Here is a 112,361-nt window from a genome sequence, read left to right on the forward strand (position 1 = left end):
GATGCACGCACGGTCAAGTCGCGCGGTCCTGATATCCCGAAGCTGATATCAACTCACGTCGAGGCCTTGGGCTTCGCGTGGGGATGGTGGCCAACAAGCCCGGCGCACCAGGGAGAACGCGAAGCAGCCGTTAAAACCAGTCGCGCAGGGAGGGCCGGGTCGTACCGGCTGAACCTGTGGTACCTGCCGCCTGCATTTTTTTTCGCAGGCGGGCCGCAGGCCTCAGCCGAGGCCTGGCCTTCCCTGCGCCCTCTGTTTGAAGAGGGCGGACGAAAGTGAATAGCTCGGGCGCGGAATGCGCGGCGAGGACGCGAACTTGTGACGTCAATCAGAGAGGCGGGGTGTGATGCAATCTGATTCGGCACAAACGGTGTCGTCCCGGCCTCGAGCCGGGACCCATAACCACCAGCGGTCGTGGTGAGGCAAGATCGCCGCTCCAGCCATCGCCAAACGGGATCCCGTGGTTATGGGTCCCGGGTCGGCGCATCCGCCAACGCTCCGCGTTGTCGGACGCTTGCCCGGGACGACAGCGGCGGATGTCATCGACAGGGACGGCAGGCGAAAGACCGCGAGGGAGTGAACCACGCGAGCCGTATGCGGCGAATTGAGCGGACAAGGGTGAGTCGGTCGCACCAAATCCCAGCCAGGCTAGTTCAGCACCCGCTTGCCGCCATCCGGGCTATCCAGCGAAAACGCCGGCACCGCGATGTCGAACTGCTCGCCGCTCGCGCTTTCCATCTGGTAGGAGCCGGACATGAAGCCGGAGGCGGTGGTGAGCGGCACGCCGGAGGTGTATTCGAAGCGTTCGCCGGGCGCGAGGACCGGCTGCTCGCCGACGACGCCCTCGCCGCGCACCTCCTGCTGCCGGCCGGCCCCGTCGGTGATGACCCAGTGCCGGCTGCGCAGCCGCACCGTCTCCTCGCCGGTGTTGGTGATGACGACGGTATAGGACCAAAACCAGCGGCCATCCGCGACCGACGACTTCTCTGGCAGGAAGTTCGGTTCGACGGTCACTTCGATGTGGCGAGTCACGGCGCGGTACATGGATGTATTGTAGCGGAAACTTGTCGAGGAACCAATCGTAACGCCATCGTGGTTTCAACACAGTTCCGCATTATGGCACCAGAATCGCGGACTCTGCCATCCGCAACTGTGCATCGGGACCACCCGTGTCGGGCTCGGTTCGCCGTTGCGGCCCAGCAACGTCTTGCAGCCATCCGGGGCACGGCCCGGCGGATAAGTCCTTCATCGCTTGCGCAAAAGTTGCGCAGCCCTACATTTCCCCTGCCGGGCCCCGAAGGGCTGGCAGCCTTGACGTGGTGCCTGATGACGTCGATTGCCGATCGCCTTGCCGGACCGTCCGTCCCCGGAGCCACTGCTGCGCCCGCGCCGGCTGCGGAGACGGCTGCGTGTGCCGCTGCACCCGCCAGCACGGCATCGCCCAAGATCACCTTCCCGGCCGTCGGCGAGCGCGAGTTGCGGCTCGATTTGTTCCGCGGATTGGCACTCTGGCTGATCTTCATCGATCATCTGCCGCCAAACATCCTGACCTGGTTCACGATCCGCAACTACGGCTTCTCCGACGCCACCGAGATCTTCATCTTCATTTCCGGCTACACGGCGGCCTTCGTCTACGGGCGGGCGATGCAGGACGCCGGCTTCATCGTCGCGACCGCGCGCATTTTGCGCCGCGTCTGGCAGATCTACGTCGCCCACGTCTTCCTGTTCACGATCTTCCTCGCCGAAATCTCCTACGTCGCGACCAGCTTCGAGAACCCGCTCTACACCGAAGAGATGGGGATCATGGACTTCCTGAAGCAGCCGGACGTGACCATCGTGCAGGCGCTGATCCTGCGCTTCCGGCCCGTCAACATGGACGTGCTGCCGCTCTACATCGTCCTGATGCTGTTTCTGCCGCTGATCCTGTGGCTGATGCGCTGGCGCCCGGATGTCACGCTGGGGCTGTCGGTCATTCTCTATGCGGTCACCTGGGAGCTCGATCTCTATCTGTCCGCCTATCCGAACGGCTTCTGGGCCTTCAACCCGTTCGCCTGGCAGCTCCTGTTCGTGTTCGGCGCCTGGTGCGCGCTCGGCGGCGCCCAGCGGATGTCGCGCATCCTCAACTCACCGATCACGCTCGGCATCTGCGTCGCCTATCTGGTTGCTGCCTTCTTCGTCACGCTCACCTGGTACATCCCGCAGCTCGGCCATCTGATGCCGCGTCAAATCGAGCAGTGGATGTATCCGATCGACAAGACCGACCTGGACGTGCTGCGTTTCGCGCATTTTCTCGCACTCGCAGCACTCACCGTGCACTATCTGCCCAAGGATTGGCCGCTGCTGAAATCGCGCTGGCTGCGTCCATTGATTGTTTGTGGGCAACACTCGCTGGAGATCTTCTGTCTCGGCGTGTTTCTGGCCTTCGCGGGCCACTTCGTACTTGCCGAAGTCTCTGGCGGCGCCATGATGCACGCAATGATCAGCCTTTGCGGCATCCTCGCCATGTGGGGCGTTGCGTCGCTGATTTCGTGGTACAAGCGTGAGGCCGATAAGGGTGCAGCGCGAAAGGGTGCGCGCAGCAACGCCGATCTGGCGGGAGGGGGCTGATGAAGTCCGTCTCGTGGTTAAGGTTTGCTTTCGCAGCGCTGGCGGTCTCGCTGGCGGTGTCTGCGCGCGCCGAAGATGCGCCGCAGACCTGCGAGGTGCCGGCCTACCTGCTCACCACCGAGAGCCCACTCCCGAAAGTTGCAGAGGCCGTGAAGAATGGCCGAACGCTCGATATTCTGGTGGTCGGAAGCCGCTCGTCGACCATCGTGAGTGCATCCGACGGCAATGCCTACCCCGCAAGGTTGCAGGCCTCGCTGAAGGACAAGTTGCCCGCGGTCACCGTCAACATCAGCGTCGAACTGCAGCCGAAGAAGACGGCTGAGGAAATCGCTGGCAATCTTGTTAAACTGGTGGAAGGAAAAAGGCCTAATTTGGTCATCTGGCAGACCGGAACGGTCGATGCCATGCGGTCCATCGATCCTGATGAGTTTCGCCAGGCGGTGAATGACGGTGTTGCGACGCTGCAGAACGCGGGAGCTGATGTCATCTTGATGAATCTGCAATACAGCCCGCGGACGGAAACGCTGATCTCCGTGCCGCCTTACGTCGACAACATGCGGGTGGTGGCGCAGCAGCGCGACATCCCGCTGTTCGACCGCTTTGCCATCATGCGGCAATGGAATGAGCAGGGCGATTTCGACCTGTTCAATCCAACGCACGGGATCGAGCTGGCCAAGCAGGTCCACGATTGTCTCGGCCGGGCGCTGTCGAAGTTCATCATCGACGCGGCGCATCTCGGCCCGGCGCAGCAGAACTAGGGTTCGTCGTCTTCATGTCTTTCAGCTGTTGTCACCGCGTATCTGGAACATGGGAGAAGCTCTCGGCCGTCGCGACGATGATGCTGGTGCTCTCGTTGACCCCACAATGGGCTCATGCGCAGAGCGCGCCATCGCCTGACGCCGCCGCGTCTCCGATCAGCGAGCTCCGTCCGACCATCGGCCACACGATCGTGGCTCAGGCGGCCAGCCAGGCACCCGGCCAGATCGCCGCCGTGCACCCGCCGGCTGCGGCCAGTCAGGCGCCAGCGACGCAGCCGACGGCCAACGCGGCGCCGGACGTGAATACGCCGCCGGCCGCTGCACAATCGGCGGCCGCCGCGCAACCGCCGTCCCGCAGCATCACCGAGCGCGCGATCGACAAGGTCAAGCAGGTCGCGAAATCCGCCTCCGACATCTTCAACCGCGTGCCGTGCCTGCCGCCGAAGGGCGTCGCCAAGAAGAACTTCATTTCGCTGCCGCACGTCGCCAACAAGCTCGCCTCCGGCCTGCCGGTCGTCATCGTCGCGTTCGGCTCGTCATCGACGCAGGGCTACGGCGCGAGCGGGCCGGACTACACCTATCCGAACCGGCTCGCAGCGCAGCTGCGCCGGCAATATCCGATGGCCGACATCAGCGTCCTCAATGCCGGCGTCGGCGGCGAGGATGCGCCCGAGATGATGAAGCGGCTGGAGACGTCGGTGATCGACCGTCACCCGGACCTCGTGATCTGGCAGGTCGGCACCAATGCCGTGCTGCGCGACCTCGATCCGACCGAGACCGCCAAGCTGGTCGAGGACGGTGTCGCCAAGATCCAGGCCGCCGCCTCCGACGTCGTGCTGGTCGACCTGCAATATTCGCCGCGCGTCAACGAGCGGTCGGAGAACGCCAGCCGCATGAACAAGCTGCTCGGCCGCATCGCCGAGCTGCATCACGCCGGCATCTTCCCGCGCTTCGAAGTGATGCGCGACTGGCACGAGCGGCAGGCGATCCCGATCAATGAGTTCGTGATCTCGGACGGCCTGCACATGAGCGATTGGGGCTATGCCTGCTTCGCCCAGCTGCTCGGCGACGACATCATCCGCTCGGTCGGCCAGGTCAAGCTCGGCATCAACGCACCGGCCGACGTGCTGACGTACCGGCCGATGTGAGGAGGGCGAATAGCGAGTAGGGAATGGCGAATAAGGAAGAGATCCCCCTACTCGCTACTCCCTATTCGCCATTCGCTATGCGGCCCTCAGGGCCGCATCCAGATCCTCGATCAGATCATCCGCATGCTCCAGCCCCGCGGAGAACCGGATGAAGCCCTCGCTGATGCCGAGTTCGGCGCGTGCCTCCGGCGTCAGCCGCTGATGCGTCGTCGTCGCGGGATGCGTGACCAGCGTCTTGGCGTCGCCGAGATTGTTGGAGATGCGCGCCAGCTTGAGCCCGTTGAGCGTGCGGAACGCCGCCGCCTTGCCGCCCTTGACCTCGAAGCCGACCAGGGTCGAGCCGGCACGCATCTGCTTGCGCACGGTCGCGGCCTGCGGATGGTCCTCGCGGCCCGGATAGATCAGCCGCGAGATCTTCGGATGCGCAGCAAGAAAGTCCGCGACCTTGCCCGCGGTCTCGGTCTGCGCGCGCACGCGCACCGCCAGGGTCTCGAGGCCCTTGAGCAGCACCCAGGCGTTGAACGGCGAGATCGACGGGCCGGTCTGGCGCATGAAATTGTGGATGTGCTCGGCGATAAACGCCTCCGACGACAGGATCACGCCGCCGAGACAGCGGCCCTGGCCGTCGATGTGCTTGGTCGCGGAATAGACCACGACGTCGGCGCCGAGCGCGAGCGGGCTCTGCCAGATCGGGGTGGCGAACACGTTGTCGACGATCAGTCGTGCGCCATGGGCGTGCGCGATTTCGGCGATCGCGGGAATGTCCATCACGTCGAGCGTCGGGTTGGTCGGGCTCTCCAGGAAGAACGTCTTGGTGTTCGGCCTGACCGCCTTCTGCCACTGGTCGAGATCGAGCCCGTCGATCAAGGTCGACTCGATGCCGTAGCGCGGCAGCAGGTCCTCGACCACGTAGCGGCAGGAGCCGAACAGCGCCTTGGCGGCGACGACGTGGTCGCCGGCCCGCAAAGGCGCCAGGATCGCGGTGGTGACGGCGGCCATGCCGGTCGCGGCCGAGCGGCAGGCCTCGGCGCCTTCGAGCTCGATCATGCGGCGCTCGAACATCGCCGTCGTGGGGTTGGAGAAGCGCGAATAGATGAAGCCGGGATCCTCGCCCTTGAAGCGCGCCTCGCATTCCTCCGCGGTGGCGTAGACGAAGCCTTGCGTGAGGTAGAGCGCCTCGGCGGTCTCGCCGAATTCGGAGCGCAGGCCGCCGGCATGCACCAGCCGGGTTTCGGGACGATACTGAGCGAACGACGCCGGCGCCGTCGCGGGGGACTTCGACATGTGACCTCCATCGTGCCCGGTAGAAAAGGGCACAAAAAAACCGGCCTGGGAAAACTCCTCACGGCCGGGATCACAATCGTCCCCGGCCTGTTTAGCGACTTATTTAACGTGGCTGCAAGCCGGCCGGCTCAAATCACCACGGGATAAGTGGTGCTCATAATCGCAACCGGCCTTTCCGTCAAGCCAACCATCGGATAACCGGTAAAAAGACCCTATATAGGCTGATCAGCCGCCGTTCCGGCGCCTGCAAAGGATCAGGTCTTGCCGTTTTCGCTTAGCCCCGACGCCCATGGCATCCTGCCCGATCGCATGATCGTGGCGATGGCCGAGGCCGGCCTGATCATTCCGGCCTACGACTTCGTCGAGAGCCAGATCCAGCCGGCGAGCCTTGATTTGCGCCTGGGCGACGTCGCCTATCGGGTGCGCGCGAGCTTTCTGCCGGGGCCGGGCTCGACCGTCGCCGAGCGCATCGACGAGCTGAAGCTGCACGAATTCTCGCTCGCCGATGGTGCGGTGCTGGAGACCAACTGCGTCTACATCGTGCCGCTGCTGGAGAGTCTCGCGCTGCCGAAGGACATCGTCGCCGCCGCCAATCCGAAGAGCTCGACCGGCCGGCTCGACGTGTTCACGCGCGTCATCGCCGACGGCACCCGCCGGTTCGACATGATCGGCGCCGGCTATCACGGCCCGCTCTACGCCGAGATCAGCCCCAAGACCTTTCCGGTCTTGTTGCGCGAAGGCTCCCGCCTCTCGCAAGTCCGCTTCCGCTACCGCGACGCGGTCTTGTCGGAAGACGAGTTGATCGCGCTGCACGAGGCCGAGCGGCTGGTCGATCGCGACGACGCCGATCTCGCCGGCGGCGTCGCGCTGTCGGTCGATCTGTCCGGCGCCAATGCCAACGGTTTTGTCGGCTACCGCGCCAAGCGCCACACCGGCGTCGTCGATGTCGATCGCCGTGCCGGCTATGCGGCCGAGGAGTTCTGGGAGCCGATCAAGGCGCGTTCCGACGGCAGCCTCATTCTCGATCCCGGCGAGTTCTACATCCTGGCCTCCAAGGAAGCCGTGCAGGTGCCGCCGGATTACGCCGCGGAGATGGTGCCGTTCGATCCGCTGGTGGGCGAATTCCGCGTCCACTATGCCGGTTTTTTTGATCCCGGCTTCGGCTATGCCGGCGCCGGCGGGCAGGGCTCGCGCGCGGTCCTCGAGGTGCGCTCGCGCGAGGTGCCGTTCATCCTCGAGCACGGCCAGATCGTCGGCCGTCTCGTCTACGAGAAGATGCTGGCCCGCCCGAACGCGATGTATGGCAGCCGCATCGGCTCCAACTACCAGGCCCAGGGCCTGAAGCTCTCCAAGCACTTCCGCGTCTAGGCGCGGCTGCGCGCTGACCGCGCACCCCCAATGCGTCAGCCGCACGGGGCTCGGTTCCGCAGTGTGCTAGGAAGAAACGACAACGGCGCGCGATCCAAGCGCGGCCAGGCGGGGAGCGAACATGTCCGAGATCGGCCTGGCCGATAATCCGGTCGGCGAGGGGCGCGCGTTGCAGCCCATCGAAAAGCCGATGCGGAATGCGATTGCCGACGGACCGATCCTGCGGACGCTGCTGTCGCTGGCCTGGCCGAACATCATCGCGAACTCCGCCGGCACCTGCGTCGTCATCGCCGAGACCTCCTATATCGGCCGGCTCGGCATCGAGGCGCTGGCCGCGATGGCGCTGGTTTTCCCGCTGGTGATCCTGACCATGACGATGTCCGGCGGCGCCATGGGCGGCGGCGTCGCCTCTGCGATCGCGCGGGCGCTCGGTGCCGGCGATACCGAGCGCGCGTCAACGCTCGCCTCGCATGCACTGCTGATCGCGCTGTCGTTCGGCGCGACCTTCATGATCGGCATGCTCGTGTTCGGCCCCGGCCTGCTTGAGTTGCTCGGCGGCCAGGGCGCGGTGCTGAACCACGCCGTGTCCTACCTGCAGATCTTTTTTGGCGGCGCCATGCTGCCCTGGCTGATGAACTCGATGGCCGGCATCCTGCGCGGCACCGGCAACATGAAGCTGCCGTCGTTCATGATCCTGAGCTCGGCGATGCTGCAGATCGTGCTCGGCGGAACGCTGAGCCTGGGCTTCGGGCTCGGCATGCGCGGCGTTGCCGCCGGTGCACTACTGGCTTTCAGCGTCAGCATCTCGGTCATGGGCTGGTATTTGTTCTCCGGCCGTGCTCGCGTGCGTCCGAAGCTGCGCGGCCTGACGATCAGCCGCGCGATGTTCGCCGACATCCTCAAGGTTGGTGCCGTCGCCTGCTTCTCGCCGCTGCAATCGGTGCTGTCGATCGCGATCTTCACGCACATGCTCGCAGGATTCGGCACGGCGGTGCTCGCCGGCTATGGCATCGGCGCCCGCCTGGAGTTCATGATGACGACCGTCGCCTTCTCGGTCGGCATGGCCTCGGTGCCGATGGTCGGCATGGCGATCGGCGCGGAACGAATCGCGCGCGCTCGCCGGATCGCGTGGACCGCGGGAATCGTCTCGTTCTTCGCGGTCGGCGCGCTGTCCACCGTGATCGCCTTCGTTCCCCAATTATGGGTGGACATCTTCACGCAGGACCAGAGCGCTCGCGCGGCCGGCGCCCACTATCTGCGGATCGCGGCGCCGATGTATGCCTTCATTGGTCTGTCGATCTCGATGTACTTCTCCTCGCAGGGCGCGGCCAAGGTGGTCGGACCGGTGCTGGCGCAGACCGTGCGGCTCATCTTCATTGCCGCCGGCGGAAGCTATTTGTTGCAGCATGCGGCAACCGAGGGTGAATTCTTCATGCTCGCGGCGTCGTCGATGGTTTTACTCGGAACGTTGACCTTGGCCAGCGTGATGCTGACCCGCTGGGGACCGAAGCCGGCTGCGGTCGAGCTGCGCCCGGCCGTGCTGGCGGCCGAGCTCGGTTCCGTGTCATCGGCGCCGCCACCGGCGCGGCGCGTCGGCTGACTTGGCACTATATCCCGAGCTTGCTCATCGCGTCTTGCACGGCCGCGGCGCCGAGTTCCATCTGCCCGGCGATATAGGGCGCGATCTCGTTCGGCAGCACGTCGGTGATCCAGATCATCCGGCAGCGTGCCTCGCCCTCGGCGATGATCTGGATCGAGGCGCTATGATGGGTCATGCGTTCGCTGTCGATGGCATACACCAGCCGTAGCCGCGCGTCATCGCAGTCGACCAATTGCTCGCGTGCGACATTGCCGTTGGCGAAGGTTACGATCCGCACATCGCCATCGAGCTTCGTGTCGGTGACGAAGCCCGGCGCCAGCCTGGTATGGACGGCGCCGAAGTCGCGCACCGCGTCCCACACCGCAGCCGCGGGGGCAGCAAGTGATATGTCCTTCTGAACAGAGGCCATGGCAACAACCTCACGGGCACACGGCTTCGATGTTGTTGCCGTCGGGATCGATCAGGAATGCCGCGTAGTAGGTCGGGCTGTAGTCCGCGCGCGGCCCGGCGCCGCCATTGTCGCCGCCGCCGGCCTTCAGTCCCGCGCTGTGGAATCTGGTGACCGCGGCGTGATCGGCGGCGCGGAACGCGACATGCGCAGTGCCGCGCGTCGCGCCTCTGTCGAGGTAGAGCCACAGCGCCGGTTCACCTTTGGGGCCGATGCCTGCCGAGGTCTCGTCCTTCGAACAGAGGATGTGGCCGAGCGGTGCAAGTGCGGCCGTGTAGAAGCGAACGCTGGCGTCGAGATTGCCGACCTTGAGGCCGATATGATCGTACATCGATGAACTCCATGATCCGCGTGCGGCTGTCGCAGGCGCTGGGATCATCCAATCAATGGCGGCTCAATCGTTCTTGGAAAATCTTGCGCTCGCCGCGCGACGCCTTGCGAAATTTCAGCGGCGAGACGCCAGCGGCCCGGGTGAACGTGCGGGTGAAGTTGGAGAGGTCGGCAAAGCCGACGTCGTAGGCAATGTCGGTGACCGGCGTATCCTCGTCACCGAGGCGCCGCGCCGCGCGCCGCAATCGCGCGCGGATCAGATATTGATGCGGGGTGACGCCGATCGTGGCTGCGAACAACCGCAGAAAGTGGAACGCGCTGACGCCGGCTTCGCGGGCCGCATCCGCAAGCTCAATGTCGCGCTCGGCATTGTCGTCGATCCACAGCGCGCTCTCGACCGCACGCCGCCGGTCACGAAGGTTCGGCCTGGCCGGCCGCTCGGGCCGGCCGGTGGCTGTCGCGACGAAGCGGCTGGCGACGAGATGGCCGACCTCGTCGAGGCCGAGAGTCTGGTCGCGGGCGGCCACGGCCTGTGCGAGCTCACCCAGCACCATGAGCTCCGGCAGCGGCGGCATGGCTCCCGACTGCCAAGCCCGGCGGTTGCCGCCGATCTCGTCGATGACGGACGCATCGAACGAGAACGAGAGGCACTCGTCGCCGCAGACGTGATCATGGGTGCACATGAACTCGTCGCCGGGATGTCCGACCAGCAGCGCGCCGGTGACGAGCTCGAAGAAGCGGCCGCGGTGATGGCAGCCGAAGCTGCCTTTGCGCACGTAGGACAGCGAGTAACCGCCAAAGTGCTCGGCGTAGGGACGCTCACCCGGAACCGCCGCGCAGCGGAAATCGGATACGGTGACGGAGCGGCTTTCGAACAGGACGGTCGCGGTCATCCTGCCAATCTAAGCCGTCGCCCGCGAAAGACGAGAGGCTTCCCGCGCGATCATGTCACCGCGCCCGCGATGCGGCGCTCGGCCGGTCGGCTGAGAGCAAGGCGTCGAACAGGGTGAAGCCGGCATGCGGGGTTGCGCCCTCGAGGGCCAGCAGCCGGCGCTTGGAGATGATGCCGCTGTTGGGCGACGGCTTGTCGAGTCCGTTGCCGATGTCGCGCACGCGGTGACAGGGCACGATCAGGACCAGCGCATTCCTCGACAGCGCCTGCGTGATCGAGGTCAGCGCCTTCGGGACATGCAGTTCATCCGCGAGCTCGTCGGCGCCGCGTGTCTCGCCGCGCGGTATGGCGCGGATGCAATCGTAGACGCGCTGGTTGAACGGTGTCACGCCGCCAAGGTCGAGCACGACGTCGGAAAAGTCGACAGCCTGTCCACGCAGCATCGCGGAGATGCCCTTGATGGCGAGTTCAACATTCGAACACGGGCGCTCCTCCCGTGCTTCGGGAAACTGCCGGAACAACCGCCGACGGGTCTCGATTTCCCGCGCTTCCGGCAGCTGCACGCCGGTGATCCCGACATCGCTCCACGCAATGCCGCAACGGCCGAGGGCCGTATCAAAGATCGTATACCCACGCCCCATGACGCCACCTCAACCCCACGCCGCAACCATATCACTGTCGAGGTCGCCCGCATCAATTTTGTTAACAACATGTTAACAGCGCGGCACGACCGGGGCGGGTTTGCCCTGATTTGGGTCGTGGTTGTCAAGCACCGTCTTCTGGCCCCTGTCGGCGGCATCGGCGCGGCGATGACCGGCGGCGCGAAAAAGCTGCGGTCATTGCATCCGTTCCGACCGCAGCGGCCTGCTGCGATCTCGTTCGCGCGATCGCGCTGACGCGGAGGCGCGAGTCCGGCCGGGGTCTCTTCCGGCTTCCGTGGCAACAAGCCGCTTGGCGAAACGTCTCGTCTCGGTTAAGCATTGAGCCATGCGGGCGTAGTTCAATGGTAGAACGGCAGCTTCCCAAGCTGCATACGAGGGTTCGATTCCCTTCGCCCGCTCCATCCCAATTAGTTGATCGTACAATGCATCCCCTAAGCGCCCCGATCGCGGACCGTAGCGCAGGGCTGCGCCGAGGGTCTTCGCCCGCTGCTTGAAAGCCGTCGGGCCGGTCGCGGCGTTGACAGTCCGTGTTATCGATAACATAATCGGCCGCAAGGGTGAGAGACGAGCAGCAGGCGGAGGAAGCAGAGTGGCGATCGACTTGTTCGATCTGGCGGGGCGTCGCGCCCTGGTGACCGGATCTTCCCAAGGCATTGGTCTTGCGCTGGCGCGCGGTCTGGCTGACGCCGGCGCCGAGGTGGTGCTCAATGGCCGCGATGAGGCCAAGCTCACCGTTGCTGCTGATACCATCAAGGGATCGCGCGTGCTCGCCTTCGACGTGACCGATCACGCCGCGGCGCGTGCCGCGGTCGATCGCTTCGAGGCCGAAATCGGGCCGATCGACATTCTCGTCAACAATGCCGGCATGCAGTATCGCGCGCCGCTGGAGGATTTTCCCGAAGAGGCGTTCCAACGCCTGCTGCAGACCAACATTGCTTCGGTGTTCAACGTCGGCCAGGCCTGCGCGCGGCACATGATTGCGCGGCATGCCGGCAAGATCATCAACATCGCCTCGGTGCAGACCTCGCTCGCGCGGCCGTCGATCGCGCCGTACACCGCGACCAAGGGCGCGGTCGGCAATCTCACCAAGGGCATGGCGACGGATTGGGCCAAGCACGGCCTGCAGGTCAACGCCATCGCGCCTGGCTATTTCGATACGCCGCTCAATGCCGCGCTGGTCGCCGATCCCGCGTTTTCCGCGTGGCTCGAGAAGCGTACGCCGGCGGGGCGCTGGGGCAAGGTCGAGGAGCTCGTCGGCGCTTGCATCTTTCTCGCATCGCGCGCGTCGTCCTTCGTCAACGGCCACGTGCTCTATGTCGACGGCGGCATCACCGCTTCGCTCTGAGGCGGGCGGTCGAACGATCCAGCGTATCGGTTGTGGAGTGCTGTCATGACGAGTGTCGTCGCTTTGATCGGCGCTGGTGCCATGGGTGGCGCGATCGGCGCCCGGCTGGCGCAGACCGGAACGCGGCTCATCGTGTTCGATCTCGATCCGGCGAAGGTCGCCGCGCTCGTTGCGCTCGGCGCGACAGCGGCTGCGTCGGCGGCGAAGGCTGCTGATGAAGCCGACGCCGTCATCCTCAGCCTCAACTCGCCGAAGATCGTGCGCGCCGCCGTGTTCGGCGCGGACGGCGTGGCCGCCGGTGCGCGCAAGGGCACCCTCATCATCGACATGTCCTCGATCGATCCCGATGCGACGCGCGCGCTCGCGGCCGACGCCGCTGCAGCCGGGCTGCGCTGGGTTGATAGTCCGCTCTCGGGCGGTGCGCCGAAAGCCGCGATCGGCCAGTTGACCTGCATGGCCGGCGGCGAGGCTGATGATGTCGCGGAGGCGCGCACGGTGCTCGCCGAGGTCGCGTCGAACTACACGCATATGGGGCCGAGCGGGGCAGGTCAGGTCACCAAGCTGATCAACCAGGTGCTGTGCGGTCTCAACTTCATGGCGGTGGCCGAGGCGACGGCGCTGGCGCAGGCCGCCGGGGTCGATGCAGCCAAGATCCCGCAAGCGTTGCGCGGCGGACGGGCCGACAGCGCCATCCTGCAGGAATACATGCCGCGCTTCGTTGCCCGCGACTATCGTCCGACGGGGCGTATCGACAACATGGTCAAGGACCTCAATGGCGCGCAGGATCTGGCGCGGCAGACCGGCATCGCGATGCCGATGACCGCGGTCTGCGCCGAGATCCATCGGCTGCTGACCGCAGTCGGGCTCGGCGCAATGGACCAGGCCGCGCTGATGGAATATTGGGCGACGCGAACGTCGCCCGAATGATCGTGCGGTCTCAGGTGATCCCATGGGCGTTGACGAAGATCGAATAAAGCGACGTCTGCGCGGTGACGTAGAGCCGGTTGCGCTTCGGTCCGCCGAAGGTGAGGTTGGAGACGATCTCGGGCACCGGGATGCGTCCGATCAGGGTGCCGTCCGGCGCGTAGATCGCAACCGCATCTCCGGTCGAGGTCCAGATATTGCCGCCGCGGTCGACGCGGAAACCATCGAAGAAACCGGCCGGCGAGGTCGCGAACACGCGGCCATTGCCGACAGTGCTCCCACCTGCCGCAACGTCGTAAACGCGGATGACGGCCGGCAGGTCCGGCACATGCGTCGCGCCGGTGTCGGCGACGTACAGCAGGCGCTCGTCGGGCGAGAAGGCAAGGCCGTTCGGCTTGACCATGTCGGTGACGACGGCGGCGACCGCGCCGCTCGCCGGATCGAAGCGATAGACATTGCTCGCGCCGATCTCGCTCGGCGCGGCGTGGCCCTCATAGGCGCTGTCGATGCCGTAGGTCGGATCGGAGAACCAGATCGTGCCGTCCGACTTGACCACGGCATCGTTGGGCGAGTTGAAGCGCTTGCCCTCGAACCGATCAATCAGTCCGACCCAGCTGCCATCATGCTCCAGCCGCGAGATGCGCCGGCCGCCATGCTCGCAGGCGATCACGCGGCCAAGCGCATCGCGCGTGTGGCCGTTGTGATAGCCGCAAGGCGACTCGAACACTGACACCGAGCCGTCGGTCTCGTCGAAGCGCATCAGCCGGTCGTTGGGAATGTCCGACCACAGCAGCGACTTGGCGGCGGGGACATAGACCGGGCCCTCGGCCCAACGGCAGCCGGTAAAGAGCTTTTCGAGCTTGGCATGCCCGATGATCAGCGCCTTGAAGCGCGGATCGCGGATGTCGTAGGTGCTCATGGCGTGTCTCCGGCGTCTTGAAGATCAGTCGGTCGGCAGCGGAAAATCGTCGGCCTTGAACACGGTGTGGAAGATCGAGCCGTCGAACATCTCCATCAATCCGCCGGTCACCTCGCGACTCTCCGCGCGCTCCTTCGAGGCCAGCGCCTGCTCGATCGCGGCGTGCGAGGGATAGCGGATCGCCAGCACCATCTCGTAGCGCTGCGCATCGCTGTCGCTGTCCTCCTGGCGCAGCACGCGGACCTCCTCGGCGCCGGGAAAGCGCGTCCACAGCGGCACCAGCTTTTCGCGGACATAGGCGGTGAAATCGGCTTCGCGACCGGGCTTCACGCGGCCATTGAAGAAAGCGCAACGGATGTACATCGGCATTTGCTCGTCAGTGTGAGAAAGGGATTGGCGGCCGGCTTGTTGCTGGCCGCTGAGAACGTGTGAATCGTAATCGCCTGCACGACCGTCACCCCTCACCCTGAGGAGCCCGCCCGAGGGCGGGCGTCTCGAAGGGCGAGGCCTCGGTCGGGCCTCATGGTTCGAGACGCGCCGCGCCCAGGGCGCTGTCGCCTTGCATCTAGCGGCCTCGGCGCGGCGCTCCTCACCATGAGGGGCGGGTTCCGAGAGCGGCGCTGCACGTTGTTCATCAGCCGCGGGTTCATGGCGAGGTGTGAGGGCTCGCCGCAACCACCGACCTCGTCCTGAGGAGCCCGCCGGAGGCGGGCGTCTCGAAGGACAATGGAGGCTGCGATGTCGACGGCAAGCTTGCATTGGATGCGATCGCTCGTGAGGAAGTTACTCCAGCCCCCAGATCTTCTTGTAGGCGGTGCGATAGCCGTTGCCGGGGTCGAAGGTGTTGGTCGGGCCGCCGTCGAACTCGACATTGGCCTTGGTCACCACGTGCAGCGGCGAGACGTAGCCGGACCATTTGTCGCCGGCGATCGCGCGGTTCAGTTCGTCGACGAGCTGCCAGCCCTGCAGGTTGAGCGGCTCGGCGACGGTGACGGCCTGGTAGGAGCCGGAGCGGATGCGCTGATAGGCGCTCTCAGAGCCGTCGCCGGCGGCGACGTTGATCGGCGCGCCGGTGCCCTTGATGCCGGCGGCGGCGAGCGACGGGGTCATGAAGTCGTAGTAGAGGTCGTTGATCGCCAGCGAATGCGTCCAGGCGGCGCCGTGCTTCTGCAGCAGCGACGTCGTGAGCTGCGGCATGCGCGTCGAGGTCTCGGCGATCGGCGTATCGACCCATTCGAGCACCTTGCCGCCGAGGCCCTCGATGACCTCCTTCATTTTCTTCGCCTTGGCGATCGCGATCTCATAGGTCGAGTCGGTGAAGATGATCACGCCCGGCTTGCCGTTGGCGTCGACGAAGGCCCAATTGGCGGCGGCGGTGGAGACAGCCATCGGATCCGTGGTCACGTTGGCGAACACGCCGGCGTCGGCCACCGGGCCGATCACGGGCGCAGCATGCCACGACACCAGCGGGATCTTCGCGGCCTTGGCGGCCTCCATGCCCGGCTTCTGCTCGACGGCGTCGAAGCCGCAGATCACGAGGCCGTCGGGCTTCAAGGTCATGGCCTGGCCGAACGCCGCGGTGCGGCCGGAGACCGAGCCGGCGCCGTCGAGCGTGCGCACGGTCCAGCCGGCTGCCTTGGCGGCCTCCTCGATGCCCTTGGTGACGCCGAGCACGCCGCCATTCTTCATGTCCGACGCAAGGACGACGATGGTCTTGCCCTTGGCGATCTTCGGCCCCGTGGTCGGGCCATCCCATTTGTCAACCTTGGAGGCATATTTGTCGACGAAGGCCTTTGCGTCCGACAGCGAGTCGGCGTGGACGGCGGTGAGGCCGAAAGCGAGCCCGGCGGCGATGGCGCCGGTTCGTAGCAACGCGTGCAACATGGACGTTCTCCCTGGTGTGATGCTGGTCCGGTCGAAGGCCGGACTTGTTGTCGTGGCCGGCTCATCGCCGATCACGTCGTTCGTGGTCTCAACTCTTCGGTTCGGGCGCCCCCATCGGCAGCTTGGCGACGGCGCCGCGCTTGCGCTGGGCGTAGCCCGCCATGCCGATCGCCGCGAGCAAAGTGACGCCGTTGAACAGCGGTTCGACCCAGAACGAGCCGCCGAACTGCTGGATGCCGGCGATGCCGACCGCGAGCACGGCGACGCCGATGATGGTGCCCCAGACGTTGACGCGGCCGGGCTTGATCGTGGTCGAGCCGAGGAAGGCGCCGACCAGCGCCGGCAACAGATATTCGAGGCCGACGCTGGCCTGGCCGATGCGCAGCTTCGAGGCGAGCAGCACGCCGGTCACTGCCGTGAGCGCGCCCGAGGTCATGAAGGCGCCGACGGTGAAGCGCTGCACCGGAATGCCGTTCAGCGCGGCGGTCTTGGGATTGGCGCCGATGGCGTAGATGTAGCGGCCGAGCGGCAGATATTCGAACATCAGCCACATCGCGAGCGCCAGCGCGAGCACGTAGAAGCCGGTGATCGGCAAGCCGAAGATCATCATGCCGTTGAGCGCGAGAAAACCCTCCGGCAGCATCGCGACGACCTGGCGGCCGCCGGTGTGCCACAGCGCCAGCGCATAGAGCACGGTGCCGGTGCCGAGCGTGGCGATGAAGCTGTCGATGCGCGCGACCTCGACCAGCAGGCCGTTGAGCAGGCCTGTGAAGGCGCCGAGCGCGATCACGATCAGCACGGCGACCGGCCAGGGCAGGCCGAGCGACGTCTGCAGGCTGATGACCAGGATGTGCCACAGCACGATGCCATAGCCGACCGTGAGATCGATCTTGCCCGCCGCCATCGGGATCATCGCCGCCAGCGACAGCATCGCGATGATCGACTTGTCGGAGACGATCGAGCGCAGATTGAGCATGGTCGGGAAGGTGTTGGGCAGCAGGATCGAGAACAGCACGATCAGCGCGACCGTGATGATCGGCAGGCCGTAGACAGGCAGCAGGCGCGAGATCTTCTGCGGCAGCGAGGCGCCGGCGAGATCGGCGCGCGTCGGCTCCAGCGCATTCGACTCGATCGAGTTCATTCCCATCTCGTCTCTCCCCGGCGGGCTCTCGGCGGCCCTTAACTCATTGTCTCTTACGCGGCCTCGGAGGCCGAGGCGGCGGTGATCAGCGCTGCCGTCGTCAGCGCGTCTCCTGATATTTCGGCAATGATCCGTCCGCGGTTGAAGACCAGCGCGCGGTGGCAGATATGCGCGACCTCCTCGAAATCGGTGGAGACCACGACAACGGCCAGGCCCGCGGTGATGGCGCGCGCGATCAGCCGGTAGATCTCCGCCTTGGCGCCGACATCGACGCCCGCGGTCGGATCCTCGGCGACCAGCAGCTTGCGTCCGGTCGCGAGCCAGCGTCCGACCACGACCTTCTGCTGGTTGCCGCCCGACAGGCCTTCGATGGCGAGATGCGGATCGTTCGGCCGCAGGCCGACCTGCGCGCCGAGCTTCACGGCGTCTTCTGCCTCGCGCCGGGGCGCCAGCACGTCGAACAGGCCGCGCCCGGAGGCGCCCGGATTGAGGAAGGCATTCTCGCGGATCGACAGCGAGGCGGCAATCGATTCCTCGGTGCGATCGCGGGCGACGAGGCCGATGCCGCTGGCCATCGCGGCCACCGGGCTCGACAGATCGGGCACAGTGCCGTCGATGCTGATCTCGCCGCGATGCGCCACCGCGCCGAACAGCGCGCGTCCGACGTCCTCCTGGCCGGCGCCGCGCAGGCCGACGAGGCCGAGCAGCTCGCCCTCGCGCACCTCGAAATCGACCGGACCGGCTTTCGGGGTGATCAGGTTGCGCACGGCGACGCGGGTCTTGCCGGAGTGCGCGGTGGCCTTCTCGAACAAATCGACCAGCGGCCGGCCGACGATCAGCCGCACCAGCTCCTCCGGCGAGGTCTCCGTGATGGCGGTCTCGCCGACCAGCTCGCCGTCGCGCAGCACGACGACGCGGTCGGCGATGCGGAAGATCTCGTCAAGCCGGTGCGAGACATAGATCATGCCGACGCCCTGCTGGCGCAGCCGCCGCAGCGCTGCGAACAGCCGCTCGACCTCGTCGGCGGGCAGGCTCGCGGTGGGCTCGTCGAGCACCAGGAAATCGCAATTGACGACGAGGGCGCGGGCGATCGCGACCAGCGATTTCTCGGTGCGCGACAGGCTGGAGACACGCGTCGTCGGATCGATGTCGCAGCCGACCAGCGACAGTGCCTTGGTCGCGCGCGCCTCCGCAGCGCGCCAGTCGATCAGGCCGAGGAGCGATTTGCGCGGAAAGCCCTGGGCGAGGCCGACATTCTCGGCGACGCTCATCCATTCGATCAGGCCGAGATCCTGGTGGATGAAGGCGACCGGCTGGTGGTCGCCGCTGCGGCCGCCGGGGGCATGCTGATAGGGCTGGCCGGCGATGGTCACCGCGCCGGCATCGGGGCGATGGATGCCGCCGAGCACCTTGATGAGGGTGGATTTGCCGGCGCCGTTCTCGCCGAGCAGCGCGACGATCTCGCCGCGACCGACCTCGAAGCTGACGCCCTTGAGCGCGCGGGTGCCGCCGAACGACTTGACGATTCCATCGAAGCGCAGCGCAGCCGACGCCATCGCTCAACCTCCCAGCGGGCCGGCGCGAACGGCTGGGGCATCCCTGACCGCTGACCAGCTCTCATCGATTTTTGTTATCGATAACATCGTAGCTGCCTTGGGAAGGCTGTCAAGCGGGGCGGATCAGGTGCTTTCGCGCTCGATGACCTCGAAGGGGACGATCAGGGTCGCCGGGTTCGGTGGCCGTTCGTTCTGGATGTCGTCGAGCGCGCCGAGCAGGATGCGGCCGGCCTCCAGCCCGATGTTGCGGCAGTCGACGGCGACGGTGGTGATGCGCGGCCAGGCCCAGCGCGACACCTCGAAATCGCCGAAGCCGGCAATCGCGATCCGGCCGGGCACGGCCCAGCCGCGGCGGTGGCACTCCATGATCGCGCCGAACGCGGAGAGGTCGGAGACGCAGACGGCCGCGTCGACGTCGGGCCATTGCTGGATCAGATGGACGATGGCCTGGCCGCCTTGCTCCATCGAGATCGGCGGATTGCCGAATGAAATCGTGCGGCCGGCGGGCAGCCCGAGCTCCTCGACGGCGCGGGTATAGCCCAGCCTTCGATCGGCGCCGCGGGTGTCGCGCCGGCTGGCGCCGCCGATGAAGCCGATGTTGCGATAGCCCTTCTGGTAAAGCCGGTGGACGAGGGCGCGCGACGCTTCGGCATTGGAGAAGCCGACGACGTGATCGATCGGATCTGCTGGCAAATCCCAGGTTTCCACCACGGGGATGCCGGCCGATTGCAGCATCCGCCGCGCCTTCGGCGTGTGCCGGCCGTCGGTGACGATGATGCCGTCCGGCCTTCGCGTCAGCATGGCCTGGACGAGCTGCTCCTCCTTCTCCATGTCGTAGTCGGTGTAGCCGAGCAGCATCTGCAGGCCCTGGCTCTCGATGATCTCGGTGATGCCGCGGGCGGTGTCGGAGAAGTTGGAGTTGTTGATCGAGGGCACGAGAACGGCGACGAAGCCGGTGCGTTTCGACGACAGCGCCCCGGCGGAGAGGTCGAGCACGTAGCCGAGCTCGTCGACTGCGGCGAGGATCTTGCGTCGCGTCTCCTCCGAGACGGCGCCGTCGCTCTTCAGGGCGCGCGACACGGTCATCGCGGACACGCCCGCCCGCGCCGCCACCTCGGCCATGGTCGCGGGCCGCTTCGTGATCGTCCTGGGGGTCGGCCGTGGCGGCTTCATCTCATGCGGTCTTCTCTTGGCGGCGCCGCCGGATCGGCGCCGGCCACGTCGGCAGGGAGGGGCGCGGCGGTCCGGAGCCGGCGGGAGCGGGAGGATACATCGCTTACGATATCGATAACAATCGGGCGCGTGAGGCCGGCGGACGGGAGGGGGCGACCGCATTGGAAAACCCCCGAGCCATCGCGGCATGGCCTGCCAAGGCGGGTGCCGGCCAAGACGGTGTTGAGGGCCCGATCCCTCGTCACACCCCACTGTCGTCCCTGCGAACGCAGGGACCCATAACCACCGGCTTCGGTGAGACGATGACTGGCAGTTGTGCCTCCCCGAGAGATTCCGCGGTATGGGTCCCTGCGTTCGCAGGGACGACAGCGGAGAATGGGGCAACCGCGCCCGAACATCTTCGAGGAGAAGCGGCAGCGGAGGACCATTTGGAGCAGCGTCCGTCTGGACATGTGTCATCGCCCTCTCGCGACGCCCTGGCGTCCGAGTTGTGCCGGTCGGTCCGCCCTCAAAGGAGAGGGCGCGGGGAATGCCGGGCGCTGGCCGCACCCATGGCCCGCCTGCGTCAAAAAATGCAGGCGGCAGGAACCACAGGTTCAGCCGAGACATCCCGGCATTCCCCGCGCGATGGTTTTCACGCTTATGTCGCGCTCTCCCCGGTGTCCGGCTTGTAGCCACCGTCGCCCGCGGGATCATCATCACCCCCGGACTTGGCGCCAGCCTCGGGGCGCCAGGACCACGCGTCTTCACGTCCGCAAGCCTGCCGTTCGTCGGCGGGCACAAGGCCCGCTGCAGCCGGCTCGCGGCCACCGCATCCCCAAGCCCAACGTCTCGTGACGATCGCGAAGCGCCCCTCTCGCAGGCCCGGGATGGCGGCACTCAACCATGAATTCCGAAAAAGAGCAAGTAGCTTATTTTTTGCCGAAGTAACGGATGGGCCAACTCAGCTTGGAAGCATGGGTGAGATCAGCCGTAGGGCGCATGTCTGCCGCCATGCGAACACGCGCGAGGACGCGGTTGAGCGCGGTCCCTCGTCACCCCCAGCTGTCGTCCCTGCGAACGCAGAGACCCATCACCACCGGCTTCGGTGGGACGATGACTGGGAGTTGCGCCTCTCCGAGAGAGTCCGCGGTATGGGTCCCTGCGTTCGCAGGGACGACAGCGGAGGATGTGGCGAGATCTCGCCCAATGTCGTCATGGCAAGAAGAGGAGCAACGCACCGAAGGCTGGGCGAACCGCGGTCGACAGCGACGTGGGCCCTTCTTTGCTGCGAGCGAAAGCTCATTCGCCCAGCCGTTGCAGGATCAAGGGACCAAGCTGCTGCCGCGCCAGCCAGACCGACGCGAAGGGTCTCAGGTGGACGGTATCCGAGGTGATGAGGCCGTCTCTGGGGTTGTCTCCCAGATAGGTCAGACAACCCTCCAGGCCGCAGAATTGCTTCATCTCATCGACGAATTCAAAGGGCTCGTCGGGGCGCAGCTGCGACTGGAAGGTCTTCGTGAACGCCATCAGCTCGTCGTCGAGATGGCCTTTGACATAGCGAGGGATGGCGGGCCAGTAGTTGTCCAGGACGACCTTGTAGAGGAACGGCTTCCAGTGCGGCCGTTGTCCCAGCACGAGCACGTGCTTGACGCCATAGCCCTTCACCATCGTCGCAAATCGCCGGATATAGGCGATGTCGAAGGAATTGTTCGACGACAACAGCAGAACATGCGGTGGATCGGCCTTGATGCGCTGCAGCGCGAAATGATTGGCCATGTTGCAGTGGTGCACGTCGATGATGCGCTCGATCACTTCGCTGACCTGACATCCGGAGCTCCAGATGAGGAGAAGCGAAATGTTGCTCGGGAGAACTTCACGAAGGCCGTAATAAAGATCGGAGGCGTTGGAATCGCCAATGATCATGACGCTTCGCTCATGGGTTCGCGTGTAGCAGGCGGGGTCGATCGCACGGCGCGGTGCCAGTGTCGGGATCTTGGCGTCCCAGGCGTAGAAGTTGCATCTGTTCTGGGAAATATAATCGATGTACTCCGCCTGAATCCGGGGCGAGGTCGAGCTGAAATAATCGGCGTAGGCGGCCTTCTCGTGCTCGAGGCGGCCCGGGAAACCCTTGTTGTAGGCGACCGCGACTCCGACGACGCCGATGGCGATCATGGCGGTCGCCAGAGCGGTGATGATCGTCTGCGTCCGCTTCTTGCCGAAGCGCACAGGCCGTTCCACGAAGCGATAGGTGACCCAGGCGAGTCCGATCGAGACGGCCACGAGCGCGGCCAGAAGCAGCGGCGGAGGCGCGACGTTGCCGTAGCGGATGCGCGCGAAGGTCAGAAGCGGCCAATGCCAGAGATAAAGCGGGTAGCTGATCAAGCCGAACCAGACCAGGACCCGGCTGGACAGGACCCAGCGATTGAGCCAGGCCGCCGGCCCGGCGAGAATCAGCAGATAGGCGGCGGTGACGGGCAGCATGGCCCACCAACCGGGAAACTCGTGCGGCCGCGTGACCAGGACCGTCGAGGCCAGCAGCAGGGCCATCCCCAAGGTCGAAAGCACGTGGCGATAGGATTCATCGGGGTTGACGCCGCGCTCAAAAAACATCGCCGCGAGAACCTTGGCGATCATGCGCTCGATCCACACGACAGGCCGGAGCGGAAACAGCGTCAGGTTCGCCAGGCTTGCGCCGGCGGCAAGCTCCCACAGCCGCGAGACCGGGGAGTAGAACGCTGCGACCGGATCCGTCGCGGTCGCCTTGACGCAATAGGCGAGTGAGGCTGCCAGAACGGTTCCGATCAGCACAAATCGATTGAGGCGACCATCCCAGGCCAGGATCATGAGAGCTGGCCAGATCAGGTAGAACTGTTCCTCGACTCCGAGCGACCACAGGTGCAGCAGGGCCTTGGAGTCCGACGCGACGTCGAAATAGTTCGACTCCTGCCATAGCGCGAGATTGGCAATGAACCCGGCGCCGGCCGCGGCGTGCTTCCCCAGCCTGGCGAAATCGTCCGCCCAGAGCATGAAGGCCCCTGCGACTAGGCAAAACGACAGCACGACGATGAGGGCCGGGAAAATGCGACGGACGCGGCGCGCATAGAAGGTTGCCAGGCTGAACCGCTTGGCGGCGAGGTCGGTCAGAATGATCGTCGTGATCAGGTAGCCCGAGATCACGAAGAAGACGTCGACCCCCACGAAGCCGCTGCGCAGCGTCTTCGGGAACGCGTGAAAGAGAACCACGGACAGCACTGCGATCGCACGCAGGCCGTCAATATCCGGTCGATATCCGCCTGCATGGATTGTAGCGCGGCCATCGACCGCGGTGTGTCTATCGGTGCCGTGCACTTCGGAAGGCCCCCGCCCGCCACAACTGCCGTAAAATCGCCTTATTTTACCATCGCAACCAGGGGATGTCGATCGTTCCGGAGAGCGCTATCGGTCGAAGAGCGCGCTCGTCATGGGACGCGTTCGAATTTGCGAAAGGGGACGGCAGAGTGTCGCCACCAGGCGTGGCGCGCCCGCCAGCGTCAATGACGGCAACCGCGTTGCGTCCCATGCGACCCGGCGTCACGCCGGCCGTTTGGCATAGATCGCCTCGATCTCTTTCGCGAAGGCGCGCTCGATCGCCGGGCGCTTGTTCTTCAGGGTCGGTGTGATCAGGCCGGCCTGGATGGTCCATGGCTCCAGGGTCCAATGCACGGCCTTCGGCGTCGCATAGGCGGGATAGGCCTTCACGGTGCGGGCGATGTGGCGGAGCAGCGAGGCCGCTTCGGCCTCCGTGCCGCGCTGGCCGTGCGCGGCGAGCCGGGCCTGCTGCTCGGCCCAGCCCGTGGGGTTGAGCACGACGATGGCCGCGACGAACGGGCGGTTCTCGCCGATCACGATCGCCTGCTCGAACAGCGGATCGGTCAGGATCGCGGTTTCGAGATCGGCGGGCGCGATCTTCTCGCCGGTCGAGGTGACCAGGATGTCCTTGATCCGCCCAGTGATGGTGATGCGTCCCTGGTCGATGCGGGCCTGGTCGCCGGTGTGCAGCCAGCCGTCGCTCTCCTTGATGCGCGCGGTCTCCTCCGGCCTGTGCCAGTAGCCGAGCATCACGCCGGGGCCGCGCACCATCAACTCGTCGTTGTCGCCGATGCGCACCTCGATGCCGGGCAAGGCGCGGCCGACGCTGCGCGGGTCGTTGTCATCAGGCGTGTTGACGCTGACCACCGGCGAGGTCTCGGTCATGCCGTAGCCCTGCAGCACCTCGAGCCCGAGCGCGAGGAACAGTCGCACCACCGGCTCGGCGATCGGCGCGCCGCCGCTGACGGCCACGCGCAGCTTCCCGCCGAAGCGCGCCAGCACCTTGTCGGCAACGAGGCGCTGCAGCAGCGGCCAGGCGATCTGGTCGACGACGGAGGATCGCGTCGTGTGCCCATGCCGCGCGTCGAAGCGGCGGCCGCCGATCGCGACCGTAAGATCGAGCAGCGCGCGCTCGATGACATTGGCGACCGCGCGATGATGCATCACCAGCGAGTAGATCCGCTCATAGATGCGGGGAACGGAGACCAGGATGGTCGGGCGGACCGCGATGAGGTCGTCCGACAGCTGCTTCACCGAGCGCGCATAGGCGACGCAGGCGCCGATCGCGATCGGGTAGTAATAGCCCGCGGTGCGCTCGAAGGTGTGCGACAGCGGCAGGAACGACAGGAACACGTCGCCGGTGTCGGCGGCGAGCCGCTGATGGATCGCCTTGACGTTGGAGATGACGTTGTCGTGCGACAGCATCACGCCCTTGGGCCGGCCGGTCGTGCCCGAGGTGTAGACGATCGCGGCGAGGTCGTGCGGCGCGATGGTGATGTCGTTGCTGCGCGGCGCCGCCGCGGCGGCCGCCTCCAGCCAGGTATCGACCGCGACGAGGCGCGGATCGCTCGCCGCCGAATCGCGGCTGCGCAGCGCCGCGCAGACGATGCGCTTCAGGTCGGGGAGCGCCTGGCCGACGGCTGCGATCTCATTCCAGCGCTCGTCGGAATCGACCAGCAGCAGCCGGGCGCCGCAATCGGCGAGGATGTAGGCGATGCTGTCGGCATTGTCGACGGCATGCATCGGCACCGGCACCAGGCCGCGCGACAGCGCCGCCTGGTCCATCGCCAGATGCGCGAGCCCGTTCGGCATCAGGATCGCGATGCGATCGCCGCGGTCGAACGCGTCGGCCGCGAGCGCCCGCCGCCAGCGATCGACGATGGCGTCGGTCTCGCGCCATGAGAAGCTCGTCCAGCTTCCGCTCTGCGGATCGGCTTGGCGGTAGGCCTCATGATCCGGGCTCTGACGGACGCGCCAGCGCCACAGCTCGGGCAGGGTTGCGATCGCGGCCAGGCCGCCGGCCGCCAGGGCGTGATCATCGGTGGGACTTGGTTGCAGCACGCGCGCCTCCGGCGATCCCCGATCGTCGCCCAGGCAGCGTCTTGCAGCGGCGGACCAGGGCTGACGTTGACGTAGCGCAATCACCTTCCGCCCGCTCCGGCGCTTCGACATGGGAGCCCCGGCAAATGCCCGGGGGCTCCCGCGATCAAGGCTCGCTCGGAGCAGGTGATATGCGGCTCACGCGCCCTCCGGCACCTTGTCGAGAAACCCGGTGACGCGCCGGATGCGGCCGTCGGCGAGCTCGACGACATCGGTGCCCTGGACCGGGCCGTCCGCTTCCGCCGGCCCGAGCGTCCAGGAGAAGCGGACGTGGTCGCCATGGCCGTCGGCCGCGCCGCGCAGGCGGAAGCGGAAATCGGGGAAGCGCCGCTGCACGCCGGCGATCAGCGCGTCGATGCCGTCATAGCCGTCGCCACGCATCAGCGGGTCGGCATAGCTGGCGTCAGCGGTCCATTGGCGCGCGAGCCGGGCGCGGCGCTGCGCGGCGTCGCGCTCGTTCCACAGCGCAATGTAGCCGTCGGCGATGGCGGCGAGGTCGGTCATCTCTGCTCTCCATGTTGTGAACGATGAGGCGGCGATGATCGCGCCGCGCGCGCGGCGAATCGATTACGTCGGACGTCATCTCATCTGGCATGACCAAACTGTAAGTTGCCGATTCTGTGCGCGGGGCCTACCCAACGCGCAGAGACGGTGCGGGGGATTTTCGTCGCATGTTGTCCGATACCTGGAAGCTGATCGCCGTTGCGATCTGCCTCGTTCTGTTCACGGCGGATACCGTGTTCAAGCCGCAGAACAAGCCCAATCGCATGGTGTTCTTCGAGCTGCATCGGGGCGACAGCCCGACGATGATCGGCATGATGCGCGACGACCTGCTCAAGCTGCCGGGACGCGGCGCGAGCCGCATCCGCGATGCGCTCACGCACGGCGAGGCGTTAACGGTCTGGCAATATGAGTTAAGAAAGACTGAAGACGGCAGCTATCAGGAGGTGCCGGCGCGGCAGATCGAGCTCGGCGCCGCCGATGCGCCGCTCGTCACCTTCGGTGCCACCGTCCGCCTGCCGGACGATTAGTTCGCCGCCGCAGCCGGCGATGCCATCAGGCCGCCGTGCATCCAGGGCGTGAGACTTCGCGAGCCTCCGCAAAACAGATCACGTTGCGCGTCCGGACGGCGATGCAGGCGCGCCCGGCGGTGCGTGCCGCACTGCGGCGCGTGCAGCGATCGATGTTGCCAGGCCGATACCCATGAAACATCCGACAGCATGAGCCGCGCCATCCGAGTCTGGCGCGGTGCCGGCCGATGCCGCTCCGCTCGCTGCGGGAGTGGCCGGGGGTGGAAGAGACGGGCGGCCGTTCCGACGCGCGTGACTGCGGCCTGAGCTTCGCGCGAGCAAGGCGGGATCTGCGCCGCAACGCAAGGCCGACGGACATCGCCGGAGGCCCCGTGGTTTCCCGGGGTTTTTGCGCCGCCGTGACGCGGAAGCCGCGCCGCGCGACGAATCATGCCGAGCTGTCGCCCACATCGTGGCGCAACTGCCATGCTCGAGCCAGGGTGAGGCGATATTTTCGCGGCAGCAACCGCTTGGTGCAGCGGGCTTGCAACACTTGCTCTGAATTTGGTTCGTGCTGCTGCACCGTCCTGGACAAAAACACGATCTCGCAACACGCTGCACCTGCGATTTGGATTTGGCTTTCGCGTTCCGGTTCTGGGGAGGGCTCGTGATTGCAAGGTCCGCCGCAGTTCCAAGCATCACAAGACGCACATCACAGTCGGTCGGATCGGTTTCGCCGGGTTGAACTGGGGCTCGACATGAAATTCTGGACGGGGTTGCTCGCGGTTGTTCTGTTGCTGTGGGGGGTCGGCGCGAGCCAGGCCGTGGTCCGGATCGCCGACGACCGCGGCGGCCGGATCGGCACCTATGTCGACAAGTACCAGGGCCTGCGATCCTCTGGTGAGTATGTGATCATCGACGGTCTGTGCGCGTCGGCCTGCACCATCGTGCTGGGCGCCGTCCCCCACGACAAGATCTGCGTCACCTCGCATGCCAATCTCGGCTTCCATGCCGCCTGGGATTTCGGCGCCAATGGCCGCGCCGTCACCAATCCCGAGGCGACCCAGATGCTGTACTCGATGTATCCGTCGCCGATCCGCCGCTGGATCTCGCAGCGCGGCGGGCTGACGCCGCGGATGATCTTCCTGAAGGGCAAGGAGCTGCAGGCGCTGTACAAGCCCTGCTACATGGACGCCCAGGCGGCGTCTCCGGGTGCGTCGCAGGTCGCCCCGAATGCCCCGGCGATGTCGCCGGCGGCGGCCAAGGCCTCGGCGTCGCACTGACCGGCGCCTCGCTCCGCCCCCTGTGACCGCAGCAAGCGCCTCGGCGCTTGCCTCGCCGGGCAGCGCGGCCTATCTCAGACCGCAGGGGGCCCAGGCTTGTGCCAAGTCTGGCTAGTGACCCCGCCGGATGAGCACGCCATCATGCAGCCGCTTTCAGCGCCGCAAAACATACCATCTGCCGTCCATGCCGGCCGTCGTCTGGCCTCGGTGCCGGTCGTCACGGCAGCAGGCGTGGCCGTGGTGCTGGTGGTCGGCGCCGGGATGCTGTGGGCGCGCTATGGGACCACGGTGTTCTTCGAGATGATCGCGAGCGGCTTCAGCGCCTGCTTTTGAGACAGAGATAAGGAACCAGGCATGCCGTCCAATGCCACCCGTCCCCTGGTGATCGTCGGAGCCTTTGCTGCCAGCCTGGTGGTCGGGTTGTCGCTGATGTTCCTGATCATGGGCGGCGGCCGCAACATCGCGGCTCCGGCCGCGATCGGCGGGCCGTTCCAGCTGACCGACCAGAGCGGCGCCGTCGTCACCGAGAAGAGCCTGGAAGGTCGGCCGACCCTGATCTTCTTCGGCTTCACCCATTGCCCGGACGTCTGCCCGACCTCGCTGTTCGAGATCTCCGAGGTGCTGCGCGCCATGGGCAAGGACGCCGACGGGGTCAACGCCTATTTCATCTCGGTCGACCCCGAGCGCGACAATCCGGCGACGATGAAGGACTACCTCTCCAGCTTCGATTCCCGCCTGAAGGGGCTGACCGGCGATCCCGAGGTGCTGGCCAAGGTGCTCACCGAGTACCGGGTCTATGCCAAGAAGGTCCCGTTGAAGGACGGCGATTACACCATGGACCACACCGCGCTGGTCTATCTGATGGACCGCAGCGGCCGCTTCGTCGCGCCCTTCAACCTGAAGCGGACGCCTGAGGAAGCGGCGGCGGACCTGAAGAAATACCTCTGAGCACGCGTTAACGTTCGGGCGGAGGGCGGCCGGCCGCGGCCGATTCCAGCCTCGAATTCGCGCCGGGATGGTCTATAAGGCGCGCTGACCATCGGGACCGCTGATGCCGACCGTCTTGTCACCACAAGCGAGATTGATTCGTCCGGCCCGCGCCGCCGTCGCGGCGGCGCTGCTCTGTCTCGGCCTCGCCACGGCCGGACCGGAGGCGCAGGCCCAGGCTCCGGTCCGGCCCGTCGTCGAGGCCGCGCCGCAGGCCGTGCCCGGCTTCTGGGATCCCCGTCGCCGTCCCGAGCGGCCCGATCTGTCGCGCCTCACCGTGATCCGCTTTCTCACCGAGACCGACTACCCGCCGTTCAATTTCACCGGGCCCGATGGCAATCCGGCCGGCTTCAACGTCGACCTGGCGCGGGCGCTCTGCGACGAGATCAAGGTCACCTGCACCGTGCAGATGCGCCGCTTCGAGACCCTGCTGGACGCGGTGTCCTCCAACCGCGGCGATGCGATCATCGCGTCCATCGCCGTGACGCCGCAGATGCGCGCGCGGCTCGATTTCTCCGACCCCTATTACCGGGCGCCGGCCCGCTTCGTGTCGCGCCGCGACGCGGTCATGCCCGAGATCCGGCCGGAGCTGCTCGAGGGCAAGAAGATCGGCGCCGTCGCCGGCACCGCGCATGAGGCCTACCTCAAGGCGATGTTCACCGACGCCGAGATCAAGCCCTATCCGAACGACGACGCGCTGCGGCAGGCGCTGCGCCGCGCCGAGGTCGACCTGATCTTCGGCGACGGCATTGCGCTGGCCTTCTGGGTCAACGGCACCGATTCCGCCGATTGCTGCGCCTTTTCCGGTGGACCTTTCGTCGAAAGCCGCTATTTCGGCGAGGGCGTCGGGATCGGGGTGCGCAAGGGCAATGACCTGCTGCGCCAGGCCCTGAACTGGGCGCTGTTCCGGGTCTGGGAAAAAGGCCGCTACACCGACCTGTGGCTGCGCTATTTCTCGATCAGCCCGTTCTAGAGTTAAACCTGTAGGGTGGGCAAAGCGAAGCGTGCCCACCATTCCCGCGGTGGGCACGGCGCTACGCGCCTTTGCCCACCCTACATGATCAAAATCGGTAGTTGATATGTCCACGATCGATCTCGTCCCGACCAGCCCGAGCGACCTGCGTGCGCTCGCCGAAAACTCCAACGCCTGGCCGTTCGAGCAGGCGAAGGCGATCGTCAACCGGCTGAAGAAGAACCCGAAGGACGAGGTGCTGTTCGAGACCGGCTACGGCCCGTCCGGCCTGCCGCATATCGGCACCTTCGGCGAGGTCGCGCGCACCACGATGGTGCGCCACGCCTTCCGCGTGCTGACCGAGGACAAGATCAAGACCCGCCTGCTGGCGTTCTCCGACGACATGGACGGCCTGCGCAAGGTGCCGGACAACGTGCCGAATAAGGAGATGCTGGCGAGCCATCTCGGCAAGCCGCTGTCGCGCATCCCCGATCCGTTCTCCAACGAATATCCGTCGTTCGCCGCCCACAACAATGCCCGGCTGCGCGCCTTCCTCGACCGGTTCGGCTTCGACTACGAGTTCGCCTCCGCGACCGACTACTACACCTCCGGCAAGTTCGACGCGGCGCTGCTGCGCATGCTGGAGCGGCTGGAGAAGGTGATGGCGATCATGCTGCCATCGTTGCGCGAGGAGCGCGCGGCGAGCTACTCGCCGTTCCTCCCGATCTGCCCGCGCACCGGCCTCGTGCTGTACGTCCCGATCGTCGCGCACGACGCCAAGGCCGGCACGATCTCCTATGACGATCCCGAGACCAAGGAGCGGATGACGGTCCCGGTCACCGGGGGGCATTGCAAGCTGCAATGGAAGCCGGACTGGGCGATGCGCTGGCATGCGCTCGGCGTCGACTATGAAATGGCCGGCAAGGACCTGATCGATTCGGTGAAGCTGTCGGGCAAGATCTGCGCGGCGCTCGGCGGCACGCCGCCGGAGGGCTTCAACTACGAGCTGTTCCTCGACGAGAAGGGCCAGAAGATCTCGAAGTCGAAGGGCAACGGCCTGACCATCGACGAATGGCTGCGCTACGCCTCGCCGGAATCATTGTCGCTGTTCATGTATCGCGAGCCGAAGGCGGCGAAGCGGCTGTATTTCGACGTCATCCCGCGCAATGTCGACGACTATCAGCAATTCCTGGAAGGCTTTCCGAAGCAGGACGGCAAGCAGCAGCTCGGCAATCCGGTCTGGCACATCCATTCCGGCCAGCCGCCGAAGGCCGACATGCCGGTCACTTTCCAGCTGCTGCTGACCTTGGTGTCGTCGTCGAATGCCGAGAATGCCGAAACGCTGTGGGGCTTCATCGGCCGCTACCGGCCGGGCGTGACGCCGGCGACGCATCCGAAGCTCGACGCGATGGTCGGCTACGCCATCAACTATTATCGCGACTTCGTCGCGCCGACCAAGACGTTCCGCGAGCCGACCGAGATCGAGCGCGTGGCGCTGCAGGATCTGCGTGATGCGCTGTCGAACCTGCCGGCGGAAGCCTCGCCCGAGGACATCCAGAACGTGGTCTATGAGATCGGCCGCCGCGAGCCGTTCCTCGACCACGTCAAGAAGGGCAAGGACGGCCGGCCCGGCGTATCGCTCGACTGGTTCAACATGCTCTACCAGGTGCTGCTCGGCCAGGAGAAGGGCCCGCGCTTCGGCTCCTTCGTCGCGGTGTACGGCGTGACCAATGCCGTCAGCATGATCGACGGGGCACTGGCGCGTAGCGCGTGAGGGCCACGCTGGTCGTCACAAAAAAGGTGTCGTCCCGGCCTTGAGCCGGGACCCATAGCCACCGGCCAACGTGAGGTGACGGATATCCGCCACCTCACAAGACAACTGAGATTCCGCGGTATGGGTCCCCGCTTTCCGTGGCAGAGGAAACGCATACGACCAATCTGAGTTTTTCGCGAAACCGTTTCCACATCGTCATGCCCGGGCTCCGTCCCGGGCATCCACGTCGTTCTCAGCATGCCGGACGACGTGGATGGCCGGGACAAGCCCGGCCATGACGATGTGGAGACAGACGAGCGCAAAACTTCGATCGTCAAATGCGATAGCCCTGCTTTCCGTGGGGACGACTTCCGTGGTGTAGTGGCCGCTTCGGTTCGAAGCGATCAGCGACGTTCGAACTACACCCCCTGCAGCACGAAGCGGCGGTCGAGCTTCTGCACCGGGCGGGCGTTCATCGGATAGAGCTTGGCGAACTTCGCCACGTCGGCTTCCGCGACCGAGACCGGCTCGCTCAGCAGCAGCCACTCCACCACCTCCGAGCAGGGCGGCGTCGTCAGCGAGCCGGCATAGCGATAATAGGAGCGGCGGTTCGGCAGCATCATGTTGGGATTGATGCGCGCATCGGCCTTGACGGCAGGGCCCTCCTTGTCCGGCATCGTCGCGACGATCTGCGCGAAGGCGGGGTTGGGACGGCCGGTGGTCATCAGCACGCCAACCACGGCGAGCCCGCCGGAAGCGGCGCGGTGAACGAAATGCGCCTCCATCGGATAGTTCTTGCCGCCGATCTGATGCTCGCTCGGGCGATGGAAATGCACCTGCAGCAGCTTGTAGGTGGTGCCGTCGAGCTTCAGGGTGCTGCTGCCGTCGGCGAAGTTGAGCTGGATGGTATGGCCGTTGTTGACGATGGTGTCGGCAGTCCTGGCCCAGCTCAGCTTGAAGTCGGGCAATTGGGCCCGGGTCGGATGTTCGATGTCGACCGGCGACTGCTGTGTGCCGACGCCGCAGACCTTGTTCGCGGCATCGAGATCGCCCCATTTGGCAGGACCGGTCGCGCCCTCATAACTCCAATGCGGGGCGCCTTCGGCGGCGAAGCCTGGGGTGGCGCAGACGGGGCAGAGGGCGAGCCCTGCAAGGGCCTTCAAGACGTGGCGGCGGTCCATGGCAATCTCCAAAATTGAAGTGTGATGCATGCAATCGGTGCGGCGCGTCAGCGCGTGATTCGGCGCGACGGCGAATCGCTGGAACCAGAACAAAGCCGAATCTGGTTAATCCTTGCTGAGGAACCCGTTTCATCCAAGCGAATAGGTGATGATGAAATACAGCCTGTGCGTGCTGTAGGCGTGCTGGCCGCCGGCAGTTCTGGGCAAACGATACTTGAGTTCGCCGCCCCCTGCCGATACGGTCGGCCGCTCCCGAAAACGTCAGCAAACTCAAGCTCGAGCCAGGACCGCGCGAAGGTGCCTAAAATCTACAAAATCTGCTCAGCTTCGGCCTGGCGCGAGGCGGAGCGGCAGGGCGTCTACCGCGGCAGTGCGGACGATCTGCGTGATGGCTTCATCCATTTTTCGACCGCCGCCCAGGTGCCGGAAACCGCCCGGAAGCACTTTGCCGGGCAAAGCGCGCTGTTTCTGGTCGAGGTCGAGGCGGATGTGCTGGGCGCAGGCTTGCGCTGGGAGCGCTCGCGCAATGACGAGCTGTTTCCGCATCTCTATGGCGAGCTCGACCTCGGCGCGGTGACGGCCGTTCACCAGATGCACAGCCGGCCCGATGGCGGCCATGACATTCCGGAACTCGTGCCGTGATCCGTGCTTTCGACCAGCTCTCGCTGCCGCTGCTCCGCTGGCTCGATGCCGAGGATGCGCATCGCCTCGCCATCCAGGGCCTGAAGCTGCTGCCGGCGATCAAGCCGCGGCCGGACGATGCCAAGCTCGCGGTCCGCGCCTTCGGGCTCAATTTCCCGAATCCGGTCGGCATGGCCGCCGGCTTCGACAAGAACGCCGAGGTGCCCGACGCGCTGCTGCGGCTCGGCTTCGGCTTCGTCGAGATCGGCTCGGTGACCCCGCGGCCGCAGAGCGGCAATCCGCGGCCGCGGCTGTTCCGGCTGGAGCGCGACGAGGCGGTCATCAACCGCATGGGCTTCAACAATGACGGCGCTGACATCGTGCTGCGGCGGCTCGCCGGGCGCGCGCAGCAGGGCGGCATCGTCGGCGTCAATGTCGGGGCCAACAAGGATTCGGCGGACCGCGTCGCCGACTATGTCCGGCTGATCGAGACCTTCGCGCCGGTCGCGAGCTATTTCACCGTCAACATCTCCTCGCCCAACACGCCGGGCCTGCGCAATCTGCAGCAGGCCTCGCAGCTCGACGATCTCCTGGCCAAGGTGCTGGAGGCGCGCGACCGCGTCCGCGGCAAGGCCGGCGACACGCCGGTTCTGCTCAAGGTCGCGCCCGATCTCAGCCTCGCCGAGCTCGACGACGTCGTGCATGTCGCGCGCTCGCGCGGCGTCGACGGCATGATCGTGTCGAACACCACGCTGGCCCGGCCGAGCAGCCTGCGCGAGCAACTGCGTGCCAAGGAGCAGGGTGGGCTGTCCGGCCGGCCGCTGTTCCGGCTGTCGACGCGCATGGTGGCCGAGACCTTCGTCCGCGTCGAGGGCGCGTTCCCGCTGATCGGCGTCGGCGGCATCGACACCGGCGGCGCCGCGCTGACCAAGATCCGCGCCGGCGCCAGCCTGATCCAGCTCTATTCCTCGCTGGTCTACAAGGGCCTCGGCCTCGTCGACAGCATCAAGGCGGATCTGACCTCGACGCTGTTGCGTACGGGGCGTGATTCGCTGTCGGAGATCGTCGGCGCCGATGCGGCGACGATCACCGCTGAGGACTGGCCAGTTTAGCTGTGCGATTCTGCAAAGAAATGTAGGGTGGGCAAAGCGTAGCGTGCCCACCATTCGCGCGGGCAGGCAAGGCGGTGGGCACGCTGCGCCTTGCCCACCCTACGAACTATTTCAAGACCTCCCGAACGACGCCTTGAGCAGCGCCGGATAGCGTGCGGCCTGGAAGCCGCCACGGGCGGCGTAGAAGCTGAGCATCGCGATCCACAGCCCGGTATTGCCGAAGCCGCGCAGCGCCAGCCATGTGCCGAGGAAGACGGCCAGCGCCGCCACCATGAGGTTGCGCATGTCGCGCGCCCAGGTGGCGCCGATATAGACGCCGTCGAACGCGAAGGCGAACACCGACAGCAGCGGCGAGGCCACCACGAAGGGCAGGTAGTCGCGGGCGGCGCGGCGCACGTCCGCGCTCGCCGTCATCACATCGATCAGCGCCGGGCCGAACAGCGCGAAGGTCACCGCAACGACGAGCGCGAAGCCGAAGCCCCAGGCGAGCACCAGCCGGGTGGCACCGGCGAAAGCGTCCCTGTTGCGCGCGCCAAAGGCGTAGCCGCAGAGCTGCTCGGCGGCATTGGCGAGCCCGTCGAGGAAGAAGGCGCCGACCAGCAGGAAATTGTTCAGCACCGCGTTGGCGGCCAGCGTCGTATCGCCGGCGCGCGCGCCCTGCGCCGTGAAGAACAGGAAGGCGATGATCATCGCCGCGGTGCGGATCATGATGTCGCGATTGACCGCCATCATGTGCATCAGCTTGGCGCGGTCGAACAGTAGCGGCAGCGACAGGCCGCTGGTCGTCGTGACCAGCCGGCGCGCCAGCACGAGTCCGATCGCGACGCCGACGGCCTCCGCAACGAGCGCGGCGATCGCAGCCCCCGCAATGCCGGCCTCGAGCACCTGCACCAGCAGAATGGTCGCGGCCGTGTTGATCAGGTTGATCGCGACCTGCACCGCCAGCGCGAGCCGTGCGCGCGCCAGTCCGACCAGCCAGCCGAGCAGCACGTAGTTGGCGAGCGCCAGCGGCGCCGACCAGATCCGGATCATGAAGTAAATGCGGGCCGCGCCGAGCACGGCGTCGCTGCCGCCCATGAGCTCGAAGACGATGGCGGCCAGCGGCAGCTGCAGCACGATCAGCCCGACGCCGATCAGCGCGGCCAGCGCCAGGCCGCGGATCAGGACCATCAGGATCTCGTCGGTCTCGCCGGCGCCGAGCGATTGCGCGGTGAAGGCGAGCGTGCTGGCGCGCAGGAATGCGAACAGCCAGAACAGGCAGTCGAAGATCACCGAGGCCATCGCGACGCCGCCGAGCATCGCGGGGGCGCCGAGCCGGCCGATCGCGGTGGTCGAGACGATGCCGATCAGCGGCGTGGTCAGGTTCGCGATCATCGCGGGACCCGCGATGTCGAACACCTGCCTGCTGGTGACGGCCGGCCTCTTGGGTCCCGGGGAATGCAACGGACTGCTCGCTCGCTTCGCCGGCCCGCAAGGCGCCGCGCTGGTGCGGCGGATCTCAGCTCCGGTCCGGTCGGAGCTTAGCCGGTGTTCCGGGTATGAGGCTAGAGATCAATCGTCATACCGTCATGCGCGGCCGCATGAGGCAGGGTCGCCAGTCGGGACAGCATGTCCTCGCCCAGATGGGTGAGCACGAGCCGCTTCGGCCTGATCTCGTCGAGATGCGTCGCGAGCGTTTCCAGGCTGAGATGGTTCTTGACGGGCCTGTCGAACGTGTAGGCTTCGGCGATCAACAGGTCGGCGTCGCGGCCCAGCGGAATCAGGCTTTCCGTCCATTCCGTATCAGCCGTGTACGCAATCACGCGTCCCTCGGCCTCGATGCGATAGCCGAGAAATGGCCCGCCCGAGTTGCCATGCACGACCGCAAACGGCATCACGCAGACCTCACCGAAGCGCGCGGGCTGCTCCGGCGCCAGCTCGACCACGGACAGTTCGAATCTGCGCGGCGTCGTCGACGAATGCTCGAACAGCGCCTCCGTCACCTGGGTGAGCCGCGTCGCGATGCCGGCCGGGCCGGCGATCACCAGCGGCCGGGTCCGCTTCGAGAACTGCGCGTCGAGCAGCAGGAAGGGGAGGCCTGCGAAATGGTCGCCATGGAAATGCGTGATCAGGATCAGCGCGACATCGTTGCAGGCGATGCCGAGCCGCTTCAGCGCCGGCAGCGACGTGGCGCCACAGTCGATCAGCAGGTTGGTGTGCGCGCCGCTCAGGTGGAAGCAGCTGTTGGCCCTGCCACCCGAGCCGAATGCGTCACCGCAGCCGATGAAGCGGAGCTGCATCGGCTGCGCCTTCCGTCAGCGGCCGCGCGGGGCAAACAGCCGCGACAGGAACCAGACGGGGATCACGATGACCGCGCCGAGCAGGAAGTAGCGCCACAGCCAGTTGAAGGCGTCGAAGCCGAGCTCGTAGAGCCGGATGAACAGCAGCTGAATGCTGTGCAGGATGTTGAGCGGATCGAAGCCGATCGCCGACAACACCACGCCGACCAGGATCGACAGCAGCACCAGCCGGAACGCGACACCCAGCGGCGAGCCGCCGAGAAAGCGATACAGGCCATCCGAGCTGCGGGCGCGGGCCGGATAGTCCCTGACGTCGTTCGACATGTCATCGTCTCCAGGCGGGTTCGGATTCGCGAGCCCGATTATAAAGCACGGCAGGGCAGGTGGGGAACCCGCCTCACGGCCGCAAGCCGGTTACTGGCATTTAATGTTCCCGTGACGTCACCCCGCCGTCTCGTTCTTCAGCATGCGCTCCAGCGTCTCCAGACGGTCGGCGTCGCGCGGCGGCTTGTCCCAGCGCAGCCGGCTGATGCGCGGGAAGCGCATCGCGACACCGGACTTGTGCCGCGGCGAGCGCTGCAGGCCCTCGAAGGCCACTTCGAGCACCAGGCCCTGCTCGGGCTCGTGGACGACGTGACGCACGGGGCCGAACTTCTCGGTGGTGTTGCGGCGGACGAAGCGGTCGATCTGCAGCAGCTCTTCGTCGGTGAAGCCGAAATAGGCCTTGCCGACGGGAACCAGCTGGTCGCCCGTCTCGCTCGATGTCCACACACCGAACGTGTAGTCGGAGTAGTACGACGAGCGCTTGCCGTGGCCGCGCTGCGCATACATCAGCACGGCGTCGATGATGTGCGGATCGTGCTTCCACTTCCACCATTGTCCCTTGGGCCGGCCCGGCAGATACAGCGCATCGCGGCGCTTCAGCATCACGCCTTCGACGGCTTCGGCATCGTCGCCGGCGCCGGCCGAGGCAGGGTCGGCGCGCGCGGCCTTCAGCTCGTCCCAGCTCGCGAAGGAGATGGTTGGCGACAGGTCGACACGTGGATCTTTCAGTCGCGCGATGAACCCTTCCAGCTTGGCGCGGCGTTCGGCGAACGGCAATTCGCGCAGATCGCCATGCTCGTCGCCGAGAAGGTCGTAGGCGCGCAGATGGATCGGATAGTCCTTCATCAGCTTCGGCGACACCGCCTTGCGGTTCAGCCGCTGCTGCAGCACGTTGAAGCTCTGCACGCGGCGATCGCGCACCACCAGCAGCTCGCCGTCGAGCGCGCCCGGCAGATGCAGCGAGGGCAGGAGGTCGGGGAAGCCAGCGGTAATGTCCTCGCCGCTGCGCGAATACAGCCGGGTGACGACGCGGCCGTCGGCCTCGCGGCCGCTGACAGCCTGCACGCGGATGCCGTCCCATTTCCATTCGGCGATGTAGTCGGCGGCGTTCATGCTGGCGAAGTCGTCATCCTCGATCGCATGCGCGAGCATGACGGGACGGAACGGCGCCGGGTCCTGGTTGACCGGCTTGTCGCCACGGCCTTCGAGCCAGGCGAACAGGTCGAGATAGGGCGGCGACAGGCCAGGCCAGATCAGCTCGACCTCGTGCGGGTCCTTGGTCCCGAGTGCGGCCGCAGCCGTCTTGGCGAGGCGCGCGGAAATGCCGATGCGCAGAGCACCGGTCACGAGCTTCAGCAGCGCCCAGCGCCCGGTCTCGTCGAGCTCATCGAGCCAGCGCGCCAGCTGGCGCGGCAGCTCGGTCTTGCCGAGCGTGCGCAAGGTGGTGACGACCTCGGTGAGGGTCGGCGGCGGTGGGTTGTTGTGGCCCGCCCGATCTGGCCCCGCTGCCTGCGGCTCCGGCTTCGGCCACATCAGCGCGACGGTCTCGGAGAGATCGCCGACATAGTCGTAAGACAGCGCGAACAGCACCGGATCGGCGCGGGCGGCGATCAGGTCGCGGATCAGCGCCGGCTTGGCGTGCTTGAACGACAGCGCGCCGGTCAGCGCGGCCAGGGCGTAGCCGCGATCGGGGTCCTCGACCTCGCGGAAATACGATGTCAGCAGGCGCAGCTTGTTGTTGCGGCCGGGCTCATAGGCCAGGCGGTCGAGCAACTCGGCGAAGCGGTTCATGCCTCCGCGTCCTCCGTGGCGGCGACCTCGCTCTCCTCCTCGTCGCCATAGCCGACGAGATCGAGCGGCCGCGCGGCCAGGCCCTTGCTCTGGCACCAATGCACCAGCGCATCCTCCTGGCCATGCGTGACCCACACCTCGCCGGCGCCGGTCGCCGCGATCGTCGCGGTCAGGCCGTCCCAGTCGGCATGATCCGAGATCACCAGCGGCAGCTCGACGCCGCGCTGCCTGGCGCGGGCGCGCACCCGCATCCAGCCGGAGGCAAAGGCGGTGACCGGATCGGGAAAGCGCCGCGTCCACAGATCGGAGGTCGCGCTCGGCGGCGCAAGCGTGATGGTGCCGGCGAGCTCGGCCTTCTTGACGCCCTTCACCGGCCGGAGCTCGCCGAGCGGAATGCCCTTGTCCTGGTAGTAGCGCGTGATCTTCTCCATCGCGCCATGCAGGTAGATCGGCGCGTCGTAGCCGGCCTCGCGGATCAGCGCGATCACGCGCTGCGCCTTGCCGAGGGAATACGCGCCGACCAGATGCGCGCGCTCGGGAAACAGCGCCACGGAGGCCAGCAGCTTTTTCACCTCGGCGGCGGCATCGCCATGGCGGAACACCGGCAGGCCGAACGTCGCCTCGGTGATGAAGACGTCGCATGGCACGAGCTCGAACGGCGCGCAGGTCGGGTCGCGCGCATCCTTGTAGTCGCCGGACGCGATGATGCAGGTGCCGCCCGACGATACCTTGATCTGCGCTGACCCCAGCACGTGTCCCGCGGGATGAAAGCTGACGGTGACGTCGCCGAGCCTGATCTCCTCGCCATAGCTGATCGCCTGTGTGCTGCCGGCAAAATTCTCGCCATAGCGCAGCCGCATGATGTCGAGCGTCTCCTGCGTCGCCAGCACGGCGCCGTGGCCGGCGCGGGCGTGGTCGGAATGGCCATGGGTGATCAGCGCCCGCTCGACCGGGCGCACGGGATCGATGTGGAAGCCGCCGGCCTTGCAGCACAGGCCGGAGGGAACGGGCAGCAGAATGTCTTGCGGGCGCATGGCGGTCATATAGGTCTCATCAGACGAATTTTCAGTCTGTCCTCGGCCTCAGTCCGTCATGCGCGGGCTTGACCCGCGCATCCATCTCCTGGAATGACAGCCCGGTCACGACCATGGTTCCAGCATGCCCTTCCGCCTGTTCCTGTCCTCCGGCGATCTGATCGCCGACCGCCGCTACGAATTCGCCCGCGACCTGCAGCTGAAGGGCGATCTCGCCGCGGCCGCCGAGGTGATGGAGCAGGCGATCGAGGTCGCGCCGACCTTCGCCTCGGCGTGGTTCGAGCTCGGCAAGATCAGGCTCGATCTCGGCGAAACCGACAAGGCGATCGCGGCGTTCCAGAACGCTGTCGCGGCCGATCCGGATGACCGCCACGGCGCCCATGTGCGGCTGATGCAGCTCGGCGCCGTTCCGCTGGGCGACATGCCGAAGGCCTATGTGACATCGCTGTTCGACCAGTACGCCCCGCGCTTCGAGGCCGAGCTGATCGAGCGGCTCAACTACCGCGCGCCGGCGATCCTGTTCAAGGCGGTGATCGCGGTGCGCGCGGCCGAGAAGAAGCCGGCCTATTTCAGGCGCGCCATCGATCTCGGCTGCGGCACCGGCCTCGGCGCCGCGGCCTTCGCCAAGAACGTCGACAGCATCATCGGCGTCGACCTGTCGTCCGGCATGATCGCGCAAGCGCGCGCCACCGGCCTCTATGCGGAGCTGCACGTGGACGACATGACGTCCGCGCTGCAGAAGCGGCCGGATGGCGCCGCCGATCTGGTCCTCGCCGCCGATGTGATGGTGTATGTCGGCGATCTCGGCCCGGTGCTGCGCGAGGGCCATCGCGTGCTGGCCCGTGGCGGGCTGCTGACGTTTACCGTCGAGACCCATGACGGCGACGGTGTCATCATGGGCAAGGGGCTGCGCTATGCCCATGCTGCGGAATATATAAGCGGCGTCGTCGCATCCGCCGGCTTGCAGCTGGCGCATCTCGAGCCGGTCTCGCCGCGCACCGAGGATCAGGTGCCGGTGCGCGGGCTTGCGGTGGTGGCCGCCAGGATTTGAGTCTACACGCTATTGAATGCGCTGCACGCAGCGCCGAATGCGGCAACTTCGCTCTTGCCGCACGTCTCCCGATGCCAAAAGATAAGCGCATCTAGGGAGAGACAAAAATGAAGAACAATCTGACGCGGCGCGATTTCTGCGCCACCGCGCTGGCGACCATCGGCGCCTCGACCATCGCCTCGCCTTACGTCTGGGCGGCCGAAAAGAAATATGACGCCGGCGCCAGCGACACCGAGATCAAGATCGGTCAGACCATTCCGCATTCCGGCCCCGGCTCGCTCTACGGCGTGCTCGGCCGTGTCGGCGAAGCCTACTTCCAGATGCTGAACGAGCAGGGCGGCATCAACGGCCGCAAGGTCAAGTTCCTGACCATGGACGACGCCTATAGCGCGCCGAAATGCGTCGAGGCGACGCGGCGTCTGGTCGAGCAGGACGAGGTGCTGGCGCTGTACGGCTCGCTCGGCACCGCGCCGCAGACCGCTGTGCACAAATACCTCAACTCCAAGGGCGTCCCGCAGCTGCTGCTCAACACCGGCGCCTCGAAATGGAACGATCCCAAGACCTACAAATGGACCATGGCCGGTCTGCCGCTCTATCCGACCGAGGCGCGCATTCTCGCCAAGCACGTGCTGAGCGTGAAGCCGGAGGCCAAGATCGGCATCCTCTATCAGAACGACGATTTCGGCCGCGACTTCCTGGCGCCGTTCAAGAAGGTGCTGGCCGATGCCGGCGGCAAGGCGCAGGTGATCATGGAGCAGACCTATGATCTCACCGAGCCGACGGTCGACTCGCAGCTGATCAATCTGTCGAAGTCGGGGGCTGACGTGTTCTACAACATCAGCACGGGCAAGGCCTCGTCGCAGTCGATCCGCAAGGTGGCCGAGCTCGGCTGGAAGCCGCTGCAGCTGCTGTCGGCCGGCTCGACCGGCCGCTCGATCCTGTCGGCTGCAGGCCTCGAGAACGCCAAGGACATCGTCGCCATCCGCTACTCCAAGGATGCCGGCGTGCCGCAGTGGAAGGACGATCCTGACGTCAAGGGCTTCGAGGCGCTGCGCGCAAAGTACCTGCCGAACATCGATCCCGACAACACCATCGCCTATGCCGGCTATGGCCAGGCGGTGTCGATGGGCGAGATCCTGCGCCGCTGCGGCGACACGCTGACGCGCGAGAACGTGCTCAAGCACGCCACCACGCTGGCCGGCTTCCACTCCCCATTCTTCCTCGACGGCGTCAACTTCGCCTACACGCCCGACGACTACACGCCGATGAAGACGCTCTACATCTCGATCTTCGACGGCAAGGACTGGAGCATCTCCGAGAAGCCGATGACGGAGTAGCGGCTCATTCGTCATTGCGAGCGCAGCGAAGCAATCCAGAGTCCCTCTGCGGAAATAGTCTGGATTGCTTCCGCCTTCGCCCTTACGGGCTTCGGCGGACAAGTCGTCGCTGCGCTCCTCCCAATGACGATGGGCAAGGGATGCGGCCTCAAATTCCGCTGTCGTCCCTGCGAACGCAGGGACCCATACCGCGGAATCTATCGTTAAAGCGCAACTGCCAGTCATCGTCCCACCCAAGCCGGTGGCTATGGGTCCCTGCGTTCGCAGGGACGACGGCGGAGGTCGAGGCGGCGCTGGTGCGCTCCGGGATGGGCCTGACGACGGCAGTGTCAGCCGAGACGGCCGTCGGCTGCCGCGGGGCCTCGACGAACGCCAAGCGACTGCCTACCTTCCCCCCGTGCCGCCCCGCGTCTCACCAGCCCCGCCTGACGACAGCCCCGCGCTGCCCGACCATTTCACGCGATGGTTCGCCGCGCGCGGATGGATGCCGCGTGAGCATCAGCTGGCGCTGTTGGAGAAGGCCCGCGCGCTGCGCTCCGCGCTCTTGATCGCGCCGACCGGCGCCGGCAAGACGCTCGCCGGGTTCCTGCCCACATTGGTCGAGCTGGGCGAGAAGGCAACGGCCCGATCCATTCCCCGCCCCGCCGGCCTGCACACGCTCTACATCTCGCCGCTCAAGGCGCTCGCCGTCGACATCGCGCGCAATCTGGAGGCGCCGATTTCCGAGATGGGGCTGCCGATCAAAGTCGAGACCCGTACCGGCGATACGCCGGTGTCGCGCCGGCAGCGCCAGCGCCGTTATCCGCCGGACGTCCTGCTGACCACGCCCGAGCAGCTGGCGCTGCTGCTGGCGTCCGACGACGCGCCGTTTTTATTTTCGTCGCTGAAGCGCGTCGTGCTCGACGAGCTGCATGCGCTGGTCACCTCCAAGCGCGGTGATCTCCTGTCGCTGGCGCTGGCGCGGTTGTGGCGGCTCGCGCCGGACATGCGCATGATCGGCCTGTCGGCGACGGTGGCCGAGCCGGATCAGCTCGCGCGCTTCCTGGTGCCGCAGCCGAACGGTGCCGTTGCGGCGGCCGATGTCGTCGTCGCCGGCGGCGCGGCGCAGCCGGTCGTCGAGATGCTGGATACGCGCGAGCGGCTCCCCTGGGCCGGCCACACCGCGCGCCACGCCTTGGCTGAAATGTACGAGCTGATCAAGGCCAACAAGACCACGCTCGTGTTCGTCAACACCCGCAGCCAGGCCGAGATGCTGTTCCAGGATTTCTGGCGCATCAATGAGGACAATCTCGCCATCGCGCTTCACCATGGCTCGCTCGACGTCGCGCAGCGCCGCAAGGTCGAGGACGCGATGGCCGCCGGGAAACTGCGCGGCGTGGTCTGCACGTCGTCGCTCGATCTCGGCGTCGACTGGGGCGATGTCGATCTCGTCATCAATGTCGGTGCGCCCAAGGGCTGCTCGCGGCTGATGCAGCGCATCGGCCGCGCCAATCACCGTCTCGATGAAGCCTCGCGCGCGGTGCTGGTGCCGGCCAACCGCTTCGAGGTGCTGGAATGCTCGGTCGCGATCGACGCCATCGCCGACAATGCGCAGGACACGCCGCCCTTGCGCCTAGGTGCGCTCGACGTGCTCGCCCAGCACGTGCTCGGCTGCGCCTGCGCCGAGCCGTTCCTCAGCGATGAGCTCTATGCGGAAGTGATCACCGCCGCACCCTATGCGTCGCTGTCGCGCGCCGATTTCGACGACGTCGTCGATTTCGTCGCGTCAGGCGGCTACGCGCTGAAGATCTATGAGCGCTTTGCCCGCATCAAGCAGGATGCGAAGGGCTGCTGGCGCGTCGCCAATCCCAAGGTGCGGCAGAGCTATCGTCTCAACGTCGGCACCATCGTCGAGGAGGCGATGCTGAAGGTGCGGCTGGTGCGCTCGCGCGGCGGCGGGGCCAAGGGCAGCACCGGCGCGATCGCGCGCGGCGGCCGGCTGTTGGGAGAGATCGAGGAATACTTCATCGAAGGTCTCACGCAAGGCGACACCTTCGTATTCGGCGGCGAGATCGTGCGCTACGAGGCGCTGGCGGAGGACCAGGTCTACGTGTCGCGCGCCAACGACGCCGATCCGAAAGTGCCGTCCTACATGGGCGGCAAGTTTCCGCTGTCGACCTATCTCGCCGAGCGCGTGCGCGGCCTGCTCGATGACCGCAGGGCCTGGATGCAATTGCCGGAGCAGGTGCGCGATTGGCTGGCGCTGCAGAAGGATGTGTCGCGCATTCCGGCGCGGCGCGAGCTCCTGGTCGAGACCTTCCCGCGCTCCAGCAAATACTACCTCGTCTGCTATCCGTTCGAGGGCCGGCTCGCGCATCAGACGCTCGGCATGCTCCTGACGCGACGGTTGGAGCGCGCGCGCGCCCGGCCGCTCGGCTTCGTCGCCAATGAATATGCGCTCGCCGTGTGGGGGCTCGGCGACATGTCGCTGATGGTCAATCAAGGCCGGCTCGATCTCGCCGCTCTGTTCGATCCGGACATGCTGGGCGATGACCTCGAAGCCTGGCTCGCCGAATCGGCGCTGATGAAGCGCACCTTCCGCTCCTGCGCCGTCATCTCGGGGCTGATCCCGCGGCGCTTCACCGGCGAGGAGAAGAGCCGGCGGCAGGTGCTGTTCTCGACCGATCTCGTCTACGACGTGCTGCGGCGGCATCAGCCCGATCACATGCTGTTGCGCGCCGCCCGCGCCGATGCCGCCACCGGCCTGCTCGATCTGAAGCGGCTCGGTGATATGCTCAAGCGCATCGAGGGCCGAATCACCCATCGCCCGCTCGATCGCGTCTCGCCTTTGGCGGTGCCGGTGATGCTGGAAATCGGCCGCGAATCCGTCTATGGCGAGGCCGCCGACGAGCTCCTGGCCGAGGCCGCCGAGGAACTCGTCAAGGAGGCGATGGGGTAGCGAGAGGCGAGGCGCATTTGCGGGGGACACTCTGCGTATCGGGCATGATGGACGTCGCCGGCACCGCGCTGCGCGCCGATCTTTCCGGTGCGCTGGTGTGGGACGAGCAGCGTCTGCTCGTGGTCTCCGACCTGCATCTGGAGAAGGGTTCGAGCTACGCGTCCCGCGGCACGCTGCTGCCGCCGTTCGACACCGTGGCCACCCTGCGCCGGCTCGCGGCCGTCATCGCGCATTACGATCCCCGCACCGTGATCGCGCTCGGCGACAGCTTTCATGACCGCGAGGCGCATCTGCGCCTTACCGGCGATGACCGCGCCGTGATCGCCAATCTGCAGGTCGGCCGCGACTGGGTGTGGATCACGGGCAATCACGATCCGGCGCCGCACGGCATCGGCGGCGAGGTCGCCGACGAGGTCACGCTCGGTGCCGTGACGTTCCGTCACGAGCCGACCGGCGCGCGCGGCGAGATCGCCGGCCACCTGCATCCCAAGGCCCGCGTGGCGACCCGCGCGCGCACATTGGAACGGCGCTGCTTCGTCTCCGACGGCGAGCGCGCGGTGATGCCCGCCTTCGGCGCTTATGCCGGCGGCTTGAGCGTCCGCGACGCCGCGTTCGCCAAACTGTTCCAGAAGCGTGCCTTCATCGCCCACGTGCTCGGAGATACGCGCCTGCACAGCATCGCTGCGGCGCGGTGTTATTAGTTGATCTTAGAGCCTGCCATGGTGCGTTCGTTTCACGATGGCAATCTGGTTGCTTATGAGGTCGACTGCGAAACGCGCCGGATCAGGCTGGTCATTCGCCCCGAAGGAGAAGCGGCGCGGCAGTCCGTGATGTTCACTGGCGTCCAAGGCTATCACTTCCAGCATGATGCCTTTGGCAACATCATCTTCGCGTTGGAGGAGGTGGCGGTCGACACCATCCTTGCCGAGCATGCAGGGCAGATTGCCGAGACCGATCGAATGGCGGGCAGACCGGGGGCATGGTCGGAAGATCCGACGACCGCAGCTCAGGCGCTCGCCGCGCAGGGCGTCCGCGGATTCGTGCTCTCGGCGTCTTTCGGCCTGTCCGGCTGGATCCTCGCAGGCGATGTCGTGGTGACAGCGGCGTGAGCCCGGCTACGCCGCTTTCGCCTGCACCTTCTCGCAGAACTCGGCGAGCCGGTCGGCCAGTCGCAACGTCGCGGGGCTGGCATTGGGCGAGGCGAGCAGGGCGACCTCGGTGCGGTCGATCGGCGCGAAGCCTTCGCGCGCCGTGAGCACGCGGTGCTCCGCTTGCACCGACATCTCCGAGAGAATGCTCAGGCCCATGCCGGCCGCGACCGCGGCCTGGATGGCGGCGAGGCTCGACGAGGTGTAGGCCATGTGCCAGGCGCGCCCCTCGCTTTCCAGCGCGTGGATCGCCCTGGTCCGGTAGAGGCAGCCCTGCGGGAAGCCGATCAGTGGTAGCGAGCGGGCGTCGAGGCTGACCGGATGGCTCTTGCTGGTCACCCAATGCACCTGCTCCGGCCACGATGCGATCGCCGCACTGGTATCGTCGACGCCGCGCTTGAGCAGCGCCAGATCGAGATCGCCGCGCTCGATGTCGCGCTTGAGGTTGAGGCTCTGGTCGGCGCGGACGTCGAGCCTGAGGTCGGGATGGGCACGCGAGAACGCGGCGAGCAGCTTGGCGAGCCGGTAGGCGGCGAAATCCTCGGGGATGCCGAGCTTCACCGCGCCGTCCGGTCCGGGCCTTGCGACGACGTCGCGCGCCTCCTCGGCGAGCGCGAGCAGGCGGCGGGCATAGGACAGCAGTCGCTCGCCGGCCTCGGTCGGGGTGACCTCCCGGCCGTCGCGGTTGAGCAGCGTCTGGCCGAGATCCTCCTCCAGCCGCCGGATCTGCTGGCTGACGGTCGACTGGGTGCGGTGGACGCGTTCGCCGGCGCGGGTGAAGCCACCGGCCTCGACCACCGAGACGAAGCTGCGCAGCAGCTCCAGATCAAGCATCGGGAACCTCCATTCGAAATTCCACTGAGTTTCAGTCTATCATTTAATTTCCAAATGAGAAAGAACGGCCCTACACCGGCGGCAAAGGAGACCGCCGATGACGTCCGTATCCGCGCCGGCTACCGTGGCCCCGATGAAGTCGAACCTGCTGCCGCTCGAAATCGGCCTGTTCTGCCTGCTGTGGAGCTTCGCCTTCGTCGCCGGCAAGATCGGTGTGACCTATTGTCCGCCGCTGCTATTGCTCGCGGCGCGGTTCTCGCTGGCGGGCATCCTCATCCTGCTGGTTCCCGCCGTCAGGGGCGAGCTGCGCATGAGCTGGCGCGACGCCGCGGTGTTCGCGATCATCGGCATCGCCAACAACGCGCTGTATCTCGGCCTGGGCTACACCGGGCTGCAGACGGTGTCGGCCGGGCTCGGCGGCCTGATCGTCTCGGCCAATCCGGTGTTCACGGCGGTGTTCGCAGCACTTCTGCTCGGCGAGCCGCTGACCCTGCGCAAGGTCGCAGGGCTGGCGCTCGGCACCCTCGGCGTGGCGATGATCGTCTGGCACCGCATGTCGGTCGGCACCGATCAGCTCGAAGGCATTCTCTATACGCTGGCCGCGCTCGCCTCGATCGTCACCGGCACCATCCTGTTCAAGCAGCTCGCGCCGCAGGGCAGCCTGTGGGTCGGCAACGGCATCCAGAACCTCTCCGCCGGCCTCGTGCTGTGGCCCGTCGCGCTCTCCATCTCCAGCGTCCACGACGTCGTGCCGAATGCACAGCTGCTCGGTGCGTTCGCGTTCCTGGTGCTCGGCGGCTCGATCCTGGCCTATGTGCTGTGGTTCCATTTGCTGAAAATGTGCGGCGCCACCGCCGCCAGCGCCTATCACTTCGTGATGCCGCCACTGGCGATGATCTTCGCGTTCCTGGTGCTCGGCGAGCACGTGGCGCTGCAGGATCTGCTCGGCGTCGTGCCGGTGGCGATCGGCATCTATCTGGTCACGCGCGCGCCAGCGCGGACACAAGCGGCCTAATCCCTCCGGAACACGATCGACGCCATCCAGCCTGTCATCAGCGCCATCGCGGTCGTGACCAGGCCATAGACGAACCCGTTCTGCCGCGCGTTGGTCGCGACGAACTGTTCGAAGCCGACCTTGACGATCTCGAATGCGGTTTCGGTCTTGGTCACGAGCGTGCCGTCGGCGAGCAGCTTGATCTCGACCTCGTAGGTGCCGATGGGGACGGCTGCGGGCAGGGGGATGCCGGTGCGGAACAAGGTTGGCGTCAGGAACGTCACCGCGGACGTGTCCTCGCGGTAGAGCCCATGCTGCGACTGCAGCCGCACGAAGGCGCTGCGGAAGGCGTCGTTCGGAACCACGTCGGCATAATCGGGGCCGACGCGCTGCGTCAACAGCACGTTGTTGAGCCCGAGCTGCTGCCGGCGCTGCACCTCGGGCGCGGCCATCGCGTCGAACGGCCGGTTGGCGAACAGCGCAAGATAGCCCGGCACCTTCAGGAACTGGCGCGCATCGGTGTTGATCCAGATGCCGAATCTGCGCTCCTTGCGCCGCGTCACCATGTCGGCGCGCGGCCCGCGCACGGTGACCACGAGATCGTAGGTCGTGCGGCCCGGCGGCGTCTGCGCATCCTTCTCGACCGAGCCGAACAGCACCAGCTCCTCGCCGGCATAGTTCGGCGTCACCGTCACGCGATGGTTTGACACCGAGGCGATCAGCCGCTCGGCGTGCGCCGGTTCGGCGCCGGCACCAAGCAGCAGCAGTAGAGCCAGGCTGGCGAGGCGGAACGGGGTCATCGGCCGACCTCGGTCTCGCGGATCGTGAACAGGTCGTCTGGCTTGATCACGAGCTCGATCGCGAAGCGGATGCCGACCGCGAGGATCAGGAGACCGAGCAGCAGCCGCAGCTGCTCGCCGCGGATCATCTGCCCGGCGCGGGCGCCGAACTGCGCCCCGGTGACGCCGCCGATCATCAGGATCAGCGCCAGCACCGCGTCGACCAGATGGTTGCTCAAGGCGTGCAGCATGGTCGCGATCATCATGGTGGCGAGCGTCAGCACCATTGAGGTCCCGATCACGGTCGAGGTCGGCACGCGCAGCAGATAGATCAGCAGCGGAACCAGGATGAAGCCGCCGCCGATGCCCATGACGGCGCCCAGAAAGCCGATGAGGAGGCCGATGCCGATCACGGGAATGACCGAGACGTAGATCTTGGAGCGCTTGAAGCGCATCTTCAGCGGCAGGCCGTGGACCCAGACATGGCTGCCGGGCCGCCGCACCGTCGCAACCGCGCCCTGGCGGGCGCGGATCATCGCGCGCAGGCCTTCCCAGAACATCACGCCGCCCACGCTGGTGAGCAGCACGACATAGGACAGCGCGATCATCAGGTCGAGCTGGCCGAGCGAGCGCAGCAGGGTGAAGGTGGCGACGCCCAGCGCAGTGCCGAGCGTGCCGCCGATCATCAACACCAGAGCGAGCGAAGGATCGATGGCGCGCCGCCGCCAATAGGACAGCGCGCCGGAGAACGAGGAGGCGGCGATATGGCTGGACACCGAGGCGACCGCGACCGCCGGTGTGATGCCGACGAAGATCAAGAGCGGCGTCATCAGGAAGCCGCCGCCGATCCCGAACATGCCGGAGACGAAGCCGACGGCCGCACCCATCGCCAGCAGCAGGAAGATGTTGACCGGGAGGTCGGCGATCGGGAGATAAATCTGCATCCGCGCGGCCCTGCGAGCGTTCAACCGGAGCATCCCGCGCATGCGAAGCAGGTGCCAGGGTCTTGCATAACCGAAAACGCGGACGAAGGGATCAGAGATTCCCCGCCCTCGCCGTCGCGGTCCGCGTGCGGGCCGTGCCGGTCCGGTCGATCAAAGCGGTTTGAGCGGCGCCGTGACCAGCTTCATCGCCTCGGCCTCGCGCGGGTCGAGCCAGCGGATGTCGCGCGTCTGCGACATCGCCTCGATCACCTGCGACGAAATCCCCATGCGGGTGACATAGCCGAGGATGGCGCCGGTGACGCGCTGGGTGTCGGCGACCGCATCGTCGCCCTGGGCCTCCGAGGTGAAGCGATGCACGCCAAGCGCCGAACCGTCGAGGCCGTAGCGGGTCTGTCCGCCTGCGAAGGCAAACACGCAGGCGCTGGCACAGAAACCGGGACGGATCCGGCCGCCATTGTCCACGGCGCCGACCGCGGTGGCGAGCCCGTGGGCGCGGATGATCTCGCCCATCAGCACGCCCTGGTCGAGACTGCCGCCGGGCGACGACAGCAGAACGACGTCACCGGCTTTCAGGCCCGCCTCATTGATTCTGTCCCGCAGCCAGCCGGCCGCAGCCGGTCCGATACGGCCACTGACGGCGAGCACGGTGCGGTCGCCGCCGATCCCGGCATTCGCCACCCGGGTCGAGGACAGGCTTGGTGAGATGTATTGATCCTTCCAGAACGACCAGGCGTCGGGGCGCGACAGGTCGCGATAGGCGCGAATGCCCGCGCTGAGCACGATCACGGCGAAGAAGATCACCGAGGCCAGGCGGCGCCAGCGAAACGCAGCCGGATAGCCGTCCGTCACCCGCTGCACCGGCGGAGGTGCGGCGGTGACGGTCGCCGGTCGCTTCGGCGCGATCCGGGGGCCGGTGGGCGATTGTCGAAACGGCCGGCCCTCATGCTGGCCTTCGTCGGATGTCACGTTAGTTCACTCCCACCACGCCGCAGGTCGTCGGGCGCCGCCGATGACCTGCATCGTATGGGGGCACGAGACTGTGGCGCGCAAGTGCCCGCCGCCGGGAGGGTCGTGGAGATGTTGCGCCGCTGCGGCCCGCCGGCCAGAGCAGGGCGAGGCCGCCTGGTGTGGCGAGGTCAGCGCGGTGCTGCCACCGCCGCCCGCTTGGCCAGTGCCGCCTTGGCCGCTGCGGCCTTGGCGATCGCCTGGTTGCCGTCCCAGCCGCCGGCGGGCGCCGGCACGTTCACGGCGTCGTCTGGCTGCGGCTCGACCGTGAAGGTCTGGATCGCGAGCTTGGCCGCGGCCAGCGACTGCGCGTCGAGCCGCTTGGCGACGTCGTCGCGCTTGCGCCCGGCGTCGGCATCACCCTGCGCTGCGGCGAGGGTGAACCATTTGTAGGACTCGGCGAGGTTCTGCTCGACGCCGATGCCGCGGGCATAGAGGATGCCGAGGTTGAACTGGCTGTCGGCGACGCCGCGCTCGGCGGCCTTGCGGAACCATTGCGAAGCGCTCTTGTAGTTCGCACCCTTGCCGCCGCCATCGGCATCGAGCACGGCCAGATTATGCATCGCCTTGGCGTTGCCACGCTCGGCGGCGACGACGTAATAGCGGCGCGCGATGTCGGCGTCCTTCTTCACGCCGAGGCCCTTCTCGTAGAAGGTGCCGAGCCGGAACACCGCCGGAATCAGTCCCGCCTGAGCCGCGCGGTCGTACCATTTTGCGGCTTCTTCGTAGTTCGCCGGGACGCCCTTGCCTTCAGCGAGACGAACGCCGATCTCGTAGGCGGCGGTCGGATCGCCCCTGAGCGCGGCGCTGCGCAGCGCCGGGCCACCGAGTGCGTCGGGCAGTCGTTCGGATGCGGGCACCTGGACGAGCCCGAGCCTCTGGCCGTTGGCGGCGGTCGGGATCGTGCCGGTGATGTCGCCGGCCGCGGCGGCCTGCCGCTCGGTGTCCTGCGGGATCGCAAGCATCGCGATCGTCTCCGCCTCGGTCGGCATCGCCCTGTTGTAGGACTGCCGATCGATCGGAGTGGGCGAGGTCAGCGACGGCCCGCTCTGGTCGGGCGTAGCCGGCCGCGGCGACAGGCTGGGCGAGGCCGACGGCATCTGCGCGTGCGGCGCCTCGCTTTGACTTTCCATCGGCGAGACAGGCGGCGGCGTGCTGCCGGTGTCGAGCAGCGACATGGCGAACTTGAAGGTGCCGAGCACGATCACCACCACGCTGGCGCCGACCAGCAGCGAGCGGATCTTCGAGCCGATGGTCGAAACCTCTTCGTCGCCCTCGGCGGTCAGAGCGACCGTAGGCTTCTCCTTGGCCTTTGCCTTTGCGGGCTCCTTGGGGGCCTCCTTGATGACCTCCTTCGGCGGCTCCTTGGCCTTCTCCTTCTTCGCCTTCTTGGCATCAACGGGCTGCGCAGCCGCGGCCGCCTGCGCGGCGCGCCGGGCGGCGGCGATGAAGCTCGATGTCGAGACCGGCTCGCGCTTGCCGGCCGGCAGCTCGCTCAGGGCATCCTCGGAGGCGGCGATCCGCTCTGCCGGAGATGCGGTCCGGCCGGGCGGGCGCGTGCCCGGCTCGAGCGGATGATCAGGCGGCAGGTCGGGAACGATGGCCGTGGGACGTGCGGCCTGGGCGGCATGCGGCTCCAGAATGTCGGCGATCGCCTTCGGCGGGATCGGGGGCGCGGCGGGCGGCGGGGCTGCCTGCGGCGCTGCCGAGTGGAAGTCGCGCGGCGCGGCGGCAAACGCCGACGCGGCCGCGGCCGGATGCGCCATGGGAGCGGCCGCCTGTGCGGCGACGGGATTGGTCAGCTCCGGCCGATAGGAGGGCTCGGCCCTGACCGGTTCGGCATAGGACTGCGGCGCGTAGGCCTGCGGCTCGGCATAGGCCTGCGGTGCGGGGGCACGTGCGGCCGGCATCGGCGGCTCGATCGGCGGGGCCAGCGGCGGCAGCACGGCCGGCTGGCTCGTCGTCGCGCGCACGTTGCGCAGATCGCCCTCGATCATGGCAAGGCGATCGACGACATGGCCCAGCGTGTTGTGAACCGCCTCGAGCGAATCCTGGGTGTTGCGGTCGGTCTCGGTCTGGCTGAAGCGGATGTCGGACAGCTCGCGCTTGACCAGGTCGACCAGGCCGCCGTCCTGCGAGGCCTCGCGCTGCGACCGGCTCTCGGCCAGCGCGGCGAAGGTCGCCTGCTGGCGTTCGAGATAGCGCAGGATGTCCTGCAGGCCGTCCTCGACCCGGGACATGTTGCCGCCGCGCGGATCGTTGGCAGCCTCGAGCCGCTCCAGCAGATAGCTGATCCGCTGCTCGAGATGGGTAATCGCGGACGAGCCGTCGTTGCCGACCTGCAGACGGTCGATGCGGTCGGACAGGCCGCGCAGCGCGTCCTCGATCTGGGCGGTGTTGTCGGGCGCGGGCGTCGGCGGCTCGCGGTTCTCCAGGGTCGAGGTCAGCGCCGCGATGCGCTGTTCGAGCGCCGCGAAGGAATCGTGGAACGAGTCGTGGGTGTCGCGCGCCTGGGTGACCTGGTCGACCTTCGACGACAATTGCCGCAGGTCGTCCGACAGCCGTTCCAGCGCGTCGTTGGAGGCGACGTTGGCCACGATCGCGCGCAATGCCGTGATGGCATTTTCGAGCTGCTGCACCGTGCCGGGGTCGTCATTGGCGCGCAGGATCAGATCCAGCTTGGCGCCGAGATTGCGAATCGCCTCGTCATAGACGGCGAGCTGCTCGGCCGGCTTCAGCGAGCCGACGACCTCGCGGATATCGGTCAGCGCCCGCTCGATGCCGGCGAGCGCCTGGCCGTCGACGCCGCTCTGGCGGTTCTCGTCGATGCGCCGCGACAGCGAGCGGATCTCGTTCTCGATCGACTCGATCGCGCGCCGCGGCATGGCCTCGGTGATGGTGAGGCGGATCTCGGCGAGCTCGGTGCGGAAGCCGGCGATCGACTGCTCGACGCCGTCGTCGGGCCGGTGCAGCGCCTCGATCTGGCTGGTGATCTTCAGCAGATGGCGTTCGAGCTGCGAGAAATCCGGGCCGGGCGCCGGTGGCGGCGGCATCTGCGGCGCGCTGATCGGGGTCATCAGCGGCGCGGCGGCGTGCGCCATCGCAGGCGCGGTCGGCGGCGCCTGATGCGGCGGCAGCGGGCGGGCGTTGTCGAGCTCGCTCTGCCGGGCGCTGATCTCGGCGATGTCGAACGCGCTGGCGCTGAGCGGCTGCTGCGCGGGGCGATAGAGCTGCGCGGCGGCGCGCTCGACGCCGTCGGGACCGCGATAGCGGTCCTCGGGAGCCGATTTGTGCAGCGGTGTGGAGATCTGCGACAGCCGGGCGTCGAGGCGGGAGATCGCGTCGTTGAGCTGGCGGGCCACGCCCTGCTCGTCGCGCGGCGCGTCCTTGCGCGCGCCGGGGCGCGACATGTGCTCGATCTGACGGGCGATGGAATCGAGCCGCTGATGGATGTCCGCGACCTCGCGGGCATCGCGGTTGGCCGGCGGCGTGCTGCGCGGCGGAGGACTGCCGCGGAAATCCGGCGGGGCCGATGCGCCGAGCGTGGAATTGATCCAGTCGTTCAGCGTCATTCCGGCGCGTTGCGCCGCGGCCTCGGCCCTCTCGCGGACGGACGGGTCGATGCCTTCATTACTCCACGGTACGCGCGAATTCATGTCTCGTCCGGTTCCGCTTCCAGCGCTCCACCAAGCGCCTCCAGCCTCCCCACGCGTCCCGAAGCGAGCATGATCGGAATCCGCGCAGATCGCCTGCTACTGATCCCGACTTTTGACTTTTACGGTAAATAACGGGTTAAGTTTACCGCCAGCGCGGCCAGAAGTTTTGCGACTGCTTTCGCAAGACGCGCATCAGCCCGTGTTCTCGCGGGATGATGCATCGAGCGGCCGCACGCTGCCGGTGCCTGACATCGCCGACAATGCGGTGATCGCCTCCTCGCACCATTCGGCCACCATCCGTTCGTGACGCAGCCCGAGGCGCAGATTGAGCAGCTTGCCCATGTCGGCCGGCGCGACGCTGCCGTCGGCATAATGCTTCTTGAGGATGCGATCGTAGCGCTCGGCGCGATCGCGATGGTGCTCCAGCCGCGCCATCAGATCGGCCCGGATCGGCGCAATGTCGGCAGCCCCCAGCGCATAGAGGCGGACCAGGAGATCATCCTTGACGGAGGCCGGTGTACTCGGCCGCGCCGCCCAGCTGCGGAAGGCCGTGCGTCCCTCGGGTGTCAGCGTGTAGACGAGCTTGTTCGGCTTGCCGGTCTGCACCACCTCGCGGCCCTGGATGTAGCCGCGGTCGCGCAGCCGCGACAGCTCGCGATAGATCTGCTGGTGGTCGGTCTTCCAGAAGAAGCCGATCGAGGAATCGAAGGTCTTGGCGAGCTCGTAGCCCGTCATCGGATGTTCGGTGAGACACGCAAGAATGGCGTCGCCAAGGGCCATGGCCGGAAACTGCTCCCGTTTTTCTGATCGTGTCCTGCCCCGCTCCACGCTTGACATTATGCACATTGGCGCATATGCGTCAATGTGCATATGGGGTGGTTGTGGTGCTGGCCTGTTCCGCCCCGAGGAGACGTCCAATGACAATGACCGGCCTCGACGGATGGTACGGCTATATGAGGTCTCACGATCTCGGCGCGCTGCGGGAGCTGCTGCACCCCGACGCCGTGTTCGAGAGTCCCGTCGTGCATACGCCGCAGCGCGGCCGCGACATCACCTTCAAATATCTCGCGAGTGCTGAGAAAGTCTTAGGCGGTCCCGGATTCAAGTATGTCGGGGAGTGGCGTAACGCCACGGGCGTCGTGCTCGAATTCGAGAACGAGATCGAGGGCATCGAGCTCAACGGCGTCGATATCATCACGTTTGATCACGCCGGTCTGATTACCCATTTCAAGGTCATGGTGCGGCCCCTCAAGGCCATCAACCTGCTGCACCGCCTCATGGGCGAGCAGCTGGCCGCCATGAGCAAGTCGTCGTGACGTGACCGACAGCCGCAATGGTACGGCTGCCTTGAGTCGCGAGAAATCGCTACAGTCCGCGGCCTGCATTGCTTGCTGCGTCCGCACAATTTCAGTCTGAAACTTCAGCCTTCCTGCCGGAGACGCCGATGCCGATCTACAAAGCCCCCGTGGAAGATGTGACCTTCCTGCTCAACGACGTGTTCCAGGTCGACCGCTACGACAATCTGCCGGGCTTCTCCGATGCCTCGGCCGATGTCCGCGAGGCGATCATCGGCGAAGCGGCGAAGCTCGCCGAAGAGGTGCTGCAGCCGCTCAATCGCGTCGGCGATCTCGAAGGCTGCAAGCGTCATGATGACGGCAGCGTGACCACGCCGAAGGGCTTCAAGGAGGCCTACAAGCAGATCGTCGAGGGCGGCTGGCTCGGCCTGTCGGCGCCGACGGAATATGGCGGCCAGGGCCTGCCGGTGACGCTCAGCCAGACCGTCAACGAATTCCAGTGCTCGGCCAACATGGCGTTCTCGATGTATGGCGGTCTCACCATGGGCGCCACGGCCGCACTCATCGTGCATGGCAGCGAGGAGCAGAAGAAGACCTACGTGCCGAAGATGGTCGCGGGCGAGTGGACCGGCACCATGAACCTGACCGAGCCGCATTGCGGCACCGATCTCGGCCTGCTCCGCACCAAGGCGGTGCGCCAGGCCGACGGCAGCTTCAAGATCTCCGGCACCAAGATCTTCATCTCGGCCGGCGAGCATGACCTGGCCCCCAACATCATCCATCTCGTGCTCGCCCGCATCGAGGGCGCGCCGGCCGGCATCAAGGGCGTGTCGCTGTTCGTGGTGCCCAAGTTCATGGTCAACGCGGATGGCACGGTGGGCGCGCGCAACGGCGTCAGCTGCGGCTCGATCGAGCACAAGATGGGCATCCACGGCAACTCGACCTGTGTGATGAATTACGACAACGCCACCGGCTGGCTGATCGGCGAAGAGAACAAGGGCATGCAGGGCATGTTCGTGATGATGAACGAGGCTCGCCTCGGCGTCGCCGTGCAGGGCCTTGCGCAGTCCGAGGTCGCCTATCAGAACGCGGTCGCCTATGCGCGCGAGCGCATCCAGGGCCGCTCGCTGACGGGTGCGAAGGCGCCCGACAAGGCCGCCGATCCGATCATCGTCCATCCGGACGTTCGCCGCACCCTGCTGTCGATCCGCGCCTTCAACGAGGCGGCGCGTGCGATGGTGGTGTGGACCTCGCTGAAGAGCGACGTCGCGCATCGCTCAGCTGATCCGAAGGACCGCCAGGCCGCCGACGACCACATGGGCCTGATGACCCCGGTCATGAAGGGCTACATGACCGACATGGGCTTCGCCAACGCGGTCCAGGCGCAGCAGATGTATGGCGGCCATGGCTACATCGCCGAATGGGGCATGGAGCAGTTCGTGCGCGATGCCCGCATCGCCATGATCTATGAGGGCGCCAACGGCATCCAGGCGCTGGATCTCGTCGGCCGCAAGCTGCCGCGCGACGGCGGCCGCGCCGTGATGGCGTTTTTCAGCGAGGTCGGATCGTTCGCCAAGGAGCACGGCGGCAACGATGCGATGAAGCCGTTCATCACGCCGCTGTCGATGGCGCTCGGCCATCTGCAGCAGGCCACGACCTGGCTGATGCAGAACGCGATGACCAAGCCGGACAATGCGGGTGCGGCCGCGACCGACTACATGCATCTGTTCGCATTGGTCACCTTCGGCTACATGTGGGCGAAGATGGCCAAGGTCGCCCAGGACAAGATCGCGGCCGGCGACAGCTCGACCTATCTCACCACCAAGCTGGTGACGGGCCGCTTCTTCATGGAGCGCGTGCTGCCGGAGACGGCGGCGCATCTCGCCCGCCTGCAGGCCGGCTGCGCGACCGTGATGGAACTGCCTGCGGAAGCCTTCTGATTTCGGAGCGAAGGCCGGTGCGCGATGCGTGCCGGCCTTCGTCGCATGCTGACAACAACAAATCTGACCAGATGAGGAGGGCGTGATGCCTGAGGCCTTTATCTACGACCACGTGCGAACTCCCCGCGGCCGCGGCAAGTCCGATGGCAGCCTGCATGAAGTGACCGCGCTCGCGCTCGCCACGGTGCCCTTGAAGGCGCTCAAGGACCGCAACAACATTCCGGAAGATGCCGTCGACGACGTCGTGCTCGGCGTCGTCGATCCGGTCGGCGAGGCTGGCTCCGACATCGCCCGTTTCGCCGCGCTGAACGCCGGCCTCGGCGAGGCCGTTCCCGGCATCCAGATCAGCCGCTTCTGCGCCTCCGGCCTCGATGCCGTGAACTTCGCGGCCGCGCAGATCATGAGCGGCCAGCACGATCTCGTCATCGGGGGCGGCGCGGAATCGATGAGCCGTGTCGGCATCGGCGCCTCCGGCGGCGCCTGGCCGATGGATCCGTCGATGGCGGTGCCGTCCTACTTCATGCCGCAGGGCATCTCGGCCGACCTGATCGCAACCAAATACGGCTTCTCGCGCGACGACGTCGACGCCTATGCCGTGCAGAGCCAGCAGCGCGCCGCGAAGTCCTGGGAAGAGGGCCGTTTCAGCAAATCGGTCGTGCCGGTCAAGGACGTCAACGGCCTGACCATCCTCGCCAAGGATGAGCATATGCGCCCGTCGACGACGATGCAGTCGCTGGCGCAGCTGCAACCGTCCTTCGCGGCGATGGCACAGATGGGCGGCTTCGATGCGGTCGCGATCCAGTCGCATCCGGAGCTCGAGCGCGTCAACTACGTCCATCACGCTGGCAACTCCTCCGGCATCGTCGACGGCGCCGGCGCGGTGCTGCTCGGCAGCAAGGAAGCCGGTGCGAAATACGGGATGAAGGCCCGCGCCAAGATCCGCGCCTTCGCCAATATCGGCTCGGAGCCGGCGATGATGCTGACCGGCCCGGTCGACGTCACCGAGAAGCTGTTCGCGCGCTCCGGCATGAAGACCTCGGACATCGACCTGTTCGAGCTCAACGAGGCGTTCGCCTCGGTCGTGCTGCGCTACATGCAGGCGTTCGAGATCGACAAGGACAAGATCAACGTCAATGGCGGCGCCATCGCGCTCGGCCATCCGCTCGGGGCCACCGGCGCGATGATCCTGGGCACCGTGCTCGATGAATTGGAGCGCACCGGCAAGGCGACCGCGCTGGTCACGCTGTGCATCGGCGGCGGCATGGGCACCGCGACCATCATCGAGCGGGTGTGACGGTGGGCTCCCTCCCCCCTTGCGGGGGAGGGTCGGGGAGGGGGGTGCCACGCGCTCCACTGCCCGTAAGGACCCCCACCCCCGACCCCTCCCCGCTGCCGACAATCGCTCCGCGATTGCGGCGTGGGGGAGGGGAGCGCAAACATCGGGGCTGACGCATCGACACCGTCGGTGGGCACGGCGCAAGAGCGCCTTTGCCCACCCACCGATTTCAGGACAACGCCGCGCCGACCGGCTGCTGGCACCGAGGGAGATCATCATGGCCTACAAGAACTTCAAGCTCGAAACTGATGCCGACGGCATTGCGCTGATCACCTGGGACATTCCGGGCCGTTCGATGAACGTGCTCGACGAGACCTCGACCAACGAGCTCGAAGCGCTCGTCAAGGAGACCACCGCTGACGCCGCCATCAAGGGCGTCGTCATCACCTCGGCCAAGGAGGCGTTCTGCGCCGGCGCCGATCTGTCGATGCTCGAGGGCATGAACCGGATTTATGCCGACGTGCTGAAGAGCAAGGGCGAGGAAGCCGCCAACCAGATGCTGTTCGACACCAGCCGGCGCTTCTCGCAGATCAATCGGTCGATGGAGACTTCCGGCAAGCCGTGGGTCGCCGCGATCAACGGTCTCGCGCTCGGCGGCGGCTTCGAGATTACCCTGTCATGCCACTACCGCGTCGCGGCCGAGAATCCGAAGACGCGCCTCGGCCTGCCCGAGATCAAGGTCGGCCTGTTCCCCGGTGCAGGCGGCACCCAGCGCGTGCCGCGCATCGTGCAGCCGCAGGATGCGATGAACCTGCTCCTGAAGGGCGAGGCGCTCACGCTCGACAAGGCCAAGGCGCTCAAGCTGGTCGATGCGATCGTGCCTGCCGCGGATCTCATCAAGGCCGCCAAGGACTGGATCAAGGCCGGCGGCAAGGCCGTCGCGCCCTGGGACGAGAAGGGCTTCAAGCTGCCCGGCGGCCCGGTATTCTCCAAGAACGGCATGATGATGTTCCCGGCGGGCAACGCCATCTACCGCCGCGAGACCTACGACAATTATCCGGCCGCGCGCGCCATCATGAGCTGCGTCTATGAAGGCCTGCAGCTGCCGATCGACGCCGCGCTGCGCGTCGAATCGCGCTACTTCACCAAGATCCTGCGCTCGAAGGAAGCCGCGGCGATGATCCGCAGCCTGTTCCTGTCGATGCAGGAATTGAACAAGGGCGCGCGCCGTCCGGCCGATGTTCCGGCAACCAAGATCAAGAAGATCGCCGTGATCGGCGCCGGCTTCATGGGCGCCAGCGTGGGCTACGTCTCGGCGCGCGGCGGGCTCGAGGTCGTGCTGATAGACCGCGACCAGGAGAGCGCCGACAAGGGCCGGGCGCATGCGCAGAGCGTGATCGACGGCCTGGTGAAGAAGGGCCGCGCCAAGCCGGGCGAGGCCGAGGCGATCATGGGCCGCATCACGGCGACCGCCGACTACGCCGTCCTCAAGGACTGCGACCTCGTGATCGAGGCCGTGTTCGAGGACCGCAAGGTCAAGGCCGAGACCTATGCCAAGGCGCAGGCCTATCTCAAGGACGGCGCGATCTTCGCCTCCAACACCTCGACCTTACCGATCACCTCGCTGGCCGAGGAGTTCAAGGACCAGGGCCGCTTCATCGGCATCCACTTCTTCTCGCCGGTCGAGAAGATGATGCTGGTCGAGATCATCATGGGCAAGAACACCGGCGACGTCGCACTCGCAACGGCGCTGGACTATGTCCGCACCATCGGCAAGACGCCGATCGTGGTCAACGACTCCCGCGGCTTCTTCGCCAACCGCTGCGTGATGCGCTACATCGCCGAGGGCAACGAGATGTTCCTCGAAGGCGTGCCGCCGGCGATGATCGAGAACGCCGCCAAGATGGCCGGCATGCCGGTCGGCCCTCTGTCGCTGTCGGACGAGGTCGCGCTCGATCTGGGCCTGAAGATCATGAAGGCGACCGAGCACGATCTCGGGCCCAACGCGATCAACCAGGACCACAAGAAGCTGATGGTCGAGCTGGTCGAGAAGCAGGGCCGCTTCGGCCGCAAGAACGCCAAGGGTTTTTATGACTATCCCGAGAAGGGCAAGGGTCAGAAGAGCCTGTGGCCGGAGCTGCCGTCACTGCAGCCCAAGCATCTCGATCCCGATACGCTCGATGTCGAGGAGCTGAAGCAGCGCTTCCTGGTGGTGCAGGCGGTGGAAGCCGCGCGCACCGTCGAGGACCACGTCATCACCGACGTGCGCGAGGCCGATGTCGGCTCGATCCTTGGCTTTGGCTTCGCGCCGTTCACCGGCGGCACGCTGTCCTACATCGACTTCATGGGCACGAAAAAGTTCGTCGAGCTGTGCCACACATACACGGCCAAATACGGCTCGCGCTTCGCCCCGCCGAAGCTCCTGGAGGAGATGGCCGCCAAGGGCGAAACCTTCTACGGCCGCTTCCCGCCGAAGAAGGCCGCAGCCTGACGATTGCGGGCTGCCTGATGAAGTCTCGATAGCACCGCATTGACGGTGCGCTCCCCTCCCCCTTGCGGGGAGGGGTCGGGGGTGGGGGTCTCAGGAAAAGGTCTCACATGGGTGGCGACGTCCACACCTCGTGCTGCTCAGCGCGGGCTTAGCCTGCATCGCAGCGTGTCGTTTGCAGTCGGTCACCTGCCCTTTCCGTCATTGATGCTGCAGGCAGGCTGGCGGACTCAATCAAAGCCGTCGTGTGGACCCCCACCCCCAACCCCTCCCCGCAAGGGGGAGGGGAGCGCACCGCCACCGTGGTGACACATTGAACGCAATGACGTTCGAGGTGCACTCAAGCTCGCTCGCGCGCGAGACCACGCAAGGATGAGCGTCGCGCCGGCTCTGGCTCACCTCAGCTCCGACACCTCGCCCTCCGGCAGATCGAACTCGAAGGTGTTGAGCGTCATCGACACCATCGTGTAGTAGCCGCACAGGCCGATGATCTCGACCAGGCCGCGCTCGCCGAGCAGTGCGATCGCATCGGCATACAGCGCATCGGTGAGACCATGGCCCTCGTGCAGCGACTTGGCGACGTCGTAGATCATCTTCGCCTTGGGATCGGAGAAGTCCGGCGTGCGGCGGTCGCGGATGGCATCGATGATCTTGATGTCCAATCCGCCCGCAAGCGCCAGGCGCTTATGCGCGTACCATTCGTAATGTGCGGTCCAGTGCCGCGCCGTGACCAGGATCGCGATCTCCGACAGGGCGGCCGGAAACATCGTGTCGTAGCGCAGGATGGCGCCGAGCCGGGTCGCGTGCCGTGCCATCTCCGGGCTGTTGAGCCAGGCCATCATCGGCGGCGGCGGCGAGCCGCGCTTGCTGGCGATCGACTCGTCATAGGTCTGGCGCTGGTCGGCGCTCATTTCGCCAGGCGAAAGAAGTTTCAGGCGCATGGTCGTGTCCTCATATTTCAGGCGGCGGCATCATGACCATAGAACGCCTGACAAGGCGAGGGTGCCTGCGTGCGGCGGCGACATCGATGTTGAATTCCGGGAAGCGCTGAGGTTAGGTCTGTCCAACGACAGCAATCATGGAAACGCGCGAGGACCAGACATGGCCGATCTCGACACATTCCGCCGCGAAACGCGAGCCTGGCTCGAGGCCAACTGCCCGCCGGAGATGCGCCAGCCGATGACCTCCGAGGAGGACACGTTCTGGGGTGGCCGCAACGCAAAGTTCTCCTCGGAGCCGCAGCGCATCTGGTTCGAGCGCATGCGCGACAAGGGCTGGACGGTGCCGCATTGGCCCAGGGAATATGGCGGCGGCGGCCTCGATGGCGAGGAGGCCAAGATCGTGCGCCAGGAAATGGCGGCGATCGGCGCGCGCGCCCCGATCACCTCGTTCGGCATCTCGATGCTCGGGCCGGCGCTGCTGAAATACGGCACGGACGAGCAGAAGCGCGAGCACCTGCCTAAGATCACCGCCGGTCTCATCCGCTGGTGCCAGGGCTATTCGGAGCCGAACGCCGGCTCCGATCTCGCTTCGCTGCAGACCCGCGCCGAGAGCAACGGCGACGACTACATCATCAACGGCCAGAAGATCTGGACGTCCTACGCCAACTACGCCGATTGGATCTTCTGCCTGGTGCGCACCGATCCCACGGCGAAGAAGCATGACGGCATCAGCTTCATCCTGTTCGACATGACGTCGAAGGGCGTCACGACCAAGCCGATCCTGCTGATTTCCGGCCGCTCGCCGTTCTGCGAGACCTTCTTCGACAATGTCCGCGTGCCCAAGGCCAATGTGCTGGGCACGGTCAATCGCGGCTGGGACGTCGCGAAGTACCTGCTGCAGCACGAGCGCGCGATGATCTCCGGCATGGGCGAGCGCGGCGGCAGCCGGCCGCTCGGCCAGGTCGCGGCCGACTCTGTCGGCAGCGACGGGCAAGGCCGGCTCGACGATGCGCTGTTGCGCGCCGAGATCGCGACCTTCGATGTCGACGAAGCCGCGCTCGCGGCCGCGGCCGAGCGCATGGTCGATCTCGCCAAGGCGGGGCAGGGCCATCCGGCGTTCTCGTCAGCGATGAAGTACTACGGCACCGAGCTCAACAAGCGCCGCCACGAGCTGCTGATGTCGTCGGGCGGCATCGACGCGCTCGAGTGGGAGAGCGAGCGCTCCCACGAAGGCGCGCGTCCCCGCGCCTGGCTGCGCACCAAGGCCAACTCGATCGAAGGCGGCACCTCCGAGGTCATGCTCGGCATCGTCGCCAAGCGCATCCTCGATCTGCCGGGGGCGTGAGCGGCTACTCCTCATCCTGAGGAGCGCGCCTCTTGGCGCGCGTCTCGAAGGATGAGGCCCGGACATTGGCCTCATGGTTCGAGACGTGCGCCAAGAGGCGCGCTCCTCACCATGAGGGTTGAGAGCGAAACGTCAGAAGAGATTCAGGAACACGCCATGCCTCTCCTCCTCACCGAAGAACAATCCATGCTGCGCGACAGCGCGCGCGGCCTGATCTCTGATCACGCGCCGGTCGCTCATCTGCGCAAGCTGCGCGACACGCGTGACGCGACAGGTTTCTCCCGCGAGCTGTGGGCCACCTTCGCCGAGATGGGCTTCGCAGGCCTGCTGGTGCCGGAGGAGCACGGCGGCTCCGGCCTCGGAGCGGTCGAGGCCGGTGTCGTGATGGAGGAGATCGGCCGCACCTTGATGCCGTCGCCATTCTTCGCCACTGCGGTGCTCTCGGTGTCTGCGCTGACGCGTGCGGGCTCCGCCGCGCAGAAGTCGGAGGTCCTGCCGAAGATCGCCAGCGGCGCGCTGCTCGCCGCGCTCGCGCTCGATGAAGGCGCCAAGCATCGGCCGTTGCACACTGCCCTGCAGGCCGTGCGCTCCGGCAACGGATTCAAGCTCAGCGGCGCCAAGGCGATGGTGGTCGACGGCCATGTTGCGGACCTGCTGATTGTCGCGGCCCGCAGCGCGGGCGCGCCCGGCGAGCGCGACGGCCTGACCCTGTTCCTGGTCGATCCCAAGGCCAAGGGCGTCGCGATCGAGCGCACCATCATGGTCGATGCCCACAACGCCGCGCGGGTCACGCTCGACAATGTCGAGGTCACCGCGGATCACGTGCTCGGCGACGTCGATGGTGGCGCGGGCGTGCTGAGCGGCGTGCTCGATCTCGGCCGCGGCGCCGTCGCCTCGGAGATGGTCGGCCTGAGCGAGGAAGTGTTCGGCCGCACCGTCGCGTACCTCAAGGAGCGCAAGCAGTTCGGCAAGGCGATCGGCGAATTCCAGGCGCTGCAGCATCGCGCTGCGCACCTCTATATCGAGATCGAGATCACCCGCGCCGCGGTGCTGAAGGCGCTGCAGACGCTCGATGCTGACCCCGCGGGCGCCACAGCCGCCGTCGCCGTGGCGAAAGCGCGCGCTGGCGCCACCGCGACCCGCGCGGTGCAGGAGGGCGTGCAGATGCATGGCGGCATGGGCATGACCGACCAGTTCGACATCGGCTTCTTCATGAAGCGCGCGCGTCTCTGCGAGGAGCTGCTGGGCGATGCCAACTTCCATGCGGCCCAGCTGGCGCAGATGAGGGGATATTGAGTGAGGCGGCGTTCACTCGCGAGGAACGACATGCTTCGCAAGCAGCCGTGGTCGAGCCACACCACCGGTGTCGTCCCGGCGAACGCCGGGACCCATAACCACAGGACATCGTGGTAAGGTGAGCAGGTAGCTCCAGCCTTCGCCAAAGCCCGGACGGTGGCTATGGGTCCCGGCTCAAGGCCGGGACGACACCGTGGGTGTTGGGCCAATATCGACCCTCAGTTGAAGCATGCCATCTTCCAAGACCGCGACCCGTTGTAAATCGCAACTTCGGAGTTCGCGACAAAGAGCGCGCCGTCATCGACGACGCGCTCTTGCCGCATCAGTGATGCATCGGCGCCTTCGCCGGCGGCAGCAGCACCTTGTCGATGACGTGGATGACGCCGTTCGAGGCGACGATGTCGGCTTGCACCACATGGGCATCGTTGACCTGCACGCCGAAGAAGGTGCCGTCGACGGCAACCGTCTGGCCCTGCGCGGTCTTCACGTTCAGCTTCTTGCCGGCGACGTCACCGGCCTTCACCGCGCCCGGAATGACGTGATACTTCAGGATCGCGGCGAGCTTGCCCTTGTTCTTCGGCTTCAGGAGATCCTCGACGGTGCCGGGCGGTAGCGCCGCGAACGCGGCATCGGTCGGCGCAAACACCGTGAAAGGCCCCTTGCTCTTCAGCACCGGCACGACGCCCGCGGCCTTCGCGGCAGCCACCAGCGTCTTGAACTGGCCGGCGCCGACGGCGGTGTCGACGATATCGGCAGCGCGTGCCGCCGTTGCTGACATGGAGAGCGCGCCCAGCATCAACGCGCCGGCTACGAACGAACGAAATCCCAGCATCATCCGATTTTTCCCTGTGAACTGAACTGATGAGTTGGCTGATGCGCAAACAGGATTTGCGGCCCTTGTTCGCCCTGTGACCCAGGGTCGCATCACCCAGACCGGATTGGTCGTGATCGTTACGATCGATGGGCCCGGATGGATTTTCGGGGGTGGTCACGAACTCGTGAGCCTGTGCACCTGCGCGGTATACGGAGGCCGCGATCCGGATGAATCCGCTGAACTAATTGCGCGATCTGCGCCGGTGAGCTGCCCGTCGTGCCAATTTGTCGCAACCCGACGGGCGTTGTGTCGTCGGGCAAATCACCGGCACAGTCGCTGCCGTCTTGGCCCACAAGAGGGACGCTTCGCGGTCGTCACGGGTGTCGGGCTGATGATGCGATGGCCGCATCGGATCGCAGCGTGAGCTGATCGCGCCGACGAACGATTGCGATGCGGACGGGAAGACGTGTGGTCCTGGCGCCCCGATGCTGGCGCCAAGTCGGCGGGTGATGATGATCCTGCCGGCGACGGTGGCTAACAAGCCGGACACCGGGGAGAGCGCGCCATAACCGTTAGACCCGTCGCGCAGGGAGGGCCGGGTCGTTCCGGCTGTACCTGTGGTTCCTGCCGCCTGCATTTTTTTCGCAGGCGGGCCACGGGCCTCAGCCGAGGCCCGGCCTTCCCTGCGCCCTCTGTTTCGGAGAGGGCGGACGAATTTGAAAAGCTCGGGCGCGTGACGCGTCGCGAGAAGGTCAGGCCATGCTCCGTCATTGCGAGCGAAGCGAAGCAATCCAGAATCTTTACAACAGCCCTGGATCGCTTCGTCGCGTTGCTCATCGCGATGACGGTGGACGTGTGCAGAGATCCTTACCGGATCGGCGGCGCGTACTGGATGCCGCCCGCGTTCCACAGCTGGTTCATGCCGCGCGGGATCTTCAGCTTGGACTCGCTGCCGACGTTGCGCTCATAGACCTCGCCATAGTTGCCGACGTGACGGATGATGCGCGCCGCCCAGTCCTTCGACAGGCCGAGATCCTGGCCGTAGCTGCCCTCGTTGCCGACCAGCCGCATCACGTCCGGCTTCTTCGACTTCAGCGCCTCGTCGATGTTCTTGGAGGTGATGCCGAGCTCCTCGGCATTGATCATCGCATACAGCGTCCACTTCACGATCATCATCCAGTCGTCGTCGCGCTGCCGCACCACCGGCGCGAGCGGCTCCTTGGAGATCAGGTCGGGCAGGATGTCGTGATCGCCGGGCTTCGTCAGGATCAGGCGCAGTGCATAGAGCTGCGAGACGTCGGCGGTGAAGGTGTCGCATCTGCCGCTGTCATACGCCTTGATCACGTCGTCGAGCTTCGGCAGCTTGATTTCCTCGTACTTCATGTTGTTGGCGCGGAAGTAGTCGCCGAGGTTCAGCGCGTTGGTGGTCGAGTCCTGCACGCAGACCTTGCTGCCGTTGAGGTCGAGCGCGGTCTCGAGCTTGCGCGCGCGCGGCACCATGAAGCCCTGGCCGTCGTAATAGGCGACGGCCGGGAAATACAGGTCGTAGTTCTGCTCGCGCGCCATCGACCAGGTGGTGTTGCGCGACAGGATGTCGACCTTGCGGCTCTGCAGCTCCTTGAAGCGCTCATTGGCGTCGAGCGGGACGAACCTCGCCTTCTTGGGATCGTCGAAGATCGCCGCCGCGACCGCGCGGCAGAAGTCGACGTCGAAGCCGGTCCAGTTGCCCTTGTCGTCGGGAATCGAGAAGCCGGGCAGGCCGGCATTGACGCCGCACAGCACCTCGCCGCGGCGGACGGTGCGCTTCAAGGTGCGGGTGTCGTACATCTCGTAGGCGACGGCGAGCGCCGCCACGAGGACGGCGACGGCGAGCCCGATCAGCAGGCCGCCTCGGAAAGTGCGCATGGTCAATCTCTTTCGGAAAATGTCAGGACAAAGCGATGGCTGGAAAATCGGCGGCCTTGGCCGCCGTCACAGTTCCGGCTTCTGTCGCACCACGATCTTGGTGCCGACGGGCACGCGGTCATAAAGATCGGCGACATCGGCATTCACCAGGCGGAAGCAGCCGGAGGAAATCTTGGTGCCGATCGTCCAGGGCTGGTTGGTGCCGTGGATGCGGTACACGGTGGTGCCCAGATACATCGCGCGCGCGCCCAGGGGATTGCCGGGTCCGCCGGCCATGAAGCGCGGCAGATAGGGTTGGCGCTGGATCATCTCCGGCGGCGGCGTCCAGTCCGGCCACTCGGCCTTCTTGGTGATCGAGAGCAGCCCCTGCCACTGGAAGCCGTCACGGCCGACACCGATGCCGTAGCGAATGGCGCGGCCGCCCGGCTGGACCAGATAGAGGTGGCGTTCGGCGGTGGAGACGATGATCGTGCCCGGCGGCTCGGTGGTGCGGAAATAGACCACCTGCTTGCGCCATTCGGGATCGAGCTCGTAGCCGTCATCGGCGACGAGGCCGGGCTGATCGCCGGGGTCCTCGGACTGGGCGAAGCTGTGCGATGCGGACAGGGCCAGCGCGATGATGGCGCTGGTGGCACAAAGCAGGCGACGGAAACTCGGCATTCAAAGCTCTCCTCAACGGACCCCTGCGAAGCTCGCCCGATCAAATCCACCCGCCAAATTTCAGGGGCATATTCGACGCAAAGTCAAGGTGAGCGCGGGGTGTCCGCTGTCATCCAAGCTTCATCCAGAGCCGCAGCAGGAAGGCGACGGTGGCGACGGTCGCGACGCCCGCGAGCCACAGGCCTGCGAACCAGGCCAGTCGTTTTGCGAGCGGGGCGGGCTGCTCGGAGGACATTAATGATAGCCGGCGTCGTGCCCGACCTTGCCGCGGAACACCCAATAGGCCCAGGCGGTGTAGCCGAGGATCAGCGGCACCAGCACGAGCACGCCGGGCAGCATCAGCAGCTGGCTGCGCTCGGGCGCCGCCGCCTGCCAGATGGTGACGCTCTGCGGCACGACATAGGGATACATGCTGATGCCAAGGCCGGTGTAGGACAGCAAGAACAGCCCCAGCGCCAGGAAGAACGGCCAGCCGTCGCGCTTCTGCGCGAGGTTCTTCATCAGCAGCACGGTGACGCCGATGACGGCGAGCGGCACCAGCGCGGTCAGGAAGATCGCGGGCCGGGTGAACCAGCGCTGTGCGTATTGAAGGGGGAGCAGCGGTGTCGCCAGGCTGACCGCGGCGATCGCGAGCAGCATCGCGAACATCAGAACCCAGCTGATCCGGTAGGCCTTGTCGCGCAGGTCGCCTTCGGTCTTCAGGATCAGCCAGGTCGCGCCGAGCAGCGCATAGCCGACGACGAGCGAGACGCCGGTCAGGATGCTGAACGGCGTCAGCCAGTCCCACCAGCCGCCGGCATAGTGCCGTCCTTCGACATGCACGCCCTGCAGGATGGCGCCGAGCGCGATGCCCTGCGCCAGCGAAGCGACCCAGGAGCCGCCGGTGAAGGCGATGTCCCACAGATTGCGCTGGGCGCGGGTGCGCCAGCGGAACTCGAAGGCGACGCCGCGGAAGATCAGCCCGACCAGCATGGCGATCAGCGGCGCATACAGCGCCGGCATCAGGATGGAATAAGCGAGCGGGAAGGCCGCCATCAGGCCGCCGCCGCCGAGCACCAGCCAGGTCTCGTTGCCGTCCCACACCGGAGCGACGGTGTTGGTGATGACGTCGCGGTCCTGCTTGCCTGGAAACAGCGGGAACAGGATGCCGAGCCCGAGATCGAAGCCGTCCATCACGACATAGATGAACACGGCGAGCGCGATGATGAAGGCCCAGAGCACGGTGAGGTCGAAGGCGATGGTCATGAGCCGGCTCCCTGCGCGACGCCGGCGGCGGGCGTGATGCCCGCGGTGCGGGTCGGCTGCTCGCCGCTCGGTCCACGCTCGCCGGCGTGCGGCGGCTCAGCCATCAGGCGCAGGATGTACAGCACGCCGGCGGCGAAGATGATGAAATAGACGATGATGAAGGCGAGCAGCGACGTTCCAACGGCCGGTGCGGCCAGCGGCGAGACGGAGTCCGCGGTGCGCAGCAGCCCGTATACGGTGAACGGCTGGCGGCCGGTCTCGGTGGTGATCCAGCCGGCGATCACGGCGATGAAGCCGGCCGGTCCCATGGTGATCGCAAACCAGTGCAGGCCGCGATTGATGTACAGCCGGCCGCGCCAGCGCTCCCACAGGCTGAACAGGCCGAGCGCGAGCATCAGCATGCCCAGGCCGACCATGATGCGGAACGACCAGAACGTGATCGGCACCGGCGGCCAGTCCTTGCGCGGCACGGTGTCGAGCCCGGCCATCGGCGCGTCGATCTGGTGCTTGAGGATCAGCGAGCCGAATTTGGGGATGCCGAGCGCCCATTTCAGCTCGCCCTTGGCCTGGTCGGGCCAGCCGAACAGATACAGCGGCGCGCCGTCCTTGTGGCTCTCGAAATGGCCTTCCATGGCCATGATCTTCACCGGCTGGTGCTCGAGCGTGTTGAGACCATGCTGATCGCCGGCCAGGATCTGCATCGGCGCCACCAGCGCCGCCATCCACATCGCCATCGAGAACATCACGCGCGGCCCCGGCAGATGCGGATTGCGCAGCAGATGCCAGGCGCCGACCGCGCCGACCACGAGCGAGGTGGTGAGATACGCCGCCAGCACCATGTGGACGAGGCGGTAGGGAAAGGAGGGGTTGAAGATCACCTCGAGCCAGTCGACCGAGACGAACTGGCCTTCGGCATTGACGGCATAGCCTGTGGGCGTCTGCATCCAGGAATTCGCCGAGAGGATCCAGAACGCCGAGATCAAGGTGCCGATCGCGACCATCAGGGTGGCGAGGAAGTGCAGTCTCGGGCCGACGCGCTTGAGGCCGAACAGCATGACGCCGAGGAAGCCGGCCTCGAGGAAGAACGCGGTGAGCACCTCATAGGCCATCAGCGGGCCGATCACCGGTCCGACCTTGTCGGAGTAGACCGACCAGTTGGTGCCGAACTGGTACGACATCACGATGCCGGAGACGACGCCCATGCCGAAGGCGATGGCGAAGATCTTGAGCCAGTAGTTGAAGACGTTGAGATAGACGTCGCGTCCCGTCCACAGCCACAGCGCTTCGAGCACGGCGAGGTAGGAGGCGAGCCCGATCGAGAAGGCCGGGAAGATGATGTGGAAGATCACCGTGAAGGCGAATTGCGCGCGCGCCAGTTCCACCGCATCCAAACCGAACATCCTTGACCGTCCGTCATCTGCGGGCCGCGCTCGGCCCCTCGGCGCGGACAATTGCACCGGCAGGAGACGAGATCAAATGGTCAAATCGCCCTGGCTGGCGCGCGGGCCTGCCCAAACGACGAAGACCCGGCGGGGGCATCCGCCGGGTCTTCGGAGCAACCTTGGAGGTGGGAATTTGCTCACTCAAAACCGGGGTCAGCTGGGGGACTGACGCCCGGTTGATGGGAAACGTTGTAGCGGCCGAAATTTTCCAGCTGATTTCGCCGATTGTTTCAATTGTTTCATTCGGCGATTTTCTCGACGTCGTCGTCACGGGCACTCGCCGGAACGTCGGTCCCGGCGAGCAGGCAAGCTCAGGCGGCGAGGCTGTTAACGCCGGCGACGCGCAGCAGTTCCGCGAGGTGCTTGCGGGCATAGAACATGCGGGTCTTCACCGTGCTCTGCGGGATGCCGATGATCTGGCCGACCTCTTCGACCGACTTCTCGTGGTAGTAGATCAGCGTGATGATCTCGCGATGTGCCGGCGACAGCTTGGCGACGCAGGCGCGCAGGATGGCGCTGGTCGTGGCGCGCTCGAGCGAGGTCTCGGGCGTGTCGGAGTCGTCGGCGATCTCGCGGACCTCATCCTGGTCGATGTCCTCGAAGCGGCGCTGGCGCAGCGCGGTCAGCGCCTTGAAGCGGGCGATCGAGAGCAGCCAGGTCGAGACCTGCGAACGGCCCTCGAACTGCTTGGCGGTGCGCCAGACGTCCAGGAACACCTGGCTGACCAGGTCCTCGGCGATCGTTGTGTCGCGGACGATGCGCAGGATGAAGCGATAGACCCGCACATTGTGACGCGCATAAAGCGTGTGCATCGCGGTCCGATCGCCATCGGAAATGCTCTCCAGGAGCATGTCGTCCGTGGTCGCCTGGGCCGCGATGATGCCCTGGCTGGCTGCGGAATTGATGGCAACGACGTTCTGCATGGCACTCTCCCGTTCCGCCGCCCCCTTGCGGCGTTTCGACGGGATGGATTGTTAATGAGCGCCCGTTTCGGGACGTCTGCACGAAAATGGGAAAATGGTTTCGTCGCCGGCGAGAAGTGTTTCGTCGCACCGCACATCGCGAAACAGTCGTGGCGGAATTGTGCCTTATTCCAAGACGAGGAAACGCAGGTTCCGCAAGGTGGAAATGCCGGGAGAAAAACCCGCCGGCGCCGCTCGATCCTTCGACCGGCCTCAGGCCTTCTCGCCCGCCGGCGAAAACAGATAGCCGCCGCCGCGGATGGTCCGGATCACAGCCGGTTTGGTCGGATCCGGCTCGATCTTGCGCCGGATTCGCATGATTCGCAGGTCGACGGCCCGATCGAACGCCTCGGCATCCCTGGCGTTGGCGAGTTCCAGCAGCCGCTCGCGCGACAGCACCCGCTTCGGGTTGGCGGCGAACACCTTGAGCAGGCCGAACTCGGAAGCCGTCAGTGGATGCTCATTGCCCTCATCGTCCCGCAGCGCCTGTGCGTCCAGATCCAGCCATTTGGTGCCGAAGCGGACCAGCTGGGGGTCCTTGGCCTTGACGGCGGCCGGTTCGGGGACGGCGGCCACTGCCGCCTTGGCCGGGACGCTGCGGCGCAGCACGGACCGGATCCGGGCCATCAATTCGCGCAATTCGCACGGCTTGGCGACGTAGTCGTCGGCGCCGAGCTCGAGACCGACCACGCGGTCGATCGGGCTGGCGGTGGCGGTCAGCATGATGACGGGGATGTTGGTACGGCCCTTGAGGTCGCGGATGATCGACAATCCGTCTTCCTCGGGCATGTTGAGATCGAGCACGACCAGATCGGCGGGGCCGGTTTCGATGGCGCTGCGCAGGCTCTTGCCGCCGTCACACAGCGTCACGGTGAAGCCGTGCATCTTGAGGTAATCGCCCACCATCTCGCGGGCGGGGGCCTCATCGTCGACGATGATGATGTGCTGGCTCTGACTCATGACAATTCGGCCGCAGGCAGTGTGATGGTGAAGGTTGACCCCGATCCCGGCCCATCGCTCTTGGCCGTTACCTCGCCACCATGCATGTCGACGATGCGTTTGACAATCGACAGGCCGAGCCCGGTCGAGCTCTCGCCGGCGGTCGGCTTGGCCGACAGCCGCTGGAACCGGCCAAATAGCCGGCCGAGATCCTCGGGTGACAGCCCGGCGCCCTGGTCGGTGATGCCGATGATGGTGTTGTCACCGTCGCTGCTGACGCTCACGCCGATCCGCCCGCCGATCGGGCTGTACTTGATCGCGTTGCTCAAGAGATTGTCGATCGCCTCGCGGACGCGGTCGATGTCGCACATGGTCGACAGAAGCGGCGGTGCTGCGACCGCAATGACCTGCTGCTTGTTGAGCGCCAGCGGCTGGTTGGCTTCGACCACCTCGTGGACCAGGGCTGCAATGTCCACCGGCTCACGGCGGATGGTGATGTCGAACGCATCGGCCATCGCATCGGAGATCAGGTGGTCGACCATCGAGGTCAGCCGCTTGGCCGCGTCGCGGATGTGCCCGACCTGGCTGGTGATGCCATCGGCGGAGGCCCCGGTTGCGATCAGCTCGGTCAGCATCTCCGTGCGGCCGAGGATGACGCCGAGCGGATTCTTCAGGTCATGGGCGACGGTCCCCAGGATCTCGTTCTTGAAGCCGTTGGCGCGCTGCAGCCGCAGCCACTGCGCCGAGAGCCGCCGGTTGGCCTGCATCAGCGCGCGGGTGCGCTGGGCGACGCGATCCTCGAGCTGGGTGTTGGCCTCATGCAGCTGCTGATACAGGATCACGTTGTCGAAGGCGATCGAGAGGCGGCTGGAGAATATCTCGACCAGCGAGCGGTCGGTCTCGGACAGCGGCCGCTCCGCCTGCAGCAGCACCACGACCTCGCGGCCGGAGCCGGTGCGGATATAGAGCACGGTGCGGTGATCCGCGAATTCATTGCTACGTTGCTTGAAGGCAGCCTCGACCATGTCGCGCAGGTCGGGATCGAGCGATCGCGAGGTGACGGCGCCGCAGAAGCGGCTGTAGCAGCCGGAGCCGGCCAGCACCGAGAAGTCCTCGGTCGGACTGCCATCATCGCGCAGCACCAGGATTCCTGCGCAATCGACATTGAGCAGCGATGCGATCTGGGTCAGCACGCCCTCGGCGAGCCGCTGCATCGACTTGAAATCGTACAGCGTCGAAGCGGCATCGATGATGATCTCGAGGCCGCGCCTTGTCTGCACCATGCGCTCGAGCTGCTGATAGCTGCGCAGCGCCGCGGTGAGCGAGGTGAACAGCTTGTCGGCGGTGAGCTCGGTCTTGGCCTTGTAGTCGTTGATGTCGTACTGCACGATGACGCGCCGCTCCGGCGCCTGGCCGGGCTGGCCGGTGCGCAGGATGATGCGGACGGTCTCGTTCTTGATCTCGTTGCGGATGTATTCGACGAGCTCGAGACCGGCGACGTCAGTCTCCATGATGACGTCGAGCAGCACCGCGGCGATGTCGGTGTGCTCCCGCATCAGGGTGCGGCCCTCGGCTGCCGAATAGGCGGAGAGAATTTCGAGCCCCTGGCCGTTCAGGCTGTAGTCCGACAGCGCAAAGCGCGTCCCATCGTGCACGGCATGGTCGTCGTCGATGACGGCGATCTTCCATTTCCGGGCCGATTGATCGTCCTCCGCGAAGCCGGTGTCGTCGATCAGGTGGAGGACATCGTCCTGTTCGGCCATTGCGTCGTTCCGTCACCCATTGCTGTCTCGGTGCCGCCCTTGGCGACCCGAGGCATGATAATCCGAAAGGTCGTGCCTTGTCCCTCGCGGGATTCCAGCATCATGCGGCCGCCGAGCTGCTGCGTCACGAGATTATAGACGATATGCAGCCCCAATCCCGTCCCGCCCTCGTTGCGCCGCGTGGTGAAGAACGGATCGAAGGCCTGGCGCTGGACGTCCGGGGTCATGCCGGCGCCGTTATCGGCGAAAATGATCTCGATGTCATCAGCGCCGCGCGCCCGCGCGGTGATCGAGATGGTCCCGGAGCGGCCGTCGGCAAAGGCGTGGTTGACGGCATTGAGGAACAGATTGGTCAGGATCTGGCCGTAGAACCCGGGATAGCCGTCGATGAAAAGTCCCTCGGGGACGTCGACCGAGAGCGTGATCGGGGCGCGCTTGAGCACCGGCTTCAGGCTGGTGATGATCTGATCGGTCGCCTCGCTCAGGACGAAGGTCCGCCGCTCCGCATGCGAGCGGTCGACGGCCACCTGCTTGAACGACTGGATCAGCTCGCCGGCGCGGTGCAGGTTGGCGACCAACTGCTCGGAGGCGTCGCGCGAGGAGCGCACGAAATCCTCCAGCTGCGACCGCCGCAGGCCGCCTTCGGGCGAGCGCAGCGCCGCCTCGAACATCTCCACCCGGCGCGCGAAGCTCGACGCCACCGTCAGGCTGATGCCGATCGGGTTGTTGACCTCATGCGCAACGCCGGCGACCAAGCCGCCGAGTGCCGCCAGTCGCTCGGCATCGATCAGATTGCGTTGCGCGGCATTGAGCTCGAGCAGCGCGCTCTCGGCCTTTTCCTTCGCGGTGCGCAGCTCGTCCTCGGTCTTGCGCTTGGCGATCGCATTCTCGCGGAAGATCTCGACCGCGCGGGCCATCGCCCCGACCTCGTCGCGCGCGTCGGTGCCCTGGACCTTGCGATCATAATCGCCGAGCGTGATCGCGCGCATCGAGGCCATGATCTGTTGCAGCGGGAGACGGATCGAGAGCGCGATCAGGACGCCGGCCGACAGGATGATGCCGAGGAAGATCACCGCGATCGACAGCACGCGGCGGGAGATGTCGCGCAGCGTCTTGTCGAACGTCGTCTGCGCCTTCTGCTCGTGCTGGCGCATCTTCACCGAGAGGCCATCGATGACGGCGATGGTCTCCGCCTGGCTCGCATCGATGGTGTTGCGCAGGAGCTCGGTGCGGTTGGTCAATTGATCCGTCAGCTTGGAAAACCCGGCCCGCAGCGCCGCTGTCCGCGCCGACAGCCGCTGCAGCGCGAGACGCTGCAGGTCGTTGTCGGCGAGGCCCGACATCACCGGAATGGTCTTTTCGATCGTCTCGATGTTGCGGCGGGCGTCATCCGCGGAGGCGGGCGTGAGCGACAGGTAATAGGAATTGGCGGCCACCAGCATCGCCGTAAAGGCCTCGCGCGACTTGCCGAGCGATGGCCAGATCTGCGCATCCCGGTGACCGGTCGCGCCTTCGATCACCGAGTAGAGCCCGGCGATGTCGCGGCCCGGACCGAGCACCTCTTCCTCATAGGTCTTGGAAATCGTCGCCTGCAGACCACGCAGCTCGCCGAAGCCGTCGAGGAAGCGCACCGTGACGCGCTCCAGCTCTTCGACCGAGTCCGACAGCATCGGATCGGTCGAAGCGCGCGTCGTTAACGTGCCGAGCACGGCCTCGCGCAGCAGCAGGATCTCGGCGAACAGCTCCGGGCTCGGCTGGTTGATGTAGCGGTGAATGAGGTTCTGCAGCCGGCTGGTCTCGCTCTCCAGCAGGGCCAGCACCTTGTCGGACTCGCGGACCTGGCGGACATCGTCCCAGGCCGTGCCCAGCACCTGCGCGCCGTTCCAGATCAACGCGGCGAGCACGATCACGACGGCCGAGTTCAGCGCGGCAATCGACAGGATGCGCCAGCGGATGGGCACTGCCCGCAGCACGCGGACGATCCGCGCCCGGCCCAGGGCCGCCGGGCTGAGCGGCCGCTTGACGGGTCCCCGTTGTTCCGATTGCGCCACGATGGCTACCTCGGATCGCTCGGCGGGACCACGCCTCGGCGCGATTGCCGGCGCGCAGCCGGGATCCATTGCTGCAGCGCAGCTAGTCCGGCCATGGAACGCACGGCGCGAGATCGGACGCGTGAAGATTGCGACCGACACCCTGCGCCCGCCGTAGCCCGCGTGAGCACCGGCGTGGCGTCCACTCTCGAGGTCGACGAAAGACGGGCGCGGTACACAGGCAACACTTTCCCCTTGATGATGAGGTCAGCCCGCAGACGAAAAGGTTCAATGCAGTCCCAGCGAGGTGCTATAAGGCCATTCTGACGCCAAAGCGAAGCGCGTCAATGATTTGTCAAAAAGTTGTTGCAGCCGGTAGTTGTGCGGGCCTTATATTGGTCCGATTGCGATCTTCAGCCGGCTGAATGTCAGTCATCGAAATTGGAGATGGTGTGAGGTGACGGTCCTCCTGCGTTCGATTTCGATCGGAATTGTCATCTGCACCGCGCTGTGCGCCGCCACGGCCCAGGCCGCCACCGAGATCAATTGGTGGCACGCGATGTCGGGCGAGCTCGGCAAACAGGTCGAGCGTCTCGCGGCCGACTTCAATGCCTCGCAGTCCGACTTCCGCATCGTGCCGAGCTACAAGGGCAGCTACACCGAAACCGTGACCGCCGCGATCTTCGCGTTCCGCTCCCGCAGCCAGCCGGCCATCGTGCAGGTCAACGAGATCGCGACGGCCACCATGACGGCTGCGAAGGGCGCGATCTATCCCGTCCATGAGCTGATGCATGACGAGCAGGAGAGCTTCTCGCCCTCGGCCTATCTGCCGGCCGTCACCGGCTACTACGCCGATGCCGAGGGCAACATGCTGTCGTTTCCGTTCAATGCCTCGACGCCGATTCTCTACTACAACAAGGATCAGTTCCGCGCCGCCGGGCTCGATCCCGCCGTCGCTCCCAGGACCTGGCCCGAACTCGGACAGGCGGCCAAGCGGCTGCGCGAGCACGGCATGGCCTGCGGCTTCACGACGTCGTGGCCGGCGTGGATCAATGTCGAGAATCTGTCGGCCTTCCACAATCTGCCGATCGCGACCCGCGCCAACGGCTTTGCCGGTCTCGATGCCGTGCTCACCTTCAACAATCCCGAGGTCGTCCGCCATGTGGCGCAGCTCGCGGAATGGCAGAAGAGCAAGGTGTTCGACTATGCCGGCCGCGGACAGGCGGCCGAGCCACGCTTCCAGAAGGGCGAATGCGGCATCTTCATCGGCTCCTCGGCCACCCGCGCCGACATCAAGGCGAATTCGAAGTTCGAGGTTGGCTACGGGATGATGCCATACTGGCCTGACGTCGCAGGCGCGCCGCAGAACGCGATCATCGGCGGCGCAACCTTGTGGGTGCTGCGCGACCGTCCGGCTGCGGAGTACAAGGGCGTCGCCAGGTTCTTCGCCTATCTGTCGCGTCCCGACGTCCAGGCCGCCTGGCACCAGAACACGGGCTATCTGCCGATCACCCAGGCGGCATTCGATCTGACGCGCGCGCAGGGGTTCTACGATCGCAATCCCGGAACGGCGATTTCGATCGAGCAGGTGACGCTGCATCCGCCGACCGAGAACTCACGCGGTCTCCGGCTCGGCTCCTTCGTGCTGATCCGCGACGCCATCGAGGACGAGATGGAGCACGCTTTCAGCGGCCGCAAGAAGGCCCAGGCGGCGCTCGATGCGGCCGTCGAGCGCGGCAACCGGCTGCTGCGCCAGTTCGAGCGCGCGAGCCCCGATCGTTGAGCATGCTGCTGCCGTCAATTTCCGATGCTGCTCAGCTCAAGCGTCTGCGCGCCGATGTGCCGCGTTGGCTGCCGGTCGCGTCCGATATCGCTCGCGCCCACGGTCATGATCACGCGCGGCTCGTGCCGTTCCCGGCTGGCACCAACCTCGTCGTCGCGCTGGGCGACGAGCTGATCTTGAAGATCTTCCCGTCGTTGCTGCGCGGCCAGTTCCTGTCCGAGCGGACGACCTTGCGCCTGCTCGCCGGGCGGGTCGATAACGTCAGCACCCCCGAGCTGCGGCACGAGGGGCAGCGCGACGGCTGGTCCTATCTGATCATGACCCGGCTCGACGGTGTTCCGGCTTCGGAGGTCTGGGGGCAGATGCCGGAGCAGACCAAGCAGATCTTGCTCTGGCAGCTCGGCCGCCTGATCGCCGCCGTGCAGCGCGTCCCGTCCGGCGAGCTGCTCGCGCTTGGTCCGCGCTGGCGGGATTTTTTGCAGAAGCAGATGGCCGGATGCCATGCGCGTCACCAGCGGCTTGGCCTGCCGGCGGTCTTGCTTGCCGGGCTGGACGATCTCCTGCGCGAGGCCTCGGCCCTGCTGCCGGATGATCCGCCGCCGGTCATCCTGACCGGCGAATACATTCCGGAGAATTTCCTCGTCGCGCGCGATGGCGATGGCTGGCGCGTCAGCGGCCTGTTCGACTTCGGCGACGTCATGACGGGCTTCGGCGAGTACGATCTGCTCGGGCCGAGCGCCTTCATGGCCGCGGGCCATCCCAGGCGCGTGCGCGCGCTGTTCGAAGGCTATGGTGTCGCAGCCGCCGATATGGACTGGCAGCTGAAGCGTCGACTGATGGCCTTGCTGATGCTGCATCAGGCGAGTGATCCCGTCCGGCACATCTGCATTCCGGACTGGCCGTCCAAGGTCAGAAATTTCGATGAGCTGCAGCGCCTGATCTGGCCCGATTGAGAAGCGGGCCGTTCAGCCCTTGCTCTGGATCAGCTTGGCCGCACGCGCGAGCACGTCGGAGACGGCGGCCAATCCTGATCCTGCTCCTGCACCGCCGCCCCAGCCGGCGACGTAGCCGCCGCCCAGCGCCCGCACCTTCGCGAGCGCGCTCGTGATCAGCGCCCGGCACTGCGTGACCGCGGACAGCGCCTGCGCCTTGCTCGTCGCAGCCCGCAGCTTCGCCGCGGCGTTGCTGAGCGCGCGGCGTGTCTCCGGCACGCCGGGCGCGGTGATGTCGTTGCTCAATTTGTCCAGGACATTGGCGACGCAGTCGTACAGCGCCTTGCCGGTGTTGGCGGCGCAGGCCGACAGGCCGCCATTGGCCGTCACCGCTGCGGCGGCCATTCCGGCATCGGCGCGCGCCGGGCCGCTGCCGAACGTGCTTACACCGATGATGACGAGCATCAGCGCGAGAGGGCCCATCCAACGAACTTGCCGGTGAAGGCACGCCATTGCGGTCATCACCGGCTCAGCCCTTGCTCTGGATCAGCTGGATCGCGCGCGACAGCACGCCCGAGATCGAGGTCAATCCACTGTCGCCCCAGCTCGGGACGTAGCCGCCGCCGATCGCCCGCACCTTCTTCAGGGCGCCGGATATGGCGGCTTGGCAGCGCGCAATCGCCGAGACGGCCTGGGCCTTGGTCGTCGCGGCCCGCAATCCGGCGGCTGCGGTCTGCAGCGCCTCCTGTGTTTCCAGGCGTCTGGGGGCGCCAATGCTGGATGCCAAGTGGTCGAGCACGTCGGCAACGCAGTTGTAGAGGTCCTTGCCCTGCTTGCTCCTGCAGGCGCCCAGCTCGCCGACCGCCACGGTCGACGCGGCATCGAAGATGGCCGACGCCATCGCAGGCCGCATCGGCAAAGAGCCGACGAGCATGACCAGCGCCAGCATCGCCACGAGCGGCCAGCGTCCCGGTCGCGTCGGGGACCTGCCGGGCGCTGCTTCAAAAATATGGGCGATCGTCACGTTGTCCTCCTGACGTGATTCGTCTGGCTGCCCGGCTCTAGCCCTTGCTCTGGATCAGCTGGATGGCGCGCGACAGCACGCCCGAGATCGCGGTCACGCCGGCATAATCGCCACCGACGGCACGAGCTCGTTGGATCAAGGCGGAGATGGCCGCCTTGCAGCGCGCAAGAGCGGAGATGGCCTGCGTCTTGGAATTGGCGGCGCGCAGCCCCTCGGACGCCGCCTGCAATGCGCGATGCGTCTCCGGGACATTGATGGATGCGATGCGGGAGTTCAGCCGGTCGAGGACGTCGGCGACGCAGTTGTAGAGGTCCTTGCCCTTGTTGTTGCCGCAGGCGCCGAGTCCGCCGACGGCCTCGCCGGACGCGGCGATCAAGGCGGCTGATGCCATGGCCGGTCGCGCCGGCAGGGCGCCGACGAGCATGACCAGCGCCAGCATCGCCATGAGCAGCCAACGCCTCGATTGCGTCGTGGATCTGCTGGCCGCCGTCTCGAAAATACCGCCGATCGTCATGTCGTCCCCATGTGTTTCGCCGCGTTCACGGAGCGGCTGATGGCGTGATCGCGTTGCCCACGAGGAATTCGCACGGCACCGTCGCCATCTTCGGATCTCCCTTGAGCGCAAATAGTCTCTCCCACTGTGATTTGCGGCACACGACGCCGCTCGGGGCATCCTCGACGATCACGACGGCATAGAGCCGGTCGCGCCTCTCGAATGCCTTGAGGCTGGTGTCGTCGGGAAAGGTCTGCAGCAGCGTCAGGATACCGTGGCCGCTGTCATTGTCGGCGGCGATCCCGGCGATGCCGCTGACCATGCGCGGCTTGCCGTTCTCGATCGACGTGCTGATGAAGACGCCTTCAGCGACGGTGCTGCGCAAAATCTTCTGCTTGATGAAATCCGGACCAAGTTCGGGACTTGTCCGCAGCTTGTTCTTCAAGGTGGCGGAGAAGAACAGTTTGTCGGTGCCGCCTTGGAAGACGATCGTGGTGCCCTCCGGACCGCCGGCCAGCAGGTTCTGGAATTCACGGCCGCTCAGAACCTCGGCAGCAGCCGGAGCGCTGCAAACAAGGAGACCGATCAGGAGGATGACGGAAGGCCGCGACATCAGGTGCGTTGCGCGAGGGATGAGAACAAACGGAAACATACAGCCGGACCGCCGTCAATTCGATGACGGTGGTGGGCTGCCGCCGCTTCGTTATAATGCGAACATGCAAACAGTATTTTTTCGGCGAGCAGCGAGGCATATTGCGGATCTCATCCTGCTGCTTGTCCCGCTCCTCGTTCTTGCTGGGCCCGCCGGAAGCTTGGCGGCCGAGAGCCAGCTCAAGCCGGTGCCGAGCGCCGCGCCGCGCGTCGCGCTGGTCATCGGCAATGCCGCCTATTCCCGGCTGAACCCGCTCGAAAATCCCGGCAAGGACGCCGACCTGATCGCGGACAAGCTGCGACGCCTCGGCTTCGAGGTGACGCTGAAGGCCAATCGCGATCTGAAGGCCATGGGAGACGACGTCGAGGCGTTCGCGCAGGCCATCAAGCAGCGCGGACCCGACACCGTCTCCGTCTTCTTTTATGCCGGGCATGGTCTGGAGAGCGACGGGATCAACTACCTCGTCCCGGTCGATGCGGACATCAAGCGCAAGGCGGACATCGCCGGTCGGGCCGTTAGCGTCAAGCGCATCGCGGACAGGCTGTCGTCGGCGGGCAATCGCGTGAACATCCTCATCCTCGATGCCTGTCGCGACAATCCGTTCCCTGAAGGGACAGCGGCCGCCAACGCTCTGCTCGGGCTGGCGCCGATGGGGGCCGTCTATGGCGCCTTCATCGCGTCGGCCACCGGCTCGGGCAAGGCCGCCTTCGACGGTGAGAACGGACACAGCCCCTACACGCTCGCGCTCGCGCAGGCGATCGGTACGCCGGGCGAGAAGCTGGAGGACGTCTTCAAGAGCGTGCGCCGCCAGGTCCGGCTGGCGACGAGCGAGCAGCAGATTCCCTGGGAGTCCACCTCGATCGAAGCCGATTTCTATTTCGTGCCGCCGGCGCCGCCGCCGAGCCCGGCCGCGCAACTGCTCGCCGCCGCGACCGAGACGGACAACCTCGCTCTGTTCGAGCTGCTGGTCGATCGCTTCCCCGGCAGCGAGGAGGCCGCTCAAGGGCGGAGTGTTCTGGCGCAGCGCCAGCGCGCGGAGACGAAACGGGCCGGGGCATCCACTGCCGGCGAGGTGCTGGCGCGGGCCCGCCAGGTCCGTACGCCCGACGCGTTCGACCTGGTGGCATCGCTGTTTCCGGATTCGCCCGAAGCGGCGGAGGCGCGCGCCTCAGCGTCGCGGCTGCGCGAAACAGCCGTTCTCGACAGCGCCGGGCCGACATTCGAAGGACGCGAGCTGATTTCCCGGCTTCAGGAGGAGCTGACCCGGCTCGCTTGTCTCGGCGGATCGCCGAGCGGCGCATTCGATGGTCAGACGGTCGGTGGCCTGCGGCGCGCCTCGCTGCTGACCGATGAGCATTACCTCTGGCACCGGCCGACCATGGCCGCGTTGCGGGCCCTGAGGAAGATCGATAGCCGAGACGGCTGTGTGCGGCAGAAGGTCGCGGCGAGCCCGCGATGCCTGCGCATCAACAACGAGGACTTTTGCCAATAGAGCGCGCCAATTGGCTGAGCATTACGAAATTTCTGCTCATAAGTTGATCAAAATTCCCGATCTGTATGCAATGAGCCCTGCGGCATCGTTGCCACTCTCCTGGAAAGTGCTTCCGCTTCAAGAGCTTGGCTGTTGCGTGCGATTGGCATGAAGCTTGCGATCATTGTTCCTGCCGGCCGTTGCCCTCGGGAGCATTTGATGAAGCGTCGTGATTTTCTGAAATCCGTATCCGGTCTTGCTGCAGGCGCCGCGCTGCCGATGGCGCCGGCGGTCATCTCTTCCGCCAAGGCCGATGCGCGGTCCGAGACGCTGCTCATCGTGTCCGAAGGCGGCCCCAACAATCTCGACATCCACGGCATCGGCACCAACGTGCCGGGTTATGAGGTCTCGTGGAATTGCTACGACCGGCTGATCAGCCATGAGATGAAGAGCGGCCCGGGCGGCGTGCCGTATTACGACCGCGACAAGTTCAAGCCCGAGCTTGCCGAAGACATGACCATCAGCGACATGTCGGCGACCTTCAAGCTGCGCAAGAACGCCAAATTCCACGACGGCACGCCGGTCACGGCCAAGGACGTGAAATGGTCGCTCGATCGCGCCGTCAGCGTCGGCGGCTTCCCAACCTTCCAGATGAGCGCGGGCTCGCTGACCAAGCCCGAGCAGTTCGTCATCGTCGACGACTACACGATCCGTGTCGACTTCCTGAAGAAGGACCGGCTGACGATCCCCGATCTCGCCGTCATCGTGCCCTGCATCGTCAACTCTGAGCTGGTCAAGAAGAACGCCACCGACAAGGACCCGTGGGGCCTCGAATACACCAAGCAGCAGACCGCGGGCTCCGGCGCCTACAGGGTGACGAAATGGACCGCCGGCACCGAAGTCATCATGGAGCGCAATGACGACTGGGTCTGCGGCCCGCTGCCGAAGATCAAGCGCATCATCTGGCGCATGGTGCCGCAGGCCGGTAACCGCCGGGCGCTGCTGGAGCGTGGCGACGCCGACATCTCCTATGAGCTGCCGTTCAAGGATTTCCAGGAGATGAAGGGCAACGGCAAGCTCAACGTCGTGTCGCTGCCGTTCTCCAACGGCATCCAATACATCGGCATGAACGTCACCAAGCCGCCGTTCGACAATCCGAAGGTACGGCAGGCGATGGCCTACGCGATGCCGTACCAGAAGATCATGGACGCCGTGCTGTTCGGCCTCGCCAACCCGATGTTCGGCGCGCCGGCCGACAAGGCAACCGAGGTGGCGTGGCCGCAGCCGACCAAATACTCCACCGATATGGAGAAGGCCAAGGCGCTGCTGGCGGAAGCCGGCTATGCCAATGGCTTCGAGACCACGATCTCCTTCGACCTCAACTTCGCGCAGGTCAACGAGCCCTTGTGCATCCTCGTACAGGAGAGCCTGGCCCAGCTCGGCATCAAGACCACGATCAACAAGGTGCCTGGCGCCAACTGGCGCACCGAGCTGAACAAGAAGGAGATGCCGCTCTACACCAACGTGTTCTCGGGCTGGCTCGATTACCCCGAATACTTCTTCTACTGGTGCTATCACGGCAACAATTCCGTGTTCAACACGATGAGCTACAAGTCGCCCGTGATGGACAAGCTCATCGACGGTGCGCGCGATGCCGCCGCGACCGGCGACAAGGCCAAGTACGAAGCCGACGTGAAGGGCTTCGTCGATCTCGCCTTCGCCGAGGTCCCGCGCATTCCGCTGTACCAGCCGTTCGTCAACGTCGCGATGCAGAAGAACATCTCCGGCTATCAGTACTGGTTTCACCGCAGGTTGGATTATCGCGCTCTGGTGAAGGGGTGAGGTTTGCGAATGGCGAGTAGCGAATAGGGAGTGAAGGTGGTGAACGTTCATGATGGATGCCCAGGTGAGGGCTACTATTCGCTACTCGCCACTCGCTATTCGCCTGCGCAACGCAAGGAGCGCTTGGCATGCTGAGCCTCATCGCCAAGCGCCTCGCCTTTGCCATCCCCTCGCTGATCGGCGTCGTGATCGTCACCTTCCTCCTCACCCGCGCCTTGCCCGGTGATCCCGCAGCCTATTTCGCCGGTCCCGCCGCGACCAAGGAGGCGGTGGAACAGATCCGCAAGAAGCTCGGCTTCGACAAGCCGCTGGTCGAGCAGTTCTTCCGCTACACCGTCGATCTCGCCCATGGCGATCTCGGCAGCTCACTGACGACGGGCCAGCCGGTCGCCACCGAGATCCGCAACCGCCTGCCGGCCTCCGCCGAGCTCACGCTGCTGGGTCTCCTCGTCTCGGTCGCGATCGCACTGCCGCTCGGCGTGCTCGCGGCGACGCGGCCGGGCTCGTGGATCGATCACACCTGCCGGGTCGTGACGACGGCTGGTGTCTCGCTGCCGGTGTTCTTCACCGGGCTCGTGCTGGTCTATGTGTTCTACTTCCGGCTCGGCTGGTCGCCGGCGCCGCTCGGCCGGCTCGACGTATTCTACAGCGCGCCGGACAACGTCACCGGCTTCTATCTGATCGACACGCTGATCGCGCGGGATGGCGAGGCGTTCCGCTCGGCGCTGAGCCAGCTGATCCTGCCGGCAGCGACCCTGGCGATCTTCTCGCTGGCGCCGATCGCGCGCATGACGCGGGCCTCGATGCTGTCGGTGCTGTCGTCGGAGTTCGTGCGCACGGCGCGCGCGTCCGGCCTGTCGCCCTCCACCGTCACCGTCACCTACGCGTTCCGCAACGCGATGCTGCCGGTGATCACCACGCTGTCGATGGTGTTCTCCTTCCTGCTCGGCGCCAACGTGCTGGTCGAGAAGGTGTTCGCCTGGCCCGGCATCGGCTCCTACGCGGTCGAGGCGCTGATCGCCTCCGACTTCGCGCCGGTGCAGGGTTTCGTGCTGACGATGGCGATCATGTACGTCGTCCTCAACCTCGTCATCGACATTCTCTATGGCGTCATCGATCCCCGTGTGAGGCTTGAAGGATGAGCACTGTCGCGCCGACAATCGAACCCGCCGCCTCCGCCCGCACGTCCGGCCTCATGGCCCTGATCGGGCACACGCGCTATGTGCTCGCCGAGAACAAGGTCACCGGCTTCGCCTTCGGGCTGCTCGTCGTGATCCTGTTCGCGGCGATCTTCGGGCCGTGGATCGTGCCTTATGATCCGCTGGCCAGCGATACTGCGTCGGCGCTGAAGCCGCCGTCGGCGGCGCACTGGTTCGGCACCGATCAGCTCGGGCGCGACATCTTCAGCCGCGTGGTCGTCGCGACCCGGCTCGATACGTTCATCGCGGTCGCTTCCGTCGCGCTGGTGTTCTTCATGGGCGGTCTCGCCGGCGTCGCCGCCGGCTTCTTCGGCGGCTGGACCGACCGCATCGTCGGCCGCATCGCCGACACGATCATGGCGTTTCCGCTGTTCGTGCTGGCGATGGGCATCGTCGCCGCGCTGGGCAATACCGTGCAGAACATCATCATCGCCACCGCGATCGTGAATTTTCCGCTCTACGCCCGCGTCGCGCGCGCCGAAGCCAATGTCCGCCGCAATGCCGGCTTCGTGCAGGCCGCGCGTCTCTCAGGCAACAGCGAGATGCGCATCCTGCTTGGCCACATCCTGCCCAACATCATGCCGATCATGATCGTGCAGATGTCGCTGACCATGGGCTACGCCATCCTCAACGCCGCCGGCCTGTCCTTCATCGGCCTCGGCGTACGGCCGCCCACGGCCGAATGGGGCATCATGGTCGCCGAGGGCGCGTCCTTCATGGTGTCAGGCGAATGGTGGATCGCACTGTTCCCGGGCCTGGCGCTGATGATCGCCGTGTTCTGCTTCAATCTGCTCGGCGACGGCCTGCGCGACATCGTCGATCCGCAGCGCAGGACGTGAGGCGATGAGTATCTACTGCACGACGGGATCGTCCTTGACCTCTCCCCGCTTGCGGGGGCGCGACGAGCTACGCTCGCGCTGTGAGGTCGGATTGCATCGAAGATGCAATCCGGGTGAGGGGGTACAGGTCTTACAACACGCATCACTGGGTGTGGCTGCCCCTCACCCCAACCCTCTCAGCGCGAGCGTAGCTCGTCGCGCCCCCGTAAGAACGGGGAGAGGGAGTGCACTGAACTTGCGGAGCCACCCATGACCGCCCAGCCGCTGCTCGACGTTCGCGATCTCACGGTCGAATTCTCCACCCGCCGCGGCATCGTCAAGGCGGTGCAGCATGTCGACATCTCCGTCGCCAAGGGCGAGACGCTGGCGATCGTCGGCGAGTCCGGCTCAGGCAAGTCGGTGACGTCCTACGCGGTGATGCGCATTCTCGACCGCGCCGGGCGCATTGCCGAGGGCTCGGTGATGTTCTCCGGCGTCGACGTCAAGTCGGCGGACGAGAGCGCGATGCGCGATCTGCGCGGGCGCGAGATCTCGATGATCTTCCAGAACCCGCGCGCGGCGCTCAACCCGATCCGCAAAGTCGGCCACCAGATCGAGGACGTGCTGAAGCAGCACGCCCAGGCGGCCGCCACCGACCGCGCCGAGAAGGCCATCGCCGCGCTCGAGCAGGTCAAGATCGCCCGTCCGCGCGAGCGCTATCACGCCTATCCGTTCGAACTGTCCGGCGGCATGTGCCAGCGCGTCGTCATCGCGCTGGCGCTGGCGTGCAATCCGCAGCTGCTGATTGCCGATGAGCCGACGACAGGCCTCGACGTTACAACGCAGAAGGCGGTGATGGATCTCGTGGTCGAGCTGACCAAGAGCCGGGGCATGTCGACCATCCTGATCACGCACGACCTCGGTCTCGCGGCAGCCTATTGCGACCGTGTCGTCGTCATGGAGAAGGGCCGGGTGGTTGAGACCGCCAATGCCGCCGATATCTTCGCCAATCCGCAGCACCCCTACACGCGCAAATTGATGCGCGCGACCCCGCGGCTCGGCGTATCCCTGCGCGAATTGCTGCCGGAGGAGGATGCGTCTGCATCGTCCCACACAGCTTCCGTCATGGCCGGGCTTGACCCGGCCATCCATCCCTCTTCGCAAGACTCGTCTGAGAAGTCCGAGAAGATGGACCCCCGGGTCAAGCCCGGGGGTGACGAGCGGAGTGCGGAAGGCGAGCGGAGCGCGACGAGCCCGCGCCCGCTTCTTCTCGTCGACAAGCTGGTCAAGGAATATCCCCGCCAGGGCGCTTCTGCGACGTTGTCAAAACTGTTCGGCCGGAGGCCTGCGGTCGAGCCGGACATGTTCCGCGCGGTCGACGGCATCAGCTTCACCGTCGGCCATGGCGAGAGCGTCGGCCTGGTCGGCGAATCTGGCTGCGGCAAATCGACGACGTCGATGATGGTGATGCGGCTGCTCGACCAGACCTCGGGCCGCATCAGCTTCGATGGCGAGGAGATCGGCAACATCCTGCCGCAGGCGTTCGCGCGGCTGCCGCTGCGCAGCCACATCCAGATGGTGTTCCAGGATCCGACCGACAGCCTCAACCCGCGCTTCACCGCCATCCGCGCCATCGCCGATCCGATCCTGCAACTTGGCGACATCAAGGGACGCGATGCGCTTCGTGCGCGCTGCGAGGAGCTCGCGACCATGGTCGGCCTGCCGCTCAACCTGCTCGACCGCTTTCCGCACCAATTGTCCGGCGGCCAGAAGGCCCGCGTCGGCATCGCGCGTGCCATCGCGCTGCACCCGAAGCTCGTCATCCTGGACGAGCCGACCGCGGCGCTCGACGTCTCCGTGCAGGCGGTCGTGCTCAATCTGCTGCAGGACCTGAAGCAACAGTTAGGTATGAGCTATCTGTTCGTCTCCCATGATTTGAATGTGGTGCGGCTATTGTGCGATCGTGTGATCGTGATGCGGTCGGGCCGAATCGTCGAGCAGGGTTCGTCCGAACGTGTGCTAGGTGATCCGCAGGATGCCTATACGCGCGAGCTGCTGACCGCGATTCCGCACCCGCCGCTGCCGGCGCATTGAACGGCAGGGCTTGAGAGGACAACGGATGGCCGAGCCATTGGACGACTACATCGACGCCGTCGGGCGTGCGCTCGGCCTGCTGATCGAGGACGCCTGGCGTGCCCCGATCCGTGCCAATCTCGAAGTCTCGCTGAAGATGGCGAAGCTGGTCGACGAATTCTCCCTAGCCGATGAAGCCGAGCCCGCCAGTGTCTTCACCGCTTGATCCCCCCGACATGACCGCGAGCGCCATCGCCGCCGCGGTCGCCTCCCGCAAGCTCTCCGCCGTCGAGGCCACCGATGCCGCGCTGGCGCGGATTGCGGCCCGCGATGGCGTGCTCAACGCATTCACGGACGTCACCGCCGAGCGGGCGCGTGCGAAAGCGCGTGCCGTGGATGCCGACATCGCTGCGGGCAAGCCCGTCGGCCCGCTCGCCGGCGTGCCGTTCGCGGTGAAGAACCTGTTCGACATCGCAGGCCTGCCCACGCGCGCCGGCTCCAAGATCAATCGCGACCGCGCTCCCGCCACCCGCGACGCGACGCTGATCGAGCGCATGGAGGCGGCCGGCGCCGTCATGGTCGGCGCGCTTAACATGGGCGAATACGCCTATGATTTCACCGGCGAGAACGTACATGACGGCCCGTCGTGCAATCCGCATGATCCGACGCGGATGAGCGGCGGCTCGTCGGGCGGCTCGGGCAGCGCCGTCGGCGGCGGTCTGGTGCCGATCGCGCTCGGCTCCGACACCAACGGCTCGATCCGCGTGCCGTCGTCGTTCTGCGGCATCTTCGGGCTCAAGCCGACCTATGGCCGGCTGTCCCGCGCGCGCTCGTTTCCGTTCGTGATGAGCCTGGATCATCTCGGCCCGTTCGCGCGCTCGGTCGAGGATCTCGCGCTCGCTTACGATGTGATGCAGGGACCTGATGCGGACGACGCCGCGTGCACGACGCGCGCGTCGGAGCCGACCTCAAGCCTGCCGTCGCAAGGGCTCGACGGTCTGCGCATCGGCATCGCCGGTGGTCACTTCCAGAAGAACCTGTTCCCTGAAGCGGTCGAAGCCGTCAGTCGGGTTGCGTCGGCGCTGAAGGCGAGCCACGTGATCGAGGTGCCGGAAGCCGCGCGTGCCCGCGCTGCGGCCTACGTCATCAGCACGACCGAAGGCGCCTCGCTGCATCTCGACCGCTTGCGCGCGCGTCCCGATGATTTCGATCCCGCCGTGCGCGACCGTCTGATTGCCGGCGCGATGATTCCGGCGCCAATGGTCGATCGCGCGCAGAAGTTTCGCCGCTGGTATCGCGCGAAGGTGCTGGAGCTGTTCAAGTCGGTCGATGTGCTGATCGCGCCCGCAACGCCGTGCATTGCGCCGAAGCTCGGCCAGGCGACCTTCGTGCTCGACGGCGTCGAGCTGCCGGTGCGCGCCAATATCGGCATTCACACCCAGCCGATCTCGTTCATCGGACTTCCCGTCGTCGCGGTTCCGATTCCGTTGGAGCCGATGCCCATCGGCGTGCAGATCATCGCCGCGCCCTGGTGCGAACATGTCGCATTGCGTGTGGCCCACGCCTTGCAACAGCTTGGCGTCGCCGCTGCGCCGGCCCCGAGAGGAGTTCTGGAGAATGGAAGTCGATCTGCCTGACGTCGTTGCCGAGGTCACGGCGCAGTTCCAGCGCTATGAACAGGCGCTCGTCAGCAACGATGTCGCCGTGCTCGATGAGCTGTTCAAGCAGGACTCCCGGACGCTGCGCTATGGCATCGGCGAGAACCTCTACGGCTATGGCGAGATCTCGGCCTTTCGCTCTGCACGCTCGCCGGTCGGACTGATGCGGCGCACCGCCCGCACCGTGATCACGACCTATGGCCGCGATACCGCGGTCGCCTCCACGCTGTTCTATCGCGACACGGTGCCCGGCAAGGTCGGGCGCCAGATGCAGACCTGGGTCCGGTTTCCGGAAGGCTGGAGAATCGTCGCCGCCCATGTCAGCATCATCGACGAAGCAAAAGGCGGCTGAGGCATGAGCCTGGACGATCTTCCGCCGCGGACGCGCGCGCGGATCATCCGTGAATCCGATTCGCCGCGTACGGATCGCGCGCCGCCAGCGGTGGCGAAGATCACGCGTGCCGAGGAGTTGCGCCTGCAGCTCGCCGACGACATCGTGCGCGGCGCGCTGGCGCCGGGGGCGCCGCTCGACGAGACCGAGATCGCCAAGCGCTTCAACGTGTCGCGCACGCCGGTGCGCGAGGCGCTGCGCCAACTCGCGGCGTCAGGCCTGATCGAGGCGCGCGCGCATCGCGGCGCCGTCGTGGCGCGGCCGTCGGTCGACCGCCTGACCGGCATGTTCGAGGCGATGGCCGAGTTGGAGGGGCTTTGTGCCGGCCTTGCCGCGCAGCGCATGACGCCGGTCGAGCGTCAGCGGCTCGAGGCCATTCACGAGGAGCTGCGCAATCTCAGTCACGCCGGCAATCCCGAGCGCTTTCACGAGGTGAACGAGCGCTTCCACAACGCGATCTATGCCGGCGCGCACAATGCCTACATCGCCGAGATCACCTTGGCGACGCGGGTGCGCGTGCAGCCGTTCCGCCGCGCCCAGTTCCGCAATCTCGGCCGCCTCGCCAAGTCGCATGCCGAGCACGACCGCGTCGTCGTCGCCATTCTGCGCGGCGACAAGGCCGGCGCGGCGAGCGCCATGAAAGCCCATATCGAGCTGGTGCGCGGCGAGTATGAGATCTACGCGGTGTCGGTGTAAGCGAGTTCGCCGCCCCAAATTCCGTCATTGCGAGCGCAGCGAAGCAATCCAGAGTTCCGACCTGAGCCCTGGATTGCTTCGCTGCGCTCGCAATGACGACGGCAATCAGCCCTTCTTCGCCATGTAGGCGCGCCAGCCGCCGAATTCCGAGATGTCGCGGGCGCCGTCGAGCGCGGCCGGCTCGACGAGGAAGCCCTTCGCAGTGCGGCCGTCCGCCAAGCGGATCGTACCGACCGACAGCGGCGGTGGAATCAGGTCGACGAACTTGCCGAAGCTCGCCGCCGACAGCGCCCAGAGCTCGACCGCCATCGCGGCGCCCTTGCCGTCGTCGATGCGCAGCATGCCGGGCTTGGGCGGCGTGGTCGACAGCGCATAGAGCTTATAGTCGGGAGCGGTCGTGGTCGCTTCCAGCAGGCGGCCACCGAGGCTCGTCAGCTCGTGATTCAAAGCCATGCCGGACAGATGCGCGCCGACGACCACGATGGCGATCTCGTCGCCGCGCAGCGACGAGGACACCGGCGCAAGCGGCGGCTGCGGGATCGCCTTCGCGCCGACCGGCAGCGCGGTGTCGGCATGGAAGGCGCGGCCGAGGCTGGCGAGCGCGGCGTCGCGCCCGGCCGGTGCCAGCAGCGTCACGCCGAAGGGGATGCCGTCGCCGCGCATCGCTGCCGGCACGGCCAGTCCGCACAGATCGAGCAGATTGACGAAATTGGTGTAGGTGCCGAGCCGGCTGTTGAGCAGGATCGGATCGGCGAGCACCTCCGCCGTCTTGTAGGCGGTCGGCGCCGTGGGCAGCAGCAGCGCGTCGACTGTCGCGAAGGTGCGCTCGGCGACCTTGCGCAAGGCCTGCAGGCGATACAGCGCGGCAAAGGTATCAGCCGCGCTGCCGCGCGCCCCGCCGATGGTGATCTCGCGCGTCACCGGATGGATCGCGTCGGGGTCGGACGCCAGGAGATCGCGGATGACGAGATAGCGCTCGGCGACCCAAGGTCCCTCGTAGAGCAGCCGCGCCGTCTCGTAGAACGGCTCGAGGTCGAACTCGACCAGCTCGGCGCCGAGCTTGACGAAGCGCGCGGCTGCTGCGCCATAGGCGGCTTCCGCGGCTTTGTCGCCGAAGAAGATCAGCTGTCCAGGGCGGGGAATGCCGAGCTTCACGCCCTTCGGAAACGCGGTCACGGCCGCCAGCGGCCGGTCGCGAGAAAACGGATCGAGCGGATCGGGCGCCGCCATGACGTCGAGCGCTGCGACGGCGTCGTCGACCGTGAGCGCGAATACCGAGATGCAATCGAGCGTGCGGCACGCCGGGACGAGGCCGGTGGTCGAAATAATGCCGAGGCTCGGCTTCAGGCCGACGATGTTGTTGAGCATCGCCGGCACGCGGCCGGAGCCTGCCGTATCCGTTCCGAGCGACAGCGGCACGAGACCGGCTGAGACGGCGACCGCCGAGCCGGAGCTCGATCCGCCTGGCACGAGATCGGCGTGAACGGGATTTTTCGGAATGCCATAGGGCGAGCGCACGCCGACGAGGCCGGTGGCGAACTGGTCGAGATTGGTCTTGCCAATGATGATCGCCCCGGCCGCGCGCAGCCGCGCCACCGCGGTGGAATCGCGTGCCGGCGTATAGGCGAAGGCCGGGCAGGCCGCCGTGGTCGGCAGTCCCGCGACGTCGATGTTGTCCTTGACCGCGACGGGCACGCCGTAGAGCGGCAGCGCCGCGGCGTCCTTGCCCGCCAGAGCCTCTGCCTCGGCCAGCGCGTCCGCCTCGTCGCGCAGGCTGATGAAGATGGCGGGATCGGCGTGCGCGCGGATGCGGGCGAACGTGCGCGCGATGGTCTCTTTCGGCGTCGTCAGGCCGGCGCGGTGGGCGGCAACGATCTCGGCGACGGTCTCGGTCACGCGGCGCTCCGCCTCTCGTCCGAGCCTGATCGATGGCCTGCCATGTCCTTGCGCTCCGCTTCGCGATCCTGCCGCGAACGTAGCAAGCCATGTGCCATTGTGTACATGGCGCGGATGAAGCGGATGAGGGGAAAAATCTTTGAAGTCAGAGGGTTGGTGATATCCTCGAGCCGACACTGCCGCTGGCAGGCGCTGCGTGCAGTCGCTGTTGCCTAATTATGTGGCAATTGGCGCACGGGAAAGCCCCGGCTTGCTACCACCCGCGCCGACCCGCGTCGCCGCTGGTGATGCGCGCGAGCCCCGCCTCGGTCGCCGAGCCTGCGCTGCGGGGGCTCCGGAAGGACGCAGACGGCGCGTGGCTGACAGGGGAAGCGCCGGACATCTGCGCGTCGTCGGCGCCGCTCGGGAAGAACAGCAGCGCGACGCTCAGGCCGAGATTGATCAGCCCGCCGACCCATGTGCCGTGATGCGATGATGACGCCGCATATTCGGGAAACCGGCCGGCGATGACATAATCCAGCACCATGATGGCGATCCAGGCCGGGATCACGCAGACCGGATCCCAGCCGATGTCGCGGAAGCGCATCGCCTGCAGCATCAGGTTCGCGATGACGAACAGGCCGATCATCGCAAGGATCGGCCAAGTCATGGCCAGGCTCGGCTTCTGTCCGCCCACTGCCGCCAGTCCCATGATCATCACGACCGCCAGAACGACGAAAGCGACACCGAGACCAAGCGAGGCCAGGAAATATTGCAGCCGCCCGAGGCGCATATTGAAGCCGAAGATGAATCCCAACATCCGCCTCTCCCCGCAGGCTGCGCCGCAACTGCGGCGGCACCCGACCTTGCTTAGCAGGGCGAAATTGCCGCACGGCTTCGCAGATAATTAAAATTGGAAGGATCGGGCGGATCGGCATTGCGCTGCGACACTCCGCCGATCGAAGTTTATCGTTGCCAAAGCAACTAATTCATGGAACGATTGATCCCGTAAAGAAGGGAGGCGCAGGATGATCTGCGCCGCGAAAAAGGGACGGAAACGCCATGCGCAGCCTGCTCGCCGCAGGCGCGGCCGCTTGCGCGCGCGCCAACAGGCAGCCGGGATGGATGGGGCGGGCGCTCAACGGCGCGTGTCAGTCCGGCTCAGCTCCCGCCGGTGACGGCGTCGAGATTGTCGTGGATCCGGCGCAGCAGCGCGATCAGGACTTCCTGCTCGTTCTTGTCGAGGCACGCCAAGAGGCGCCGCTCGCGCTCGAGCGCGGCGACGATGACCTTGTCATGGGTCGCGCGTCCCTTGGCCGTGAGCGAGATCGAATGGCTGCGGCCATCCTGCGGATCGTTGCGAATCGCGATCAGGCCGCGGCTCTTCATCAAGGTGAGCGTGCGGCTGACCGGGCCCTTGTCGAAGCCGATCACGCTGCAGATGCGCGAGGCGGGAATGCCCGGCTCGATCGCCAGCAGCGACATGATCCGCCATTCCGTGACGTTGACGCCGAAACTGCGCTGGTAGAACGCCGTGGCGCTGTTCGACAGCTTGTTGGCGATGAAGGTGATGAAGGCCGGCACATAGCGGTCGAGATCGAGCGTGAGGTCTTGCCCCCGACCTTGGCCCTCAGGCTCGCGCGGCGTCCCCTTCGTCTCGCTCATGATCCCCAACATCCATGCATTGCCACTCATAGGGATACGAAAAGCCGCATGACAAGGCCAAACTTCGGGAGGTCAGCATGAACCCAACAGGTCTGTCCCCGCATGCCGGCGTGGCGCCGGCCATTCCGCACCTCGCCATTGATCCGTTCTCCTACGGCTTCTTCGACGATCCCTATCCGGCGCATCAGGAGATGCGCGAGGCCGGGCCCGTCGTCTATCTCGACGCCTGGAACGTCTATGGCGTGGCGCGCTACGCCGAGGTCTATGCCGTCTTCAACGATCCCCTGACCTTCTGCTCCAGCCGCGGCGTGGGCCTCAGCGACTTCGCCAAGGAGAAGCCATGGCGGCCGCCCAGCCTGATCCTCGAGGCCGATCCGCCGGCGCATACGCGCACGCGCGCGGTGCTGAGCAAGGTGCTGTCGCCCGCCGTCATGAAGCGGCTGCGCGACGGCTTCATGGCAGCGGCCGAGGCCAAGGTCGACGAGCTCGTGGCGCGCGGGTCGTTCGACGCCATCCCGGATCTCGCTGAAGGCTACCCGCTGTCGGTGTTCCCCGATGCGCTCGGGCTCAAGGCGGAGGGCCGCGACCATCTCATTCCCTATGCCAGCCTGGTGTTCAACGCGTTCGGCCCGCCGAATGAATTGCGCCAGCAGGCGATCGAGCGCTCGGCGCCGCACCAGGCCTATGTCATGGAGCAGTGCCAGCGCGACAATCTCGCGCCCGGTGGCTTCGGCGCCTGCATCCATGCCTTCAGCGACAGCGGCGAGATCACGCCGGCGGAGGCACCGCTGCTGGTGCGCTCGCTGCTGTCGGCCGGCCTCGATACGACCGTCTACGGCATCGGCGCGGCCGTGTATTGCCTCGCGCGCTTTCCTGATCAGTGGGAGCGGCTCCGCGCCGATCCCTCGCTGGCGCGCAATGCGTTCGAGGAGGCGGTGCGCTTCGAGAGCCCGGTGCAGACCTTCTTCCGCACCACCACGCGCGATGTCGAACTCGGTGGTGTCACTATTCCCGAAGGCGAAAAGATTCTGATGTTCCTAGGCGCGGCGAACCGCGATCCACGCCGCTGGGAGCAGCCGGACAGTTACGACATCACGCGAAAAGTCTCCGGCCATGTCGGCTTCGGCTCCGGCATCCACATGTGCGTCGGCCAGCTCGTCGCGCGCCTGGAGGGCGAGGCGGTCTTGACCGCGCTCGCGCGCAAGGTCGGTTCGATCACGATGAGCGGCGAGCCGAAGCGCCGCTACAACAACACGCTGCGCGGGCTGGAAAGCCTGCCGGTCACCTTCACGCCAGCCTGAGCAATGTCATGACCACGATCACCTTCATTCATGCCGACAACCGCAGCCAGACCGTCGAGGCCGAGGATGGCGCCAGCATCATGCTGGCCGCGCTCACCCACGGCGTCGACGGCATCGTCGCCGAATGTGGCGGCAACGCCGTCTGCGCCACCTGCCACGTCTATGTCGAGGAGGCCTGGACGACGAAGCTCGATCCGGTCACCGACGATGAGGATGCACTGCTCGACGGCACCGCCGCCGAGCGGCTGCCGAACAGCCGGCTGTCGTGCCAGATCAAGGTGCAGCCGGCGCTCGCCGGGCTGGTGGTGCGCATTCCGGACCGGCAGAGCTGATCCCGCGACGACAATCAGAACAAGCAACACACGGGGAGGGGCCTCATGAAGCAACTCAATTCCTGCGCCTTGGCGCTGGCGGCATCGCTCGGTCTGGCAGCCACGGCGTCGGCCGGAGAGATCTCGGACAATGTCGTGCGCGTCGGCGTGCTCAACGATATTTCCGGCATCTTCCAGGACACCAACGGCATGGGCTCGGTCGAGGCCGCGCGCATGGCCGCAGAGGATTTCAACGGTGGCGGCAAAGGCATCAAGGTCGAGATCGTCTATGCCGATCACCAGAACAAGGCCGATGTCGGCTCCGCGATCGTGCGGAAATGGCTCGATGTCGACAAGGTCGATGCCGTCGTCGACGTGCCGAACTCCTCGGTCGGTCTGACGGTCAACGAGCTGCTGCGCAACAGCCAGATGACCTTCCTGGCCTCGTCCACCGCAAGCTCGGATCTCACCGGCAAGGCCTGTTCGCCCAACACCATCCAGTGGGTCAACGACGCCTGGGCGACCGGCAACACCACGGCGGCCGCGATGATGGGGCGCGGCGGCAAGGACTGGTACTTCATCACGGTCAACTACGCGCTCGGCCAGGGCATCGAGGCGGAGGCGACCAACTACATCGAGAAGCACGGTGGCAAGGTGCTGGGCTCAGCCAAGCATCCGCTCGGAACGACAGACTTCGCCTCCTTCCTGCTGCAGGCGCAGGGCTCGAAGGCCAAGGTGATCGGGCTGGCGAACGCCGGCGGCGATACCATCAATGCCGTCAAGCAGGCGTCCGAGTTCGGCATCCAGCAGAGCGGGCAGTCGCTGGTGGCGTTCCTGCTGTTCATCAACGACATTCATGGCATGGGCCTGAAGGCGGCGCAGGGCCTGCAGCTGCTCGAGGCGTTCTACTGGGACATGGACGACGACACCCGCGCCTTCGCCAAGCGCTTCGCCGCGCGTCCCGGCATGAACGGCAAGATGCCAAGCGGCAACCAGGCCGGCGTCTACGCCGCCACGCTCGCTTATCTCAATGCGATCGCGGCGACCGGCAGCGATGACGCCAAGGACGTCGTGCCGCAGATGAAGACCGTGAAGGGCAAGGACAAACTGTTCGGCGACGTCACGATCCGCGCCGATGGCCGCGTGATCCATCCGATGTATCTGTTCGAGGTCAAGAAGCCGGACGAGGCGAAATATCCCTACGACTATTATCGGCTGGTCTCGACGATCCCGGCCGAGCAGGCTTTCCGGCCGATGGCTGATGGGGGTTGTGCGCTGGTGAAGTGACGCCAGCAGCGGGTAATACGCAGGACGACGAAGCCGGCCGTGTCAGCTTGACGCGGCCAGCTTCTGCTGTGCCGCAGCATTGCTTAACAAGCACTATAGTTCTTGCGTTTGCCCATTTCCGGGAATTATGGTGCATGGATCGGCGGCGTGCAGGATCAACTCCGCGCGACGGGACGCTGCGGCGAAACGCCGCCGCCTGCCGTGCTGCTGCGTGCCGGTGACGAAACAACGATAAGAACTGAGCGTGATCAGGGGAGGGAAGACCATGAGGACGAGCTTCTGGCTGGCGGGTGCTGCGGCGCTGCTGTTTTCGAGCACGGCCTTTGCCGGCGACACCATCAAGATCGGCTTCGTCTCGACGTTCAGCGGTCCGACCGCCGTGATCGGCAACGACATGCGCAACTCGTTCGAACTCGCGCTCGACCATCTCGGCCGCAAGATGGACGGCAAGCCGGTCGAGGTGATCTACGAGGACGATCAGCAGAAGCCTGACGTCGGCAAGCAGAAGACCGAGAAACTGGTGCAGTCCGACAAGGTCGACTTCATCGCCGGCTACATCTGGTCGAACGTGCTGCTGGCGTCGCTGAAATCAGCCGTGGATTCCCAGACCTTCCTGATCTCGGCCAATGCGGGCCCGTCGCAGCTCGCCGGCGAATTGTGCTCGCCTTACGTGTTCTCGACCTCCTGGCAGAACGACCAGACGCCCGCCGCGATGGGCCTCTACATGAATCAGAAGGGCGTCAAGTCGGTGTTCCTGATCGGCCCGAATTATGCGGCCGGCAAGGACATGCTGGCGGGCCTGAAGAGCACCTTCAAGGGACAGGTGGTCGGCGAGGAATACACGGTGTGGCCGAGCCAGCTGGATTTCTCGGCCGAGCTGTCCAAGGCGCGGGCCTCCGGTGCGGAATCCATCTTCGTGTTTTATCCGGGGGCTGCCGGCGTCCAGTTCCTCAATCAATATTCGCAGGCCGGCCTCAAGGAGAAGATGCCGCTCTACACCGCCTTCACGGTCGACGAATTGTCGCTGCCGCTGCAGAAGGACAATGCGATCGGCGTGCCCGGGGCGCAGGAATGGGTCAACGACCTGCCGAACGAGCAGAACAAGACCTTCGTCGCGGACTACCGCAAGAAGTACACCGGCCTTCGTCCGACCTACTATGGCGCCCAGGCCTATGACGCGGCGCAGCTGATCAACAGCGCGGTGGTTGCGGTCAAGGGCGATACGTCCAAGAAGGACGCGATGAAGGCCGAGATGGAGAAGGCCAACTTCAAGTCGCTGCGCGGCTCGTTCAAGTTCGGCAACAACCACATCCCGATCCAGAACTTCTACCTGCAGGACGTGGTCAAGGATGCCGACGGCCAACTCTCGCTGAAGACCGTCGCCACCATCGTCGAGAACGACCAGGACCGCTTCCACGACAAGTGCCCGATGAAATAAGTGAAAAGAATTTCCCGGCTGGCCAAAACAGGCCTGGAATTTGCTTGAAGCTTAAAACATCTCCGTTCTAAGATCGGGACGGACATGGCGGCAGCGCCTGAAACGGTTCTGCCGCCGTCTTTTTGAGCGTGAAGTGAGGGGCATGCTGCTCGTCGTCGAACAATTCCTGAACGGGCTGCAGTTCGGACTGCTGCTGTTCCTGCTGGCCGCCGGCCTGACGCTGGTGTTCGGCATCATGGACCTCGTCAACCTCGCCCACGGCTCGCTCTACATGATGGGCGCCTATTTCGCGGCGACCTTCGTGGCCTGGACTGGCAGCTTCGTGCTCGGCGGCGTTCTGGCGCTCGGTGCCACGCTTCTGCTCGGCATCGTGCTCGAATATACGGCACTCCGGCATCTTTATGGGCGCGACCATCTCGACCATGTGCTCGCGACCTTCGGCCTGATCCTGTTCTTCAACGAGGCCGTCCGGCTGATCTGGGGCCCGGCGGGACTGGCGCTACCGCTGCCGTCCTGGCTGGCCTTTCCGGTGACGATTCTCCCCGGCATCCAATATCCCGCCTATCGCCTCGCCATCATCGTCGTGGCGCTGCTGGTCGCACTGCTGCTCTACCTCGGCGTGATGCGCACCCGTATCGGCATGCTGATCCGTGCCGGCGCCTCCAACCGCGAGATGATCGGCGCGCTCGGCATCAACATCAAGCTGCTCTACACGCTGGTGTTCGGTCTCGGCGCCGCGCTTGCGGGCCTTGCCGGCCTGATGCAGGCGCCAATCCTCACGGTGCAGATCGGGATGGGCGAGAACATCCTGATCCTCGCTTTCGTCGTGATCGTGATCGGCGGCATCGGCTCGATCCGTGGCGCCTTCATCGCGGCGATCATGATCGGCCTGATCGACACGATGGGCCGCGCTTTCCTGCCCAATCTGCTGCGCCAAGTGCTGAACTCGGCGGCAGCCTCCACGGCGGCGCCGGCGATGTCGTCGATGCTGATCTATCTCCTGATGGCGATCGTGCTGGTGGCGCGGCCTGAAGGTCTGTTTCCGGCCAACCGCAGATGAAATCCCAGCTCAACGTCTCAAGCGTCGTCGCCGCCCTGGTCGTGGCGGGCCTCGTGCTGCTGCCGGTCTATTCGAACCTCTCCGGCAACATCTTCATCCTCACGCTGTTCACCCGCATCGTGATCCTGGCGCTCTCGGCCGTCAGCCTGAACCTGATCATGGGCTATGGCGGCATGATGAGTTTTGGCCATGCTGCGTATCTCGGCATCGGCGGCTACGCCGTCGGCATCCTGGCGCAAGAGGGCATCGGCTCGGGCTGGGCGCAGTTCGCCGTCGCCATCGCGGTCTCGGCGCTCTATGCGCTGGTGATCGGCGCGCTCAGTTTGCGCACCCGCGGCGTCTATTTCATCATGATCACGCTGGCCTTCGCGCAGATGGCCTATTACGTCGCCTCGGGCCTCTCCCGCTACGGCGGCGACGACGGCCTCACCGTCTACAAGCGCAGCGATTTCGGTGGCCTGATCAATCTCGGCAACCGCGTGCAGTTCTACTATCTCTGCCTGTTCTGCCTGCTCGCCGTCGTCGTGCTGGTCTGGCGGATCGTCAATTCGCGCTTCGGCCTCGTGCTGCAGGGTCTGCGCTCCAACGAGCAGCGCATGCAGGCGATCGGCTTCCCGTCCAAGCGCTACAAGCTCGCCTGCTTCGTCATCGCCGGCATGCTGTGCGGGCTGTCCGGCGCGCTGCTCGCCAACAACACCGATTTCGTCAGCCCTGCCGTGATGTACTGGACACGCTCGGGTGACCTGATGGTGATGGTGATCCTGGGCGGCATGGGCACCTTGCTCGGTCCCGTCGTTGGCGCGGTGGCGTTCCTGGTCCTCGAAGAGGTGCTGTCGCAGATCACCGAATACTGGGCGATCATCATGGGGCCGCTGCTGCTGCTGGTCGTGCTGTTCGGACGTGGCGGGATCATGGGCATGCTCGGGAGGTTGAACCGTGGCTGAACCTCTGCTTCGCGTCGACAATCTGGTGCGCCGGTTCGGCGGCATCGTCGCGACCGATCACGTCTGCCTGGACGTCTCCAAGGGCGAGATCCACGCCATCATCGGGCCGAACGGCGCCGGCAAGACCACGCTGATCAGTCAGCTCACCGGGCATCTGGCGCCGCATGCAGGGCGCATCTTTCTCGGCGGCCGGGACATCTCGCATTTCCCGGCCTACAAGCGCAGCGCGCTCGGGCTGGCGCGCTCATTCCAGATCACCTCGCTGCTGACCGATTTCACCGCGGCCGACAACGTCGCGCTCGCCGCGCAGGCCCATGACGGCAAGCACTCGTTCCGCTTCTTCGCCAATGCGCGGAAGGAGAAGTCGCTGCGTGATGCCGCTCAGGCGGCGCTGGCGCGCGTCGGTCTCGGTCATCGTGCTGATGTCCCGGTCGCGAAGCTCAGCCATGGCGAGCAGCGCGAGCTCGAGCTTGCGGTCGCGCTCGCGACCAAGCCGCAGCTCCTGCTGCTCGATGAGCCCATGGCTGGCCTCGGGGTCACCGAGTCGCAGCGCATGGTGAAGCTGCTCGCCGAGCTGCGCCAAGAGGTCTCGATCGTGCTGGTCGAGCACGACATGGAGGCGGTGTTCGCGCTCGCCGACCGCATCTCGGTGCTCGTCTATGGCCGCATCATCGCCTCGGGCAAGCCGGACGAGATCCGGCAGAACGAGGAGGTCAAGCGCGCCTATCTCGGCGATCAGCATGTGGTGGTCGGCCATGGTTGATCAGAAAGAAATGGGTAATCAGAAAGAAACCGGCATGCTGCTCGAGGTCGATGGCATCGAGACCTGCTACGGCCTGAGCCAGGTTCTGTTCGGTTTGTCCTTGTCGATCCGTCCCGGCGAGATGGTCTCGCTGATGGGCCGCAACGGCATGGGCAAGACCACCACCATCCGCTCGATCATGGGTCTCACCCAGGCCCGCGCCGGGACCATCCGCTTCAGCGGCCAGGAGACGCGGCGGCTGCCGTCCTACAGGATCGCGCAGCTCGGCATCGGCCTGGTGCCGGAGGGACGGCAGATCTTCCCGAATCTCACCGTCACCGAAAATCTCGTGGCGGCTTCGACCAACCGGCTCGGTGCGGCCGATCCGTGGACGCTCGACAAGATCCATGCGCTGTTTCCGCGGCTGGCCGAGCGCGGCAGCAATATGGGCAACCAGCTCTCCGGCGGCGAACAGCAGATGCTGGCGATCGGCCGCGCGCTGATGACCAATCCCAAGCTCCTCATCCTCGACGAGGCGACCGAGGGGCTGGCGCCGTTGATCCGCGAGGAGATCTGGAACTGCCTGTCGCTGCTCAAGTCGCGCGGGCAGTCGATCCTGGTGATCGACAAGAACGTCGAGCACCTCACCCGCATCTGCGACCGCCACACCATCATCGAGCGCGGCCGCACCGTGTGGAGCGGGACCTCGCAGCAGTTGATGGCAGAGCCCGACCTGCAGCATCGCTATCTCGGGATCTGATCGACCCTCTCGCGGCAAGATCGGTCTGTGCCTCCCCCGCGTGCGGGGGAGGTCGCATCGTATCGTCAGATGCGATGCGGGTGGGGGAACGCTCCGGAAAGACTGCCGCTATGGGGCCCCTACCTCGGCCTTCCCTCGCAAGCGGGGAGGGGGCGCATCGTCACCGTGGTGTCTGCTCTTCCAAGAAGCTTCTCTCGCCGGATCCGGCAGCCACGCTGACTTGCGCCGTTTTTTCGCATTGAGATGCGGCCCAGTAGAGCCTATTCTCCAGGGTAGTAGTTTGCTTTGTCTTTTATCAAAGGTTGAGCAAATGCGTGCGCGTCATCTGGGAATCGAAGCGCCGAAAAAGGCCGCGTCCGGTCTGCGCAACTTCTTGTCGCGGGACTCCGACCTCGAGACGGTGCTGTGTCTTGCTTTCATGCTGATCGTCGGAGTCATCGTCAAGCTGACGCCGCCACCGTAGGCGCCGTAGGCCAGTGTCGTGCCAGGTCAGCTCTCAGCGGTCGAACGGAATGTACTTCTGGTATTCCTTCGGCACGCGGCTGCGATAGCGCGACGGGACGGTGCCGCTGCGCAGCGAGTGTTCGACTTCCTTGCGGGTGCTGGTCCGGGTCCGCTGCTTCTTCGGCGCAGCCGCGTCGGTCGCAGGTTTGGCCTCGCCCGCCTTGTCGGTCGCGGCGGCTGGCGCGGGGGTCGGCGTCGCGGCGGGAGCCGGGCTGGCCGCGGGAGCAGGTTGGGCCGTTGCGTCGGGTGCCGGTGTGCTCTGGGCGAACGCTGCTCCGGTTGAGACGCCGAGCGCCAAGACGCTTGCGATTGCGATCCCCGGGAACCTGATCATGACGGCGAAACTCCGAACCAAGGCGGCTGATGGGCTGGCCTGATGAGGTCGTTCGCGCAAGCCGATGGGTTCATGCTTCCTCTGCATGGCCTCGCCCCGCCGATGAGCCTCACCGCCCAAGATGAATTCGTGGTGCCAGCTTTTTGGGCACATGCTGCGATTGGTTCCTTTGAATCGCAAGCATTTTTCTCTGGCACGCGGCTTGCTGATCTGAATGCTCAGAGTTGGCAGCTAGGGTTCCGGTTCTCGCCTGGAGAACGCTGGTCCGAGAGCAGCCGCCGGGGGAGAGCCCTGGTGCACGGCGGGATAAAAGCCCGGGAGACCTCAGTGGCCGCGCTTGGCAGGCTCGAGGTTGTTCATGCCAGTCCGCGGTCAGAAAACCGATGAGGGACTGGACATGTTCAAAGCGCGAAATCTGTTTGTTGCACTGCTCGCTGCGTCGACACTGGCGACCGCATCGCTGTCGCCCGCGTCAGCTGAGAAGAAGAAAGAATTCAACATCGCCTGGACGATCTATGTCGGCTGGATGCCCTGGCCGTACGCCGCCGAGTCCGGGATCGTCAAGAAATGGGCCGACAAATACGGCATCTCGATCAAGGTCACCCAGATCAACGACTACGTGGAATCGATCAACCAATACACGGCCGGCAAGTTCGACGGCGTCACCGTCACCAACATGGATGCGCTGACGATCCCCGCGGCGGGCGGCGTCGATACGTCGGCCATCATCATGGGCGACTACTCCAACGGCAATGACGGCGTCGTGCTCAAGAAGGGCAAGACCATGGCCGACATCAAGGGCCAGAAGGTCAATCTCGTCGAGCTCTCGGTGTCGCACTATCTGCTGGCGCGCGGCCTCGAAACCGCCAAGCTCACCGAAAAGAACATCAAGACCGTCAACACCTCGGACGCCGACATCGTCGCCGCCGCCAAATCGCCGGATACGACCGCGGTCGTCACCTGGAATCCGCAGCTGCTGGAAGTGAAGGCCGAGCCCGGCGCGACGCTGGTGTTCGACTCCAGCAAGATCCCCGGCGAGATCGAGGATCTCCTGGTCGTCAACACCCAGACGCTGAAGGACAATCCGGAGCTCGGCAAGGCGCTGACCGGCATCTGGTACGAGACCATCGCGCTGATGAAGGAGCAGAGCGAGAAGGGCAAGGCGGCGCGCGAGGCGATGGCCAAGCTGTCCGGCACCGATCTCGCCGGCTTCGACACCCAGCTCAAGACGACGTTCATGTACTACGAGCCGAAGGACGCTCTCACCTTCATGACCGGGCCGGAGCTGCCGAAGATCATGGATCACGTCCGCACCTTCTGCTTCGACCACAATCTGCTCGGCGAGAACGTGAAGTCGAAGGACGCGGTCGGCATCTCCACGCCGTCGAAGGCGCTGGGCTCGACGACCAACGTCAAGCTGCGCTTCGACCCGACCTACATGAAGATGGCGGCGGACGGGAAGCTCTGATCATCTTCCGCCGCGCCACCAGCATCTCCCCTCACCCTGAGGAGCCCGCCTTAGGCGGGCGTCTCGAAGGGCGAGGCCTGTGCTGTGGCCTCATGGTTCGAGACGGCGCGACGCGCCTCCTCACCATGAGGAGGTACAGCTGAGATCGGCGCTGCACATTGACCTTGAGCAGCGTGCTCATGGGAGGATTGAGGGAGTCTCCTGATGCCGCGTGCGATGAACGTCGTTCCGAACCGGGGCAGCCGGATGCTGCTGGCGTTGCTGCCGTTCCTGCTGATCGCGCTGATCTACGTGGTCGGCTCCGCGCAGCGGCGGGCCGACAATCCCGACGACAAGCTGCTGCCGCCGGTCTCGGAGATGGTCGCGACGTCGAAGCGGCTCGCGACCGAGCCCGATCGCCGCTCCGGCGACTACGTGCTGTGGTCAGATACGGCGGCGAGCCTGCAGCGGCTGGCGCTCGGGCTCGGCATCGCCGCCGTCATCGGTCTGGTGCTCGGCCTCGCGATCGGGCTGCTTCCGATCGCCGGCGCCGGCTTCGGCACATTGGTGGCGGTGCTCTCGATGATCCCGCCGATGGCGGTGCTGCCGGTGTTGTTCATCGTGTTCGGCCTCGGCGAATTGTCGAAGGTGGTTCTCATCATCATCGGCGTCACACCCACTCTGGTGCGAGACCTTTCGCTCGAGGTGCAGAACATGCCGCGCGAGCAATTGATCAAGGCGCAGACGTTGGGCGGCTCGACCTGGCAGGTCGCGATCCGCGTGGTGCTGCCGCAGATCATGCCGCGGCTGATCCAGGGCCTGCGGCTGATGATCGGGCCTGCGTTCTTGTTCCTGATCTCGGCGGAGGCGATTGCCTCCGACGTCGGGCTCGGCTACCGCATCTTCCTCGTCAGGCGCTATCTGTCGATGGACGTGATCCTGCCCTATGTCGTCTGGATCACCTTGCTCGCCTATGTGCTCGACTATGCTCTGGTCTGGTTCGGGCAGCGCGCCTTTCCCTGGGCCTATGCGCAGGGGGGCCGCTGATGAGCACGCTGTCGTTTCGCAACGTCTGGGTCGAGTACGGCAACCAGGTCGTGCTCGAGCGCATCAATCTCGAGATCACCTCCGGCACCTTCCTGTCGATCGTCGGTCCCTCAGGCGCGGGAAAAAGCACGTTCCTGCGCCTGATCCTCGGCCAGGAGAAGCCAAGCCAAGGCGCGGTGCTGCTCGATGGCGAGCCGTTCCCCGCCGAGCCCGGCCCAGACCGGGGCATCGTGTTTCAGCGCTACTCGGTGTTCCCGCATCTCACCGTGCTCGGCAACGTGCTGCTCGGCTATGAGCTGGCCGCCAGCCCGTTCACGTCGCGGCTGTTCGGCACCGCGCGCAACGAGGCAGTTGAGAAGAGCCGCGCACTGATCGAGGCCGTCGGCCTCGGCCCTCACAGCGACAAATATCCAAGCGCGCTGTCCGGCGGCATGCAGCAGCGGCTCGCGATCGCGCAGGCACTGGCAAAGCAGCCGCGCGTGCTGCTGCTCGACGAGCCGTTCGGCGCGCTCGATCCCGGCACCCGCGCGCAGATGCACGCGCTGATCAAGCCGCTGTGGCGCGAGCACAAGATGACCATCGTGATGGTCACCCACGACATCAAGGAGGCGTTCGGCCTCGCCACGCGTTTGATCGCGCTCGACCGTCCGCGCAAGGATCCGCAGGCGCCGGAGCGCTTCGGCGCGCGCATCACCTACGATCTCGATCTCACGCGCGACAGCGCCGTGCCGGTGCTCGGATTCATCCGCGCCAGCGTGCAGGCCGCGCAATAGTCAACCTCAAGAAACGTCGAAAGAAACGAAGGAGAGTTTTCATGTCGTTCCCGTCAATGCGCCGCACGCGCCGCGCCGGATTGCAGCCGCAGCGCTGGAGCCTGCGCCGACACCATCCGGACTTCGACAAGATGTCGACGCAGGGCTGGCAGGCGCTGGAGGCCGAAGGCAAGCTGCCGACCAATGGCTGGCGCAAGGAGCGGCAATGGGCGCTCGACATGGGCCTGCCCGGCTCCGACAGCCTGACCGATCGCGACATCCCCACGTTTGCGCGTGGTGAGCTGCCGCATTTCGCCGGCATCAACACCTTCATGAAGGCGCCCTATGTCGAGAACGTCCGCGACGTCGCCAAATACGACGCCGCGGTGATCGGCATTCCGTTCGATTCCGGCACCACCTATCGCCCGGGCACCCGCTTCGGGCCGCAGGGCATCCGCCGCATCTCCGCGCTCTACACGCCCTACAATTACGAGCTCGGCGTCGACCTGCGCGAGCAGATGACCCTGTGCGACGCCGGCGACGTCTTCACCATCCCCGCCAATCTGGAAAAGAGCTTTGACCAGATCAGCCGCGGCGTGGCGCATGTGTTCTCGTCGGGCGCGCTGCCGATCATGCTCGGCGGCGACCACTCGATCGGCTTTCCTTGCGTGCGCGGCATCGCGCAGTGCACCGACAAGAAGATCGGCATCATCCATTTCGACCGTCACATCGACATCCAGGAGAAGGATCTCGACGAGCGCATGCACACCACGCCCTGGTACTGGGCGACCAATCTGCCGAACGTCTCGCCGACCAATCTGGTGCAGCTCGGCATCGGCGGCTGGCAGGTGCCGCGCGAGGGCGTCGAGGTCGCGCGCAAGCGCAACACCAACGTGCTGACCATCGCCGACATCGAGAAGATCGGCCTGGAGAAGACCGCCGAGATCGCGCTGGAGCTGGCCTGGAAGGATGCCGACGCGGTCTACATCTCGTTCGACGTCGACTCCATCGATTGCGGCTTCGTGCCCGGCACCGGCTGGCCGGAGCCCGGCGGCTTCCTGCCGCGAGAGGCGCTCAAGCTGTTGGGTCTCGTTGCCGCCGAAGGCCTGTGCGGCCTCGAAGTCGTCGAGGTCTCGCCGCCCTACGACACCTCTGATATCACCGCGCTGATCGGCGTCCGCGTCGTCGTCGAGGCGCTGGGATCGATGGTCGCGCATGGCAAGCTCGGCAGCCACAAGCACATCATCAACAAGCCGGTCAGCTATTGAGGCCCGCGATGCGACATCATCACCACCATCACGGCCATCCCCATGATCACCACCACGATCATGGCCATGACCATCAACACGACCACGATCATCCGCCGCACGGTCCCGGGCACAACCATGCGCACGGTCGCTCGCCGGTGCAGTGGCAGACGCCGCATCAGCCGGAGGGAGCCAAGCCCGCGCCGGTGCTCGAGCCCGATCTCGACAAGGTCGAAGCCGCCTTCGTCGACGGCTTCATCGCCGCACCCGACCCGACCAGCTTTCTCAGATTGGCGCGTGTCCCATTCGAGATCCTGCGCGATGGCGAAAGCCTCAAGCTGCTGCGCGTCGAGATCGACGCACTCACCGACGTCGGCAGCCTGACGCCGCATCTCGGCGGCAGCACCTTCCGCTACGATCCGCTGCCGTCGAACTTCATCTCGCGGCGCCGCCGCCTGCGCTTCATCTATTTCGAGGGTGCGGGCCTCACGCCGCTGACCTATGCGGAGCTGCGGGAGATGGAGACGAGGGGCTGATCCGATCCATGATCGGCTCATTCCGGCCTGTCCGCTTGCGCGAAGTCTGCTGTTGTCGTTAGACCATCTCTCAATCATGGCGTGTGTCGTCGGGGTCAACCGATCCCGGCGGCCGGTTGCGGGAGGGAACGATGGCGGACGGGCAGAGCTGCGACACGGGGGCGGAGTTCGTCGCTCGGACATTGAGCGACGCGTTGCGATGGAGTCGCAATGGACAGAAGCTTTGGAGCTTCGCCAATCACGGCTCGACCGTCTGTGTCGTGGTGTTCAGTGCAACGGCCGCCGTGCTGTCGCAGACGAACGCGAGCATTCTCAACCAGGATCCGAAGACCCTGGCGACGGTGCTGTCGCTGTGCGTGACGATCCTCTCGACGGTGCAGTCCAAGCTCGGCTTCGAGCGCAAATGGGTCGCCAACCGGATGACGCACAGCGCGCTGAATCGGCTCCTGATCGATGAAAAGACCGGCGCCGACGTCCAGGACATCAAGGAAAAGCTGAAGACGATCCTGGACGCCCACGACAGGGCAGTCGCTGCGACCGGCGGCTGACGTCGCAGGCGTCGAGGGCGTCGTGCCGTTTACAGCTCACGCGCCGTCAGCACGTGGCGTAAGCCCGTAGTGTATGGCGAAGCGATCTGCGGCAGCTTCAGCCGTCAACTCGCTCGTATCGATTGTCAGGCAGTCCGAGCGGACCGGAGTGAACTGATAGATGCCAAGCTCGCGGCGCAGCGTATCCGGTGACGTCATCTTGCGGCGAGCGACTCGGTCGGCGTTGCCGACCCGCTGCAGCGCGTCGTCGATCGAGCAATGCAGGAAAACCGGCAGCAGCTCGCCGCCGCAGCGCTGCATGATCTGCTCGAATCCCTGATACTTCGGGCGGTCGTGAGGCTCGGCGTAGCAGCACGTCGTCACGACGAGCGGCACGCCATGGCGGGCGGCCGCCTCGAACGTGGCGCACCTGACGTCGTAAACGAGCTCCCAGAACCCCGGTGCGCCGAATTCGAAAACCGTGCGTGCAACGTCGATTGCCGCATGATTGTCATGTAGCCGGCCGTCGACGCGTTGTAGCAGCGCCTTCGCCGTCGTCAGCTTGCCGACAGCGGGTGCTCCGTGAAGAAAAATCAGCTTCATCCGGGAAGCATATCGGCAGGTTGACGCAACTTCGAGACCAAAGCGGTCTGCGCCGGCTAGCTTTTCACCCCCGCGCGAACATCCGCGCTTCGTTGGCAATCACCGGCTTCACCGCCTCGCCCAGCCGCGCAGCGGCCGCATCGACCGTCAGGCCCGCGGTATCGACCACCGCATTGGCGCGGGCATAGAGCGGCTCGCGGCTGGCCAGGATGTTGCGCAGCTCGGCCATCGCGGAGCGGTCGTCGGCCATCGGGCGCAGATCGCCTTGGCCGCGCACGCGCGCCATATGCTCCTCCGGCTCGGCCTTCAGCCAGATCGTGTAGAACGAGGTCAGGATCAGGTCGAAGGTGACCGGCTCGGAGACGATGCCGCCGCCGGTCGCCAGCACCATCGGCTCCTTGCGCGCGAGCAACTGCACCAGCGCCGCCTGCTCCATGCGGCGAAAGCCTTCCTGGCCGTAGAGCGCGATGATCTCGGCAACTGAGAGCCCGTTCTGCCGCTCGATCTCCTTGTTCAGCTCGACGAAACTCCAGCCGATCCGCTCCGCGAGCATCCTGCCGAGCGTCGATTTGCCGGCGCCGCGCAGACCGATCAGCGCAATGCCCGAGAATGCGCGCCGCAGCGGCGCCGACGAGCCGCCAGCAAGCAGGTCCTTGACCTGCGCGATCTGGCTCGGGCTCGCCTTCTTCAGGAGATCACGGATGACCGGCCAGTCGGGTGACGGCTCGCCGCCGGGAATGATGTCGTCGAGCGGCGCATTGATCGCATTGGCGATGCGGCGCAGCAGCACGATCGAGACGTTGCCTTTGCCGCTCTCGAGCTGGGCGATGTAACGTTCGGAAATGCCGGAAACCTCGGCCAGCACCTTGCGCGACATGCCGGCGAGGCCGCGCATCCGCCGCACCCGCTGGCCCAGCTGATCGAGGAAGGCGGTCTCGGCCGCGGACTGGCCGTCGTCGTCCCGCTCGGCGTCGCTGTGTGGCGTCATGTCCCTGAAGCACTCTTTGGCTAGGAAACATAATGCCGGGGAGGATTGACAGCAAGCGCCGTTGGTGGCCTTCTATGAATTATAATTCAAAAATCGGGGGAGGAACGCCGTGAAGTCGTACAATGCGGTGTCGTGGTTGCTTGACCGCAATGTCGAGGCGGGCCGTGGCGAAAAGCTCGCCTACACGGATACGGTCTCCGAGCTGACCTATCGCGGCCTGCGAGAGCAGACCTGCCGCGTCGCCAACCTGCTGCGCCGTCTCGGCGTGCGCCGCGAGGAACGCGTGGCGATGATCATGCTCGACACGGTGGATTTCCCGGCGGTGTTTCTCGGCGCGATGCGCGCCGGCATCGTTCCGGTGCCGCTCAACACGCTGCTGACATCCGAACAATATGCCTATGTGCTGGCGGACTGCCGCGCCCGCGTGCTGTTCGTCTCCGAGGCGCTCTACCCGGTCGTCAAGGACATCGTCGGGCGGATGCCCGATCTTGATTGTGTCGTGGTGTCCGGCACCAATGCCTTCGGCCACAAGCTGCTCAATGAGGAGCTCGCGCATGAGAGCGATCAGTTCGAGACCGTCGCGACGCATGAGGATGAGTCGGCGTTCTGGCTCTATTCCTCCGGATCGACCGGCATGCCCAAGGGCGTGCGCCACCTCCATGGCAATCTCGCCGCGACCGCCGAGACCTATGCCAAGCAGGTGCTCGGCATCCGCGAGGACGACATCTGCCTGTCTGCGGCAAAACTGTTCTTCGCCTACGGGCTCGGCAATGCGCTGACGTTCCCGCTGTCGGTCGGCGCCACCACGGTCCTCAATTCAGAGCGGCCGACACCGGCGCTGATGTTCAAGCTGCTCAACCGCTACAACCCGACCATCTTCTACGGCGTACCGACCTTGTTCGCGGCGATGCTGCACGATGAATCGCTGCGCCACGAGAAAGCCGGCGGGGCCTTGCGCATCTGTACCTCGGCCGGCGAGGCGCTGCCGGAGTCGGTCGGCAATGCCTGGAAGACGCGCTTCGGCGTCGACATTCTCGATGGCGTCGGCTCGACCGAGCTGCTGCACATCTTCCTGTCGAACGTGCCGGGCGACATCAAATACGGCTCCGCAGGCCGCCCGGTGCCCGGCTATCAGGTC

104 protein-coding genes, 1 tRNA gene and 2 riboswitches (1 of these 107 running past the window's edge) are annotated in these 112,361 nt (G+C 66.0%); of the genes, 56 read left to right on the plus strand and 49 right to left on the minus strand.

Annotated elements, in window-relative coordinates; genetic code table 11:
• On the plus strand, positions 1–279 hold a 279-nt coding region (locus QQL87_RS17595), incomplete at its 5' end, for a hypothetical protein (protein ID WP_284423840.1).
• Between the two features lie 369 nt (positions 280–648).
• Here QQL87_RS17595 and apaG read toward each other — a convergent pair.
• Positions 649–1,044, minus strand: a complete 396-nt coding sequence (apaG, locus tag QQL87_RS17600) for a Co2+/Mg2+ efflux facilitator ApaG/CorD (protein WP_284423841.1) — start codon at positions 1,042–1,044, stop codon at positions 649–651.
• A gap of 282 nt (positions 1,045–1,326) precedes the next feature.
• On the opposite strand from apaG, the gene QQL87_RS17605 reads away from it, so the two are divergent.
• The 3 genes from QQL87_RS17605 to QQL87_RS17615 are packed head-to-tail and all read left to right on the plus strand — an operon-like array spanning position 1,327 to position 4,513.
• Positions 1,327–2,607 (plus strand): OpgC domain-containing protein, encoded by a 1,281-nt coding sequence (locus QQL87_RS17605; RefSeq protein ID WP_284423842.1) that lies wholly within the window; start codon positions 1,327–1,329, stop codon positions 2,605–2,607.
• A complete protein-coding gene (locus QQL87_RS17610) occupies positions 2,607–3,365 on the plus strand; it encodes an SGNH/GDSL hydrolase family protein (RefSeq protein WP_284423843.1) in 759 nt (252 codons plus the stop codon). The genes QQL87_RS17605 and QQL87_RS17610 overlap by 1 nt, the downstream gene beginning before the upstream one ends.
• Before the next feature lie 14 nt (positions 3,366–3,379).
• Positions 3,380–4,513 carry a GDSL-type esterase/lipase family protein gene (locus QQL87_RS17615; protein WP_284423844.1) on the plus strand — a complete coding sequence of 378 codons (1,134 nt, stop codon included), beginning with the start codon at positions 3,380–3,382 and terminating at the stop codon, positions 4,511–4,513.
• Positions 4,514–4,588: 75 nt separating this feature from the next.
• Here QQL87_RS17615 and QQL87_RS17620 read toward each other — a convergent pair whose 3' ends face one another.
• Positions 4,589–5,797, minus strand: coding sequence for an O-succinylhomoserine sulfhydrylase (locus tag QQL87_RS17620; RefSeq protein ID WP_284423845.1), 1,209 nt, complete (start codon positions 5,795–5,797; stop codon positions 4,589–4,591).
• A gap of 70 nt (positions 5,798–5,867) precedes the next feature.
• A riboswitch (SAM riboswitch) is annotated at positions 5,868–5,947 on the minus strand.
• Between the two features lie 111 nt (positions 5,948–6,058).
• On the opposite strand from QQL87_RS17620, the gene QQL87_RS17625 reads away from it, so the two are divergent.
• Both QQL87_RS17625 and QQL87_RS17630 read left to right on the plus strand, forming a co-directional pair.
• Complete coding sequence (locus QQL87_RS17625) at positions 6,059–7,165, plus strand: 2'-deoxycytidine 5'-triphosphate deaminase (RefSeq protein WP_284423846.1); 1,107 nt, start codon at positions 6,059–6,061, stop codon at positions 7,163–7,165.
• A gap of 121 nt (positions 7,166–7,286) precedes the next feature.
• Positions 7,287–8,765 (plus strand): MATE family efflux transporter, encoded by a 1,479-nt coding sequence (locus QQL87_RS17630; protein ID WP_284423847.1) that lies wholly within the window; start codon positions 7,287–7,289, stop codon positions 8,763–8,765.
• A 7-nt stretch (positions 8,766–8,772) separates the two neighbouring features.
• Here QQL87_RS17630 and QQL87_RS17635 read toward each other — a convergent pair whose 3' ends face one another.
• Genes QQL87_RS17635 through QQL87_RS17650 form a run of 4 tightly spaced genes read right to left on the minus strand, consistent with a single transcriptional unit; the run spans position 8,773 to position 11,076 of the window.
• Positions 8,773–9,174 (minus strand): SRPBCC family protein, encoded by a 402-nt coding sequence (locus QQL87_RS17635; protein ID WP_284423848.1) that lies wholly within the window; start codon positions 9,172–9,174, stop codon positions 8,773–8,775.
• A 10-nt stretch (positions 9,175–9,184) separates the two neighbouring features.
• A complete protein-coding gene (locus QQL87_RS17640; RefSeq protein WP_284423849.1) occupies positions 9,185–9,544 on the minus strand; it encodes a VOC family protein in 360 nt (119 codons plus the stop codon).
• 52 nt (positions 9,545–9,596) lie between these two features.
• Entirely contained in the window at positions 9,597–10,436 is an 840-nt protein-coding gene (locus QQL87_RS17645) for a helix-turn-helix transcriptional regulator (protein ID WP_284423850.1), read from the minus strand.
• Between the two features lie 55 nt (positions 10,437–10,491).
• On the minus strand, positions 10,492–11,076 hold the full coding sequence (locus QQL87_RS17650; RefSeq protein ID WP_284423851.1) for a methylated-DNA--[protein]-cysteine S-methyltransferase: 585 nt from the start codon (positions 11,074–11,076) through the stop codon (positions 10,492–10,494).
• 348 nt (positions 11,077–11,424) lie between these two features.
• Between QQL87_RS17650 and QQL87_RS17655 the strand changes: the two genes are divergently transcribed.
• From QQL87_RS17655 to QQL87_RS17665, 3 genes are all read left to right on the plus strand, one after another.
• Positions 11,425–11,498: transfer RNA gene (locus QQL87_RS17655), tRNA-Gly, on the plus strand.
• A gap of 188 nt (positions 11,499–11,686) precedes the next feature.
• The gene (locus QQL87_RS17660) at positions 11,687–12,442 is read left to right on the plus strand and encodes an SDR family oxidoreductase (RefSeq protein WP_284423852.1); all 756 of its coding nucleotides are present in this window, start codon (positions 11,687–11,689) and stop codon (positions 12,440–12,442) included.
• A 45-nt stretch (positions 12,443–12,487) separates the two neighbouring features.
• Positions 12,488–13,369, plus strand: a complete 882-nt coding sequence (locus tag QQL87_RS17665) for an NAD(P)-dependent oxidoreductase (protein WP_284423853.1) — start codon at positions 12,488–12,490, stop codon at positions 13,367–13,369.
• 10 nt (positions 13,370–13,379) lie between these two features.
• On the opposite strand, the gene QQL87_RS17670 is transcribed toward QQL87_RS17665, so the two are convergent.
• From QQL87_RS17670 to QQL87_RS17710, 9 genes are all read right to left on the minus strand, one after another.
• Positions 13,380–14,285, minus strand: a complete 906-nt coding sequence (locus QQL87_RS17670; protein ID WP_284423854.1) for an SMP-30/gluconolactonase/LRE family protein — start codon at positions 14,283–14,285, stop codon at positions 13,380–13,382.
• Positions 14,286–14,309: 24 nt separating this feature from the next.
• Complete coding sequence (locus QQL87_RS17675) at positions 14,310–14,648, minus strand: putative antibiotic biosynthesis monooxygenase (RefSeq protein WP_284423855.1); 339 nt, start codon at positions 14,646–14,648, stop codon at positions 14,310–14,312.
• A 420-nt stretch (positions 14,649–15,068) separates the two neighbouring features.
• Positions 15,069–16,169 carry an ABC transporter substrate-binding protein gene (locus tag QQL87_RS17680; protein WP_284423856.1) on the minus strand — a complete coding sequence of 367 codons (1,101 nt, stop codon included), beginning with the start codon at positions 16,167–16,169 and terminating at the stop codon, positions 15,069–15,071.
• A gap of 88 nt (positions 16,170–16,257) precedes the next feature.
• Positions 16,258–17,310, minus strand: a complete 1,053-nt coding sequence (locus QQL87_RS17685) for an ABC transporter permease (protein WP_284423857.1) — start codon at positions 17,308–17,310, stop codon at positions 16,258–16,260.
• A 53-nt stretch (positions 17,311–17,363) separates the two neighbouring features.
• Complete coding sequence (locus QQL87_RS17690) at positions 17,364–18,866, minus strand: sugar ABC transporter ATP-binding protein (protein WP_284423858.1); 1,503 nt, start codon at positions 18,864–18,866, stop codon at positions 17,364–17,366.
• Positions 18,867–18,989: 123 nt separating this feature from the next.
• Positions 18,990–19,988: a LacI family DNA-binding transcriptional regulator gene (locus QQL87_RS17695; RefSeq protein WP_284423868.1), complete on the minus strand. Its 999-nt coding sequence runs from the start codon at positions 19,986–19,988 to the stop codon at positions 18,990–18,992.
• Positions 19,989–21,320: 1,332 nt separating this feature from the next.
• Positions 21,321–23,369, minus strand: a complete 2,049-nt coding sequence (locus QQL87_RS17700; protein WP_284423859.1) for an acyltransferase family protein — start codon at positions 23,367–23,369, stop codon at positions 21,321–21,323.
• A gap of 222 nt (positions 23,370–23,591) precedes the next feature.
• Positions 23,592–25,430 (minus strand): AMP-dependent synthetase/ligase, encoded by a 1,839-nt coding sequence (locus QQL87_RS17705; RefSeq protein ID WP_284423860.1) that lies wholly within the window; start codon positions 25,428–25,430, stop codon positions 23,592–23,594.
• A gap of 177 nt (positions 25,431–25,607) precedes the next feature.
• Positions 25,608–25,973 carry a nuclear transport factor 2 family protein gene (locus QQL87_RS17710; protein ID WP_284423861.1) on the minus strand — a complete coding sequence of 122 codons (366 nt, stop codon included), beginning with the start codon at positions 25,971–25,973 and terminating at the stop codon, positions 25,608–25,610.
• A 167-nt stretch (positions 25,974–26,140) separates the two neighbouring features.
• Between QQL87_RS17710 and QQL87_RS17715 the strand changes: the two genes are divergently transcribed.
• From QQL87_RS17715 to QQL87_RS17740, 6 genes are all read left to right on the plus strand, one after another.
• The gene (locus QQL87_RS17715) at positions 26,141–26,500 is read left to right on the plus strand and encodes a hypothetical protein (protein ID WP_284423862.1); all 360 of its coding nucleotides are present in this window, start codon (positions 26,141–26,143) and stop codon (positions 26,498–26,500) included.
• 737 nt (positions 26,501–27,237) lie between these two features.
• Positions 27,238–27,762, plus strand: coding sequence for a hypothetical protein (locus QQL87_RS17720; protein WP_284423863.1), 525 nt, complete (start codon positions 27,238–27,240; stop codon positions 27,760–27,762).
• 141 nt (positions 27,763–27,903) lie between these two features.
• A complete protein-coding gene (locus tag QQL87_RS17725) occupies positions 27,904–28,095 on the plus strand; it encodes a hypothetical protein (RefSeq protein ID WP_284423864.1) in 192 nt (63 codons plus the stop codon).
• 21 nt (positions 28,096–28,116) lie between these two features.
• Entirely contained in the window at positions 28,117–28,710 is a 594-nt protein-coding gene (locus tag QQL87_RS17730) for an SCO family protein (protein WP_284423865.1), read from the plus strand.
• Between the two features lie 103 nt (positions 28,711–28,813).
• The gene (locus QQL87_RS17735) at positions 28,814–29,722 is read left to right on the plus strand and encodes a transporter substrate-binding domain-containing protein (RefSeq protein WP_284423866.1); all 909 of its coding nucleotides are present in this window, start codon (positions 28,814–28,816) and stop codon (positions 29,720–29,722) included.
• A gap of 106 nt (positions 29,723–29,828) precedes the next feature.
• Positions 29,829–31,475 carry a lysine--tRNA ligase gene (locus tag QQL87_RS17740; RefSeq protein WP_284423867.1) on the plus strand — a complete coding sequence of 549 codons (1,647 nt, stop codon included), beginning with the start codon at positions 29,829–29,831 and terminating at the stop codon, positions 31,473–31,475.
• Positions 31,476–31,873: 398 nt separating this feature from the next.
• On the opposite strand, the gene QQL87_RS17745 is transcribed toward QQL87_RS17740, so the two are convergent.
• Positions 31,874–32,635: a carbonic anhydrase gene (locus QQL87_RS17745; protein ID WP_284421538.1), complete on the minus strand. Its 762-nt coding sequence runs from the start codon at positions 32,633–32,635 to the stop codon at positions 31,874–31,876.
• A 297-nt stretch (positions 32,636–32,932) separates the two neighbouring features.
• On the opposite strand from QQL87_RS17745, the gene QQL87_RS17750 reads away from it, so the two are divergent.
• Positions 32,933–33,277 carry a DUF952 domain-containing protein gene (locus tag QQL87_RS17750; RefSeq protein ID WP_284421549.1) on the plus strand — a complete coding sequence of 115 codons (345 nt, stop codon included), beginning with the start codon at positions 32,933–32,935 and terminating at the stop codon, positions 33,275–33,277.
• A complete protein-coding gene (locus tag QQL87_RS17755) occupies positions 33,274–34,368 on the plus strand; it encodes a quinone-dependent dihydroorotate dehydrogenase (protein WP_284421536.1) in 1,095 nt (364 codons plus the stop codon). Before QQL87_RS17750 ends, QQL87_RS17755 begins: the two co-directional genes overlap by 4 nt.
• Positions 34,369–34,479: 111 nt before the next feature.
• On the opposite strand, the gene QQL87_RS17760 is transcribed toward QQL87_RS17755, so the two are convergent.
• The 5 genes from QQL87_RS17760 to QQL87_RS17780 form a co-directional block, all read right to left on the minus strand.
• Positions 34,480–35,766 carry an MATE family efflux transporter gene (locus tag QQL87_RS17760; RefSeq protein WP_284421535.1) on the minus strand — a complete coding sequence of 429 codons (1,287 nt, stop codon included), beginning with the start codon at positions 35,764–35,766 and terminating at the stop codon, positions 34,480–34,482.
• Between the two features lie 146 nt (positions 35,767–35,912).
• Complete coding sequence (locus QQL87_RS17765; protein ID WP_284421534.1) at positions 35,913–36,647, minus strand: MBL fold metallo-hydrolase; 735 nt, start codon at positions 36,645–36,647, stop codon at positions 35,913–35,915.
• Between the two features lie 15 nt (positions 36,648–36,662).
• On the minus strand, positions 36,663–36,971 hold the full coding sequence (locus QQL87_RS17770) for a DUF6460 domain-containing protein (RefSeq protein WP_284421533.1): 309 nt from the start codon (positions 36,969–36,971) through the stop codon (positions 36,663–36,665).
• A 117-nt stretch (positions 36,972–37,088) separates the two neighbouring features.
• A complete protein-coding gene (locus tag QQL87_RS17775; protein WP_284421531.1) occupies positions 37,089–38,762 on the minus strand; it encodes an ATP-dependent DNA ligase in 1,674 nt (557 codons plus the stop codon).
• Positions 38,759–39,805 (minus strand): ligase-associated DNA damage response exonuclease, encoded by a 1,047-nt coding sequence (locus tag QQL87_RS17780; protein WP_284421530.1) that lies wholly within the window; start codon positions 39,803–39,805, stop codon positions 38,759–38,761. The genes QQL87_RS17775 and QQL87_RS17780 overlap by 4 nt, the downstream gene beginning before the upstream one ends.
• 115 nt (positions 39,806–39,920) lie before the next feature.
• Between QQL87_RS17780 and QQL87_RS17785 the strand changes: the two genes are divergently transcribed.
• The 5 genes from QQL87_RS17785 to QQL87_RS17805 all read left to right on the plus strand — a co-directional run bounded on the left by QQL87_RS17785 (position 39,921) and on the right by QQL87_RS17805 (position 46,231).
• Positions 39,921–40,847, plus strand: a complete 927-nt coding sequence (locus QQL87_RS17785; RefSeq protein ID WP_284421529.1) for a class I SAM-dependent DNA methyltransferase — start codon at positions 39,921–39,923, stop codon at positions 40,845–40,847.
• Positions 40,848–40,954: 107 nt separating this feature from the next.
• Positions 40,955–42,184 (plus strand): ABC transporter substrate-binding protein, encoded by a 1,230-nt coding sequence (locus QQL87_RS17790; RefSeq protein WP_284421528.1) that lies wholly within the window; start codon positions 40,955–40,957, stop codon positions 42,182–42,184.
• Positions 42,185–42,431: 247 nt separating this feature from the next.
• Positions 42,432–45,122 (plus strand): ligase-associated DNA damage response DEXH box helicase, encoded by a 2,691-nt coding sequence (locus tag QQL87_RS17795; RefSeq protein WP_502871186.1) that lies wholly within the window; start codon positions 42,432–42,434, stop codon positions 45,120–45,122.
• A gap of 47 nt (positions 45,123–45,169) precedes the next feature.
• A complete protein-coding gene (gene pdeM, locus QQL87_RS17800; protein ID WP_284421548.1) occupies positions 45,170–45,823 on the plus strand; it encodes a ligase-associated DNA damage response endonuclease PdeM in 654 nt (217 codons plus the stop codon).
• An 18-nt stretch (positions 45,824–45,841) separates the two neighbouring features.
• Entirely contained in the window at positions 45,842–46,231 is a 390-nt protein-coding gene (locus QQL87_RS17805; protein WP_284421526.1) for a hypothetical protein, read from the plus strand.
• A 6-nt stretch (positions 46,232–46,237) separates the two neighbouring features.
• Here the strand turns inward: QQL87_RS17805 and QQL87_RS17810 are convergent, their stop codons facing one another.
• Positions 46,238–47,104, minus strand: coding sequence for a LysR family transcriptional regulator (locus tag QQL87_RS17810; protein ID WP_284421525.1), 867 nt, complete (start codon positions 47,102–47,104; stop codon positions 46,238–46,240).
• A gap of 97 nt (positions 47,105–47,201) precedes the next feature.
• Between QQL87_RS17810 and QQL87_RS17815 the strand changes: the two genes are divergently transcribed.
• Complete coding sequence (locus QQL87_RS17815; protein ID WP_284421524.1) at positions 47,202–48,119, plus strand: DMT family transporter; 918 nt, start codon at positions 47,202–47,204, stop codon at positions 48,117–48,119.
• Here the strand turns inward: QQL87_RS17815 and QQL87_RS17820 are convergent.
• From QQL87_RS17820 to QQL87_RS17840, 5 genes are all read right to left on the minus strand, one after another.
• A complete protein-coding gene (locus QQL87_RS17820; protein WP_284421523.1) occupies positions 48,116–48,898 on the minus strand; it encodes a TIGR02186 family protein in 783 nt (260 codons plus the stop codon). The two genes, QQL87_RS17815 and QQL87_RS17820, sit on opposite strands and share 4 nt — an antisense overlap.
• Positions 48,895–49,821, minus strand: coding sequence for a sulfite exporter TauE/SafE family protein (locus QQL87_RS17825; protein ID WP_284421521.1), 927 nt, complete (start codon positions 49,819–49,821; stop codon positions 48,895–48,897). Before QQL87_RS17825 ends, QQL87_RS17820 begins: the two co-directional genes overlap by 4 nt.
• Before the next feature lie 150 nt (positions 49,822–49,971).
• Positions 49,972–50,787: a COG3904 family protein gene (locus QQL87_RS17830; RefSeq protein ID WP_284421520.1), complete on the minus strand. Its 816-nt coding sequence runs from the start codon at positions 50,785–50,787 to the stop codon at positions 49,972–49,974.
• 170 nt (positions 50,788–50,957) lie between these two features.
• Positions 50,958–54,482, minus strand: a complete 3,525-nt coding sequence (locus tag QQL87_RS17835; RefSeq protein ID WP_284421518.1) for a hypothetical protein — start codon at positions 54,480–54,482, stop codon at positions 50,958–50,960.
• Between the two features lie 192 nt (positions 54,483–54,674).
• Complete coding sequence (locus tag QQL87_RS17840; RefSeq protein ID WP_284421517.1) at positions 54,675–55,262, minus strand: PadR family transcriptional regulator; 588 nt, start codon at positions 55,260–55,262, stop codon at positions 54,675–54,677.
• A 137-nt stretch (positions 55,263–55,399) separates the two neighbouring features.
• Between QQL87_RS17840 and QQL87_RS17845 the strand changes: the two genes are divergently transcribed.
• The 4 genes from QQL87_RS17845 to QQL87_RS17860 all read left to right on the plus strand — a co-directional run bounded on the left by QQL87_RS17845 (position 55,400) and on the right by QQL87_RS17860 (position 61,484).
• Complete coding sequence (locus tag QQL87_RS17845; protein ID WP_284421516.1) at positions 55,400–55,798, plus strand: nuclear transport factor 2 family protein; 399 nt, start codon at positions 55,400–55,402, stop codon at positions 55,796–55,798.
• A 128-nt stretch (positions 55,799–55,926) separates the two neighbouring features.
• Positions 55,927–57,717 (plus strand): acyl-CoA dehydrogenase C-terminal domain-containing protein, encoded by a 1,791-nt coding sequence (locus QQL87_RS17850; RefSeq protein ID WP_284421515.1) that lies wholly within the window; start codon positions 55,927–55,929, stop codon positions 57,715–57,717.
• Positions 57,718–57,802: 85 nt separating this feature from the next.
• Positions 57,803–59,011 carry an acetyl-CoA C-acetyltransferase gene (locus tag QQL87_RS17855; protein WP_284421514.1) on the plus strand — a complete coding sequence of 403 codons (1,209 nt, stop codon included), beginning with the start codon at positions 57,803–57,805 and terminating at the stop codon, positions 59,009–59,011.
• 259 nt (positions 59,012–59,270) lie between these two features.
• On the plus strand, positions 59,271–61,484 hold the full coding sequence (locus QQL87_RS17860) for a 3-hydroxyacyl-CoA dehydrogenase NAD-binding domain-containing protein (protein ID WP_284421513.1): 2,214 nt from the start codon (positions 59,271–59,273) through the stop codon (positions 61,482–61,484).
• 392 nt (positions 61,485–61,876) lie between these two features.
• On the opposite strand, the gene QQL87_RS17865 is transcribed toward QQL87_RS17860, so the two are convergent.
• Positions 61,877–62,422, minus strand: coding sequence for a carboxymuconolactone decarboxylase family protein (locus tag QQL87_RS17865; protein WP_284421512.1), 546 nt, complete (start codon positions 62,420–62,422; stop codon positions 61,877–61,879).
• A gap of 160 nt (positions 62,423–62,582) precedes the next feature.
• Between QQL87_RS17865 and QQL87_RS17870 the strand changes: the two genes are divergently transcribed.
• Both QQL87_RS17870 and QQL87_RS17875 read left to right on the plus strand, forming a co-directional pair.
• Positions 62,583–63,767, plus strand: coding sequence for an acyl-CoA dehydrogenase family protein (locus QQL87_RS17870; protein ID WP_284421511.1), 1,185 nt, complete (start codon positions 62,583–62,585; stop codon positions 63,765–63,767).
• Between the two features lie 156 nt (positions 63,768–63,923).
• Complete coding sequence (locus QQL87_RS17875) at positions 63,924–65,063, plus strand: acyl-CoA dehydrogenase family protein (RefSeq protein ID WP_284421510.1); 1,140 nt, start codon at positions 63,924–63,926, stop codon at positions 65,061–65,063.
• 322 nt (positions 65,064–65,385) lie between these two features.
• On the opposite strand, the gene QQL87_RS17880 is transcribed toward QQL87_RS17875, so the two are convergent.
• The 10 genes from QQL87_RS17880 to QQL87_RS17930 all read right to left on the minus strand — a co-directional run bounded on the left by QQL87_RS17880 (position 65,386) and on the right by QQL87_RS17930 (position 76,754).
• Positions 65,386–65,841, minus strand: a complete 456-nt coding sequence (locus QQL87_RS17880; RefSeq protein WP_284421508.1) for a fasciclin domain-containing protein — start codon at positions 65,839–65,841, stop codon at positions 65,386–65,388.
• A 903-nt stretch (positions 65,842–66,744) separates the two neighbouring features.
• Complete coding sequence (locus QQL87_RS17890; protein WP_284421507.1) at positions 66,745–67,782, minus strand: amino acid ABC transporter substrate-binding protein; 1,038 nt, start codon at positions 67,780–67,782, stop codon at positions 66,745–66,747.
• Positions 67,783–67,848: 66 nt separating this feature from the next.
• Positions 67,849–68,442 (minus strand): L,D-transpeptidase, encoded by a 594-nt coding sequence (locus QQL87_RS17895; protein WP_284421506.1) that lies wholly within the window; start codon positions 68,440–68,442, stop codon positions 67,849–67,851.
• A 109-nt stretch (positions 68,443–68,551) separates the two neighbouring features.
• Positions 68,552–68,677: a DUF2474 family protein gene (locus QQL87_RS17900; RefSeq protein WP_284421505.1), complete on the minus strand. Its 126-nt coding sequence runs from the start codon at positions 68,675–68,677 to the stop codon at positions 68,552–68,554.
• Positions 68,677–69,687: a cytochrome d ubiquinol oxidase subunit II gene (gene cydB, locus QQL87_RS17905; protein ID WP_284421504.1), complete on the minus strand. Its 1,011-nt coding sequence runs from the start codon at positions 69,685–69,687 to the stop codon at positions 68,677–68,679. Before cydB ends, QQL87_RS17900 begins: the two co-directional genes overlap by 1 nt.
• A complete protein-coding gene (locus tag QQL87_RS17910) occupies positions 69,684–71,087 on the minus strand; it encodes a cytochrome ubiquinol oxidase subunit I (protein ID WP_284421502.1) in 1,404 nt (467 codons plus the stop codon). The genes cydB and QQL87_RS17910 overlap by 4 nt, the downstream gene beginning before the upstream one ends.
• A gap of 353 nt (positions 71,088–71,440) precedes the next feature.
• Positions 71,441–72,052, minus strand: coding sequence for a sigma-70 family RNA polymerase sigma factor (locus tag QQL87_RS17915; RefSeq protein ID WP_284421500.1), 612 nt, complete (start codon positions 72,050–72,052; stop codon positions 71,441–71,443).
• 252 nt (positions 72,053–72,304) lie between these two features.
• Complete coding sequence (locus QQL87_RS17920) at positions 72,305–73,051, minus strand: response regulator (protein ID WP_284421499.1); 747 nt, start codon at positions 73,049–73,051, stop codon at positions 72,305–72,307.
• Positions 73,048–74,793, minus strand: a complete 1,746-nt coding sequence (locus QQL87_RS17925; RefSeq protein ID WP_284421498.1) for an ATP-binding response regulator — start codon at positions 74,791–74,793, stop codon at positions 73,048–73,050. The genes QQL87_RS17920 and QQL87_RS17925 overlap by 4 nt, the downstream gene beginning before the upstream one ends.
• On the minus strand, positions 74,763–76,754 hold the full coding sequence (locus QQL87_RS17930; RefSeq protein WP_284421546.1) for a sensor histidine kinase: 1,992 nt from the start codon (positions 76,752–76,754) through the stop codon (positions 74,763–74,765). Before QQL87_RS17930 ends, QQL87_RS17925 begins: the two co-directional genes overlap by 31 nt.
• Before the next feature lie 526 nt (positions 76,755–77,280).
• Between QQL87_RS17930 and ugpB the strand changes: the two genes are divergently transcribed.
• Entirely contained in the window at positions 77,281–78,606 is a 1,326-nt protein-coding gene (ugpB, locus tag QQL87_RS17935) for a sn-glycerol-3-phosphate ABC transporter substrate-binding protein UgpB (RefSeq protein WP_284421497.1), read from the plus strand.
• A gap of 2 nt (positions 78,607–78,608) precedes the next feature.
• The gene (locus QQL87_RS17940; protein ID WP_284421496.1) at positions 78,609–79,559 is read left to right on the plus strand and encodes an aminoglycoside phosphotransferase family protein; all 951 of its coding nucleotides are present in this window, start codon (positions 78,609–78,611) and stop codon (positions 79,557–79,559) included.
• Between the two features lie 12 nt (positions 79,560–79,571).
• On the opposite strand, the gene QQL87_RS17945 is transcribed toward QQL87_RS17940, so the two are convergent.
• The 4 genes from QQL87_RS17945 to QQL87_RS17960 are packed head-to-tail and all read right to left on the minus strand — an operon-like array spanning position 79,572 to position 81,668.
• Entirely contained in the window at positions 79,572–80,021 is a 450-nt protein-coding gene (locus tag QQL87_RS17945) for a hypothetical protein (RefSeq protein WP_284421495.1), read from the minus strand.
• 46 nt (positions 80,022–80,067) lie between these two features.
• Positions 80,068–80,562 carry a hypothetical protein gene (locus tag QQL87_RS17950; RefSeq protein WP_284421494.1) on the minus strand — a complete coding sequence of 165 codons (495 nt, stop codon included), beginning with the start codon at positions 80,560–80,562 and terminating at the stop codon, positions 80,068–80,070.
• Between the two features lie 37 nt (positions 80,563–80,599).
• On the minus strand, positions 80,600–81,076 hold the full coding sequence (locus QQL87_RS17955; protein WP_284421492.1) for a hypothetical protein: 477 nt from the start codon (positions 81,074–81,076) through the stop codon (positions 80,600–80,602).
• 25 nt (positions 81,077–81,101) lie between these two features.
• The gene (locus tag QQL87_RS17960) at positions 81,102–81,668 is read right to left on the minus strand and encodes a hypothetical protein (RefSeq protein ID WP_284424114.1); all 567 of its coding nucleotides are present in this window, start codon (positions 81,666–81,668) and stop codon (positions 81,102–81,104) included.
• On the opposite strand from QQL87_RS17960, the gene QQL87_RS17965 reads away from it, so the two are divergent.
• The 9 genes from QQL87_RS17965 (at position 81,649) to QQL87_RS18005 (ending at position 91,855) form a co-directional block, all read left to right on the plus strand.
• On the plus strand, positions 81,649–83,199 hold the full coding sequence (locus tag QQL87_RS17965; RefSeq protein WP_284424115.1) for a caspase family protein: 1,551 nt from the start codon (positions 81,649–81,651) through the stop codon (positions 83,197–83,199). The genes QQL87_RS17960 and QQL87_RS17965 overlap by 20 nt on opposite strands.
• 198 nt (positions 83,200–83,397) lie before the next feature.
• Complete coding sequence (locus QQL87_RS17970; RefSeq protein WP_284421489.1) at positions 83,398–85,020, plus strand: ABC transporter substrate-binding protein; 1,623 nt, start codon at positions 83,398–83,400, stop codon at positions 85,018–85,020.
• A gap of 128 nt (positions 85,021–85,148) precedes the next feature.
• A complete protein-coding gene (locus tag QQL87_RS17975) occupies positions 85,149–86,162 on the plus strand; it encodes an ABC transporter permease (protein WP_284421487.1) in 1,014 nt (337 codons plus the stop codon).
• Positions 86,159–87,058, plus strand: a complete 900-nt coding sequence (locus QQL87_RS17980) for an ABC transporter permease (protein WP_284421485.1) — start codon at positions 86,159–86,161, stop codon at positions 87,056–87,058. Before QQL87_RS17975 ends, QQL87_RS17980 begins: the two co-directional genes overlap by 4 nt.
• 249 nt (positions 87,059–87,307) lie before the next feature.
• On the plus strand, positions 87,308–89,131 hold the full coding sequence (locus tag QQL87_RS17985) for a dipeptide ABC transporter ATP-binding protein (protein ID WP_284421484.1): 1,824 nt from the start codon (positions 87,308–87,310) through the stop codon (positions 89,129–89,131).
• A 25-nt stretch (positions 89,132–89,156) separates the two neighbouring features.
• Positions 89,157–89,336 (plus strand): DUF4089 domain-containing protein, encoded by a 180-nt coding sequence (locus QQL87_RS17990; RefSeq protein WP_284421483.1) that lies wholly within the window; start codon positions 89,157–89,159, stop codon positions 89,334–89,336.
• Between the two features lie 10 nt (positions 89,337–89,346).
• Entirely contained in the window at positions 89,347–90,747 is a 1,401-nt protein-coding gene (locus tag QQL87_RS17995) for an AtzE family amidohydrolase (protein ID WP_284421481.1), read from the plus strand.
• Entirely contained in the window at positions 90,728–91,120 is a 393-nt protein-coding gene (hpxZ, locus tag QQL87_RS18000) for an oxalurate catabolism protein HpxZ (protein WP_284421479.1), read from the plus strand. Before QQL87_RS17995 ends, hpxZ begins: the two co-directional genes overlap by 20 nt.
• A 3-nt stretch (positions 91,121–91,123) precedes the next feature.
• Positions 91,124–91,855, plus strand: a complete 732-nt coding sequence (locus QQL87_RS18005; RefSeq protein WP_284421476.1) for a GntR family transcriptional regulator — start codon at positions 91,124–91,126, stop codon at positions 91,853–91,855.
• Positions 91,856–91,960: 105 nt separating this feature from the next.
• Here the strand turns inward: QQL87_RS18005 and atzF are convergent, their stop codons facing one another.
• The 3 genes from atzF to QQL87_RS18020 form a co-directional block, all read right to left on the minus strand.
• Positions 91,961–93,751, minus strand: a complete 1,791-nt coding sequence (gene atzF, locus QQL87_RS18010) for an allophanate hydrolase (protein ID WP_284421474.1) — start codon at positions 93,749–93,751, stop codon at positions 91,961–91,963.
• Between the two features lie 253 nt (positions 93,752–94,004).
• Positions 94,005–94,550 carry a DUF805 domain-containing protein gene (locus QQL87_RS18015; RefSeq protein ID WP_284421472.1) on the minus strand — a complete coding sequence of 182 codons (546 nt, stop codon included), beginning with the start codon at positions 94,548–94,550 and terminating at the stop codon, positions 94,005–94,007.
• A gap of 341 nt (positions 94,551–94,891) precedes the next feature.
• Positions 94,892–95,395, minus strand: a complete 504-nt coding sequence (locus QQL87_RS18020; protein ID WP_284421470.1) for a MarR family winged helix-turn-helix transcriptional regulator — start codon at positions 95,393–95,395, stop codon at positions 94,892–94,894.
• Positions 95,396–95,472: 77 nt separating this feature from the next.
• Here QQL87_RS18020 and QQL87_RS18025 point away from each other — a divergent pair, with 77 nt between their 5' ends.
• The 9 genes from QQL87_RS18025 (at position 95,473) to QQL87_RS18065 (ending at position 103,701) form a co-directional block, all read left to right on the plus strand.
• Entirely contained in the window at positions 95,473–96,696 is a 1,224-nt protein-coding gene (locus QQL87_RS18025) for a cytochrome P450 (RefSeq protein WP_284421467.1), read from the plus strand.
• An 8-nt stretch (positions 96,697–96,704) separates the two neighbouring features.
• On the plus strand, positions 96,705–97,028 hold the full coding sequence (locus QQL87_RS18030; protein ID WP_284421465.1) for a 2Fe-2S iron-sulfur cluster-binding protein: 324 nt from the start codon (positions 96,705–96,707) through the stop codon (positions 97,026–97,028).
• Between the two features lie 45 nt (positions 97,029–97,073).
• Entirely contained in the window at positions 97,074–98,294 is a 1,221-nt protein-coding gene (locus QQL87_RS18035; protein ID WP_284421464.1) for an ABC transporter substrate-binding protein, read from the plus strand.
• A gap of 265 nt (positions 98,295–98,559) precedes the next feature.
• Positions 98,560–99,732, plus strand: a complete 1,173-nt coding sequence (locus QQL87_RS18040) for an ABC transporter substrate-binding protein (protein WP_284421462.1) — start codon at positions 98,560–98,562, stop codon at positions 99,730–99,732.
• Between the two features lie 142 nt (positions 99,733–99,874).
• Positions 99,875–100,792 (plus strand): branched-chain amino acid ABC transporter permease, encoded by a 918-nt coding sequence (locus QQL87_RS18045; protein WP_284421460.1) that lies wholly within the window; start codon positions 99,875–99,877, stop codon positions 100,790–100,792.
• Positions 100,789–101,736 (plus strand): branched-chain amino acid ABC transporter permease, encoded by a 948-nt coding sequence (locus QQL87_RS18050; RefSeq protein ID WP_284421458.1) that lies wholly within the window; start codon positions 100,789–100,791, stop codon positions 101,734–101,736. Before QQL87_RS18045 ends, QQL87_RS18050 begins: the two co-directional genes overlap by 4 nt.
• A complete protein-coding gene (locus QQL87_RS18055) occupies positions 101,729–102,499 on the plus strand; it encodes an ABC transporter ATP-binding protein (RefSeq protein WP_284421457.1) in 771 nt (256 codons plus the stop codon). Before QQL87_RS18050 ends, QQL87_RS18055 begins: the two co-directional genes overlap by 8 nt.
• A 34-nt stretch (positions 102,500–102,533) precedes the next feature.
• Positions 102,534–103,238, plus strand: a complete 705-nt coding sequence (locus QQL87_RS18060; RefSeq protein ID WP_284421545.1) for an ABC transporter ATP-binding protein — start codon at positions 102,534–102,536, stop codon at positions 103,236–103,238.
• A gap of 310 nt (positions 103,239–103,548) precedes the next feature.
• Positions 103,549–103,701, plus strand: a complete 153-nt coding sequence (locus QQL87_RS18065) for a transporter (RefSeq protein ID WP_284421456.1) — start codon at positions 103,549–103,551, stop codon at positions 103,699–103,701.
• 33 nt (positions 103,702–103,734) lie between these two features.
• Here QQL87_RS18065 and QQL87_RS18070 read toward each other — a convergent pair whose 3' ends face one another.
• On the minus strand, positions 103,735–104,076 hold the full coding sequence (locus QQL87_RS18070; protein ID WP_284421455.1) for a hypothetical protein: 342 nt from the start codon (positions 104,074–104,076) through the stop codon (positions 103,735–103,737).
• A gap of 220 nt (positions 104,077–104,296) precedes the next feature.
• A riboswitch (guanidine-I (ykkC/yxkD leader) is annotated at positions 104,297–104,399 on the plus strand.
• Between the two features lie 74 nt (positions 104,400–104,473).
• Between QQL87_RS18070 and QQL87_RS18075 the strand changes: the two genes are divergently transcribed.
• The 4 genes from QQL87_RS18075 (at position 104,474) to QQL87_RS18090 (ending at position 108,590) form a co-directional block, all read left to right on the plus strand.
• Complete coding sequence (locus tag QQL87_RS18075) at positions 104,474–105,544, plus strand: putative urea ABC transporter substrate-binding protein (RefSeq protein WP_284421454.1); 1,071 nt, start codon at positions 104,474–104,476, stop codon at positions 105,542–105,544.
• Between the two features lie 204 nt (positions 105,545–105,748).
• A complete protein-coding gene (locus tag QQL87_RS18080; RefSeq protein ID WP_284421453.1) occupies positions 105,749–106,570 on the plus strand; it encodes an ABC transporter permease in 822 nt (273 codons plus the stop codon).
• A complete protein-coding gene (locus QQL87_RS18085; protein ID WP_284421451.1) occupies positions 106,570–107,343 on the plus strand; it encodes an ABC transporter ATP-binding protein in 774 nt (257 codons plus the stop codon). The genes QQL87_RS18080 and QQL87_RS18085 overlap by 1 nt, the downstream gene beginning before the upstream one ends.
• 41 nt (positions 107,344–107,384) lie before the next feature.
• The gene (locus QQL87_RS18090) at positions 107,385–108,590 is read left to right on the plus strand and encodes an agmatinase family protein (RefSeq protein ID WP_284421450.1); all 1,206 of its coding nucleotides are present in this window, start codon (positions 107,385–107,387) and stop codon (positions 108,588–108,590) included.
• Here the strand turns inward: QQL87_RS18090 and QQL87_RS18095 are convergent.
• Complete coding sequence (locus tag QQL87_RS18095; RefSeq protein WP_284421449.1) at positions 108,584–108,709, minus strand: hypothetical protein; 126 nt, start codon at positions 108,707–108,709, stop codon at positions 108,584–108,586. The genes QQL87_RS18090 and QQL87_RS18095 overlap by 7 nt on opposite strands.
• A gap of 18 nt (positions 108,710–108,727) precedes the next feature.
• On the opposite strand from QQL87_RS18095, the gene QQL87_RS18100 reads away from it, so the two are divergent.
• Positions 108,728–109,105, plus strand: coding sequence for a hypothetical protein (locus tag QQL87_RS18100; protein ID WP_284421448.1), 378 nt, complete (start codon positions 108,728–108,730; stop codon positions 109,103–109,105).
• 131 nt (positions 109,106–109,236) lie between these two features.
• Positions 109,237–109,653 (plus strand): DUF4231 domain-containing protein, encoded by a 417-nt coding sequence (locus QQL87_RS18105; RefSeq protein WP_284421447.1) that lies wholly within the window; start codon positions 109,237–109,239, stop codon positions 109,651–109,653.
• A gap of 36 nt (positions 109,654–109,689) precedes the next feature.
• Here the strand turns inward: QQL87_RS18105 and QQL87_RS18110 are convergent, their stop codons facing one another.
• Both QQL87_RS18110 and QQL87_RS18115 read right to left on the minus strand, forming a co-directional pair.
• Positions 109,690–110,334 (minus strand): P-loop nucleotide/nucleoside kinase family protein, encoded by a 645-nt coding sequence (locus tag QQL87_RS18110; RefSeq protein WP_284421446.1) that lies wholly within the window; start codon positions 110,332–110,334, stop codon positions 109,690–109,692.
• Positions 110,300–111,223, minus strand: a complete 924-nt coding sequence (locus QQL87_RS18115) for a helix-turn-helix transcriptional regulator (protein ID WP_284421445.1) — start codon at positions 111,221–111,223, stop codon at positions 110,300–110,302. Before QQL87_RS18115 ends, QQL87_RS18110 begins: the two co-directional genes overlap by 35 nt.
• A 127-nt stretch (positions 111,224–111,350) precedes the next feature.
• Between QQL87_RS18115 and QQL87_RS18120 the strand changes: the two genes are divergently transcribed.
• Positions 111,351–112,361, plus strand: the 5' portion of a protein-coding gene (locus QQL87_RS18120; protein WP_284421543.1) for a benzoate-CoA ligase family protein. Its footprint extends 507 nt past the window's final position; only the first 1,011 of its 1,518 coding nucleotides appear in the window; its start codon is at positions 111,351–111,353; the stop codon falls past the right edge of the window.

Origin of the sequence: Bradyrhizobium sp. SSBR45G, from assembly GCF_030159255.1 — a bacterium.
Taxonomy (GTDB): Bacteria; Pseudomonadota; Alphaproteobacteria; order Rhizobiales; family Xanthobacteraceae; genus Bradyrhizobium.

What these genes read in the sequence shown, in the direction of transcription:
- QQL87_RS17605 (WP_284423842.1), top strand. Translation starts at nt 1,327, where the DNA reads ATGACGTCGATTGCCGATCGCCTTGCCGGACCGTCCGTCCCCGGAGCC.
- QQL87_RS17995 (WP_284421481.1), top strand. Translation starts at nt 89,347, where the DNA reads ATGACCGCGAGCGCCATCGCCGCCGCGGTCGCCTCCCGCAAGCTCTCC.
- QQL87_RS18005 (WP_284421476.1), top strand. Translation starts at nt 91,124, where the DNA reads ATGAGCCTGGACGATCTTCCGCCGCGGACGCGCGCGCGGATCATCCGT.
- QQL87_RS17925 (WP_284421498.1), bottom strand. Translation starts at nt 74,793, where the DNA reads ATGGCCGAACAGGACGATGTCCTCCACCTGATCGACGACACCGGCTTC.
- QQL87_RS17735 (WP_284423866.1), top strand. Translation starts at nt 28,814, where the DNA reads ATGCCGACCGTCTTGTCACCACAAGCGAGATTGATTCGTCCGGCCCGC.
- QQL87_RS17815 (WP_284421524.1), top strand. Translation starts at nt 47,202, where the DNA reads ATGACGTCCGTATCCGCGCCGGCTACCGTGGCCCCGATGAAGTCGAAC.
- QQL87_RS18080 (WP_284421453.1), top strand. Translation starts at nt 105,749, where the DNA reads ATGCCGCGTGCGATGAACGTCGTTCCGAACCGGGGCAGCCGGATGCTG.
- QQL87_RS18065 (WP_284421456.1), top strand. Translation starts at nt 103,549, where the DNA reads ATGCGTGCGCGTCATCTGGGAATCGAAGCGCCGAAAAAGGCCGCGTCC.
- QQL87_RS17710 (WP_284423861.1), bottom strand. Translation starts at nt 25,973, where the DNA reads ATGACCGACCTCGCCGCCATCGCCGACGGCTACATTGCGCTGTGGAAC.
- QQL87_RS17645 (WP_284423850.1), bottom strand. Translation starts at nt 10,436, where the DNA reads ATGACCGCGACCGTCCTGTTCGAAAGCCGCTCCGTCACCGTATCCGAT.
- QQL87_RS17810 (WP_284421525.1), bottom strand. Translation starts at nt 47,104, where the DNA reads ATGCTTGATCTGGAGCTGCTGCGCAGCTTCGTCTCGGTGGTCGAGGCC.
- QQL87_RS18030 (WP_284421465.1), top strand. Translation starts at nt 96,705, where the DNA reads ATGACCACGATCACCTTCATTCATGCCGACAACCGCAGCCAGACCGTC.
- QQL87_RS18075 (WP_284421454.1), top strand. Translation starts at nt 104,474, where the DNA reads ATGTTCAAAGCGCGAAATCTGTTTGTTGCACTGCTCGCTGCGTCGACA.
- QQL87_RS17740 (WP_284423867.1), top strand. Translation starts at nt 29,829, where the DNA reads ATGTCCACGATCGATCTCGTCCCGACCAGCCCGAGCGACCTGCGTGCG.
- QQL87_RS17635 (WP_284423848.1), bottom strand. Translation starts at nt 9,174, where the DNA reads ATGGCCTCTGTTCAGAAGGACATATCACTTGCTGCCCCCGCGGCTGCG.
- QQL87_RS17840 (WP_284421517.1), bottom strand. Translation starts at nt 55,262, where the DNA reads ATGGCCCTTGGCGACGCCATTCTTGCGTGTCTCACCGAACATCCGATG.
- QQL87_RS17695 (WP_284423868.1), bottom strand. Translation starts at nt 19,988, where the DNA reads ATGGCCGAGGTGGCGGCGCGGGCGGGCGTGTCCGCGATGACCGTGTCG.
- QQL87_RS17630 (WP_284423847.1), top strand. Translation starts at nt 7,287, where the DNA reads ATGTCCGAGATCGGCCTGGCCGATAATCCGGTCGGCGAGGGGCGCGCG.
- QQL87_RS17770 (WP_284421533.1), bottom strand. Translation starts at nt 36,971, where the DNA reads ATGTCGAACGACGTCAGGGACTATCCGGCCCGCGCCCGCAGCTCGGAT.
- QQL87_RS18105 (WP_284421447.1), top strand. Translation starts at nt 109,237, where the DNA reads ATGGCGGACGGGCAGAGCTGCGACACGGGGGCGGAGTTCGTCGCTCGG.
- QQL87_RS17915 (WP_284421500.1), bottom strand. Translation starts at nt 72,052, where the DNA reads ATGCAGAACGTCGTTGCCATCAATTCCGCAGCCAGCCAGGGCATCATC.
- QQL87_RS17855 (WP_284421514.1), top strand. Translation starts at nt 57,803, where the DNA reads ATGCCTGAGGCCTTTATCTACGACCACGTGCGAACTCCCCGCGGCCGC.
- QQL87_RS17835 (WP_284421518.1), bottom strand. Translation starts at nt 54,482, where the DNA reads ATGAATTCGCGCGTACCGTGGAGTAATGAAGGCATCGACCCGTCCGTC.
- QQL87_RS17880 (WP_284421508.1), bottom strand. Translation starts at nt 65,841, where the DNA reads ATGTCAGCAACGGCGGCACGCGCTGCCGATATCGTCGACACCGCCGTC.
- QQL87_RS17920 (WP_284421499.1), bottom strand. Translation starts at nt 73,051, where the DNA reads ATGAGTCAGAGCCAGCACATCATCATCGTCGACGATGAGGCCCCCGCC.
- QQL87_RS17865 (WP_284421512.1), bottom strand. Translation starts at nt 62,422, where the DNA reads ATGCGCCTGAAACTTCTTTCGCCTGGCGAAATGAGCGCCGACCAGCGC.
- QQL87_RS18020 (WP_284421470.1), bottom strand. Translation starts at nt 95,395, where the DNA reads ATGAGCGAGACGAAGGGGACGCCGCGCGAGCCTGAGGGCCAAGGTCGG.
- QQL87_RS18050 (WP_284421458.1), top strand. Translation starts at nt 100,789, where the DNA reads ATGAAATCCCAGCTCAACGTCTCAAGCGTCGTCGCCGCCCTGGTCGTG.
- QQL87_RS17620 (WP_284423845.1), bottom strand. Translation starts at nt 5,797, where the DNA reads ATGTCGAAGTCCCCCGCGACGGCGCCGGCGTCGTTCGCTCAGTATCGT.
- hpxZ (WP_284421479.1), top strand. Translation starts at nt 90,728, where the DNA reads ATGGAAGTCGATCTGCCTGACGTCGTTGCCGAGGTCACGGCGCAGTTC.
- QQL87_RS17975 (WP_284421487.1), top strand. Translation starts at nt 85,149, where the DNA reads ATGCTGAGCCTCATCGCCAAGCGCCTCGCCTTTGCCATCCCCTCGCTG.
- QQL87_RS17990 (WP_284421483.1), top strand. Translation starts at nt 89,157, where the DNA reads ATGGCCGAGCCATTGGACGACTACATCGACGCCGTCGGGCGTGCGCTC.
- QQL87_RS17715 (WP_284423862.1), top strand. Translation starts at nt 26,141, where the DNA reads ATGTTGTCCGATACCTGGAAGCTGATCGCCGTTGCGATCTGCCTCGTT.
- QQL87_RS17610 (WP_284423843.1), top strand. Translation starts at nt 2,607, where the DNA reads ATGAAGTCCGTCTCGTGGTTAAGGTTTGCTTTCGCAGCGCTGGCGGTC.
- QQL87_RS17775 (WP_284421531.1), bottom strand. Translation starts at nt 38,762, where the DNA reads ATGAACCGCTTCGCCGAGTTGCTCGACCGCCTGGCCTATGAGCCCGGC.
- QQL87_RS17825 (WP_284421521.1), bottom strand. Translation starts at nt 49,821, where the DNA reads ATGCAGATTTATCTCCCGATCGCCGACCTCCCGGTCAACATCTTCCTG.
- QQL87_RS17980 (WP_284421485.1), top strand. Translation starts at nt 86,159, where the DNA reads ATGAGCACTGTCGCGCCGACAATCGAACCCGCCGCCTCCGCCCGCACG.
- QQL87_RS17875 (WP_284421510.1), top strand. Translation starts at nt 63,924, where the DNA reads ATGCCTCTCCTCCTCACCGAAGAACAATCCATGCTGCGCGACAGCGCG.
- QQL87_RS17960 (WP_284424114.1), bottom strand. Translation starts at nt 81,668, where the DNA reads ATGTCGCGGCCTTCCGTCATCCTCCTGATCGGTCTCCTTGTTTGCAGC.
- QQL87_RS17765 (WP_284421534.1), bottom strand. Translation starts at nt 36,647, where the DNA reads ATGCAGCTCCGCTTCATCGGCTGCGGTGACGCATTCGGCTCGGGTGGC.
- QQL87_RS18025 (WP_284421467.1), top strand. Translation starts at nt 95,473, where the DNA reads ATGAACCCAACAGGTCTGTCCCCGCATGCCGGCGTGGCGCCGGCCATT.
- QQL87_RS17955 (WP_284421492.1), bottom strand. Translation starts at nt 81,076, where the DNA reads ATGACGATCGGCGGTATTTTCGAGACGGCGGCCAGCAGATCCACGACG.
- QQL87_RS17895 (WP_284421506.1), bottom strand. Translation starts at nt 68,442, where the DNA reads ATGCCGAGTTTCCGTCGCCTGCTTTGTGCCACCAGCGCCATCATCGCG.
- QQL87_RS17860 (WP_284421513.1), top strand. Translation starts at nt 59,271, where the DNA reads ATGGCCTACAAGAACTTCAAGCTCGAAACTGATGCCGACGGCATTGCG.
- QQL87_RS18115 (WP_284421445.1), bottom strand. Translation starts at nt 111,223, where the DNA reads ATGACGCCACACAGCGACGCCGAGCGGGACGACGACGGCCAGTCCGCG.
- QQL87_RS17670 (WP_284423854.1), bottom strand. Translation starts at nt 14,285, where the DNA reads ATGAGCACCTACGACATCCGCGATCCGCGCTTCAAGGCGCTGATCATC.
- QQL87_RS17965 (WP_284424115.1), top strand. Translation starts at nt 81,649, where the DNA reads ATGACGGAAGGCCGCGACATCAGGTGCGTTGCGCGAGGGATGAGAACA.
- QQL87_RS17945 (WP_284421495.1), bottom strand. Translation starts at nt 80,021, where the DNA reads ATGGGCCCTCTCGCGCTGATGCTCGTCATCATCGGTGTAAGCACGTTC.
- apaG (WP_284423841.1), bottom strand. Translation starts at nt 1,044, where the DNA reads ATGTACCGCGCCGTGACTCGCCACATCGAAGTGACCGTCGAACCGAAC.
- QQL87_RS18015 (WP_284421472.1), bottom strand. Translation starts at nt 94,550, where the DNA reads ATGTTGGGATTCATCTTCGGCTTCAATATGCGCCTCGGGCGGCTGCAA.
- QQL87_RS17940 (WP_284421496.1), top strand. Translation starts at nt 78,609, where the DNA reads ATGCTGCTGCCGTCAATTTCCGATGCTGCTCAGCTCAAGCGTCTGCGC.
- QQL87_RS17665 (WP_284423853.1), top strand. Translation starts at nt 12,488, where the DNA reads ATGACGAGTGTCGTCGCTTTGATCGGCGCTGGTGCCATGGGTGGCGCG.
- QQL87_RS18035 (WP_284421464.1), top strand. Translation starts at nt 97,074, where the DNA reads ATGAAGCAACTCAATTCCTGCGCCTTGGCGCTGGCGGCATCGCTCGGT.
- QQL87_RS17675 (WP_284423855.1), bottom strand. Translation starts at nt 14,648, where the DNA reads ATGTACATCCGTTGCGCTTTCTTCAATGGCCGCGTGAAGCCCGGTCGC.
- QQL87_RS17790 (WP_284421528.1), top strand. Translation starts at nt 40,955, where the DNA reads ATGAAGAACAATCTGACGCGGCGCGATTTCTGCGCCACCGCGCTGGCG.
- pdeM (WP_284421548.1), top strand. Translation starts at nt 45,170, where the DNA reads ATGGACGTCGCCGGCACCGCGCTGCGCGCCGATCTTTCCGGTGCGCTG.
- QQL87_RS18040 (WP_284421462.1), top strand. Translation starts at nt 98,560, where the DNA reads ATGAGGACGAGCTTCTGGCTGGCGGGTGCTGCGGCGCTGCTGTTTTCG.
- QQL87_RS17745 (WP_284421538.1), bottom strand. Translation starts at nt 32,635, where the DNA reads ATGGACCGCCGCCACGTCTTGAAGGCCCTTGCAGGGCTCGCCCTCTGC.
- QQL87_RS17845 (WP_284421516.1), top strand. Translation starts at nt 55,400, where the DNA reads ATGACAATGACCGGCCTCGACGGATGGTACGGCTATATGAGGTCTCAC.
- QQL87_RS17615 (WP_284423844.1), top strand. Translation starts at nt 3,380, where the DNA reads ATGTCTTTCAGCTGTTGTCACCGCGTATCTGGAACATGGGAGAAGCTC.
- QQL87_RS17650 (WP_284423851.1), bottom strand. Translation starts at nt 11,076, where the DNA reads ATGGGGCGTGGGTATACGATCTTTGATACGGCCCTCGGCCGTTGCGGC.
- QQL87_RS17890 (WP_284421507.1), bottom strand. Translation starts at nt 67,782, where the DNA reads ATGCGCACTTTCCGAGGCGGCCTGCTGATCGGGCTCGCCGTCGCCGTC.
- QQL87_RS17780 (WP_284421530.1), bottom strand. Translation starts at nt 39,805, where the DNA reads ATGACCGCCATGCGCCCGCAAGACATTCTGCTGCCCGTTCCCTCCGGC.
- QQL87_RS18095 (WP_284421449.1), bottom strand. Translation starts at nt 108,709, where the DNA reads ATGGTTGTGCCCGGGACCGTGCGGCGGATGATCGTGGTCGTGTTGATG.
- QQL87_RS18070 (WP_284421455.1), bottom strand. Translation starts at nt 104,076, where the DNA reads ATGATCAGGTTCCCGGGGATCGCAATCGCAAGCGTCTTGGCGCTCGGC.
- QQL87_RS17680 (WP_284423856.1), bottom strand. Translation starts at nt 16,169, where the DNA reads ATGTTGCACGCGTTGCTACGAACCGGCGCCATCGCCGCCGGGCTCGCT.
- QQL87_RS17690 (WP_284423858.1), bottom strand. Translation starts at nt 18,866, where the DNA reads ATGGCGTCGGCTGCGCTGCGCTTCGATGGAATCGTCAAGTCGTTCGGC.
- QQL87_RS17850 (WP_284421515.1), top strand. Translation starts at nt 55,927, where the DNA reads ATGCCGATCTACAAAGCCCCCGTGGAAGATGTGACCTTCCTGCTCAAC.
- cydB (WP_284421504.1), bottom strand. Translation starts at nt 69,687, where the DNA reads ATGACCATCGCCTTCGACCTCACCGTGCTCTGGGCCTTCATCATCGCG.
- QQL87_RS17785 (WP_284421529.1), top strand. Translation starts at nt 39,921, where the DNA reads ATGCCCTTCCGCCTGTTCCTGTCCTCCGGCGATCTGATCGCCGACCGC.
- QQL87_RS17640 (WP_284423849.1), bottom strand. Translation starts at nt 9,544, where the DNA reads ATGTACGATCATATCGGCCTCAAGGTCGGCAATCTCGACGCCAGCGTT.
- QQL87_RS17805 (WP_284421526.1), top strand. Translation starts at nt 45,842, where the DNA reads ATGGTGCGTTCGTTTCACGATGGCAATCTGGTTGCTTATGAGGTCGAC.
- QQL87_RS17985 (WP_284421484.1), top strand. Translation starts at nt 87,308, where the DNA reads ATGACCGCCCAGCCGCTGCTCGACGTTCGCGATCTCACGGTCGAATTC.
- QQL87_RS17900 (WP_284421505.1), bottom strand. Translation starts at nt 68,677, where the DNA reads ATGTCCTCCGAGCAGCCCGCCCCGCTCGCAAAACGACTGGCCTGGTTC.
- QQL87_RS17725 (WP_284423864.1), top strand. Translation starts at nt 27,904, where the DNA reads ATGCAGCCGCTTTCAGCGCCGCAAAACATACCATCTGCCGTCCATGCC.
- QQL87_RS17870 (WP_284421511.1), top strand. Translation starts at nt 62,583, where the DNA reads ATGGCCGATCTCGACACATTCCGCCGCGAAACGCGAGCCTGGCTCGAG.
- QQL87_RS17720 (WP_284423863.1), top strand. Translation starts at nt 27,238, where the DNA reads ATGAAATTCTGGACGGGGTTGCTCGCGGTTGTTCTGTTGCTGTGGGGG.
- QQL87_RS17685 (WP_284423857.1), bottom strand. Translation starts at nt 17,310, where the DNA reads ATGAACTCGATCGAGTCGAATGCGCTGGAGCCGACGCGCGCCGATCTC.
- QQL87_RS17730 (WP_284423865.1), top strand. Translation starts at nt 28,117, where the DNA reads ATGCCGTCCAATGCCACCCGTCCCCTGGTGATCGTCGGAGCCTTTGCT.
- QQL87_RS18090 (WP_284421450.1), top strand. Translation starts at nt 107,385, where the DNA reads ATGTCGTTCCCGTCAATGCGCCGCACGCGCCGCGCCGGATTGCAGCCG.
- QQL87_RS17910 (WP_284421502.1), bottom strand. Translation starts at nt 71,087, where the DNA reads ATGTTCGGTTTGGATGCGGTGGAACTGGCGCGCGCGCAATTCGCCTTC.
- QQL87_RS17795 (WP_502871186.1), top strand. Translation starts at nt 42,432, where the DNA reads ATGGGTCCCTGCGTTCGCAGGGACGACGGCGGAGGTCGAGGCGGCGCT.
- QQL87_RS17820 (WP_284421523.1), bottom strand. Translation starts at nt 48,898, where the DNA reads ATGACCCCGTTCCGCCTCGCCAGCCTGGCTCTACTGCTGCTGCTTGGT.
- QQL87_RS17970 (WP_284421489.1), top strand. Translation starts at nt 83,398, where the DNA reads ATGAAGCGTCGTGATTTTCTGAAATCCGTATCCGGTCTTGCTGCAGGC.
- QQL87_RS18085 (WP_284421451.1), top strand. Translation starts at nt 106,570, where the DNA reads ATGAGCACGCTGTCGTTTCGCAACGTCTGGGTCGAGTACGGCAACCAG.
- QQL87_RS18045 (WP_284421460.1), top strand. Translation starts at nt 99,875, where the DNA reads ATGCTGCTCGTCGTCGAACAATTCCTGAACGGGCTGCAGTTCGGACTG.
- QQL87_RS18060 (WP_284421545.1), top strand. Translation starts at nt 102,534, where the DNA reads ATGCTGCTCGAGGTCGATGGCATCGAGACCTGCTACGGCCTGAGCCAG.